110 protein-coding genes, 1 tRNA gene, 1 riboswitch and 4 other annotated features (2 of these 116 running past the window's edge) are annotated in these 115,343 nt (G+C 42.2%); of the genes, 12 read left to right on the top strand and 99 right to left on the bottom strand.

Annotated elements, in window-relative coordinates:
- The 9 genes from mreC to AAZR19_RS04635 all read right to left on the bottom strand — a co-directional run.
- A protein-coding gene (mreC, locus tag AAZR19_RS04675; RefSeq protein ID WP_024423163.1) for a rod shape-determining protein MreC crosses the window boundary here: on the bottom strand, nucleotides 1-181 show its beginning. Its footprint begins 719 nt before the window's first position; the window shows 181 of its 900 coding nt (coding positions 1-181); the start codon lies at nucleotides 179-181; the stop codon falls past the left edge of the window.
- A 27-nt stretch (nucleotides 182-208) separates the two neighbouring features.
- On the bottom strand, nucleotides 209-1,228 hold the full coding sequence (locus AAZR19_RS04670; protein WP_007501538.1) for a rod shape-determining protein: 1,020 nt from the start codon (nucleotides 1,226-1,228) through the stop codon (nucleotides 209-211).
- Nucleotides 1,229-1,317: 89 nt separating this feature from the next.
- Nucleotides 1,318-1,992: a RadC family protein gene (gene radC, locus AAZR19_RS04665; RefSeq protein WP_172400649.1), complete on the bottom strand. Its 675-nt coding sequence runs from the start codon at nucleotides 1,990-1,992 to the stop codon at nucleotides 1,318-1,320.
- A 47-nt stretch (nucleotides 1,993-2,039) separates the two neighbouring features.
- Entirely contained in the window at nucleotides 2,040-2,609 is a 570-nt protein-coding gene (locus AAZR19_RS04660; RefSeq protein ID WP_024423165.1) for a Maf family protein, read from the bottom strand.
- Between the two features lie 177 nt (nucleotides 2,610-2,786).
- A complete protein-coding gene (locus AAZR19_RS04655; RefSeq protein ID WP_226014647.1) occupies nucleotides 2,787-3,803 on the bottom strand; it encodes an SPOR domain-containing protein in 1,017 nt (338 codons plus the stop codon).
- A gap of 157 nt (nucleotides 3,804-3,960) precedes the next feature.
- Nucleotides 3,961-4,692: a prepilin peptidase gene (locus AAZR19_RS04650; RefSeq protein WP_087975704.1), complete on the bottom strand. Its 732-nt coding sequence runs from the start codon at nucleotides 4,690-4,692 to the stop codon at nucleotides 3,961-3,963.
- 438 nt (nucleotides 4,693-5,130) lie between these two features.
- Nucleotides 5,131-5,328, bottom strand: a complete 198-nt coding sequence (locus tag AAZR19_RS04645; protein ID WP_087975929.1) for a DUF3951 domain-containing protein — start codon at nucleotides 5,326-5,328, stop codon at nucleotides 5,131-5,133.
- Between the two features lie 394 nt (nucleotides 5,329-5,722).
- On the bottom strand, nucleotides 5,723-7,027 hold the full coding sequence (locus AAZR19_RS04640) for a bifunctional folylpolyglutamate synthase/dihydrofolate synthase (RefSeq protein ID WP_335371967.1): 1,305 nt from the start codon (nucleotides 7,025-7,027) through the stop codon (nucleotides 5,723-5,725).
- Between the two features lie 65 nt (nucleotides 7,028-7,092).
- A complete protein-coding gene (locus tag AAZR19_RS04635) occupies nucleotides 7,093-9,735 on the bottom strand; it encodes a valine--tRNA ligase (RefSeq protein WP_025092445.1) in 2,643 nt (880 codons plus the stop codon).
- Nucleotides 9,736-9,794: 59 nt separating this feature from the next.
- Nucleotides 9,795-10,024, bottom strand: a binding site (T-box leader).
- Nucleotides 10,025-10,192: 168 nt separating this feature from the next.
- On the opposite strand from AAZR19_RS04635, the gene AAZR19_RS04630 reads away from it, so the two are divergent.
- A complete protein-coding gene (locus AAZR19_RS04630; RefSeq protein ID WP_003216497.1) occupies nucleotides 10,193-10,381 on the top strand; it encodes a hypothetical protein in 189 nt (62 codons plus the stop codon).
- 51 nt (nucleotides 10,382-10,432) lie between these two features.
- Here the strand turns inward: AAZR19_RS04630 and ysxE are convergent, their stop codons facing one another.
- The 8 genes from ysxE to hemA all read right to left on the bottom strand — a co-directional run bounded on the left by ysxE (nucleotide 10,433) and on the right by hemA (nucleotide 19,230).
- Nucleotides 10,433-11,464: a spore coat protein YsxE gene (gene ysxE / locus AAZR19_RS04625; protein ID WP_034621137.1), complete on the bottom strand. Its 1,032-nt coding sequence runs from the start codon at nucleotides 11,462-11,464 to the stop codon at nucleotides 10,433-10,435.
- A gap of 37 nt (nucleotides 11,465-11,501) precedes the next feature.
- On the bottom strand, nucleotides 11,502-12,842 hold the full coding sequence (locus tag AAZR19_RS04620; RefSeq protein ID WP_434702435.1) for a LysM peptidoglycan-binding domain-containing protein: 1,341 nt from the start codon (nucleotides 12,840-12,842) through the stop codon (nucleotides 11,502-11,504).
- 136 nt (nucleotides 12,843-12,978) lie between these two features.
- Complete coding sequence (gene hemL, locus AAZR19_RS04615; RefSeq protein ID WP_262090029.1) at nucleotides 12,979-14,271, bottom strand: glutamate-1-semialdehyde 2,1-aminomutase; 1,293 nt, start codon at nucleotides 14,269-14,271, stop codon at nucleotides 12,979-12,981.
- A 27-nt stretch (nucleotides 14,272-14,298) separates the two neighbouring features.
- Nucleotides 14,299-15,267 carry a porphobilinogen synthase gene (gene hemB / locus AAZR19_RS04610; protein ID WP_029706177.1) on the bottom strand — a complete coding sequence of 323 codons (969 nt, stop codon included), beginning with the start codon at nucleotides 15,265-15,267 and terminating at the stop codon, nucleotides 14,299-14,301.
- Nucleotides 15,267-16,058 carry a uroporphyrinogen-III synthase gene (locus tag AAZR19_RS04605; RefSeq protein ID WP_326149230.1) on the bottom strand — a complete coding sequence of 264 codons (792 nt, stop codon included), beginning with the start codon at nucleotides 16,056-16,058 and terminating at the stop codon, nucleotides 15,267-15,269. Before AAZR19_RS04605 ends, hemB begins: the two co-directional genes overlap by 1 nt.
- On the bottom strand, nucleotides 16,055-16,987 hold the full coding sequence (gene hemC, locus AAZR19_RS04600; RefSeq protein WP_024423173.1) for a hydroxymethylbilane synthase: 933 nt from the start codon (nucleotides 16,985-16,987) through the stop codon (nucleotides 16,055-16,057). Before hemC ends, AAZR19_RS04605 begins: the two co-directional genes overlap by 4 nt.
- A 37-nt stretch (nucleotides 16,988-17,024) precedes the next feature.
- Nucleotides 17,025-17,855 (bottom strand): cytochrome c biogenesis protein, encoded by an 831-nt coding sequence (locus tag AAZR19_RS04595; protein WP_041107101.1) that lies wholly within the window; start codon nucleotides 17,853-17,855, stop codon nucleotides 17,025-17,027.
- Nucleotides 17,856-17,862: 7 nt separating this feature from the next.
- Entirely contained in the window at nucleotides 17,863-19,230 is a 1,368-nt protein-coding gene (gene hemA, locus AAZR19_RS04590) for a glutamyl-tRNA reductase (protein ID WP_326149322.1), read from the bottom strand.
- 242 nt (nucleotides 19,231-19,472) lie between these two features.
- Here hemA and AAZR19_RS04585 point away from each other — a divergent pair, with 242 nt between their 5' ends.
- Entirely contained in the window at nucleotides 19,473-19,958 is a 486-nt protein-coding gene (locus tag AAZR19_RS04585; RefSeq protein WP_041107104.1) for a hypothetical protein, read from the top strand.
- A gap of 43 nt (nucleotides 19,959-20,001) precedes the next feature.
- On the opposite strand, the gene yihA is transcribed toward AAZR19_RS04585, so the two are convergent.
- The 14 genes from yihA to ilvE form a co-directional block, all read right to left on the bottom strand.
- On the bottom strand, nucleotides 20,002-20,589 hold the full coding sequence (gene yihA / locus AAZR19_RS04580) for a ribosome biogenesis GTP-binding protein YihA/YsxC (RefSeq protein WP_024423177.1): 588 nt from the start codon (nucleotides 20,587-20,589) through the stop codon (nucleotides 20,002-20,004).
- A complete protein-coding gene (gene lon, locus AAZR19_RS04575) occupies nucleotides 20,586-22,910 on the bottom strand; it encodes an endopeptidase La (protein WP_041107106.1) in 2,325 nt (774 codons plus the stop codon). Before lon ends, yihA begins: the two co-directional genes overlap by 4 nt.
- A gap of 171 nt (nucleotides 22,911-23,081) precedes the next feature.
- Nucleotides 23,082-24,743, bottom strand: coding sequence for an ATP-dependent protease LonB (gene lonB / locus AAZR19_RS04570; protein ID WP_041107108.1), 1,662 nt, complete (start codon nucleotides 24,741-24,743; stop codon nucleotides 23,082-23,084).
- Between the two features lie 136 nt (nucleotides 24,744-24,879).
- Nucleotides 24,880-26,145, bottom strand: coding sequence for an ATP-dependent protease ATP-binding subunit ClpX (clpX, locus tag AAZR19_RS04565; protein WP_024423180.1), 1,266 nt, complete (start codon nucleotides 26,143-26,145; stop codon nucleotides 24,880-24,882).
- Nucleotides 26,146-26,396: 251 nt separating this feature from the next.
- Complete coding sequence (gene tig / locus AAZR19_RS04560) at nucleotides 26,397-27,671, bottom strand: trigger factor (protein WP_202738764.1); 1,275 nt, start codon at nucleotides 27,669-27,671, stop codon at nucleotides 26,397-26,399.
- 240 nt (nucleotides 27,672-27,911) lie between these two features.
- The gene (gene ddcA, locus AAZR19_RS04555) at nucleotides 27,912-28,919 is read right to left on the bottom strand and encodes a DNA damage checkpoint antagonist DdcA (RefSeq protein ID WP_041107110.1); all 1,008 of its coding nucleotides are present in this window, start codon (nucleotides 28,917-28,919) and stop codon (nucleotides 27,912-27,914) included.
- Nucleotides 28,920-29,044: 125 nt separating this feature from the next.
- The gene (gene leuD, locus AAZR19_RS04550) at nucleotides 29,045-29,644 is read right to left on the bottom strand and encodes a 3-isopropylmalate dehydratase small subunit (RefSeq protein WP_024423183.1); all 600 of its coding nucleotides are present in this window, start codon (nucleotides 29,642-29,644) and stop codon (nucleotides 29,045-29,047) included.
- A gap of 13 nt (nucleotides 29,645-29,657) precedes the next feature.
- A complete protein-coding gene (gene leuC, locus AAZR19_RS04545) occupies nucleotides 29,658-31,073 on the bottom strand; it encodes a 3-isopropylmalate dehydratase large subunit (protein ID WP_041107112.1) in 1,416 nt (471 codons plus the stop codon).
- 36 nt (nucleotides 31,074-31,109) lie between these two features.
- Entirely contained in the window at nucleotides 31,110-32,210 is a 1,101-nt protein-coding gene (leuB, locus tag AAZR19_RS04540; RefSeq protein ID WP_434702428.1) for a 3-isopropylmalate dehydrogenase, read from the bottom strand.
- Nucleotides 32,211-32,228: 18 nt separating this feature from the next.
- Nucleotides 32,229-33,782, bottom strand: a complete 1,554-nt coding sequence (locus AAZR19_RS04535; RefSeq protein WP_024423186.1) for a 2-isopropylmalate synthase — start codon at nucleotides 33,780-33,782, stop codon at nucleotides 32,229-32,231.
- A complete protein-coding gene (gene ilvC, locus AAZR19_RS04530; RefSeq protein ID WP_024423187.1) occupies nucleotides 33,769-34,797 on the bottom strand; it encodes a ketol-acid reductoisomerase in 1,029 nt (342 codons plus the stop codon). The genes AAZR19_RS04535 and ilvC overlap by 14 nt, the downstream gene beginning before the upstream one ends.
- Nucleotides 34,798-34,815: 18 nt before the next feature.
- Entirely contained in the window at nucleotides 34,816-35,334 is a 519-nt protein-coding gene (gene ilvN, locus AAZR19_RS04525; RefSeq protein WP_041107116.1) for an acetolactate synthase small subunit, read from the bottom strand.
- A complete protein-coding gene (ilvB, locus tag AAZR19_RS04520) occupies nucleotides 35,331-37,055 on the bottom strand; it encodes an acetolactate synthase large subunit (RefSeq protein ID WP_434702425.1) in 1,725 nt (574 codons plus the stop codon). Before ilvB ends, ilvN begins: the two co-directional genes overlap by 4 nt.
- Nucleotides 37,056-37,177: 122 nt before the next feature.
- Nucleotides 37,178-37,425, bottom strand: a binding site (T-box leader).
- An 8-nt stretch (nucleotides 37,426-37,433) separates the two neighbouring features.
- Entirely contained in the window at nucleotides 37,434-38,348 is a 915-nt protein-coding gene (ilvE, locus tag AAZR19_RS04515; protein ID WP_039180440.1) for a branched-chain-amino-acid transaminase, read from the bottom strand.
- 433 nt (nucleotides 38,349-38,781) lie between these two features.
- Between ilvE and AAZR19_RS04510 the strand changes: the two genes are divergently transcribed.
- Nucleotides 38,782-39,825: a lactonase family protein gene (locus tag AAZR19_RS04510; protein WP_034621158.1), complete on the top strand. Its 1,044-nt coding sequence runs from the start codon at nucleotides 38,782-38,784 to the stop codon at nucleotides 39,823-39,825.
- 32 nt (nucleotides 39,826-39,857) lie between these two features.
- Here AAZR19_RS04510 and AAZR19_RS04505 read toward each other — a convergent pair whose 3' ends face one another.
- From AAZR19_RS04505 to AAZR19_RS04475, 7 genes are all read right to left on the bottom strand, one after another.
- Nucleotides 39,858-40,277, bottom strand: coding sequence for a YkvA family protein (locus AAZR19_RS04505; protein WP_041107121.1), 420 nt, complete (start codon nucleotides 40,275-40,277; stop codon nucleotides 39,858-39,860).
- Between the two features lie 95 nt (nucleotides 40,278-40,372).
- Complete coding sequence (dltD, locus tag AAZR19_RS04500) at nucleotides 40,373-41,539, bottom strand: D-alanyl-lipoteichoic acid biosynthesis protein DltD (protein ID WP_025092477.1); 1,167 nt, start codon at nucleotides 41,537-41,539, stop codon at nucleotides 40,373-40,375.
- Nucleotides 41,539-41,775 (bottom strand): D-alanine--poly(phosphoribitol) ligase subunit 2, encoded by a 237-nt coding sequence (gene dltC, locus AAZR19_RS04495; RefSeq protein ID WP_434702422.1) that lies wholly within the window; start codon nucleotides 41,773-41,775, stop codon nucleotides 41,539-41,541. The genes dltD and dltC overlap by 1 nt, the downstream gene beginning before the upstream one ends.
- A gap of 21 nt (nucleotides 41,776-41,796) precedes the next feature.
- Nucleotides 41,797-42,981, bottom strand: a complete 1,185-nt coding sequence (gene dltB / locus AAZR19_RS04490; protein WP_087975692.1) for a D-alanyl-lipoteichoic acid biosynthesis protein DltB — start codon at nucleotides 42,979-42,981, stop codon at nucleotides 41,797-41,799.
- Complete coding sequence (gene dltA, locus AAZR19_RS04485; RefSeq protein ID WP_041107127.1) at nucleotides 42,978-44,483, bottom strand: D-alanine--poly(phosphoribitol) ligase subunit DltA; 1,506 nt, start codon at nucleotides 44,481-44,483, stop codon at nucleotides 42,978-42,980. Before dltA ends, dltB begins: the two co-directional genes overlap by 4 nt.
- Before the next feature lie 14 nt (nucleotides 44,484-44,497).
- Nucleotides 44,498-44,647, bottom strand: coding sequence for a teichoic acid D-Ala incorporation-associated protein DltX (locus tag AAZR19_RS04480; RefSeq protein WP_024427820.1), 150 nt, complete (start codon nucleotides 44,645-44,647; stop codon nucleotides 44,498-44,500).
- Nucleotides 44,648-44,900: 253 nt separating this feature from the next.
- Entirely contained in the window at nucleotides 44,901-46,148 is a 1,248-nt protein-coding gene (locus AAZR19_RS04475; protein ID WP_411266573.1) for a Kelch repeat-containing protein, read from the bottom strand.
- A 230-nt stretch (nucleotides 46,149-46,378) separates the two neighbouring features.
- Between AAZR19_RS04475 and AAZR19_RS04470 the strand changes: the two genes are divergently transcribed.
- On the top strand, nucleotides 46,379-47,950 hold the full coding sequence (locus AAZR19_RS04470) for a T7SS effector LXG polymorphic toxin (RefSeq protein WP_434702593.1): 1,572 nt from the start codon (nucleotides 46,379-46,381) through the stop codon (nucleotides 47,948-47,950).
- 20 nt (nucleotides 47,951-47,970) lie between these two features.
- Nucleotides 47,971-48,360, top strand: coding sequence for an immunity 50 family protein (locus AAZR19_RS04465; RefSeq protein WP_008345913.1), 390 nt, complete (start codon nucleotides 47,971-47,973; stop codon nucleotides 48,358-48,360).
- Between the two features lie 135 nt (nucleotides 48,361-48,495).
- Here AAZR19_RS04465 and AAZR19_RS04460 read toward each other — a convergent pair whose 3' ends face one another.
- Entirely contained in the window at nucleotides 48,496-49,134 is a 639-nt protein-coding gene (locus AAZR19_RS04460; protein ID WP_087976566.1) for a DUF4241 domain-containing protein, read from the bottom strand.
- Between the two features lie 283 nt (nucleotides 49,135-49,417).
- Complete coding sequence (locus tag AAZR19_RS04455; protein ID WP_434702418.1) at nucleotides 49,418-49,591, bottom strand: hypothetical protein; 174 nt, start codon at nucleotides 49,589-49,591, stop codon at nucleotides 49,418-49,420.
- 197 nt (nucleotides 49,592-49,788) lie between these two features.
- On the opposite strand from AAZR19_RS04455, the gene AAZR19_RS04450 reads away from it, so the two are divergent.
- The gene (locus tag AAZR19_RS04450; protein WP_087976565.1) at nucleotides 49,789-49,977 is read left to right on the top strand and encodes a hypothetical protein; all 189 of its coding nucleotides are present in this window, start codon (nucleotides 49,789-49,791) and stop codon (nucleotides 49,975-49,977) included.
- 210 nt (nucleotides 49,978-50,187) lie between these two features.
- Here AAZR19_RS04450 and AAZR19_RS04445 read toward each other — a convergent pair.
- The 10 genes from AAZR19_RS04445 to AAZR19_RS04400 all read right to left on the bottom strand — a co-directional run bounded on the left by AAZR19_RS04445 (nucleotide 50,188) and on the right by AAZR19_RS04400 (nucleotide 57,753).
- Nucleotides 50,188-50,261: transfer RNA gene (locus AAZR19_RS04445), tRNA-Arg, on the bottom strand.
- A gap of 120 nt (nucleotides 50,262-50,381) precedes the next feature.
- Nucleotides 50,382-50,906, bottom strand: a complete 525-nt coding sequence (locus AAZR19_RS04440; protein ID WP_076840329.1) for a YfcE family phosphodiesterase — start codon at nucleotides 50,904-50,906, stop codon at nucleotides 50,382-50,384.
- Nucleotides 50,907-50,920: 14 nt separating this feature from the next.
- Nucleotides 50,921-51,523 carry an XTP/dITP diphosphatase gene (locus AAZR19_RS04435; RefSeq protein WP_162860205.1) on the bottom strand — a complete coding sequence of 201 codons (603 nt, stop codon included), beginning with the start codon at nucleotides 51,521-51,523 and terminating at the stop codon, nucleotides 50,921-50,923.
- A gap of 10 nt (nucleotides 51,524-51,533) precedes the next feature.
- Nucleotides 51,534-52,262 carry a ribonuclease PH gene (rph, locus tag AAZR19_RS04430; RefSeq protein WP_024427165.1) on the bottom strand — a complete coding sequence of 243 codons (729 nt, stop codon included), beginning with the start codon at nucleotides 52,260-52,262 and terminating at the stop codon, nucleotides 51,534-51,536.
- Nucleotides 52,263-52,413: 151 nt separating this feature from the next.
- On the bottom strand, nucleotides 52,414-53,475 hold the full coding sequence (locus tag AAZR19_RS04425; protein WP_434702415.1) for a GerMN domain-containing protein: 1,062 nt from the start codon (nucleotides 53,473-53,475) through the stop codon (nucleotides 52,414-52,416).
- A 101-nt stretch (nucleotides 53,476-53,576) separates the two neighbouring features.
- Nucleotides 53,577-54,395 carry a glutamate racemase gene (racE, locus tag AAZR19_RS04420; protein ID WP_373271705.1) on the bottom strand — a complete coding sequence of 273 codons (819 nt, stop codon included), beginning with the start codon at nucleotides 54,393-54,395 and terminating at the stop codon, nucleotides 53,577-53,579.
- A 7-nt stretch (nucleotides 54,396-54,402) separates the two neighbouring features.
- Complete coding sequence (locus AAZR19_RS04415; protein WP_034279763.1) at nucleotides 54,403-54,843, bottom strand: MarR family winged helix-turn-helix transcriptional regulator; 441 nt, start codon at nucleotides 54,841-54,843, stop codon at nucleotides 54,403-54,405.
- A gap of 149 nt (nucleotides 54,844-54,992) precedes the next feature.
- Nucleotides 54,993-55,217: a spore germination transcription factor GerE gene (gene gerE, locus AAZR19_RS04410; RefSeq protein WP_003184172.1), complete on the bottom strand. Its 225-nt coding sequence runs from the start codon at nucleotides 55,215-55,217 to the stop codon at nucleotides 54,993-54,995.
- A gap of 205 nt (nucleotides 55,218-55,422) precedes the next feature.
- On the bottom strand, nucleotides 55,423-56,739 hold the full coding sequence (locus AAZR19_RS04405) for a CitMHS family transporter (protein ID WP_434702411.1): 1,317 nt from the start codon (nucleotides 56,737-56,739) through the stop codon (nucleotides 55,423-55,425).
- Nucleotides 56,740-56,892: 153 nt separating this feature from the next.
- A complete protein-coding gene (locus tag AAZR19_RS04400) occupies nucleotides 56,893-57,753 on the bottom strand; it encodes a LysR family transcriptional regulator (RefSeq protein ID WP_024423208.1) in 861 nt (286 codons plus the stop codon).
- A 135-nt stretch (nucleotides 57,754-57,888) separates the two neighbouring features.
- On the opposite strand from AAZR19_RS04400, the gene AAZR19_RS04395 reads away from it, so the two are divergent.
- The gene (locus tag AAZR19_RS04395; RefSeq protein WP_218677111.1) at nucleotides 57,889-59,019 is read left to right on the top strand and encodes a 2-methylaconitate cis-trans isomerase PrpF family protein; all 1,131 of its coding nucleotides are present in this window, start codon (nucleotides 57,889-57,891) and stop codon (nucleotides 59,017-59,019) included.
- Nucleotides 59,020-59,046: 27 nt separating this feature from the next.
- Here AAZR19_RS04395 and AAZR19_RS04390 read toward each other — a convergent pair whose 3' ends face one another.
- The 5 genes from AAZR19_RS04390 to AAZR19_RS04370 form a co-directional block, all read right to left on the bottom strand.
- Nucleotides 59,047-59,766 (bottom strand): biotin--[acetyl-CoA-carboxylase] ligase, encoded by a 720-nt coding sequence (locus AAZR19_RS04390; RefSeq protein WP_076840323.1) that lies wholly within the window; start codon nucleotides 59,764-59,766, stop codon nucleotides 59,047-59,049.
- Nucleotides 59,767-59,844: 78 nt separating this feature from the next.
- Nucleotides 59,845-60,306 (bottom strand): acyl-CoA thioesterase, encoded by a 462-nt coding sequence (locus AAZR19_RS04385; protein WP_163114884.1) that lies wholly within the window; start codon nucleotides 60,304-60,306, stop codon nucleotides 59,845-59,847.
- A 121-nt stretch (nucleotides 60,307-60,427) separates the two neighbouring features.
- Nucleotides 60,428-61,192: a succinate dehydrogenase iron-sulfur subunit gene (gene sdhB / locus AAZR19_RS04380; RefSeq protein ID WP_041115060.1), complete on the bottom strand. Its 765-nt coding sequence runs from the start codon at nucleotides 61,190-61,192 to the stop codon at nucleotides 60,428-60,430.
- Nucleotide 61,193: 1 nt separating this feature from the next.
- Nucleotides 61,194-62,954: a succinate dehydrogenase flavoprotein subunit gene (gene sdhA, locus AAZR19_RS04375; protein WP_034279746.1), complete on the bottom strand. Its 1,761-nt coding sequence runs from the start codon at nucleotides 62,952-62,954 to the stop codon at nucleotides 61,194-61,196.
- 37 nt (nucleotides 62,955-62,991) lie between these two features.
- The gene (locus AAZR19_RS04370) at nucleotides 62,992-63,600 is read right to left on the bottom strand and encodes a succinate dehydrogenase cytochrome b558 subunit (RefSeq protein ID WP_024423213.1); all 609 of its coding nucleotides are present in this window, start codon (nucleotides 63,598-63,600) and stop codon (nucleotides 62,992-62,994) included.
- Between the two features lie 283 nt (nucleotides 63,601-63,883).
- Between AAZR19_RS04370 and AAZR19_RS04365 the strand changes: the two genes are divergently transcribed.
- The gene (locus AAZR19_RS04365) at nucleotides 63,884-64,327 is read left to right on the top strand and encodes a YslB family protein (protein WP_024423214.1); all 444 of its coding nucleotides are present in this window, start codon (nucleotides 63,884-63,886) and stop codon (nucleotides 64,325-64,327) included.
- 153 nt (nucleotides 64,328-64,480) lie between these two features.
- On the opposite strand, the gene AAZR19_RS04360 is transcribed toward AAZR19_RS04365, so the two are convergent.
- The 15 genes from AAZR19_RS04360 to zapA all read right to left on the bottom strand — a co-directional run bounded on the left by AAZR19_RS04360 (nucleotide 64,481) and on the right by zapA (nucleotide 81,360).
- Nucleotides 64,481-65,716, bottom strand: a complete 1,236-nt coding sequence (locus tag AAZR19_RS04360) for an aspartate kinase (protein ID WP_262090017.1) — start codon at nucleotides 65,714-65,716, stop codon at nucleotides 64,481-64,483.
- Between the two features lie 133 nt (nucleotides 65,717-65,849).
- Nucleotides 65,850-66,027: riboswitch (Lysine riboswitch) on the bottom strand.
- A 61-nt stretch (nucleotides 66,028-66,088) separates the two neighbouring features.
- On the bottom strand, nucleotides 66,089-67,861 hold the full coding sequence (gene uvrC, locus AAZR19_RS04355) for an excinuclease ABC subunit UvrC (protein ID WP_024423216.1): 1,773 nt from the start codon (nucleotides 67,859-67,861) through the stop codon (nucleotides 66,089-66,091).
- 139 nt (nucleotides 67,862-68,000) lie between these two features.
- Nucleotides 68,001-68,315, bottom strand: coding sequence for a thioredoxin (gene trxA, locus AAZR19_RS04350; protein WP_007501629.1), 315 nt, complete (start codon nucleotides 68,313-68,315; stop codon nucleotides 68,001-68,003).
- Nucleotides 68,316-68,561: 246 nt separating this feature from the next.
- A complete protein-coding gene (locus AAZR19_RS04345) occupies nucleotides 68,562-70,040 on the bottom strand; it encodes an alpha-N-arabinofuranosidase (RefSeq protein WP_087976558.1) in 1,479 nt (492 codons plus the stop codon).
- Nucleotides 70,041-70,115: 75 nt separating this feature from the next.
- Entirely contained in the window at nucleotides 70,116-71,093 is a 978-nt protein-coding gene (locus tag AAZR19_RS04340) for an electron transfer flavoprotein subunit alpha/FixB family protein (protein ID WP_087976557.1), read from the bottom strand.
- 43 nt (nucleotides 71,094-71,136) lie between these two features.
- Nucleotides 71,137-71,910 carry an electron transfer flavoprotein subunit beta/FixA family protein gene (locus AAZR19_RS04335; protein ID WP_024427173.1) on the bottom strand — a complete coding sequence of 258 codons (774 nt, stop codon included), beginning with the start codon at nucleotides 71,908-71,910 and terminating at the stop codon, nucleotides 71,137-71,139.
- Between the two features lie 31 nt (nucleotides 71,911-71,941).
- On the bottom strand, nucleotides 71,942-72,721 hold the full coding sequence (locus AAZR19_RS04330; RefSeq protein WP_039180497.1) for an enoyl-CoA hydratase: 780 nt from the start codon (nucleotides 72,719-72,721) through the stop codon (nucleotides 71,942-71,944).
- Between the two features lie 26 nt (nucleotides 72,722-72,747).
- Nucleotides 72,748-73,332, bottom strand: a complete 585-nt coding sequence (locus AAZR19_RS04325) for a TetR/AcrR family transcriptional regulator (protein WP_024427175.1) — start codon at nucleotides 73,330-73,332, stop codon at nucleotides 72,748-72,750.
- 168 nt (nucleotides 73,333-73,500) lie between these two features.
- Nucleotides 73,501-75,219 (bottom strand): AMP-binding protein, encoded by a 1,719-nt coding sequence (locus AAZR19_RS04320; protein ID WP_041107177.1) that lies wholly within the window; start codon nucleotides 75,217-75,219, stop codon nucleotides 73,501-73,503.
- 99 nt (nucleotides 75,220-75,318) lie between these two features.
- Complete coding sequence (locus tag AAZR19_RS04315) at nucleotides 75,319-75,774, bottom strand: Imm63 family immunity protein (RefSeq protein WP_434702403.1); 456 nt, start codon at nucleotides 75,772-75,774, stop codon at nucleotides 75,319-75,321.
- 162 nt (nucleotides 75,775-75,936) lie between these two features.
- On the bottom strand, nucleotides 75,937-76,341 hold the full coding sequence (locus AAZR19_RS04310) for a DUF350 domain-containing protein (protein WP_007501637.1): 405 nt from the start codon (nucleotides 76,339-76,341) through the stop codon (nucleotides 75,937-75,939).
- 14 nt (nucleotides 76,342-76,355) lie between these two features.
- Nucleotides 76,356-78,713 carry an endonuclease MutS2 gene (locus AAZR19_RS04305; protein ID WP_218677143.1) on the bottom strand — a complete coding sequence of 786 codons (2,358 nt, stop codon included), beginning with the start codon at nucleotides 78,711-78,713 and terminating at the stop codon, nucleotides 76,356-76,358.
- Nucleotides 78,714-78,734: 21 nt separating this feature from the next.
- The gene (gene polX / locus AAZR19_RS04300; protein WP_254806109.1) at nucleotides 78,735-80,447 is read right to left on the bottom strand and encodes a DNA polymerase/3'-5' exonuclease PolX; all 1,713 of its coding nucleotides are present in this window, start codon (nucleotides 80,445-80,447) and stop codon (nucleotides 78,735-78,737) included.
- Between the two features lie 114 nt (nucleotides 80,448-80,561).
- Nucleotides 80,562-81,095 (bottom strand): CvpA family protein, encoded by a 534-nt coding sequence (locus AAZR19_RS04295; RefSeq protein WP_024423226.1) that lies wholly within the window; start codon nucleotides 81,093-81,095, stop codon nucleotides 80,562-80,564.
- Nucleotides 81,096-81,102: 7 nt separating this feature from the next.
- Nucleotides 81,103-81,360: a cell division protein ZapA gene (zapA, locus tag AAZR19_RS04290; protein WP_012010831.1), complete on the bottom strand. Its 258-nt coding sequence runs from the start codon at nucleotides 81,358-81,360 to the stop codon at nucleotides 81,103-81,105.
- Nucleotides 81,361-81,494: 134 nt separating this feature from the next.
- Between zapA and rnhC the strand changes: the two genes are divergently transcribed.
- Nucleotides 81,495-82,418: a ribonuclease HIII gene (gene rnhC, locus AAZR19_RS04285; RefSeq protein WP_076840317.1), complete on the top strand. Its 924-nt coding sequence runs from the start codon at nucleotides 81,495-81,497 to the stop codon at nucleotides 82,416-82,418.
- Between the two features lie 37 nt (nucleotides 82,419-82,455).
- Here the strand turns inward: rnhC and pheT are convergent, their stop codons facing one another.
- The 3 genes from pheT to AAZR19_RS04270 form a co-directional block, all read right to left on the bottom strand.
- Entirely contained in the window at nucleotides 82,456-84,870 is a 2,415-nt protein-coding gene (gene pheT, locus AAZR19_RS04280; RefSeq protein WP_076840316.1) for a phenylalanine--tRNA ligase subunit beta, read from the bottom strand.
- Between the two features lie 15 nt (nucleotides 84,871-84,885).
- Nucleotides 84,886-85,920: a phenylalanine--tRNA ligase subunit alpha gene (pheS, locus tag AAZR19_RS04275; RefSeq protein ID WP_076840315.1), complete on the bottom strand. Its 1,035-nt coding sequence runs from the start codon at nucleotides 85,918-85,920 to the stop codon at nucleotides 84,886-84,888.
- Between the two features lie 376 nt (nucleotides 85,921-86,296).
- Nucleotides 86,297-87,040 carry a TrmH family RNA methyltransferase gene (locus AAZR19_RS04270; protein ID WP_076840314.1) on the bottom strand — a complete coding sequence of 248 codons (744 nt, stop codon included), beginning with the start codon at nucleotides 87,038-87,040 and terminating at the stop codon, nucleotides 86,297-86,299.
- Nucleotides 87,041-87,153: 113 nt separating this feature from the next.
- Between AAZR19_RS04270 and sspI the strand changes: the two genes are divergently transcribed.
- Nucleotides 87,154-87,375 (top strand): small acid-soluble spore protein SspI, encoded by a 222-nt coding sequence (sspI, locus tag AAZR19_RS04265; RefSeq protein WP_024425725.1) that lies wholly within the window; start codon nucleotides 87,154-87,156, stop codon nucleotides 87,373-87,375.
- 42 nt (nucleotides 87,376-87,417) lie between these two features.
- On the opposite strand, the gene cstA is transcribed toward sspI, so the two are convergent.
- Nucleotides 87,418-89,214: a carbon starvation protein CstA gene (cstA, locus tag AAZR19_RS04260; RefSeq protein ID WP_041086552.1), complete on the bottom strand. Its 1,797-nt coding sequence runs from the start codon at nucleotides 89,212-89,214 to the stop codon at nucleotides 87,418-87,420.
- A 346-nt stretch (nucleotides 89,215-89,560) separates the two neighbouring features.
- On the bottom strand, nucleotides 89,561-90,649 hold the full coding sequence (locus AAZR19_RS04255; protein WP_024425723.1) for a M42 family metallopeptidase: 1,089 nt from the start codon (nucleotides 90,647-90,649) through the stop codon (nucleotides 89,561-89,563).
- A gap of 179 nt (nucleotides 90,650-90,828) precedes the next feature.
- Between AAZR19_RS04255 and AAZR19_RS04250 the strand changes: the two genes are divergently transcribed.
- A complete protein-coding gene (locus tag AAZR19_RS04250; RefSeq protein ID WP_024426127.1) occupies nucleotides 90,829-91,233 on the top strand; it encodes a hypothetical protein in 405 nt (134 codons plus the stop codon).
- A gap of 17 nt (nucleotides 91,234-91,250) precedes the next feature.
- Here AAZR19_RS04250 and AAZR19_RS04245 read toward each other — a convergent pair whose 3' ends face one another.
- The 8 genes from AAZR19_RS04245 to AAZR19_RS04210 form a co-directional block, all read right to left on the bottom strand.
- A complete protein-coding gene (locus AAZR19_RS04245; protein WP_034279690.1) occupies nucleotides 91,251-91,517 on the bottom strand; it encodes a DUF1294 domain-containing protein in 267 nt (88 codons plus the stop codon).
- Between the two features lie 63 nt (nucleotides 91,518-91,580).
- Complete coding sequence (gene rplT, locus AAZR19_RS04240) at nucleotides 91,581-91,940, bottom strand: 50S ribosomal protein L20 (RefSeq protein ID WP_007501659.1); 360 nt, start codon at nucleotides 91,938-91,940, stop codon at nucleotides 91,581-91,583.
- Between the two features lie 31 nt (nucleotides 91,941-91,971).
- Entirely contained in the window at nucleotides 91,972-92,172 is a 201-nt protein-coding gene (gene rpmI / locus AAZR19_RS04235) for a 50S ribosomal protein L35 (protein ID WP_003216324.1), read from the bottom strand.
- Between the two features lie 24 nt (nucleotides 92,173-92,196).
- A complete protein-coding gene (infC, locus tag AAZR19_RS04230) occupies nucleotides 92,197-92,712 on the bottom strand; it encodes a translation initiation factor IF-3 (RefSeq protein ID WP_024425720.1) in 516 nt (171 codons plus the stop codon).
- A gap of 71 nt (nucleotides 92,713-92,783) precedes the next feature.
- Nucleotides 92,784-92,915 (bottom strand) — a sequence feature (ribosomal protein L20 leader region).
- Nucleotides 92,916-93,043: 128 nt separating this feature from the next.
- Nucleotides 93,044-93,739 (bottom strand): antiholin-like protein LrgB, encoded by a 696-nt coding sequence (gene lrgB / locus AAZR19_RS04225; protein ID WP_024425719.1) that lies wholly within the window; start codon nucleotides 93,737-93,739, stop codon nucleotides 93,044-93,046.
- 14 nt (nucleotides 93,740-93,753) lie between these two features.
- The gene (gene lrgA, locus AAZR19_RS04220; protein WP_041107196.1) at nucleotides 93,754-94,197 is read right to left on the bottom strand and encodes an antiholin-like murein hydrolase modulator LrgA; all 444 of its coding nucleotides are present in this window, start codon (nucleotides 94,195-94,197) and stop codon (nucleotides 93,754-93,756) included.
- Nucleotides 94,198-94,334: 137 nt separating this feature from the next.
- A complete protein-coding gene (locus AAZR19_RS04215) occupies nucleotides 94,335-95,072 on the bottom strand; it encodes a LytR/AlgR family response regulator transcription factor (RefSeq protein WP_076840313.1) in 738 nt (245 codons plus the stop codon).
- Nucleotides 95,069-96,826, bottom strand: a complete 1,758-nt coding sequence (locus tag AAZR19_RS04210; RefSeq protein ID WP_076840312.1) for a sensor histidine kinase — start codon at nucleotides 96,824-96,826, stop codon at nucleotides 95,069-95,071. Before AAZR19_RS04210 ends, AAZR19_RS04215 begins: the two co-directional genes overlap by 4 nt.
- 176 nt (nucleotides 96,827-97,002) lie before the next feature.
- On the opposite strand from AAZR19_RS04210, the gene AAZR19_RS04205 reads away from it, so the two are divergent.
- On the top strand, nucleotides 97,003-97,782 hold the full coding sequence (locus tag AAZR19_RS04205) for an HAD family hydrolase (RefSeq protein WP_434702393.1): 780 nt from the start codon (nucleotides 97,003-97,005) through the stop codon (nucleotides 97,780-97,782).
- Between the two features lie 52 nt (nucleotides 97,783-97,834).
- Here the strand turns inward: AAZR19_RS04205 and AAZR19_RS04200 are convergent, their stop codons facing one another.
- The 16 genes from AAZR19_RS04200 to AAZR19_RS04125 form a co-directional block, all read right to left on the bottom strand.
- Complete coding sequence (locus AAZR19_RS04200; RefSeq protein ID WP_076840310.1) at nucleotides 97,835-98,755, bottom strand: methyl-accepting chemotaxis protein; 921 nt, start codon at nucleotides 98,753-98,755, stop codon at nucleotides 97,835-97,837.
- A 156-nt stretch (nucleotides 98,756-98,911) separates the two neighbouring features.
- A complete protein-coding gene (thrS, locus tag AAZR19_RS04195; RefSeq protein WP_024426134.1) occupies nucleotides 98,912-100,852 on the bottom strand; it encodes a threonine--tRNA ligase in 1,941 nt (646 codons plus the stop codon).
- Nucleotides 100,853-100,897: 45 nt separating this feature from the next.
- Nucleotides 100,898-101,145: a binding site (T-box leader), on the bottom strand.
- 43 nt (nucleotides 101,146-101,188) lie between these two features.
- Nucleotides 101,189-102,058, bottom strand: a complete 870-nt coding sequence (gene ytxC / locus AAZR19_RS04190) for a putative sporulation protein YtxC (protein WP_041107203.1) — start codon at nucleotides 102,056-102,058, stop codon at nucleotides 101,189-101,191.
- A gap of 60 nt (nucleotides 102,059-102,118) precedes the next feature.
- Nucleotides 102,119-102,757: a TVP38/TMEM64 family protein gene (locus AAZR19_RS04185; protein ID WP_034280725.1), complete on the bottom strand. Its 639-nt coding sequence runs from the start codon at nucleotides 102,755-102,757 to the stop codon at nucleotides 102,119-102,121.
- A gap of 33 nt (nucleotides 102,758-102,790) precedes the next feature.
- Nucleotides 102,791-103,720 (bottom strand): primosomal protein DnaI, encoded by a 930-nt coding sequence (gene dnaI / locus AAZR19_RS04180; RefSeq protein WP_125587151.1) that lies wholly within the window; start codon nucleotides 103,718-103,720, stop codon nucleotides 102,791-102,793.
- 16 nt (nucleotides 103,721-103,736) lie between these two features.
- Nucleotides 103,737-105,161: a replication initiation and membrane attachment family protein gene (locus AAZR19_RS04175; protein ID WP_163114947.1), complete on the bottom strand. Its 1,425-nt coding sequence runs from the start codon at nucleotides 105,159-105,161 to the stop codon at nucleotides 103,737-103,739.
- Nucleotides 105,162-105,262: 101 nt separating this feature from the next.
- Complete coding sequence (gene nrdR / locus AAZR19_RS04170) at nucleotides 105,263-105,721, bottom strand: transcriptional regulator NrdR (RefSeq protein ID WP_003216720.1); 459 nt, start codon at nucleotides 105,719-105,721, stop codon at nucleotides 105,263-105,265.
- 4 nt (nucleotides 105,722-105,725) lie between these two features.
- Nucleotides 105,726-106,112 carry a cytosolic protein gene (locus tag AAZR19_RS04165; RefSeq protein WP_076840308.1) on the bottom strand — a complete coding sequence of 129 codons (387 nt, stop codon included), beginning with the start codon at nucleotides 106,110-106,112 and terminating at the stop codon, nucleotides 105,726-105,728.
- Nucleotides 106,113-106,295: 183 nt separating this feature from the next.
- Nucleotides 106,296-106,676 carry an adenosylmethionine decarboxylase gene (gene speD / locus AAZR19_RS04160; protein ID WP_003216492.1) on the bottom strand — a complete coding sequence of 127 codons (381 nt, stop codon included), beginning with the start codon at nucleotides 106,674-106,676 and terminating at the stop codon, nucleotides 106,296-106,298.
- 235 nt (nucleotides 106,677-106,911) lie between these two features.
- Complete coding sequence (locus AAZR19_RS04155) at nucleotides 106,912-107,934, bottom strand: glyceraldehyde-3-phosphate dehydrogenase (RefSeq protein WP_024425707.1); 1,023 nt, start codon at nucleotides 107,932-107,934, stop codon at nucleotides 106,912-106,914.
- Between the two features lie 172 nt (nucleotides 107,935-108,106).
- The gene (gene coaE / locus AAZR19_RS04150) at nucleotides 108,107-108,712 is read right to left on the bottom strand and encodes a dephospho-CoA kinase (protein ID WP_041107206.1); all 606 of its coding nucleotides are present in this window, start codon (nucleotides 108,710-108,712) and stop codon (nucleotides 108,107-108,109) included.
- A gap of 13 nt (nucleotides 108,713-108,725) precedes the next feature.
- Nucleotides 108,726-109,358 carry a sporulation membrane protein YtaF gene (ytaF, locus tag AAZR19_RS04145; RefSeq protein WP_034279660.1) on the bottom strand — a complete coding sequence of 211 codons (633 nt, stop codon included), beginning with the start codon at nucleotides 109,356-109,358 and terminating at the stop codon, nucleotides 108,726-108,728.
- 174 nt (nucleotides 109,359-109,532) lie between these two features.
- Complete coding sequence (gene mutM / locus AAZR19_RS04140; RefSeq protein ID WP_076840307.1) at nucleotides 109,533-110,366, bottom strand: DNA-formamidopyrimidine glycosylase; 834 nt, start codon at nucleotides 110,364-110,366, stop codon at nucleotides 109,533-109,535.
- Between the two features lie 26 nt (nucleotides 110,367-110,392).
- Complete coding sequence (gene polA / locus AAZR19_RS04135; protein ID WP_434702387.1) at nucleotides 110,393-113,032, bottom strand: DNA polymerase I; 2,640 nt, start codon at nucleotides 113,030-113,032, stop codon at nucleotides 110,393-110,395.
- Between the two features lie 255 nt (nucleotides 113,033-113,287).
- Nucleotides 113,288-115,030: a two-component system histidine kinase PnpS gene (pnpS, locus tag AAZR19_RS04130; protein ID WP_024424787.1), complete on the bottom strand. Its 1,743-nt coding sequence runs from the start codon at nucleotides 115,028-115,030 to the stop codon at nucleotides 113,288-113,290.
- A protein-coding gene (locus AAZR19_RS04125; RefSeq protein WP_024426141.1) for a response regulator transcription factor crosses the window boundary here: on the bottom strand, nucleotides 115,023-115,343 show its 3' end. 408 nt of this gene lie beyond the right edge of the window; only the last 321 of its 729 coding nucleotides appear in the window; its start codon lies off the right edge, out of view — the gene reads right to left on this strand; the stop codon is at nucleotides 115,023-115,025. Before AAZR19_RS04125 ends, pnpS begins: the two co-directional genes overlap by 8 nt.

Raw genomic sequence — 115,343 nt, 5'->3', positions numbered from 1 at the left:
CGGCAATAAATTGTGATGGTTTATGAAAGACACCTTGAAAAAAGCCTGTCGTATCCCCCACTAATTTTTCCGGCCATGAAGCACCTCTGCCGCTTTTCACTGAAAAACCAATCATGGCCACCAGTACGATGACACAGACAAGGAGCAACATTAATCTTTTATTCATAAAAAACTGCGGCATGTCTTACACCTCTTTAATTACGACCGATTATCGATTATCTTTTGATTTTCCTTTGAACAAATGAATATGTTCTAGTGCTTTCCCTGTTCCGATTGCCACACAGTCAAGCGGGTCTTCTGCAATAATGACTGGCATTTTCGTTTCATCACTAATGACTTTGTCAAGATTACGAAGCAATGCACCGCCTCCTGTTAAAACAATTCCGCGGTCCATAATATCTGCTGCGAGCTCAGGCGGGGTTTTTTCAAGAGTCATTTTCACTGCATCGACAATTGTTTCCACCGTATCGCGAAGCGCTTTTGCAATCTCTTCTGCCGTAATAGAGATTGTTTTTGGCAGACCTGTTAAAAGGTCACGGCCGCGAATGTCCATCTCATCATGTACATCAGGCTGCGCAGAACCGATTTCCATTTTAATCGCTTCTGACGTACGATCACCGATCATTAGGTTATACGTTTTACGGATGTAGCTGCTGATCGCATCATCCATTTCATCTCCTGCTACGCGGATTGATTGTGATGTCACAATGCCGCCAAGAGAAATAATCGCTACCTCTGTTGTACCGCCGCCAATGTCCACAACCATACTTCCTGTTGGCTCCCATACAGGCAGGTTAGCACCGATTGCCGCAGCAAATGGCTCTTCAATCGGGTATGCGTCACGTGCACCAGCTTGTCTTGTTGCATCAATGACTGCACGCTCTTCTACAGCTGTAATACCAGATGGTACACATACCATGACGTAAGGTTTACGAGCAAAAAGCCCTTTGCCTTTTAATGCTTGATTAATGTAATATTTCATCATTGTTGCTGTCGTCTCGTAATCTGCAATGACTCCGTCTTTCATTGGGCGTAGTGCCACAACATTACCAGGTGTACGGCCAATCATGTTTCTAGCATCATTTCCGACTGCCACTATAGACTTCGTATCAGTTTCCAAGGCTACGACCGAAGGTTCTCTCACAACAATGCCTTTTCCTTTAATAAAAACAAGCGTATTCGCTGTTCCAAGATCTATTCCAAGGTCTTTTGTACCAATTCCAAACATATGTATGTATCTTCCTTTCTTAAACCAAAATTCCCTTAGGGAAAAACTCATAAACTCTATTATATCGTAAAACATTGAAAAAAAAAGTGTTACAAATACCCTTTTTCCTTCAAACTCACAAATTTTTGATCACCTATGACAAGATGATCAAGCAGCTGTATTCCAATCAGCTTTCCACATTCAAAAAGTCGCTGTGTGACTTCAATATCTTCCCTGCTCGGCGTCGGATCTCCAGATGGATGGTTGTGCACACATATAAATGAAGCAGCGGACCGTTTAAAGGCCTCTTTGAAAATTTCACGCGGGTGAACGATGGATGAGTTCAAACTTCCAATAAACACGGTATGTTTATGAAGGACTTGATTTTTAGTATTGAGATAAAGACAAACGAAATTTTCCTGTTGTAAAAACCTCATATCTTCCATCACAAAGTTTGCCCCATCCTCTGGTGTACGGATCACATAGCGGTTGTCCGTCGTTTGATGGTGTAATCTAGTGCCGAGTTCTAAAGCAGCTAATAGAGAGACCGCCTTCGCCTTTCCAACTCCTCGAATCTTCGACATTTCTTCAATTGAGGCTTCTCTTACAGAGCGAAGACCGCCAAATGTTTGCAGAAGTCTTGCGGAAATTTGGAGAACTGATTCCTTTTTTGTACCTGTCCTTAAAAGAATCGCAACAAGTTCATGGTTTGACAGACTGCCGGGACCATATTTCATAAATCGTTCTCTCGGCTTTTCATCTTGAGGAAAATGCTTTAGCAACATAGGGAAATCGTTCATGATGCCCACTCCTTTTAGATTCCTTCCTGTCATCAAAAAGGGGTGATTCCAAATGTTTCGAGCACTCTAACTGTTTTGGCAATAGGGAGACCGACAACGGAAAAATAATCACCATCTATTTTTTGAACAAACAGTGCGCCTTTTCCTTGAATGCCATAGCTTCCCGCTTTATCAAGCGGTTCTCCCGTTTCGATATAACGGTCTATTTCATTTTGCGTAAGTGTCCAAAACGTCACTTCTGTCTGTTCATAAAATGTTTCTTTTCTATTCTCTGACTGAATCGTGACACCCGTCAAGACTTGATGTGTCTTTCCTGACAATAATTGAAGCATTGAGGCCGCTTCTTCCTTGTCTTTTGGTTTCCCAAGACATTTGCCGTCAATTGCAACAATCGTATCTGCACCAATAATCACAGCTTCGGGATATAATCTTTGAATATCACTTGCTTTTTGTTCTGCCAACCATTGGACGTTCTCTGCAGGAGAAAAGTTTCGATTTATTTCTTCTTTTAATTGACTTGCTTGAATGTCATAAGAAAACCCTGCTAGATCAAGCAATTCTTTTCTTCTAGGGGATTGAGATGCGAGAATCAATTGGTTCATGTTTGTTCATCCTTTCAGGGTTTAGCCTAAGAAGTAAGATACCCATTCATCCTATCAAATGTACATCTTACCGACAATTTACGAAAATTCATTTTTCATGTTCCATCATCATTATGTTGGATGCAAAAGAAAAAAACTAGTCATTTTTTGACTAGTTTGGTTTCTTAAAATATGATTTTACGTATTTAATTGATCAAGCAGTGCCTGCTGAGATTTCCATCCGTTTTCAGCAGTAGGTTCATTTAACAGCTGCACCGCTTTCAGCAAACTGCTTTTAGCTGGTGCGTCCGTTGTTTTGGCACTTTCAAGCTCAGAGATCAGCTGCGCAACGTCCTTTTGATCCACATCATCCCCTGCAATGACCTTAGAGGATAAAACAGATGCCTTTTCTATTAAACTAGTCAGCTCCTCCGGTACTTGAAATGAGAGCTCCTTGCCTCCCCACGCCTCAAAGTGCTGATCAATCAGCTTCTTCCCAACAGCACTTGTCATGCCCTGTTCTGTCGCAAGCCCGGCAATGACATAATAGCCATCATCCATCGAGACCTTTTTCCCCGCATATCCTGCTTCTTTTAAACTGCCAACTAATTCATCTGCTCCTTTTTCAGAGGAAAACTTTCCAGCCTGTACAACATAGGTTGAAAAACTGCCAGAGGCGCTTTTTTCATCCTTATTCTCTTTTGAATCATCAGCAGTATCTGCTGGCGGCGCATCACCGCCTGCTTTCATTGATGATTGATTTCCGGATGCTGAAACGCTGATATCTCCCCCTGATGGATTCTGAGTACCATCTTGACTTAAGCTAAGTGCAAACACACCAAGGCCTGTCCCAAGAACCACTGCAAACACAATCGTTGTCATCACTCTCTTAAACGGGCCGCGGTTTTTACCGAACTTGTTTTCAAAGGAACCTTTTTTCTTTTGATAAGGTGTGACGACCTTTGGGTCAGAATGATAGATATGATCAGCTGCATCATCCCACTGGAAATCTTCTTCTTTCGGTTTAGCCGGTTCTTCCTCAGATGCAGCTGTCTCCTGTTCTGCCTGCCTTTTTTCCTCCCAATTCGAAAACGTCACTTGATCATCCTCTTGCTGTTTTGGCGGCTGGTGGTCATCTTCATGAAGCATTTCTTCTTTGCCATTAATATTGACTTTTAACCCTTGTTTTTTTGCCTGCCTTTTTTTCACTGTCATTCCCCGCTTTCTGACATTGTTTGTAAGAAAGACCTTTTTGTCCAATGAATCAGCGCGAATGTAACCCGTCCTTCTTTCTGTTTCACACTTTAACATAGCGGATAAAAAAAAGAACAAGACTTTTGTCGGCAGGGAAAAAAAGTGTTCGCCAATTTTTTCAACCGATCGACCCGGCGAACGGGAGCATGACATGAGCTCCATAGAGATACAGCCAAAAAGAAAAAGAGATCGCAGGAACAAAGGGAAATGGCTCATCTAATCGAAAAGAAAAAACCTTCGCATAGACGATTCCAGTGATACACGAGAGGAAAAGAATGAGAAGGAATGGCTTTAAGCCAAAGCAAAATGCAAGCACACCGAACAGCTTCATATCAGCTCCACCCATGCTATTTGGCTTGAAACGATCTAAACTATAAAACAAGAGAAAGCAAAAAAGAAGCGAAGCCGCTCCTTCCCACCAAATAAGAAGAGGTTCAAGCGTGCGGTATATGACGAAAAGAGGAAAAAAGAAGAGAAACAGCTCGTTTGGCACCCTCATATAAAGGAGATCGCTCACGACAGCAATCACAAATAAACTACAAAGAATCACAAGAAAAAGACCTTCAAACGAAATACCAGCGATTCTATATATGAGCAAAAAAAGACTACCTGACAGCAGCTCAACCAGTGGATATAGCAAAGACAGCCGTGTGCCGCAATGTTTACAAGTCCCCCTCAATAATGCATACGAAATTAGCGGGATCATCTCACGCAAGGAAAGCGGCTGTTTACAGGCTGTGCAGTGAGAACGAGGAAAAAGAATAGACCGCTTCAGTGGCAGCCTCTCACCAACTAGATGAAAGAACGACCCCATGGTGATGCCTGCAAGAAACACAAAAATGCCAATCATATTCAGTAACCCCTTCCGGAAATAGAATATCCCGGATTGTACCATAGCGATTCACCTTGAACACCTAATGAAAATGTGATTCCCCTCCTCTTTTACATTTCAAAAGAAAAAAGACGCACATTACATAGAAGAAATTGCGTCTTTTGATTGCCTTAAAAAACGATTTCTGATATCCGAGAAAAAGTGTTACAAATACCCTAAACCTTTTCCTTCAAACTCATAAATTTCTGATCAAATATGACAAGATAATAAAGCAGATATCCTAACAAGGAAAAGCACAAGATAGAAGTTTACCCGTCCTTTATAAAATCTCCATATACTTAATCTGTATAAGCAATTATTTTACGCCCGTTTTGTAAGAAGAGCACTAAAATTAACACTATATATTATCTCAACTACACTTCCATCACTATTAAGTAATTCATTATTTAATAGCGGTTAGAATCTTTTCCCATTATTTTTATCCTTATCATCACCTTGATCGTCTTCATTTTCTTCTTCATTTTGCTCTTCATGAAATTCAATACTGGTGTTTCCAGTAATATTGTCAAAGGGCGTATAGTAAACACCTATGCTTTTTCCTAAAATAATTCGTTTAAAAAGGATTATAACTATTAAAACAACTATTAATAACATAAAAGAAAGAAGTACTCCACTGATGATAAACAAGTTATTCCTCCTTTCAGGTGAAAATTGAGGGAAAGCGTTTTAAAAATTAAATTACAATCTGTTAATTTATAAATTAATACTACGCGATACACCTTTTTATCCATTGTACTATAAAGTTACATTAACCCTAAGATAATCCATTCCAAAGAGCAGCAGTCATTACTTGAAGTGAAATTTGATTAAAAATATCCCATAAACCTTCATAGAGGGAATAAGAAGGGATGGGCATCGAATAAAATATGTTCACTCCATATAGAATTCCTTCCCGTCATCAGCTTCAACTTGAGTACCTATTAAACCCGCTCTTTTACATTTCAAAAAAAAAAGACGCACATTGCATAAAAGCAATTGCGTCTTTTGATTACCTTAAAATACGATTTCGTATATCTGAAATAAAATAAAGAGAGCCTGTCACAAGAATCACCGCTGAAGGATCATCACTTTTTTTCTGAATGAACTCAAGCACTGTACGAGGGTCATCATCATACGACTTTGCGTCTAACTGACTGCATACATAAAGCTTCTCAGCTGATTCGGCTCTTGGAAAATCAAACGAAACAAAATGGATAGAAGAACTGACAGCTTCAAGCTTTTGAATCATTTGCTTGTACGGCTTATCTTTTAAAGCACTAAAACATATATGCACCTGTTTACTAGAAAAATGAGCTTGTACGGTTTCAATTAAACGGTCGATCCCTTCTTCATTATGTGCGCCGTCTAAGTACACTGGAGGATGATCTTTGACCTTTTCAAACCTCCCAGCCCAAACTGCCTGCCGAATGCCTTCATATATTTGCTCTTCTGTCACGCTAATATAGCCTTCTTGCTCCAGCCATTCAATGAGCAAAACAGCAAGAGAAGCATTTTGCCTTTGATGCGTTCCAATTAATCCTGTTTCAAGCTGAGGATACTGCCTTTTTGATGTGCGTAACGTGAAACGTTCCCCTGTTTCTGTCGGCTGCTGCTCATCAAAGCTACAAGTATCATGTAATGAAATACATTCAGCATTCTTTTCTTTGGCTGTGTTTTGAATGACAGCAAGAGCTTCAGGCTGGTGGACTGCCGTAATCATTGGAATACCCGTTTTGATAATACCCGCTTTTTCAGCTGCAATCTGTTCAAGTGTGTCACCTAAAATGGCCATATGATCATGACCAATCGACGTAATCGCTGTTAAGATAGGCACAGCAATATTTGTAGAATCAAGCCTTCCGCCAAGCCCTGTTTCCAAGAGAACAAAGTCTACTTGGTGCACATGAGCAAAATAAGCAAATGCACATGCTGTAATGATTTCAAATTCTGTTGCTGCGCCAAGCTCTGTTTGATCTAGTTCATCAACAAGAGGCTTGATTTCATTCACCAAACTCAGCCATTCTTCATCCTCTATAGGCGCTCCGTTCACGCTGATTCTTTCATTGAATGTTAGTATAAACGGAGAGGTGAAGGTTCCGACTGAATAGCCGGCTTCTTGTAAAACAGAACGTGTAAACGCAATGGTTGATCCCTTGCCATTTGTACCTGCAACATGTACTGCTTTTATGCTTTGTTCCGGATTTCCTAGTCTGTTCATCAGCCATTTCATTCGTTCAAGACCCGGTTTTACGCCAAAGGCCAGTCTGCTGTGAATCCACTCAATCGCTTCATGATAGGTTGTAAACAATGTCATCTCTCATTTCATACGAAATTTTCAAAAAAGACGACTCCATTTCATTAGGAGCCGTCTTTTCACTCTTATGCTTTCAGCTCTTCAATACGCTTTTGAACAGCTTCGCGTTTTGCGACATAATCACGTTCTTTCGCACGCTCTTCTTCTACGACACTTTCAGGCGCTTTTTTCATAAAGCCTTCATTGCCAAGCTTTTTCTGAACTCGTTCCACTTCTTTTGTCAGCTTATCAAGCTCTTTTTGCAGACGAGCAATTTCTTCATCTAAGTTGATTAAGCCTTCGAGCGGCAGAATGAGTTCTGCTCCAGAAATAACTGCCGTCATGGCTTTATCACTAGCTGGGACATCTGTGCCAATTTCAAGAACACTTGGGTTCGTGAAGCGCTCAATATATGAACGATTTTTCTCTAAACGTTCCTGAACATCAGACGTAGATGCTTTAATGTAAAGCTCAACTTGTTTGCTCATTGGCGTGTTCACTTCACTGCGAATGTTACGAACAGAACGAATGAGTTCAACAAGCAGCTTCATATCAGCAGAAGCTTGTTCGTTGGAAAGCTCCGGCTTCACTTCAGGCCATGCCGCTACAGTAATGGACTCGCCTTCATGCGGTAGATGCTGCCAGATTTCTTCTGTTAAGAACGGCATAAACGGATGTAAAAGTCTCATTGTTTGATCTAATACGTACGCAAGGATCGAACGAGTCGTTTTCTTCGCTGCTTCATCTTCTCCATAAAGCGGAAGCTTCGCCATCTCAATGTACCAATCACAGAAATCATCCCAAATGAAGTTGTATAAATGTCTGCCCACTTCACCGAATTCATACTTGTCAGCAAGCTGTGTGACACTTTCAATTGTTTCATTTAAGCGTGTTAAAATCCATTGATCAGCAACTGATTTTTCTCCTGATAAATCAAGCTCATCATACGTTAAACCATCCATATTCATTAAAGCAAAACGGGATGCGTTCCAAATTTTGTTCGCAAAGTTCCAAGTGGATTCAACCTTTTCAAAGCTAAAACGAAGATCCTGACCTGGTGAGCTTCCAGTCGCTAAGAAATATCTTAATGAATCCGCACCGTATTTGTCGATGACCTCCATTGGATCAATTCCGTTGCCGAGCGACTTACTCATTTTACGTCCTTGTTCGTCGCGGATGAGCCCATGAATGAGGACATCTTTAAACGGTTTTTCTCCTGTGAATTCAAGACCTTGGAAGATCATACGGGATACCCAGAAGAAAATGATGTCATAGCCTGTTACAAGCAGGTTGGTTGGGTAGTAGCGCTTGAAGTCTTCACTGTCTGCATCCGGCCAGCCCATTGTAGAAAACGGCCACAGCGCTGAACTAAACCATGTATCAAGCACATCGTTATCCTGTTCCCAGTTCTCAATATCTTCTGGTGCTTCAAGTCCAACGTATACTTCTTTCGTTTCTTTATGATACCAAGCCGGAATGCGGTGTCCCCACCATAGCTGACGAGAAATACACCAGTCACGGATATTTTCCATCCAATGTAAATATGTCTTTTCAAATCGGTCTGGAACAAATTGAACTTGGTCGTCCCCTTTTTGCAGATGAATGGCTTCGTCTGCCAGCGGCTGCATTTTCACAAACCATTGTGTCGATAAATACGGTTCCACGACAGCTCCACTTCGCTCACTATGACCAACTGAATGCATGTGGTCTTCAATTTTGAACAAAATGCCTTCCTCTTGTAAATCCTTCACAAGCTGTTTGCGGCATTCGAAGCGGTCCATTCCTTTATATTGCAGGGCATTCGCATTCATTGTGCCATCTTCATTCATGACAAGAATACGCTCTAGCCCGTGGCGGTTTCCAAGCTCAAAGTCATTCGGGTCATGAGCAGGTGTAATTTTCACAGCACCTGAGCCAAACTCCATATCGACATAGTCATCACCGACGATTGGGATTTCACGGCCTGTAATTGGTAAAACCACTGTTTTCCCAATCAAATGCTGATAGCGTTCGTCATCAGGGTGTACGGCTACGGCTGTATCCCCCAGCATAGTTTCAGGTCTTGTTGTCGCAATTTCAATTGAACCTGTTCCATCTGAAAGTGGATATCTCAAGTGATAAAACGCACCTTGAACATCCTTATAAATCACTTCAATATCAGAAAGTGCCGTTTTCGTTGCTGGATCCCAGTTAATGATGTACTCTCCGCGATAAATAAGTCCTTTTTCATACAATTGAACAAACACTTGGCGAACGGCTTTATTCAGACCTTCATCTAAAGTAAAACGTTCACGAGAGTAATCGAGACCAAGGCCCATTTTCGCCCACTGGCTGCGAATAAAATCTGCATATTCTTCTTTCCACTTCCACGTTTCTTCCACAAATTTCTCCCGGCCAAGGTCATACCGGCTTACGCCTTCTTCGCGGAGCTTTGCCTCGACTTTTGCTTGAGTCGCAATACCGGCATGGTCCATACCTGGAAGCCAAAGAACGTCATAGCCCTGCATCCGTTTCATACGTGTCACGATGTCTTGTAGTGTAGAATCCCATGCATGCCCAAGGTGCAGTTTTCCTGTCACGTTTGGTGGAGGAATGACGACTGTATATGGATCTTTCGTTTTGTCATTTTGTGCTTCGAAGAATTTCCCTTCAAGCCAGTACGTATAGCGGTCTTTTTCAATCGCATTTGGATCGTACTTTGTTGGCATTTCTTGATTATTTGTTCCCATTTGTGTAACCTCCACATTTTTTCGGCTGATGAAACATAAAAAAAGCCTTTCCATCCTTATAAAAGGACGAAAAAGCTTTTTCGCGGTACCACCTTTTTTCACGAGACACATCCACGTGTCCCATACACTCTAAAGGATAACGGGGTTCTCCCGAATTTCTCTACTTGTTCATTCAAGAAATTAAGCTCACAGGCGACCTTCCAAACAAGTACATCCTAGGAAACCTTTCAGCTCTTGGCTTCCCTCTCTTTAGGGTCTTGCTCGTACTCTTCCTGATCCACGCTTACGATATATCACGTTCATCAGCACATACTCATCTTTTATTAATATTACTAAATGCCTTTTGTTTTCGTCAATCATCTTTTCCGCTTTTCTTCTTCTTTATACAAATTGGGCAGGCACCCTTCGCCCTTTTGCCCATATGATAATAACAAAATGAAGAAGGAGGGCGTTTGATTTGAAGAAGATCAATCCTTACACACTTCCCCCCTGGCTGAGACAAATTCGGGCAGTTGCTTCCCAAGTCGTTCTCCCGATTGCTATATTTCAAGGATTTCGTACGATCATTTTCCCTACGACATTTGACGTCCTCATTCTAGGTATTCTTATTTTTCTCGCCTGTGCCTTTCATCTTGATTGGTTTTAAAAACTCATCATTATGTACCTGCCCATATAAAGCCAACGCAGCATAACCTCGTCATTCCGCCGATGACGAGGCACTTTGTTCTTCTTCAAGCCGTCTAGCCTGCTCAATTTCGTGAATCTTCATGACGGTCGGCTCAGAATTTTTCATCTGCCAATACGCTCTTAACAGCTGCTGGCAGCTTTCCATTTCATCCTGCCCGCCTGCTTCATAGGCTTTTACTGTATCAAACAGCCCTTGCGGATAAGCGAGGTAGCTTAGGAACAAATGCAGTTCTTCCTCCCGAAGAGGGTTTCCTTTTTGATACGTATAAAACAAGGAAGTGCATTCAGGACAAGACGTAGGATAGGTTTTGAAAGTCCGAAAGTAAAAGGTCAGAAGATCATAAATAGGGGAGGCTTTTTTAGACCGCTCGAAATTGGTGAAATGTCCTGTCCCTACATCATTATACAAAAAGTGATGGATCGATAGCTGCCCATGATTTAGCACAACACGCGTTGTCTCTTTGTCTTTCATTTCTTCATGCCAATCTTCTAAACGTTCAAGCGCAAATTCACTGGCAGACATCGCCTCTGAAAAATACATAGCAGCGGCCAGCTCAAATGGCGACATATACCACGTTTGTTCTGCCCGCTCTATGAATCGTTCATACATGTCTTTCTCTGTTTCCCATTTGGTCTTGATTTGTGTGTAATGTGCTTCTATCTCTTGCTCTGTGATATCCATCATGACTTCAGTCCGCTTATGAAGTCTTGCAATCTCTTGAAATAAATATTCGTGCTTATCGTCCTGCTCTTCTCTCTTTTCATTCGTCAGCCACGGCATCAGATAGTATGCATACTGGCTTTCTCGATGACTTGAGAAAAAGGAACCGCTCGTCGTCCGATAAATCGGCACAAAGGAGCGATAGCCCTTTGATTCCAGTTCAAGCATTTGTTCTGTAAATTGCATATGCCGGCTGGCTTTTACTCGTTTCAGGGCAAATACACCCTGCTTTGTATATACCTTGATGACAGCAGGACTGACAGGTTCAATATATTCAGCCTCAAGTCCGTATTCGTATAAGACAGATTGGATTTCATCCACGTTCACTCACCACATTTTCTCGGTCAGTCATCGCTTGCTATGCATTGCTTTTTTGATATTCAGGAATATAAAGAATCTGCCCTTCCTCAAGCTCCGCATCAATCGATAATGAGTTTGTGCGAAGAAGCTGCTGCACATTCAACTGATATCTCTCACAAATACGATCGACCGTATCTTCTTGCTGAACTATACATATTTTCATGCGGGAAAAATCTTCCTCCTCCTGCTTAGCGAACAGCTTTGTTAAATAAAGAGAGTTCTCACTGCCAGACGTTTCTCTCACGTCTTCTTCAAGCTCCTCTTCTTCTTGAGCTGACTCATATATTTTAGGTGCTTCCCGTTCATATAACCGCCCGAGCTGATATTCATCATCGTGCGCCTCATGCTCAGGCTCCACTTGATCAGCAGGTGATTCAAAAGCCGGATACGACTGTACCGTTTCTTCCTGCTCTTCAGCAGCTTCCGGATCCTTTCTTACTTCCACTTCAAAGAACGGCTCTTCCCGCTCCTCTTCTTCTAATAGCTTCGGCGGTTCAAAAAATGGCGGTTCCTGCACCTGAGCTTCAGGGATGGATCGATAACCAAGCGCCACAGCTTCTTCTTGATTATTCGGCTGTTCCGGCTGTTCTGGCTCTTCAGGTTCTTCAGGTTCTTCAGGTTCTTCTAATTCTTCAGGTTCTTCGGACGCTTCTTCTACTTCCCTGTTCACCAGTTCTATTTCAATTTCTTCTTCCTCTTCTTCTTGTACTTCCTGCACTTCCTGTTCCTCTTGCTCCGCGCGCGTGTCATGTTGGAATACAGGCTGATTCTCATCATGCTCACGTTCTTCGTCTTGCAGCTCTTCTTGTTCTTCTTGTTCCGGCTGCAATTGATAATCGTAGGCCATATCGCCAAAATCCACTTCAGGACGATGAACAAATTCATACGGCTCCTCTACAGGCGCTTGAGCCGTTTCCTCGTCTAACAAGCCCTCAATGGCTAAATCAGCCTGAATGGTGAGCAAACGATTCTCTGTCAGCTGGTAATCAAACGCATCAATAAACACAAACACATCATTTAAATGACTAATTTTGTTCTTCGGAATGGTGATATCGACTGGAAATTGATGCAGAAGCTCCGCCGTTCCGTCTTCTCTGACCTTTACCTCATCTGCTTCCCTGTATGTTGGAAAGGAACTCAATTCACCCAATAGCTCCTCTTGATTTATGTTGTATTCTCCTGTTAGCTCGAGTGAACCTCTAATAGAAACATAATCATTCACTTCTTGAACGAGAATGTCAGGGTCGAGAGAAATTGACAGCAGCTCACTGACTTCCTGTCCGCTTTTGAAATAAATGGATTCTTCTACCGAAAACTGTAATCGATTGTTTTGAGACAAGTCGGTGTCCTCCTTTCATCTAATCCTTAAAAAATAAAATTAGATGTCAATACAGTTGTATGAAGGAGGTAGTGAAAATATGATTGGTTTTCTCTAATGCAAAAAAGCCGATATGTCTCCATATCGGCCTTTTGTTTTATCGACGTAGTTTTTGAAAAACCTTTTCCACTGTCTCAATCGTATATTCGATGTCTTCATCTGTATGAGCTGTTGACAGGAATAGTCCTTCAAATTGAGAAGGCGGAAGGAAGATGCCGTGATCGGCCATTTCCTTGTAAAATTCAGCGAATAAAGCAAGATCAGCTGTTTTCGCTTTGTCATAATTGATCACTTCTTCATTTGTAAAGAAGAATCCGATCATGGAACCCGCCCGGTTAAACGTTAATGGAATTCCGTATACTTTTGCCGCTTTCGAAATGCCTTCTTCTAAACGGTCACCTTTTCGTTTAAATTCTTCATAAGACTCAGGTGTCAGCTGTTTTAGGGTTTCTAAGCCTGCTGTCATCGCAAGAGGGTTACCAGATAACGTTCCTGCTTGGTATATTGGACCACTTGGCGCAATTTGTCTCATAATATCCGCTCTTCCGCCATAAGCACCGACCGGAAGACCGCCTCCAATCACTTTACCAAGGCACGTCAGATCAGGTGTGATGCCAAAATAGCCTTGCGCGCAGTGATAATCCACACGGAAGCCTGTCATGACCTCATCAAAAATAAGCAATGATCCATATTGCTCCGTGATGTCTCTTAGTCCTTGCAAGAAACCTTCTTGCGGAGGGACAACCCCCATATTTCCTGCAACCGGCTCTACAATAACACCAGCGATATCATCTCCAAATTCTTGAAAAGCAACTTGAATACTTTCTAAATCATTGTACGGTACTGTGATTGTGTTACTTGCAGTCCCTTCAGGAACACCAGGACTATCCGGCAGTCCAAGCGTTGCTACTCCAGAACCCGCTTTAATGAGCAAAGAATCACCGTGGCCATGATAGCAGCCTTCAAATTTCACAATTTTATTTCTGCCTGTAAAACCACGAGCTAGACGAAGTGCACTCATCGTCGCCTCTGTACCAGAGCTGACCATGCGAATAACTTCGATGGAAGGAACCCGTTCTGATACAAGTTTAGCTAATTCATTTTCAACTAACGTAGAAGCACCGAAGCTTGTCCCATTTTCCGCTACTCGCTGAATGCTTTCAACGACACGGTCATTCGTATGTCCTAAAATAAGCGGTCCCCATGATAAGACATAATCGATGTATTCATTTCCATCAATATCATAGATCTTGGCGCCTTTGCCCCGTTCCATAAAAATCGGGTCTGTGTTGACTGATTTAAATGCACGCACAGGGCTGTTGACACCACCAGGCATTAAATGCTGTGCTTCTTCAAATGCTTGCTTTGATTTTTCATAGCTACGTCCCATTTCAACGTCCTCCTGTCTATCCGTTCTTTATTCTGAGAGCCATTTTGCTGCATCTTTTGCATGATACGTAATGATGAGTTCTGCTCCTGCACGTTTCATACTTGTCAGCATTTCAAGAACAAGCTCTTTTTCAGAAATCCAGCCATTTTGAGCGGCGGCTTTCACCATCGCATACTCTCCGCTCACATTATAAGCAACAACAGGGAGTGTAAATTCATTTTTCACATCACGCATAATGTCTAAGTAAGAAAGAGATGGTTTGACAATCAAGAAGTCAGCTCCCTCTTCTACATCAGATTGCGCTTCTCTTAGTGCCTCTAAACGGTTTGCAGGGTCCATTTGATATGTTTTACGATCTCCAAACTGCGGTGTACTATGTGCCGCATCACGAAACGGACCGTAAAAAGCACTTGCATATTTCACCGCATATGACATGACAGGTACATGAATAAAGCCTGCTTCATCAAGTGCCTCACGAATGGCAACAACAAATCCGTCCATCATATTTGAAGGCGCGATGATATCTGCACCTGCACGCGCTTGGCTGACAGCCGTTTTCGCTAATAGCTGAAGAGATTCATCATTTAAAATTTCTCCATCTTCAACGATTCCGCAATGTCCGTGATCTGTATATTGGCATAAGCAAGTGTCTGCAATGACCACGAGCTCTGGGAAATGCTTTTTGATTTCGAGCGTTGCTCTTTGAACAATGCCATGATCGTGATACGCCTCACTGCCTACATGATCTTTATGATCCGGCACACCAAATACAATGATCGATTTGATGCCAAGATCAACAAGCTCTTGGACTTCTTCTTTCACGAGGTCTACAGAAATGTGATATACACCTGGCATTGAAGAGACTTCTTTTCGGACATTTTCTCCCTCTACAAAAAAGATCGGGTAAATGAAATCAGATGGTCTTAAAAAGGTTTCTCTGACTAATTCTCTCATTCCTGCGCTTGTCCGCAATCTGCGGTGTCTGTTAAATTTCATCAATGGTTCAACTTCCTTTCAGATAAACGGCACATTAAATCAAGCATTCCGTCTATCGTATAAGTATCTGGGGTTTCAGAAGAAATCCCGTATTGAAGCAGTGCCTCTTTTGTCAGAGGACCGATCGTCACAAAACAGGTGTCAGATGCAGCAAGCTTCGCTGCATCTGCTTCCATCACATGCATAAAAGAATGAACAGTGGATGAGCTCGTAAATGTAATAAAATCAAATGATTGCTTCGTCATTGCCGATTTAAGTGCAGCAATTCCATCCTCATCCTTGACTGTTTCATATAAAATCCATTCTTTTACTTCTATGCCGAGCGGAACGAGGGTCTCTTTCACCACATCTCGTGACAGATGCCCTTTTGCTACAAACACACGCTCTCCTGGGCGTACATGATCAAGTAATGCATCTGCCAGTTCTTCCGCTATAAATCGTTCTGGCACCACATCCACCTTCAAGCCATGCTGCTCAAGATAGGCAGAGGTTTTCTCTCCTACAGCAGCCACTTTCAAATGGGATAAGCTCTTATGTAAATGATGATCTTTTATATAGTTTAGAAAAAAAGACGCACCATTCACACTCGTGAAAACAAGCCAGTGGCTATTTTGTAAGTCCTTTACAAAGGTCTGCGCTTTTTCTTTTGTGAGCGTAGGCTCAAACCGAATAAGAGAGGTTAAAACCGCATGGCCGTTCAGCGCTTCAATCTTTTGCTGAAACACGCCCGCTTGACGTTCATTTCGAGTGACAAGCACCGTCTGTCCGTGAAGCGATTTGCCTATGCTCATTGAGACAGATCCTTTTTCACCTTGTCGATCAAATCCTTTGCTCCCTTATCGGCCATCTGCTTCGCACACGCTGTTCCAATGGCTTCAGGGTCAGTGCCTGTGACGGTTTCTCGAATAATCGTGTGCCCATCAGCAGATGCAACAAGACCTGTTAGTTCAATTTCATTATGCTCATTCATCGTTGCATAGCCAGCGATCGGCACCTGACAGCTTCCATCCATTTGTTTGAGGAAGGCTCTTTCTGCAAGGACCGTTTTCTTCGTATATTCATTCGTAAATTGAGCGAGAAGCTTAAGCAGTTCTTCATCATCCCCGCGGCACTCAATCGACAGCGCGCCTTGTCCAACGGCAGGCAGACAAGTCTCAGGAGATAAAAATTCCGATACGACCTCTTTGCTCCATCCCATTCTGGACAGACCGGCAGCCGCTAGAATAATGGCATCATACTCTTCATTTTTCAGCTTTTCTAACCTCGTATCAATGTTTCCTCGAATCCATTTAATCTCAAGATCTGGTCTTTCCTGAAGAAGCTGGGCGCTGCGCCGTAAGCTGCTTGTTCCCACAATTGCGCCCTTAGGCAGTTCGCTGAGACTCAGATGATCCTTCGAAATAAGTGCATCCCGTACATCCTCACGCTCAGGAATACAGCCAATAACTAAACCTTCCGGAAGAGCAGCCGGCATATCCTTCATGCTGTGCACCGCCATATCGATGTCATGATTCAGCATCGCCTGCTCGATCTCTTTAACAAACAGTCCTTTTCCGCCAACCTTAGATAAGGTCACATCTAAAATTTGATCACCCTTTGTCACAATTTCTTTTATTTCAAAAGAATAAGAAGGGTTTAGTTCAGACAGCTTTTGAATGACCCATTTTGTTTGTGTAATTGCCAGCTTACTTCGTCTAGAACCTACTTTAATTGTACGCAATACGTCTTCCTCCCGACAATGCCTTTAAGACTCATCATTATTGAAACCAATGAAAGGTTGATAAGCTACCAAGCAGAAAATAATTGATCATCAGCACAAGAAATGAAGCGACATTCCATAGTGCCACGATTTTGCCCTGCATTTTTCTCACCAATCTGATATATAAGTAAAAGCCGTATAAAAACAGCATAATAAACGAACCAAGCACCTTTGCATCTGTCCAGTACAACGTATCATACGAAATATATGCCCAAATGATGCCAAGAATTAAACTAAGCAAGAGCATTGGCACACCAATAATGTTTAATACGTACGCCATATGATCGAGCTTTGATAAGTCTTCAATTCTCAGAAGCCATTTTCCCCATTTTTTCTTTTTCAGTAAACGATATTGAAAGAGATAAAGCAGTGAAAACGCAAATGAAAGTGAAAAGGCACCGTAGGATAAAATCGCCATCGTAATATGAATCACGAGCAGTTCACTCGTGAGCTTCCCCGTTAGTTCTGCTGAATGGAGGTCAGATGGTGTAAAGGTGTGAATCGCCATCATGGAAAAACCGATCACATTTGTAAAAAAGACAATAAATTCAACGCGCAATACCTTTGTGAGCACAAGAGAAAGTGTCACAAGCACCCACGTATAAAAATATAACCCCTCTGCTACATTCAACACAGGGAATCGGTCTGTTTCCATCATAATATAGAACATGTAGACTGTTTGCAGCAGCCAGACAATAGAAAGCAACCAGAAAGCCATTTTTCCAGCCTTCCGGTTGTGTTGAAGAAAATCTATGAAATAGAACAAGACACTTAGTGCATAGATTAAGATCGTCGCTTCATTGAGTCTCGCTACAATGGATTCCATCATCGCTTAATCACTCACTGGCAACTGTAGCAAAGCCTTGCGCCATATTTGGTTTGAACAGCTGAAATGATCCTTGCTCCACCTGCTTTGGCTCGACCTTTTGCTCTTCATCTTCAACCTGTAAATCAAAGATTTCTTTAAAGAGTAAAAGCTTTTCCTCTGCATTCGGCTCCGCGGCAATTTCTTTTGCCTTTAAGATAGGATCTTTCAGCATTTGGTTGATGATGCTTTTCGTATGTTTATTTAACAGCTTCATTTCACGATTTGTGAGGTTTGGAAGCTTCCGCTCAATACTCTGCATCGTATCGGCTTGAATTGTGAGTGCTTTTTCTCTAAGTGCAGAAATGACCGGAACAACACCTAACGTATTCAGCCATTGCTTAAATTCCACAATTTCTGCTTCAATCAGAAGCTCAACCTGCTCAGCCACTGCACGGCGCTCTTTTAAGTTGGCAGCCACGATGCCTTCAAGGTCATCAATGTCATACAAAAAAGCACCTTCTACTTCAGAAATAGCTGGATCTAAATCACGGGGTACAGCAATATCCACCATAAATAGAGGTCTGCCCTTCCGCTTTTTATTCGCACTTTCGACCATTTCTTTTGTAATGACAAATTGTTTCGCTCCCGTTGAGCTGATTAAAATGTCCGCTTCGGATAATGTTTTTTCTAATTGGTTTAAGCTCTTAGGCTCTCCTGAAAAACGACCCGCCAATTCCTTTGCCTTCTCAAACGTTCGGTTGATGACCGTTACTTGGCCAATTCCTTGACCTTGAAGGTTTTGAGCCGCCAGTTCGCCCATTTTGCCCGCACCAAGAATCAGGACATGCTTATCAGAAAGACGTCCAAAGATTTTTTTGGCAAGCTCAACAGCTGCATAGCTGACAGACACGGCATTAGACGCAATATCCGTTTCCGCATGAGAGCGTTTTGCAACGGTTACCGCCTGTTTAAATAAATAATTGAAAACGGTACCAATGGTCTTCTCCTCTTGAGCTACTTTAAAGCTGGAACGTACTTGACCGAGTATTTGCGTTTCACCAATGACCATGGAATCAAGTCCACAGGCCACACGGAATAAATGCTCAACTGCTCCATCGTTTTCATAGAACTTCAAATATGGAGAGACATCTTCCTTTTCTAAACCGAACCAATCGGCTAAAAATCTTTTTATATAAAACCGTCCAGTATGAAGCTGATCTACTACTGCGTAGATCTCTGTTCGATTACATGTTGAGATGACGATATTCTCTAGAATGCTTTTTTCTTCTTTAAGCTTGGACATCGCTGTTCCGAGCTCACTCGGTTCAAAGCTCAGCTGTTCCCGTATCTCAACAGGGGCTGTTTTATAATCTAAACCCACAACAAGAATATGCATAACTTCAGCTTGCACCCCCAACGCCCTGTCTAATTTATAATAATTACAATATAGAATTTATTATTTATAATGATTATAACATATATTCATTTTTAACTGGATAAAAATTGTGAACAGATTTCAAAAATGTTGTGATATAGTAGAAAAATGTTCGACACCAATTATGCCATATCATCACTTCAAGCAATTTACCAGATTTGGCACGTGCGGACAAATGATCTGCTTAAAAGAAGGTGACATCTTTGAAGAAGAAATCCATTTTGCTGCCGCTCACTTTACTGGCTGTAGCGCTATATGCCATTCTCTCAGGAGGTCAATTTGACATTTGGAAGGATCAAGAGAAATGGTATACACTTTTACTGCTTTTTGGCCTCGCTTTTTTATATCAAGGAAAAAAGGAGCAAGAAAGCGCTCATGTGTTTATCGGTATGCTCATGACAGGCCTTTCGCTACACTTTATTCTACAGCCTAAATTGGACCACTGGCCAGACACATTTACGATGATTGTGTTCATCGTAGGACTTGCACTCTTTGTGAAATCATCTCAGAAAAAAGAATATCGCATTGAAAGTGTTGTGCTGATCGCACTCGGTTTGTTCCTTTATTTCTTTCAGCAAATTACAAGACAGCTAAGTTCCCTTTCGATCCCTGTTTCCAGCTTTGAGTTGTACTGGCCTTATGTACTGATTGCTGTCAGTCTCCTCTTATTATTTTTAAAAAGGAAATAACTTATACAATAAAAAAGCATCTGCTCATCGCAGATGCCTTTTTTTAGCCGTTTACTTTCGCAAGGATCGCATTCCAAGCTTCATCTTTTCCTTTTTTTGTTTCAGAAGAGAATAAGATGAGTTCATCTGAAGGGTCAATGTCGAGCGTCTGTTTGACGACTTTCGCATGTTTTTCCCATTTGCCTTTTGGAATTTTATCCGCTTTTGTCGCGATGACGATCACGGGAACTCCGTAATATTTAAGGAATTCATACATGTTTACATCATCTACTGATGGCTTATGGCGCAGGTCCACAATTTGGACGACTGCTTTTAATTCTTCACGCATTGTAATATACGTTTCGATCATTCTACCCCAGGCTTCGCGCTCTGTTTTTGATACTTTGGCAAAACCGTAGCCCGGAACATCCACAAAATGGAGCATATCATTAATAATGTAGAAATTAAGCGTCTGGGTCTTTCCTGGTTTTGAAGACGTACGCGCTAAATTTTTACGATTAATCAATGAGTTGATGAACGAGGACTTTCCAACATTTGATCGTCCGGCAAGCGCAATTTCAGGCAGTCCGCCGCTTGGGTACTGCTCTGGTTTCACCGCACTAATGACGATATCTGATTTTGTTACTTTCATCTTCCCTCTCCTACCAACGCTTTCTCAAGCACCTCATCTAAATGTGAGACCGGAATAAATGTTAGTCCTTCTCTCACACTTTCAGGAATATCATCAATATCCTTCTCATTGTCCTTTGGAAGAATAATGGTTTTCAATCCTGCACGATGTGCGCCTAATGCTTTTTCTTTTAGTCCGCCAATCGGAAGCACTCTTCCTCTTAACGTTATCTCTCCTGTCATACCAACCTCTTTTGACACAGGACGTCCTGTGAGTGCTGATACAAGAGCCGTCGCAATGGTGATACCAGCTGATGGCCCGTCCTTTGGAACCGCACCCTCTGGAACATGGATATGAATATCGTGCTTTTCATTAAAATTAGGATCAATGTTCAGTTCATCTACTTTGGAACGAATATAACTGAATGCCGCCTGTGCAGATTCTCTCATGACATCGCCAAGCTTACCTGTTAACAAGAGCTTGCCTTTACCAGGAGAAAGTGATACCTCAATTGATAAGGTGTCTCCTCCAACTGTCGTATACGCAAGTCCTGTGACAACCCCGACTTGGTCTGTCGTTTCAGCCTGACCATAACGGTAAAGTCTTTTTCCGAGAAATTCAGATAAGTTCTTTTCCGTCACTGTGATGCGTTTGCGGTCTTCAGCCACAATCGCTCTTGCCGCTTTTCGGCAAATGGCCGCAAGCTGACGCTCTAATCCACGAACTCCTGCTTCTCTTGTGTAATAGCGAATCATATCGTAAATCGCTGCTTCACGAAGCTGCAAGTTCCCTTTTTTTAATCCGTGCTCCTTTAGCTGCTTCGGCAGAAGATGATCTTTCACAATCTCTGCTTTTTCAACCTCTGTATACCCTGCAATCGTGATAATCTCCATTCTATCACGAAGTGGACCCGGAATGGTTGCTAAATTGTTGGCAGTGGCAATAAATAACACCTGCGATAAATCAAATGTCTCTTCAATATAGTGATCGCTAAAGTTGTGATTTTGCTCAGGGTCCAGCACTTCAAGCATCGCAGAAGACGGATCACCTCTAAAATCAGAGGACATCTTATCGATTTCATCTAAAAGAAACACTGGATTCATTGTGCCTGCCTTACTCATCCCGCGAATGATACGGCCTGGCATCGCCCCTACATATGTTCTTCTATGTCCACGAATCTCAGATTCATCACGCACCCCGCCAAGAGAGATACGGATAAACTTTCGGTCAAGTGATTTAGCAATCGATTTGGCAAGTGACGTTTTCCCTACCCCGGGAGGTCCTGCTAAGCAAAGAATCGGTCCTTTTAATGAATTGGTCAGCTTCTGTACAGCAAGGTATTCAAGCACACGTTCTTTGACTTTTTCCAGCCCATGATGCTCATCATCTAAAATTTCACTTGCAAGCTTTAAATCTAGACGATCTTCTGTATAGATGCCCCATGGAAGATTGATCAGCCAATCAATATAATTTCGAATGACAGAGCTCTCCGCAGAGCTTGAAGGAATTTTTTCATAACGGTTCAATTCTTTTAACGCCGTTTCACGAACAGACTCAGGCATGCTGGACTCTTCGATTTTAGACATTAATGAACTGACTTCGCCTGTTTTCCCTTCCTTGTCTCCAAGCTCCTTTTGAATGGCTTTCATTTGTTCACGCAAATAATATTCTTTTTGCGTTCGTTCCATTGAACGTTTGACGCGCTGTCCAATTTTCTTTTCAATTTCCAGCACTTCTTTTTCATTGTGGATTAAGCTGATGACACGATTCAGACGTTTTTTGACATCCACTGTTTCCAGCACTTCTTGTTTGTCCTTTAATTTGAGCGGCAGGTGAGAAGCGACGATATCTGCCATTCTCCCCGGTTCCTCAATATCCGTCACCGTTGCATATGTTTCAGCTGAGATTTTTTTTGAAATTTTTATGTACTGATCAAAGTGATCTAACAAAGTGCGCATGAGTGCTTCTGCTTCTGCGTCCTTTAACTCTTCTTCTGACAATTCTTTAATATCGACGGACGTATAGTCCTCCAGCTCCACGTATGACTCGATCTGCGCTCGATTTAAGCCTTCAACGAGTACACGAATCGTTCCATTCGGCAGCTTCAGCATTTGTTTGATTTTTGTGTAGGTGCCGACTTTGAAAATTTCCTCTTCACCTGGTTCATCTATTGAAATTTCCCGCTGTGTTGCTAGAAAAATCATATGATCGTTCATCATCGCCTGTTCTAATGCTTGAACAGACTTCTCGCGTCCAACGTCCAAATGCAAGACCATTGTTGGATAAACAAGCAAGCCTCGCAATGGGAGGAGCGGAACATTCTTTTTGATTTCATCTGCCATGTTGATTGACACCTCCGTCACTAGTATGAATCATTATAATATACCTGTTTCAGTCTTGTACAATGTAAAAGACTTGAGAAATGATGATCTTACCGTAGTATACCCTTTCTTTTTATCTTGAAAAAGAAAAAAAGATCTATTTCACTAAAAAATCCCCATATGTGATGGGGATTAAACAGATTTTCTTTTCATTTCCTCTTCTAGTCCATCTTTCTTCTCGTCTGGCGGGTTGACCAAACACTGATCCAGCACCTCTTGGAAGTGCTTCACAGGCACAATGGTGACGCCTTCAATCTCTTTTAAGATCGACTGCTGGTTGTCATAAGGAATAATCACGGTTGTGGCACCAGCCTGCTTCGCCGCCTTAATCTTCGGTATCACACCGCCGATCGGCTTCACCTGACCCTGCAATCCGATTTCACCTGTCATCGCTGTCAGATGATCAATCGGGATTTGATGAATGGCAGAGAAAATCGCCGCCGCCATGGCAATCCCAGCAGACGGTCCATCAATAGGGGCACCGCCTGGGAAATTAATATGGATGTCATATTCATTTGTCCGTATGCCCAAGTTTCTAAGCACTGTTAATACATTTTCAACAGATCCTTTTGCCATACTTTTTCGTCGAATAGATTTAGACTGACTGCCAATACTTTCTTCTTCTGCAATGCCTGTAATGTTGATACTTCCTTTTTCGAGTGCCTTACATATATTCACTTCAATCTCGAGCAAGGCACCGCTGTTTGGTCCGTAGACTGCCAGACCATTCACTACACCGACTTTTGGCTTTTCCGGTACTTTTTGTTCATATCTTGGTGTCAGCTGGCTTGAGTGAATGACCCACTCGACATCGGCGATCGTGATGTCTTTTCTGTTTTCCGTGACGGCCATTCCAGCGGCAATCTGCACCATATTGACTGCTTCACGGCCATTTTTCACATAAGAGGTTAACAGGTTCAGCCCTTCATCACATAATTCCTTTTGGATTTTCTTGACAGCCTTAGCAGCAACAATTTTCAGTTCATGCTGGTCAAGGTCCTTAAAGAAAATTTCCAAACACCTCGATCGAATCGCTGGTGGAATTTCTTCAGGTGTTCTTGTCGTAGCACCAATCAATCGAAAATCAGCCGGAAGCCCATTTTGAAAAATGTCATGAATGTGATTCGGAATTTGGGTGTTTTCCTCGCTGTAGTAGGCACTATCTAAAAATACTTTCCGATCTTCAAGGACTTTCAGCATTTTGTTCATTTGAATCGGATGCAGTTCCCCAATTTCATCGATAAACAGAACCCCGCCATGTGCATGCGTAACGGCTCCTTGTTTTGGCTGCGGAATGCCTGCCTGTCCCATCGCTCCCGCCCCTTGGTAAATCGGGTCATGCACGGAACCAATGAGCGGGTCTGCGATGCCCCGTTCATCGAATCTTGCGGTTGTTGCATCGAGCTCCACAAATACCGCATCTTTCTTAAACGGTGAATCAGCATGACGTTTCGCTTCTTCCATGACAAGACGGGCAGCGGCTGTTTTTCCAACCCCCGGTGGTCCGTAGACAATGACATGCTGAGGATTCGGTCCGCACAGCGCTGCTTTTAGAGCACGAATGCCGTCTTCCTGCCCTACAATATCTTGAAATCCCTTTGGCCGGACTCTCTCTGATAAAGGCTCACTCAGCTTGATTGACCGCATCTTTCTGAGTGCTTCCATTTCTTTCTTTGATTCTTTGTCTATCGTCACCTTTTGTGTGCGCTGATTTCGCAGTAAGTTCCAAAAGTACAGCCCGATGACGATACCAAAGAACAGCTGTATAAATAATACGATTCCTGTCCAGCTCAATCGGTGCTCCCTCCTTCATCTATCGTATGTATTGGTTTCTGTCTGCTAGTATTTCCTAGAGCTGGACGGAATAAACACGTCTTCTGCGATAAATAAAAAACTCCTGAATCAAAATGATTCAGGAGTGAGACTTCTCTTATGCAGATGTTTTTGTATCTTTATTGACGACTGTGCCATCCTTTAACACAAGACGCGGCGGCTCACCGTCAGCAACCGTTGCACCAGTGATGACACATTTTTCAATATCATCACGAGATGGAAGGTCAAACATGACATCAAGCATGATGCCTTCAATGATTGAGCGAAGACCACGAGCCCCTGTTTTACGCTCAATTGCCTTTTTCGCAATTTCGCTAAGAGCATCTTCTTCAAATTCAAGCTCTACATCGTCAAGCTCAAGCATTTTTGTATATTGCTTAACAAGCGCATTTTTAGGCTTCGTCAAGATTTCTACAAGTGCTTTTTCATCTAACGGCTCTAGGCTTGCAATAACCGGCAGGCGGCCGATGAATTCTGGAATTAAACCGAAGCGAAGCAAGTCTTCTGGCAGTACTTTTGATAGAAGGACTTCTTTTTCAAGATCTTCGACTTTATTTTCCGCACCGAATCCAATTACTTTTTGACCTAAGCGGCGTTTGATGATTTGCTCAATCCCGTCAAAGGCTCCTCCACAAATGAAGAGGATGTTCGTCGTATCAATTTGAATGAATTCTTGATGCGGATGCTTACGTCCACCTTGAGGCGGTACACTAGCGACTGTTCCTTCAAGAATTTTCAAAAGGGCTTGCTGGACACCTTCCCCAGATACATCGCGAGTGATAGAAGGGTTTTCTGATTTTCTTGCTACTTTATCGATCTCATCGATGTAGATAATGCCTTTTTCCGCTTTTTCTACATCATAATCCGCTGCCTGAATCAGCTTTAGTAAAATATTCTCTACGTCTTCACCAACATAACCTGCTTCAGTTAATGATGTTGCATCTGCGATCGCAAATGGAACATTTAAAATACGAGCAAGTGTTTGAGCAAGTAATGTTTTACCGCTTCCTGTTGGTCCAATCATAGAAATATTACTTTTCGAAAGCTCAACATCATCAATCTTGCTGTTGGAATTGATCCGTTTGTAGTGGTTATACACCGCTACAGCTAAGGATTTTTTCGCATTGTCTTGTCCGATGACATATTCATCAAGAATCTCCCGAATTTCATGAGGCTTCGGAACATCCTTGAATTCAACTTCTTCCTCTGTGCCGAGCTCTTCTTCAACTATTTCCGTGCAAAGCTCGATACATTCATCACATATATATACGCCAGGTCCTGCGACCAGTTTACGCACTTGATCTTGCGTTTTTCCGCAAAACGAGCATTTTAATTGACCTTTTTCCTCGTTGAATTTAAACATTCTTTCACCCCTTATTCTTCTTCACTTGCCTGTAGCTAACAGTCAGCTACCTTTCTGGGTCCAGTATGTATGCATTTTACCATACTTTCCTAAAAGACGGTAACGATGTGTTTCTAACACTGCACATTGAGATATGTATGACAGAAAGATGCGACTTACACTATCGTTTCCAAAAGAAGCGATGATAAGTCAAAAATTGTACAAAACAAGGCACGAGTCACTCGCGCCCTGTTTTATTATTATGCACCATATTAACGGTTTTCTACAAGAAAATCAATTGCTTTACGAACTTTTAGATCTTCTTTCATTGCTTCAGTAGATCCGATCGCTTGTTTGATATTTTCAAGTGGCATGTTGTATGCTTCAGCCATTTTTGAAAGTTCTTCTTCCACTTCTTCGTCAGACACTTGTAAGTTTTCTGCAGCAGCAATTGCTTCAAGTGTTAGGTTAGATTTTACGCGTTTAGCAGCATCTTCTTTCATTTGTTCTTTCAGCGCATCTTCATCTTGTCCAGAGAATTGGAAGTAAAGCTCAAGGTTCATTCCTTGCATTTGAAGACGTTGTTCAAATTCTTTCATCATGCGGTCTAGCTCAGTGTCAACCATCGCTTGTGGGATGTCAACTTCCGCATTTTCAGAAGCTTTCGCAACTAGCTCTTCACGAAGTTTTCCTTCTGCTTCGTTTTCTTTTGCTTCTTCAAGACGTTTCTTCGTTTTTTCAGTTAACTCAGCAAGCGTTTCTACTTCTTCATCAACATCTTTAGCGAACTCATCGTCAAGTGCTGGAAGTTCTTTTGCTTTGATTTCATGAATTTTCACTTTGAATACAGCTGGTTTACCTGCAAGGTCTTCAGCATGGTATTCTTCTGGGAATGTAACTTCTACGTCTTTTTCAGCGCCAGCTTCAAGACCAACTAATTGCTCTTCGAAACCAGGGATGAATGAACCAGAACCTACTTCAAGAGAGTAGTTCTCAGCTTTTCCGCCTTCGAATGCTTCTCCATCAACGAATCCTTCGAAATCAAGAACAACTGTATCGCCGTTTTCGATTGCGCCTTCTTCTTTGACAACAAGCTCAGCTTGACGGTTTTGCATGCCTTTTAGCTCTTCTTGTACATCTTCATCAGTGACAGCTGTGTCGTCTTTTTCTACGTTAAGACCTTTGTAGTCACCAAGTTTTACTTCAGGCTTCACTGTTACTTTTGCAGTGAAGATTAAGTTTTCGCCTTTTTCGATTTTCTCAACATCGATTTCAGGGCGGTCAACTGGCTCGATACCAGCTTCGTCGATTGCTTTTGGATATTCAACCGGAAGAAGAATATCTAATGCATCTTGATAAAGAGATTCTACACCAAAACGCTGCTCGAAAAGACCACGTGGTACTTTCCCTTTACGGAATCCAGGGATCGATACTTGCTTAACCACTTTCTTAAATGCATCATCAAGTGCTTTGTTAAATGTTTCAGCGTCAACTTCTACAGTTAGAACGCCTTCGTTACCTTCTTGTTTTTCCCATTTTACTGACATGTGTGTTTCCCTCCAAAAATCTATTCAGATTGTGCGTTGCTCCATTCTAAAGCATCATAAAGACTTCGTCCAATCAAAAACCACGCACTCCGCTAAGAAGCTTGCATTATGTATACAACATTTGACTTGATTATACATATCGTCTTTCAACCGTTGGAATCTGACAACTGCACTATATATGCACAAATACAACCATTATATTATAACATAACAAGTCCGTCTTTCAACTAAATCGACAAATTACAAATAAGAAATTTCTTCAATATCTTTCAGCATTGTGCAAGCTTCTCTCAGCTCTCGTTCGTTAAATTCATACAATAGATGCAATTCTTCGAGTTCAATCTCAATCCCATGCATTTCATAGCCGACTTTATGAAGTGCCGCTGCCCAAAGACTTGGATCTGTGTATTTAGGAAGAAATGGATACAGCACAAATAAGTGCCGGCGCCATAACTCTTCCACGCCTTGGTAAAGGGTCGGATTCTCATTGCCAAGCGTGTCATCAAGCATACGAAGGACTTGCTGAAGAAGCGGCATCTGCTCTGGCTTTACAGCCTCAGAAGGAATAAGTGTTAATGAATCACCGAATTTTGTCACATGAACCGGCTTTGCCACATCATGATCTGCCAGAAGCTGCAGGATCATTGATTTGACCAAAGGGTTCCCATCAGGGTTTTGTAAGATGGTATTTAATAGACCCATGTGCGGTGTAATATTCCGGTCTTTCAATGAATGGATGAACTGGACCTGTTCTTCCGGCCGCTTCAGCATATCATCTATGTTGACCTCACTTCCGGCGTCCTCATCTTCATCTAAAATCTCTTCAGGTGATTCAATCATTTTTCTGCTAAATTCGAGCAGCTTGTAAAAATGCTCCGCACTTTCTGCCGGAAGGTGGTTTTCCTCAAGCACAGCCTCAATCGTCTGTTTGACTTCTTCATATTCTTTCAGCTGAATGAGGATCGTCATATACACTTGGAGCACAGTGAAATAGTGGCCATATCCTTCATGCAGCATTTTTTCACAAACACGCTTTGCATCCTGCAGCTCACCCAGCTCCAGAAAACAAATGGCCATTCCGAGGTGAATATCGGATTCTTCATCGTCATCGTACGATTTAGCTTCTGAAAACAAGTGAAGCGCCTCTTGATACTGTTTATCTTTTAATGCTGCCATTCCTTTTTCAATCAGTCTTTCTTTCAGACCAGGAAACAAAATGACATTATCTTTCTTCTTGTCATGCTTCATGCTTACGTTCCTTTCGGGCGCATATTTTTTATCAGTTTACCAACGAAGATTAGTAAACACAAGTAACGAGAGGTTTTCATGCAAAAAAGAAGCCGTCACACCTCGGGCGGACAGCTTCTCGTTGCTTAAGCGCGCAGCCAGCTGCTGCGCTTTTCTTCAAATGCTTGAATGTCATCTTCTAGTAGTAATGTTAATGAAATCTCATCATAACCATTTAGGAGCATTTCTCTCCAGTGAGGGTCGACTTGAAAAGGGGTGATATTCCCTTCGTGATCTTCTATCTGCTGTTTTTCAAGATCAACCGTCATCTCATACCCTTTGTTCTCATATGACGCAGCGAAGGTTTTCCACACATCATAATCAAGGCGAATCGGAAGCATCCCATTTTTAAAGCAGTTTTGATGAAATATATCTGCAAATGATGGTGCGATGACAATTTTAAAGCCATAATCATCAAGCGCCCAAGGAGCATGTTCCCTAGATGATCCGCAGCCAAAGTTCTCCCCTGCGATCAAAATGGATGCTCCTTCATAGATTGGCTGATTCAGTTCGAAATCTGGATTTGGGCTGCCATCGGCTAAATAACGCCAGTCGAAAAAGGCAAAGCGGCCATATCCTGTTCGTTCGATTCTTTTTAAAAATTGCTTCGGAATAATTTGATCTGTATCTACATTGATTCGGTTAAGCACAGCGGCTTTTCCTTTATGAGTGACTAAAGGCTCCATCTATGACAACTCCTTACACGACTGTTTTCTCTTGATTAAACTTCCTGACATCGACAAATCGGCCATGTATCGCAGCCATTGCAGCCATTGCCGGGCTGACAAGATGCGTTCTCGCACCCTTCCCTTGACGCCCTTCAAAGTTACGGTTTGATGTGGACGCGCAGCGTTCGCCCTCCGGTACCACATCGTTATTCATACTAAGGCACATACTGCAGCCTGATTCTCTCCATTCAAATCCTGCTTCAAGGAAGATTTCATGAAGACCTTCTTTTTCTGCTTGCAATTTGACACTTTGAGAGCCTGGCACCACAATCGCTCTGACATGATCTGCTACTTTTTGTCCTTCAATCATAGAAGCGGCTTGGCGTAAATCAGTCATTCTTGAGTTCGTACATGAGCCGATAAAGACATGCTCAATCGTAATATCTTCTATACGCTGATGCGGATGGACACCCATGTATTCATAAGCACGAATCGCTTCTTTTTGATCATCTTCTTGTGCAAAGTCCTCAGGTCCTGGGATCGATGCATCCACAGGCAGTACCATTCCTGGATTAATTCCCCACGTAACCATTGGTGAAATCTTATTTCCATCTAACACAATGGTTTTATCGTAGGTTGCACCTGGATCTGTTCTAAGTTCTTCCCATTCTTTAATAGCTGCTTCGAAGTCTTCGCCCTGCGGTGCATATTTGCGGCCGCGGCAATATTCGAAGGTGATTTCATCAGGTGCAATCAATCCTGCTCTTGCGCCTGCTTCAATTGACATATTACAAACGGTCATCCGCTCATCCATTGTCATGTTTCTGAATACTTCCCCAGTGTATTCAATGACATAACCTGAGCCGAACTTCACGCCGTGCGCACCAATGACGGCTAAAATGACATCTTTGGCGGTTACCCCTTTTTGAAGCTTTCCGTCTACTCTAATTTCTAGCGTTTTCGGACGCTGCTGCCAAAGTGTTTGTGTAGAAAGTACATGTTCAACCTCACTTGTACCGATCCCAAAGGCAAGTGCACCAAACGCGCCGTGAGTTGATGTATGACTATCTCCACAAACGATTGTTTTCCCCGGAAGTGTCAATCCAAGCTCAGGTCCAACGACATGGACGATTCCTTGGTCAACACTGTGAAGGTCAGCAAGACGAACGCCAAATTCCGCACAGTTGCGCTCTAAAGCACTCACTTGCTTTTTAGCAATCTCATCTTTGATCACAAATCGATTCACAGTTGGGATGTTGTGATCCATCGTCGCAAACGTGTTTTGAGGTCTTCTCACCTTGCGCCCTTTTTGTCTTAATCCTTCAAATGCTTGAGGTGATGTCACTTCATGCACCAAGTGCAGATCAATATATAAAAGGTCTGGTTTCCCCTCGCCGCTTTTGACTACATGCTGATCCCATATTTTTTCGATGATTGTTCGAGGCATAACCCTTTTCCTCCCTCTATCTAATTCCACAAGATTCTATTTTACAATGGTTTGCACGCGCTGCTTGAGTGCGTCTACAACCGCATTAGTGATTTCTTCAGTCGTTTGATAAGTTCCCTCTTTTGCTGCTAAATCTTTTGTTCGTTTGCCAGAGGCAAGAACAGTTTCCACAGCTTCTTCTATTGCAGCCGCTTCGTCTTCTAATGCAAAGGAAGTTCTAAGCAAGCTTGCTGCTGATAAAATGGTTGCCAGAGGGTTTGCAACGTTTTGCCCCGCAATATCGGGTGCTGAACCATGAATTGGCTCATATAAATGAAGGCCTGTGCTTGATAAACTAGCAGATGGCAGCATGCCGAGTGATCCAGTAATCATAGAAGCTTCGTCACTTAAAATATCACCGAACATATTCTCCGTCACAATGACATCAAATTGAGCGGGCTTGTAAATCAGCTGCATGGCAGCATTGTCGACGAGCATATGCTCAAATTCAACTTCTGGATATTGAGCAGCAACTTCTTCTACTGCATCCCGCCATAGTTTACTAGAAGCAAGAACATTCGCTTTATCCACAGACGTCACTTTTTTCCGTCTTGTTAAGGCCATGTCGAACGCTTCTTTTAATACGCGGACAATTTCTTCCTTTGTATAAAGGAGCGTGTCAACGGCAGCTTCTTTTCCTTCATCATCCGTATAGCGTTCGCTTGGTTCACCAAAATAGAGACCACCTGTTAATTCACGAACGATGACGAAATCAACTCCGTTAATGTGATCCTGTTTTAACGGAGATGCCTCGCTTAAGCTATCGAACACCTTTACAGGGCGAATGTTGGCAAATAAGTCCAGCTGTTTACGAATGGCGAGCAGGCCTTTTTCTGGACGGAGCTCTGGCGGGTTTTGATCCCACTTTGGTCCGCCGACTGCTCCTAATAAAATCGCATCAGCGTTTTTGCATACATCTACTGTTTCCTTTGGAAGCGGGTTGTTTTTTTCATCTATTGCGATACCGCCAATAAGCGCAGTTTCAAATTCGAATTCGTGCCTAAATTGAGCCGCTGTCTCTTGAAGGACGGCGACTGCAGATGTCACGACTTCCGGTCCGATTCCATCGCCGGGCAAAAGTGCAATTTTCTTTTTCATGAGAACCTTCCTCCTTTCCTATGAGATCGCGTGATGTTTTTCAATTTCAATCAGATTTGATTTGAAGATTAAATGCCTGTTCACCGCATTGACGTAAGCTTTCGCCGATGCTTCAAGCACATCTTGCGCTACACCGCGTCCTGCTGTTTCTTTTCCTTCTATTGAAACAGTGACATATACTTCTGCTAGTGCATCTCTGCCTTTTCCATTTGATTGAATGCGGTAGTCCAGCAAATGAATTCTTTCTTCCATACAGCGCTCAAGCGTGTTGTACACAGCCTCTACACTGCCTGCACCTGTAGCTGCTTCTTGAATGACTTCCTGTGTTTCTTGATTTTTCAGAGAAACTGTTGCTGTTGGCATTTGTTCTGTTCCATAGTGTACTTGCAGACTTTCAAATTCGTAGCCGATTTTTCGATCTGCTACTTTTTCTTCTAATATAATAGAGATCAAGTCATCATCTGTAATTTCTTTCTTCTTCTCTGTCAAGTTCTTGAAAGTCTCAAAGAATTTATTGATTTCGTCTTCCGTTAGTTTAAAGCCTAGTGTTTTCATGCGGTCTTTAAACGCGTGTCTTCCGGAGTGTTTTCCAAGGACAAGCACATCTGTTGTCACGCCGACAAGCTCTGGAGAAATAATTTCATAGGTTGTTTTTTCTTTGAGGAAACCATCTTGGTGAATACCTGATTCATGTGCAAATGCGTTGTTTCCAACGACTGCTTTATTACGCGGCACAATCATTCCTGAGTATTTGCTCACTACATCACTTGTACGCTTAATTTCATTCAATTGAATCGTTGATTCCACCTGGTAAAAATCTTTTCGAATATGAAGAGCTACTGCAATTTCTTCTAACGCGGCATTTCCAGCGCGCTCGCCAATTCCGTTGACAGCCGTTTCAATTTGATCTGCTCCATTTTCAATGGCAGCAAGTGAGTTTGCCACAGCCATTCCTAGATCATCGTGACAGTGAGCGGACAAGTTGACGCGGTCGATATTCGGAACGTGTTCCTTCATATATTTAAAAATATTACCGTACTCTTTTGGCGCTAGGTATCCAACTGTATCTGGCAAGTTAATGACACTCGCCCCAGCGTCAATGACCTTTTCTACAATTTCTGCCAAGAAAGCAAGATCTGTACGGCACGCATCTTCTGCTGACCATTGGACAACTGGAAAACGTTCTTTCGCATATTTCACCATTGCGACTGCCTGTTCTACGACTTCTTCACGTGTTTTCTTTAGTTTATGCTTCAGGTGAATGTCAGAAGTGGCAATAAAGACATGAAGCCTTGGCTCCACTCCATCTTTTAATGCTTCCCATGCAGCATCAATGTCACCTTTCACACATCGTGCAAGACCAGCAACAGAACAGTTTTTAATCGTTCTTGCAATTTCTTGTACGCCTAAGAAATCCCCTCGGGATGAAGCGGGAAAACCCGCTTCGATGATATTAACCCCAAGGCGCTCAAGCTGCTTTGCAATGATTAGCTTTTCTTGTGCATTTAAGTTCACTCCTGGTGATTGCTCTCCATCTCGAAGTGTTGTGTCAAAAAAATTAATTTTCCGCACCGACGCTCACCGCTTCCTTTTTCTTTCCTTGTTTAACGAAAGGCATCATTTCACGAAGCTTTCTACCAACGATTTCAATTTGGTGCTCATTTTCATTTGCATTGATCGCATTGAAACGTGGACGATTCACTTGGTTTTCAACAATCCATTCTTTTGCAAATGTACCGTTTTGGATATCAGTCAAAACAGCTTTCATTGATTCTTTTACTTTTGCATCCACAACACGTGGTCCTGATACGAAGTCACCCCATTGTGCTGTATCAGAGATTGAATATCTCATGCCTTCTAATCCTTCTTCATACATAAGGTCAACGATCAATTTTAGTTCATGCAGACACTCGAAGTATGCGAGCTCTGGCTGATAACCAGCTTCTGTTAACGTTTCGAATCCTGCTTTTACTAGTGAAGTAAGACCTCCACAAAGAACTGCCTGCTCACCAAAAAGATCCGTTTCTGTTTCTTCTTTAAATGTTGTTTCAAGAACGCCCGCTCTTGCTCCGCCGATCGCTTTCGCATAAGCAAGTGCTTTGTCTTTTGCTTGGCCAGATACGTCTTGATAGATAGCAAATAGGGCAGGTACACCAGCGCCTTGCTCATATGTTCTTCTCACAAGATGTCCTGGACCTTTTGGAGCTACAAGATACACGTCTACGTCACTTGGAGGAACAATTTGATGAAAGTGAACGTTGAATCCGTGTGCGAATACAAGTGAGTTGCCAGCTTCTAATTGATCTTTGATTTCTTCATCATATACTTTCTTTTGCTGCTCATCTGGAAGTAGTACCATCACGACGTCTGCTTGTGCTGCTGCTTCTTTTACTGTGAATACTTGATGGCCGTCTTCTTGTGCTTTTGTATAAGATCCACCTTTTCTTACGCCGACGATCACATCTACGCCGCTTTCTTTTAAGTTCAATGCATGTGCATGACCTTGTGAACCGTAACCAATGATTGCTACCTTTTGACCATTTAATACGTTTTCTTGAATATCACCGTTATAATATACTTTTACCATTTGACTCTCTCCTTTTGTTTAGACAATTGAAATTGTTTTATTTGTTTGCAGCTTTTGCTGATTATCTCTCGCAAAGGCCGTAGTGCCAGTTCTGGCGACTTCTTTAATGCCGTATGGCTTAAGTAATTCAATGAGTGCTTCAATTTTTGAAGACTCACCTGTCACCTGAATGACGACACTCTCTCTGCTCACATCTACAATAGAAGCTCTAAACGGTTCAATGACCCCCGTGATCTCCATTCTAGATGCTGGTGCAGATACGACTTTTATCAAAGCCAGCTCTCGCTGAACGATTGATTGGTTTGTAATGTCTGTTACCTTCAGAACATCGATTTGTTTGTTCAGCTGTTTTGTCAGCTGCTCGATGTCTTTCTCCTGGTCTACATGGACGACGAACGTGATGCGTGATACATCTTGAATCTCAGAATGGCCGACCGTAATGCTTTCAATGTTGTAGTGTCTTTTAGTAAAGAGGCCTGTGATTCTGTTCAGTACGCCTGATCGATTTAATACAGTCAACACAATAATTCTTTTCAAGGTTTCACCCCCACCATCTCATGAAGTCCTTTCCCCGGTGCTACCATCGGGAATACTTTTTCATCTCGCGCTACATTGACATCGATGAAAACAGGCTCTCTAGAGGTTAAGGCTTCTTCAAGCTTTTCTTTCGCCTCTTCGTCTGATGAGATTTTGATTCCTTTAATGCCATAAGCTTCAGATAATTTGACGAAGTCTGGCTGCTCTGAAAATTTAGAATGTGAGTAGCGTTCTTCGTAGAAAATTTCTTGCCATTGTCTTACCATTCCAAGGCTGTGATTATTGAGTACAATCACTTTGACTGGAAGGTTCAGCTCACGGATAACGGCAAGTTCTTGCAGGGTCATTTGGAAACCTCCGTCTCCTAAAATCGCCACAACGGTTGCCTCTTGATCAGCCAGCTGAGCGCCGATGGCTGCTGGTAATCCGAAGCCCATTGTGCCAAGACCTCCAGATGTGACCCACTTATCTGCATTTTCAAATGGATAGAACTGTGCCGCCCACATTTGATGCTGTCCGACATCAGTTGCGACAATGGCTTCACCTTTTGTGAATTGATGAATGTATTCAATCAGCTTTTGAGGCTTAAAGCCTTCTGCTTCGTTTTCAACGTACCAGAGTGGATATTCTTCCTTCCACTGATCTAATTGATTTTTCCATTCGTCTGATTCCCCTTGCTTCCCGTCCTGCTTGATCAGCTCTTTAAGAACGAGCTTACTGTCTCCAACAACCGGGATATGGGTATGAATGTTCTTGCCGATTTCCGCTGGGTCGATGTCAATATGAGCCACCTTCGCATGTTTCGCAAAATGATTAAGGTTGCCTGTTACCCTGTCATCAAATCTTGCTCCGATTGAAATGAGCAGGTCACATTGATGAAGAGCCATGTTCGCTGCATATGTGCCATGCATACCGGCCATCCCTAGGAAAAGAGGATGCTTTGCCGGGAATCCGCCAAGTCCAAGCAGTGTATGAGCGACTGGGATTTGCTGCTGCTCTACATACTGTCTTAATTCTTCAGATGCTTTGCCATGAAGTACGCCGGCTCCTGCTAGAATGACTGGTTTTTTCGCTCTGCTGACAGCTTCTACCAATTTGCGAATTTGCAAATAGTTCGGCTCTACTTTTGGCTGATAACCAGGTAAATCAATTGGCTGATCATATTCAAACGTTCCTTCAATGCCTGCGACATCTTTTGGAATATCAATCAAAACTGGACCAGGTCTGCCTGTTGTTGCGATATGGAATGCCTCTTTAATGACACCCGGTAATTCCTCTGGATTTCTTACTTGGTAGCTGTGCTTTGTAATTGGCATTGTGATGCCGAGTACATCAGCTTCTTGGAAAGCATCCGATCCAATGACTGACGTTGCCACCTGCCCTGTGAATACAACAAGGGGAAGTGAATCAATCATTGCATCTGCAATCCCTGTCACAAGGTTTGTCGCTCCCGGCCCTGATGTTGCAATGACAACACCTGGTTTACCAGATACTCTTGCGTATCCTTCTGCTGCGTGAATCGCTCCCTGCTCATGTCTTGGCAGGACATGAAATAAACCAGAATCGTAAATTTTATCGTAGATTGGTAAAACTGCTCCGCCTGGATAGCCGAAAATGACTTCTACTTTTTCTCTTTTGAGTGCTTCAATTAACATGAGTGCACCGTTCATCGTTTGTGGCGCTTTTGATTTTTCCGTCTCCATTTGTACATTTGTCCCCATTTGATTTCCTCCTCTTTGTCTTGCTTCAGTCAAGTCCTTTCACCCTTTTCTATTCAAGATAGAGATATGAGACCATATAAAAAAGCCTTCTCACCCCACAATGACACTACTTTTCACTAGGTCAAAGGGGCGAAAAAGCTTTGTTTTTTCGCGGTACCACCCTTGTTCACGGCATATCCTGCTGCCGTCTCATGGACATCTTTCGTCCATTTTGGTAACGAGTGAGCAATGTCACTCGGTCTGCCCTACTATCATTTCAAGCAGACACTCAGAGGTGAGTTCACTTTAGAAAGTAACACCGGTTTCCAGCTAGCACCGGCTCTCTGTAGATACTGACTCTAAAGCTACTAGTCCTCTTCAACGTTTATCGATATCTATTTAACTTGCATGAATGTTTTCATCTGTAAAAACGACTTTTTCTCCTTCTTCAACTACTCGCTTGCGGAATTGTTCAAGAAGTTTGTTTGTGTGGAACCCAGGTTTTCCTTCACCGATTGTACGGCCGTCAACTTTTACAACGGCGATGACTTCGGCTGCGGTTCCTGTTAGAAATACTTCTTCAGCTGTATACACATCATGTCTTGTGAATGGTTCTTCTTTCACTTCGTAGCCTAAGTCTTCTGCAATCTCCATGATGGCATTTCTTGTAATGCCTTCAAGTGCGCCGATATAACCTGGCGGTGTATAAAGCTTGCCTTTTTTATAAATAAACACGTTGTCTGCAGAACCTTCCGCCACGTACCCTTGATCGTTCAGCATCAGCGCTTCACTCACACCGGCCATATGGGCTTCGATTCGGACAAGAATGTTATTCAAATAGTTTAATGATTTCACTTTTGGGCTAAGGACATCTGGACGATTTCGTCTTGTTGGAACCGTCACAATATCAATACCCGTTTCATATAGGTGCTTTGGAAAAATGGCCAGCGGCTCTACAATGATCACTGTATTGGCTCTCCCGCAGTTGTTAGGATCTAATCCAAGATCACCTGCTCCTCTTGAGACGACAAGGCGGATATAGGCGTCCTTTAAGCCGTTCCTTTCAACTGTATGAATCATTTTTTCCGTGAGTTCCTCAAGTGAATATGGAATGTTCAGCATAATGGATCTAGCGGAATCATACAGGCGGTCTAAATGTTCTTTCATTCGAAAGATATTTCCGTTATACACGCGAATCCCTTCGAAAACACCGTCGCCATATAAGAAGCCATGATCGTAAACTGAAATTTTCGCATCCTCTTTTTTCACGAGTTCATCGTTTAAAAAGATCCACTGTTCCTTTTGGTCTTCCATTTTCAGTGAGCACCCTCTCTTTCAAACAAAAAGTAGTTGAATTTTCAGACACTTTATATTGAAGTGTCTCTCGCTTGCACTGCGTGTTTGTTTAGCTTTTGTTGAACCCATCTTACGCCGCTTTCCATACAGTGTCAACAGCATTTTTAAAATTATTAGACAATTTAGACTAATCAAAATTAAATGTATACGCTTACACCTTTGCTAGACAAGGAATGAAAAAACTTAAAATTTTTTGTATTTTTTCTTCAATTTATTTACTTTACATGAACGGTTTTCTTTTGAGAAAACTTTTGTGATATTTTTTCACAACATTTTTGATGAATATTGTGAAATTTCATTGACTTTGTTTTTTCTTTTGGCATGCCTTTCTAAAGCGTTTTCCTATGAATTTATGATAGAATGAGAGCATCTAATAGAAGGAGGGCAATACATGGCTAACATCAGAGGTTATATCGGTACGTATACTAAGGGAGACAGTAAAGGCGTTTATACGTTTACATTAAATACGGACAAGCAGCAGATTGAGCAAGTAGAAGTCGCTGCTGAACTTGAAAATCCTACATATTTAACCGTGTCAGAGGATCAAAAGTTTGTTTATGCTGTTGTGAAAAAAGGATCACAGGGCGGCCTTGCTGCGTATCAAATTGATTCGACAACAGGCAGACTTCACTTCATCAACCAAGAGCTTGCCGATGGAGCTTCTCCTTGCCACGTCAGCGTGGACAGTCAAACGAAAACAGCGTATACAGCGAATTATCATAAAGGGACAGCAGAGATGTATGAAATCGATGCTGAAAATGGCTCAGTGATCCGCACGCTCTCACAGGCGCAGCATGAAGGAACTGGCCCTAACGAAGATCGTCAGGAAAAACCGCACACTCACTTTATGGGTCTCACGCCAGATGAACAATTTGCAGTGGCTGTTGACCTTGGAACAGATGGAATTTATACGTATAAGAAAGAAGACGGCAAACTTGAGCTTGCTCATACATTTGAAACAAAGCCAGGCAGCGGACCTCGTCATATCACATTCCACCCAACGAAACCTGTGGCATATGTAATGACAGAACTAAGCTCCGAGGTCATTGTGCTTCGTTACTTTGAAGATGGTCATTTTGAAGAGATCCAAACAATCGCGACCATTCCAAGCGATTTTACAGAGAACAATCAAGGCAGTGCCATTCATGTCTCTTCAGACGGACAATTTGTTTATGCAGGAAATCGCGGTCATGACAGCATTGCGATTTTTAAAACAGACGCTGACGGTCAATTAAGTCTTGTCGAGATTGCTTCTTCTGAAGGTAACTGGCCTAGAGATTTTGTGCTTGATCCAACAGAAGAATTCCTCGTCGGTTCAAACCAAGAATCTAGCAATCTCGTGTTATACAAACGCGACAAAGAAACAGGACGACTTACTGTCTTACAATCAGACATTACCGTCCCTCATCCAGTTTGCGTGAAATTTTTAGGGTAAAGAAAAAAGCCTCCAATAACGGAGGCTTTTCTTTATACAGACGGCATACCGCCATCCTCAAGCTTTTGATCAATCAAAGACGTATCGGTTTTTTCGCCGAACCATTTTGACAGCCTTTCTTTTGCTTTCCCTTTCATATCATCATCAATGTACATTGCTACTTGAAGCAAAGCAAATGTAATGGCTCCTAAATCATCTGTATAGCCGACACCAACCAATGTATCCGGAATGAGATCAAGTGGAAGGATAAAGTAGCCGAGTGCTCCAATAATCAAGGTCTTTGCTTTGACCGGCACTTCGGGTTTTTGCAATGTATAGTAAAGTAATAGCACAGCATAGACAAGAGAGACACCAGCTTTTTGTGCCGTCTTTTTTAGCTTTTCCCAAAAGGCATGATCATTAAAATGCTTCTTCGAACGCTTTAATAGTTCTTTTTTCTCAGAACGATTCATCATATCGCCTCCATCTACAGCATAGCCCTTTTCCCTCAGTTATACAAGATATCCGCTGATTCGACAAACAAAAAGCAGCAGAAAGCTGCTGCATTCTACTGCTCTTTGTAAAACTTTTCAATTGCCTTATCGATGTACACCCATCCTTTATAAGACACATGAATCGTATCTTTAAAGAAATATGGATCGTACTCATGCTTAGTCAAATCTGCGACTTCATACCCATTATCTCGAATTTGACGATTGATTTTTTCATAATAACCTGTACGGCCTTCTTTCGGAAAACCGGTGTAATCATACCACTTTCCGTTGACAGGAATCGTCACAAACAAAGGCTTCGCCCCTGCCTGTTTTAAAATATCCAGCATGATTTGAAAATCTTTGTATTCTGGTGATTCCGCATAAGAATGACCTTCACGGGAATCCTTCATCTTTTTCATGATCGGTTTCAGCTTGTGGTCAAACAGTTTTTGGTTAATATAAAACGGGTTGTCCCCTGCTCTTTTCGCACCAAAAATGCTCGCTTCTTTTTCAAGCTCAGCCCATGTTTTTCCTTTGACTGAAGGAGACGGTTGAAGCTTGCGCTCATGCCCCGATCCAATCGTATAGTACATGTCTTTCTTTTGAAGCATGCCATAATACATTTTCGCAATAGGAGAAATCGCGCCATAAGCGAACTTGTTCCCAGATAGCTCTGCTTTAAAAAGCTCTGTAATCACCATGTCGTTTTTGACTGCTTTAAACTTCATGATTCTTTTAATCAGTTCTTTTTTCACAGTTGGATCAATTTCTTTATTATAGGCGAGATTAAGCGCTTGAAGCGCTGAATAGTTCGGTGCAAAGTGATTCTCGTCAGATCCCCATTTCACAAACCACTGCGGGGACACGATAAATACAAGCTTCTTCCCTTTTAATTCATCCATATGCGCTGCGAAGTTCATCGCATGAATTAATGATTGCGATCCACCTTTTCCAATAAGATAAGGTGTAAACCCTTGAGGATTCTCATGAAAGAAATTCGAAGGGTGATAAGGATCAAAACGTGATAGTTCAGAAGATCCATAGATCGGCAAATAAGTTGGATCTTTTAGCATTTCATCTTGTAAATAGAGCCCTTGGAACATCCCTGGATCTAATTCTGTGGCTGACTTTTGTAATTTGTCTTTTGGGATCAGGTGTGAGAGCCATGCATTTGGTACAAGAAGAACACCAATGAATAGAACAGCCGCTAAAATAAGCGGCCCAAAAAAACGCTTTTTCATTACTTCATCTCTGCCAGCTGCTCAGCAATATGATTCGGCGTATCCCACACATCACGATCGAATTCTGTAATCGGAACAGTGATTCCGAGTTGACTTTCAATTGCCATAAGCAGTTCTACTGTACCAAATGAATCAAGAAGACCTTCTTCAAAAATCGCAATCTCTGGATTTTCTTTCACAACGTCATCCTGACAAACCTCTGCAATAATACCGTATACTTGATGTTTAAATTCCATAATTTTCTACTCCCTTAATCATTAATGATGAAATGGTTTTCCTGAAAAAATATAAAATCCGAAACAAATCACATGGAATGTAATAATGATCGACACAACCATTGTGACCTTATTATCCGGCCACCACTTGTGCTTTTTATTCCATTTCTCAAATAAATTGTAACCGGACATGATAACTGCATGATATAGTCCGTAAATAATATATTGAAGGGCAAGACCATGCCAAGCACCCATCAACAGAAAGAGGACAAAGTACCCAATATTTGATACAGCCATTCGGTTCTTGATCCACTTCTTTTTAGTCATAAAGAACACAAATCTCATAAACACGTAGTCTCTGAACCAGAAGGACAGGGACATGTGCCAGCGATTCCAGAAATCTTTAATGTTTCGGCTGATAAACGGTTTATTAAAGTTCTCTGGTGATTTAATGCCCATTATATAACTCACACCTACAGCAAATGCTGTATATCCAGCAAAGTCAAAGAACAAATACATGCTGTAAGCATACATATACGTTAACTGCTGAACAAAGTGACTGCTGCTAATGTGATGAATATTCATCAGAATATACGTGTGGATCAAATATCCAATAATGAACTTATATAAGAAGCCAATGAAAATTTTATGAATACCGGCATATAGAAGATCACTGTATGCTTCCTTTTCAGGCGGCGTATCCATATCCTTTTCAAATCGGCGGTAACGATCAATCGGACCTGATGAAATCGTTGGGAAAAAGACAATGAAATAGACCAAACGGTGAACCGGAATTTTCTTCTTAATCAAGCCGTCTCTTGTCTCGATAATTAACTGAACACCTTTAAATGTTAAGTACGAGATCCCCAAAAAGCTCAGCCAGTTCATTGGCGGCGGTTGATGCGGCTGGTGAGTTAAAAAGAACGGTAAAATCTTTGACAGCACAAGCGGTAAAATAGATGCCACCACTGCTGTATAGAAAACGGATGCCTGATTCGCCTTTAACCGGTATGCAAGGTACAGGCGGATGATGATGACTTGCCACACCGTGAACAAGAAGAGCAGCAGCGCGCCATGGGCATCCTTTGAGAAAATAAGCGCCAGCGCCACAACCGTTGCAAACATGTTGTAGCCCTGCATTCTTTTGCCGCGAAGACCAAGGATGATCGTCGGCAAAAGAAGAATACCAATTAGAATGAAGAAAAAGAATGAACTAAACGGAATCATAGAAGAACCTCTTTCGCGATTCTCTTACGGTCAACCTTCCCGTTTGGCGTCATGTACAGCTGCTCAAGATACACAAACTTTCTTGGAATCATGTACGCTGGCAGTGAATCCGCCATTTCTTTCTTAATCGCACTTGTCAGCTGATACTCTTTTTCAAATGAATGAGCTGCTGGAACAATCGCTGCAATCAAGTACTCGACATGACCATTTGGCTGGAATGGCACAATCACACAAGCATTGACATAAGTTGTCTCGTTCACATGATATTCAATTTCCTCAAGCTCCATCCGGTATCCATGAAGCTTAATTTGATAGTCGAGACGGCCATGGCACGTAATTAATCCATCCTGCGCCACACCTGCGTCACCTGTACGGTAAGCAGGACGTCCTTCGTATTCAAAGAACACTTTATCCGTTAAGGCTTGTTCACCTAAGTAGCCTCTCGTGACGCTTGGCCCCACGATGACAATTTCGCCTTTTTCACCATCAGGAAGTGTCTTGCCTTCTTCATCTAAAATGACGATGTCTGTATCAGGTTTGGCATAGCCGACTGGTAAAGAATCGTGCTGATCAAGAATCGCCTGCGTGACTTCAATTGATGTGATCGCAACAGTTGCTTCAGTCGGACCATACGTATTAAAGACCTGCGCCTTTGGAAAACGCTCCAGAAGTGCACTTGCTACAGCTACAGGAAGCGCCTCACCGCAGAACAAGAAAACGTTCAGCTCAGGTAAAAGCTCCCCTGTAAAGGAAGGGTCCATTAAGCACATTTGCACAAAAGAAGGTGTTGATGTCCACACTTCAACGTCAGATTGACCAAGTGCTGCAAACATATCCTTTGGCTTATTCACAAGATCTTTCACTAAACAGTAAAGCGTGCCGCCTGATTGAAGCGCTGGATAGAGATCCATCACTGATAAGTCAAAAGAAAATGGTGCTTGATTTAAGAATGTGCGTCCTTCACCAATTGGGAAGTCACGGCACATCCACTCTGTAAAGCTTTCTAAATTATTGGCTGTTACCTGAACGCCTTTCGGTTTTCCTGTACTGCCAGACGTATAAATGATGTAAAAAACATCATCTTGTTGAACCCACTGCGTGGATGGCGGTGCTTCTTTTTCAAGTGCTAAAAGCGATGCCGCACTCTTCACTTCAATGTGCTCTTCTACATCTATTACATTCTGCTCATTTGCACAAATCAATAGACTGGCTTTTGAGCTTTCAATAATTGAGACGATGCGCTCGACAGGTATTGAGATATCGACCGGAATATACGGTCTGCCTGATTTCACACTGCCTAAGAAAGAAATCAGCATCTCTGGCTCCATATGACCGTATACAATGACAGGTTCACTGCCAGCTGCGACTGCATCAATCGCACCAGCCATTTGGTCTGATAGACGCCAAAGCTCATCATATGTGATCGAAGCATGTTGAGAAACAAATGCTGGCTGTGTTGGTTTCGTTTGTTGGTATTCATGAATCGTGTGTAATAGTTTCATAGTTTAATCTCCAATTAAAAATCGTTGTAAATGAATGATCCCGTATTTGCTGTGTGGAATCCGTAAATAAAGAACAATAATAGCAAAATAAGTAAGTAAAAGCTTGTATATCCTATCCATTTTACAGACTTATTTTCTGATAGCTTTTTGAATAGCATATTGATAACCTCTTTTCTTTTGACACTTATAGAGACGCATGACTCATTCAAAGAGTTTCATATCAAAGCATAAAATTTTTAAGAAAATGCTAAAAAAATGTCGAACCTTAGAACGTCCCTTTTGAGCAAAGCTGTCTTATTGTAACAAAGATTTAATACATTTGAAATGAAATCCGATCTTAAATTTGCCTTAAAATTGCTGAAAGCTGTCGAACTAACGCAAAAGCCACCTAGTTGGACTAGATGGCATTGATTTCATTTACTTCTTATATTTATTGACTTCGAACATAAGAATGTTGTTGAATACTACATAGTCCTTTTTACTTTCAAAAGGACCTTTATTGTTGTCATGCTCGTCAATTTCATAAAAACCTGGTCCTTCTCCGGCATCACGCTTTTTGTACCAAGATAGGAAAGCGTTGATTTCTTTCATGGAGAGGTCATACTCTTTTTGCAAGCCATTGACCATTGTGATGATGAGAAGGGCATCACCGTCTTCATTTGTTGCATCGTCTTTTGGTGGTGTTGTCGGTTCTGGATCTTTGTCACCGGGTGTTTCTGTGTTGATTGGAAGTTCCAGGTCTTTTAAGGAGATAGAGATGACCGATTTATAGTTTCTATCAGCTAATTGAGTAAAGTTATTGTTGGGTATTCTACCTCCTATGATATATAAAGTATCATCTATAATTACAGAAGAATGAGCAATACGCATATCGCTTTGCGGCGTATTCACATAGGATTTCTGTTCTGTATTAACGTCATAAAGATATTGATATTTTGGAGCAACTGCCGTAACTAATATATTTTCTTTATAATTAACAGCAGACAAATACTCCCCTTTAAATCCATCTTTTTTTTCTGTCCACTTATTATTAGAAGGGTTGTATTCATAGATTATAGATTTTGTATTACCGGAAACTGCATAAAACTTCCCTTTCGAAACCACACTTGTAGCATTTTTAATTATTACACTTGGTTGTGGTTCTTTTACCCATTCGTGTGTGGTTAAATTATAACTATAAAATTCATCTCCCCCACCTAGAACATAAATTTTGTTATCAATAGCTCCAGCCTGTACATTATATGCTCCTTTTAATGACTTAAACGGAACATTTTCTAACTTAGTCCATTCATCTTTTTTTGCATCATAAACTTCAAAGCTATTAAACTTTCTATCTTCAGATCCCCCTGCTATAACATAAATTTTGTTGCCAATTGTTACTGTTGCCGCCCCTCCCCTAGCAGTTGGCATTACACTTTTTTCAAACCATTTGTTCATGCTGGGATCATACATATAAGTTTGATCTGAATATCCTTTATTATAAGAACCTCCCCCTATAATATAGATGTTTCCGTCTACTACTCCTGTACTAGCACCAATTCTTGCCTCCGGTAAGTCCGCAAGCTTTTTCCATTCTGCAGTTGCAGCTTGTGCTACTTGATGTGATTGCAGAATAGCAAGTACAAACAAGATCATTACTAATAACCATTTTTTCAAGAATATCACTCCTTCAGATAGTCTTACTCTATATGTATCGGATTAAACTGTACATTTTCTACCACAAAATAGAAGTGAATTTAGAATAGTAGTGTTCTTCTCTAATTCACTTTCATATCACTCGCTACTTTTTACCTATTCATTACCTATTTTTATATTGTTAAAATAAAACATAATTATTTGAGAAGGGAGTGAACCTTCTGGGCAAGATACTTGATGCAAAAGAACTAACAAGTGCCATGGACACAAGGGCAAAAGACTACCAGGAACTCCGCGAACAAATGGTAGATTTAAAAAAGGCATTACAAGGTGTGGCCAATCTCGGTGATGATTTCACTGGGAAAGGTGCAGATAATATTAAAAGTTTCTATAAAGAGCTTGCTGGAAATGTAGACATGTTTATCAGCTTCATTGATAAACAAAAAGCCTTTCATGAAGGTGTTTCTGGGACACTGGATGATACGAGCTTTGGCGGCGATACCTTTGTAGAAGAACACTTTTTAGACAACGCAGTACATATGGGCATCAAGAATGCCAAAAGCATTGTGAAGGATCAAAAAAAGGCACTCAAAACGATTTTTCAAGACATTGATGACCTCATTTCCCTAGAGGTATTTGATAGCCAAACCTTTGATGAAAAAATAGAGGATGCGGAAGATGAACGAAAAAAGACAGTCAAAGATCTAAGAGAGCTTGATCAAAATTTAAAAGATGAATATGCTTTGTCAGAGACGGAGCAGCAAGCTACAATGGCATTGTACGCTGAAATGATGAATGCGACAAATGATGGAAAAGCGATTTCGCCTATGAATTTTGACAAGAAAGCGTATCAAAATAGCGAAATCTACAAGGCAAAAAGCGATATTGAGAAGCAAACTTCTGAATATCTGAAAATCAAAAAAGAACAAGAAGAAGCCCGAAAGATTGCGAAGGAACAAGAAGCGCTCGCCAACCGCCCTTGGTATGAAAAAGCCTTAGATTATGGCGGAAATATTGTCAATGAACTAACTGGTGTGAACGATGCAAAACGTGCCGCAACGGGCATTGATCCAATCACAGGAGAGGAACTCACCGCAGGACAGCGAGTCGCGGCAGGCGGCATGGCAGCAGCCGGCTACATCCCTATCGTCGGCTGGGCAGGCCGCATTTTCAAAGGCGGAAAGGCTGTCTATAAAACGACTCAAGCCACATCAGCCGCAGTCAGGGCAGTTGACATCTACAAGACATCACAAAAATCCTTTGATGCCCTAAAGACCTCCCAAAAAGGTTTATACGGCCTCACAGCCACTAACGGCTTCAGCGAAGCGATCACAGGCCGAGACATGTTTGGAAACAAGATTTCGAAAGAACAGCAGGAAGCGAGTATGAACGCAGCGCTTGGAATGCTTTTGCCGTTTGGACTAAATGGTGTAAATAATAAATTAAAAAATAAAGCAACACTAGACGTACAGAAAAACTTAAATAAAAACCATCATGAATCTAGAAAAGCTAGTTTAAAAGAAATTAAACGCCAATTAAATATACCAAGAACACAAAACCCTGAAAGTCAAAAGATGGTGCCCTTAACAGATAAAAATGGAAAAAGAATATTAAATGAAAAAAACCAACCAATCCTTACGAGAGAGCTTACGTATGAAGTTAATGGTAAAAAGATTGTTATTCAGGATCATTCAAATGGTCACGATTTTGGAGAAGGAGGCATCGGAAACCAACCTTCACACCACAATGTAAGACCTGAACATAACACCCGCAATGGTAAAGTCGAAGGTGTAGAAGACCATTATTATTTTGAAAGAAGAAACAATAAATAACTCAAACGAGGAGTATCCAAATGATTAGAGAAGAAAAATTTATGAACCCACAAGCGATGACTCAAATTTTCGGGGGGATCCCCCATTTTAAAAATGCAGAAATCATGAATGTTGATTTAAACAGAGATGGTCCTACCCTATTTATAAGACTAATGACAAAAGACTCCGTGAAGAATAAACCTAAACGTTGGGGGAATTTTGATGTTGTCTACGTTGAATTATCATTCATTGGTGTAACGGATTTAAAAATTAATCATTTAGGAAATAATAATATAATTGATCATTTTGAAATTAACACAACAGAGAATGAAGGATTTCTAAAAATAAATTGCAAGAATCAAATGCAAATCGAAACCATATTTGATTGGGCAAGGGTTGAACAAATTTCACCGGGGCTAATTGGTTCTTAAAATCGTTTCGCAGTACGAAAGTGGCTGAAGCCACTTTCGTATAAAACCTCATTATACACTTCATGACTTCTATTAATACACTGAAATTATGATCAAAAAACAATAAAAAGAACCTGTGGTTTCATGATTTTCTCATCATTCCATGATAAGAAAATCCGTCACAAGGCAAGTAGGTTCTCCGTTTTCATCTAGCCCCCAAAAGCTTGGATACATCCCGTCACCGTAGCCTGTGGTAAACATGGCAATGTCCACCTTGTCATGAAAACTTGTGACGAGCCAGTCCCATGTATGCTTGTAGTTTTGCTCAAGCGCTTCTGCAAATTCCTCGTAAAAATAAAAATCATTGTCCTCTTTATATCGCTTATCCTCATAAGCTTGAAGATAAAGTGCTGCCTCCGCATCCATGAAACAGCCCATACCCGTATTTACACCGTAGCGGAAAAACTCGTCTTCTTTCAAATTTTTGAGATCCTGTCCTGCTCTTGTGGCAAGCTCCCATTTTATTGCTTGCTCGTTTGGAAACTTGATCATTGCATAGGCTACTCGTTCGTCTCCGCTTTCCAAACGCTTAACTACCAATATAATAGGATATTTTCCTAGAGTAACTTTCCTCGTAAACGATTGGTCCCCTTCTGAAACAAAAGGATCACAGGCAACGATATGCCCGCTCGTGATCTCGATGTTCCCGATCTGTTTAGTAAATAATTGATCACCCTCTTGATTGCTTGTCTCTCTATTTCTATATACCAGGTGTGTTGGATTGATGTTGTACAAGTGATCATTCCTTTCATTGTTTTTCTGGGGTGTTTGGCATTATGTATTTTTCCCCCATTTAATCCATCAATAAAAAAGCTGTAACGAGTTAAGCTTCATCTCCATTCTCGTCCATAATGCAAGTTCTTACTTAAAACTCAATTCATCTTCTCCTTCTACTATACACCTTACTTTTTTTAGTTGGAGAAAGAATATTCTCTCTTTTGCATATTTACCGCTTTACAATGCCTTTTTCATTAGGAAGGTTAATTTAAAAATGCCCTTCCAATGGAGGGCTGTGCTATTAACTATTTTCTTTTGAGTATTTCTTAATCAATGCTTCGCTAATTCTGCTTACGATATAGATCGCAACCGCTAAAATCACCATCAACGGAAACATGCTTAAACGATTATCTGCAACATATACAATGATCCCCACAATGATAGCCACTACGATTGCCGTGAAAAAATGCTTCACGCCATCTCACCCCTTTGTATAAATCATATACATTTTATTACACAAAAGGTTTAATTGAAATGATTTCCATAAAATCAGCAAGTTTCGTTCGTCCACTCTTAAAGTAGATTGCTATCCCCCTTATGTTGTTCGCACAATCTCCATATGTTAAAATCAACTAAAATATCTATTTAATGGATCAATCAGGAGGTCATTAAGTGTCACAGCAAAGCACGCCATCCAAAATGCTATTAATTACTTTACCCGCCTCTATTATTGCCCTTGTGATGATCTTAGGGAAAATTGATACACCTGTAACAAATGTTTTATTTTATCTTGTGGCTTTTAGTGTGATGGGGTTAGTTGTTTCAAGCTTAGTAAAAGACTATAGGAAAAAGAAAAGTTAACTTCACATTTAGGGAGGAAGCTATCGTTATGTAGCTCAAAACTGATTGTAATCTCTCAATTCATTACTGTTGGAAGATAAATGACCGGTAAAAAATCAACTCCCCCCGCTCCCAAACTTTAATATGAAGCGAGAAAACGAACTTAAGTTCCAACAAACAAAAAAGCCTGAAACCCTTGATAATAAAGGATTTCAGGCTTTTAATTTAGTACGTCCCAGGAGAGATTCGAACTCCCGACCGACGGCTTAGAAGGCCGTTGCTCTATCCTGCTGAGCTACTGGGACATGTTGTTATGTATTGTGCTTTGGTGTATTACCTCAGCGACAAGATTTATTATATTACTATTGTTCTTTAAAGTCAACGGTTTTTCGAAAGTTTTTTCATAAGGGGCAAATGCTGCACCCTTATGAAATACCTTCCAATGTGACAGTGTTTTCGAGGTCTTGTATGGCAAGACCTTCGTCCGTGAAAAACTGTACGTTTGCTTCGCTTCCATCTAGTGTCAGTATAGCATAGCTGCGCTCTTTTCGCACTCTTGGCAAGTGCACGCTGCCTGGATTAATGAGCAGTTTTCCTCTGAGCAGCTCACTGCCTGGGATGTGCGAGTGGCCAAAGCAGATAATGTCTGCGCCCAGCTCTTCTGCACGGTAGTAGACTTGAAGTAAGGATTGTTTGATGCCATGCAGATGTCCGTGAGTGAGAAATAGTTTTCCGCCTCCATCAAGTGGGAGCAGGAGCTCTTCTTCAAAATCGCCCATAAAGTCACAATTTCCTTTGACGACTTTGTATCCTTCGAGTGCTGGGTGGTTCGTTTCGAGTTCTGAATCTCCGCAGTGAATCATCATGTCAACTTCAGCCGCATGCCGATTGGCAATGGTTTGAAGTTCGTCTGTGAGTCCATGACTGTCACTAATGATGAGTATCTTCATGGCTTCATTCCCCCTTATTCATTTGCGTCTAGCAGTGATGAAAGCTTTTGAAGCGCGACCGCCCGATGGCTGATCTTGTTTTTCTCCTCTGGTGATAACTCGGCCATCGTCTGGTCTTTGTCTTTGACGATGAAAATTGGGTCGTATCCGAAGCCGTTTTCGCCGATTGGTTTTTCTGCGATGAAGCCTTCTACTGATCCTTCTACCGTCTTTGTTTCTTTTCCCGGTATGCTGACAGCAAGGGCACATCTGAATCTGGCTGTGCGGTCTTCTTTTTCAATGCCTTGAAGTTCGCTCAGCACTTTTTCCACATTCTCCGCATCGTCTTTATGCTCACCAGCGTATCTCGCTGAATACACGCCAGGTTTTCCGCCCAGATAATCAATGGACAGACCGGAATCGTCTGCAATGACCATTTCACCTGCTTTGGCTTGAATGGCCTCCGCTTTGATGATGGCATTTTCTTCAAAGGTTTGTCCTGTTTCTTCAATTTCTTCAGTAAAGCCAATGTCTGCTAGTGTTTTGACCGTGAATCCTTTTGGCTCAAGAATGGCTTTGAATTCTTTCGCTTTGCCCGCATTGTGCGTTGCAATGATGGCTGTTTTCATCCTGATCAAACCCTTCTCTTTATTCGATGACTTCTCCTGTTACTGCTTTTTGCTTTTCGATTAATTCTTTGATGCCCTTTTCGGCTAAATCAAGCAGTCCGTTTAGCTGTTCTCTTGAGAATGTCGCTTCTTCGCCTGTTCCTTGAAGTTCAACAAAGCGTCCAGCGCCTGTCATGATGACATTCATATCTACTTCAGCAGAAGAATCTTCTTCATAGTTTAAATCTAACAGAAGACCTTGCTGAGAATCAATTCCGACGGATATCGCCGCTAAATAATCAGTAATCGGGTTTTCTTTGATGACTCCTTCAGCTCGTAGCTTTTGAATCGCGAGTGTCATGGCAACAAAAGCACCTGTGATCGACGCTGTGCGTGTGCCGCCGTCTGCTTGAATGACATCACAATCAATCCAAATGGTGCGTTCGCCAAGCTTTTCTAAGTCAACGACTGCACGGAGTGCTCGTCCAATTAAACGCTGAATCTCCATAGTACGTCCTGTGACTTTTCCTTTAGATGATTCTCTTATCGTTCTTTGTGCAGTTGCTCTTGGAAGCATGCTATATTCTGCTGTGATCCAGCCTTTTCCTTCTCCTCTTAAAAAAGGAGGTACACGGTCTTCGATCGATGCATTACAAATCACCTTCGTATTTCCCGCTGAGATTAAGACAGAGCCTTCTGGATGCGTGATGTAGCCTGCCTCTATTTCAATTTTTCTCAATTCGTCATATTGTCTTTCATCTAATCTCATGTTTTACCTCCGTTACGATATACATTCCTCGCGAGTGCCAGCGGGGTTCTCCTACTAACTTTGACAACCTCAGCTCGTTCTAATCGCTTGGAATAAAAAAGAGGCAGCGAATATGCATGCCTCTTTTTCTCCATTATATCAATGTGTGACGTTAAAAACTACCTGTATTCACTTGTTCTGGTCGTGAAACCGGCTTTGTGAGCTCTGCTCCTTTTTCGTTCACAAGCTCAGCCTTGCCGTTCACCTTGACAGATACGCTTTTGACGTCCGGCAGCTCGGTTAATGTGAGCACAATGCTATCAAGAACTTTTTGTGAAATGACCTTTTTCTTTTCATCTGCACTGCCAAAAATGGATTCGTTGAAATCAAGTGTCACATGGCCATCTTTTACTTTTGGTACATCATTCAGCTTCACATCTTGATCGAAGTCTGTAAGCAGATGGCTTTTTTTGCTTGGTCCAGAGACGAGCTCATCAATCGCTGCTGTAATCGGATCATCCTTGTCTTTTGGCGCTCTTGTGGTCACCGGAACGTAGTACGTCTGTTCATCAGATTCAGCTAAATAGTACACCGTCACTGGCTTTGTCGCTGTCATATCAGCAGCAGCCTCGTGCTGGATATTAATACCGTCTTCTCTGCTTAAATCATCTGAGATAGGTGTACCGTTCACTGGCATTTCTTTTAGTTCATGTCCATTCATCTTCAATTTGACTTTGGCTATGGAATCAAACTGAGTTAACGTCCAAGTGACAGATTGCAAAATGCGCTGCTCGTCTTCTTTTTTATAGTTTTTAAATTCATTTGAAAAATCGACAACCGCCGTTCCGTCTTTAATATCGACAGATACCCTCGTGTCCGCTGGCAGCACTGCTCTGAAGCCATTCGGCATTAAGTTAGAAATAGGTCCCCCATCCACGAGATATTCAAGGGTTTGTTTGGCACTTCCTTCATTTTTCGGCAGCGGAATAGATTGAGATACGACATACCCGTTTTTATCAATTAAATATAATTCTCTCATCACCGTATCTGCCTGCTTCTCTTCTTTTCCTTCTTTGGCTGTTTGTTTATCTTCTTTATTTTCTTTCACATATGTGACGTTTTGTGGTGGATCAATCTCTGTTTTCGCTTGGTCTGTTTGAAACAATCCGCATCCTGACAAAAGCATGGCTGACGCGATACACGTAACAGCTGCTGTAGATCCTTTTTTCAGCATACTTCACCCTCCTCTAGTAGTTTGTACTACTATGTATACGAGCTCCCCCAGAGGATTAGACCCTTTTCATAAAAAAATAACCCACTTCAAATAGAAGCGGGTTATTGCTGATAGATGTGTTCAAGTGACACGGTTTCGACCTTCCCCGGCAGGTAGCCAAACCAATCACGAGCGATGTTTTGAAAATTTTGCTGCTGCCCTGTTGTGTAAAATGTATGGACAGGTGCTTCTTTAGAGGTATTTAACAGCCCTTTATATGAAAGAATCGTACTTGCTTCTCTCGCTGTCTCATCCCCTGATGAAATGATGCTGACATCACTGCCCATAAAGCGCTGAATCGGTTCTTTTAAAATTGGATAATGTGTGCAGCCAAGAATAAGTGTATCAATTCCTGTTTCTTTCATCGGTTCAAGGGAATCTTTCACCACTGCCTCTGCTGTCTGATCTAAAAACGTACCGCTTTCCACAAATGGGACAAGGAGCGGACACGCCAGGCTTTGAACCGTTAGACCTGCTTTTAGTGACAGCAGCGCTTCTTTGTATGCCTCGCTTTTGATCGTATTGACTGTGCCAATAACGCCAATATGCTGGTTGTTCGTCACTTTAATTGCTGTACGGGCGCCAGGCTGAATGACGCCAATAACCGGAATATCAAGCGTTGCTTTAATTTCATCCAGTGCGATCGCCGTTGCTGTGTTGCATGCAATGACGAGCATTTTAATATGGTGGTGTTTTAATAAGTAGTGCGCCATTTCCCACGTATATTGAAGAACTTCTTCTTCTTTCCGCGGGCCATATGGACATCGTTTTGTATCGCCTACATAAATGATTTTTTCTTTTGGCAGTTGTCTCATGATTTCCTTTGCAACGGTTAAACCGCCGACGCCGGAATCAATGACGCCGATTGGTTGATCCAACAAAATCGCCTCATTTTCTTTTCATTTGCTGCTGTAGTTTCGTTAAGGATTGGTTGAAAACGATGGCTTCTTCTTCTGAGAAAGCCTCTAGAAGTTCACTGACGTATTCTTGGCGTTTAGCAATCACTTCTTGAATGATCCTCTCGCCTTCAGGCAATAAATGAATGCGAACCACGCGGCGGTCAGATGGATCTTTCACCCGTTCGACAAGTTCACTTTTTTCCATTCTATCAATTAAATCAGTGGTTGTACTGCAAGCCAAGTACATCTTTTGTGACAGCTCGCCTATGGTCATATCTCCAAATTCATAAAGCCACTGAAGCCCAATGAATTGTGGAGGTGTAATCGTATATTGATTCAGGATTTCTCTGCCTTTTTGCTTAATAATTGCGGCAATGTGACGCAATGATTTTTCAATCTCTGCAACATGGCCTGACTCATTCGTTTCCATTTTATTGATACCTCACTATAGCATCTCACTTTGATTAAAACGTACATGTCTATTTTCCTCGTTTTTCAAAGAAAATGCAAGAAGAGACTCATGGAAACCATATAGAAATAACCGGTTCCTTCCCGATATGGAAGGAAAACCGGCTGACTTTAGAGCTCTAGCTCACCCATACGCAGAAGCTCGACTACAGCCTGTGAACGGCCTTTGACTCCTAGCTTTTGCATGGCATTCGAAATATGATTTCGAACAGTCTTTTCGCTAATAAAAAGCTCGCTTGCAATTTCTTTTGTTGTTTTATCTTGGACGAGCAATTCGAATACTTCTCTTTCTCTTTTGGTTAATAGCGGCTTGGATTGAAACTCTTTCTCCTTCAAGTATTGTAACCCTCCTTGCTAAGGTGAGAGCTCTAGTCTCTATAGAATGGGATTCTGTATAGTCGAGATATCATATGCCGGGTGCAAGTGGTAGGTGACGTTAAAATCAAGAAATCCCGCATATCAGCGTCCAATTTCTGCGCTTTCATCCACGCAAAAAAGGCGATGTCTCTTCCCCGAGACATCGCCTTTTTTTGCGTGGTATTTAAAAGATTGAAATGGCGCCTGTTAACAATGCAATAAGGGTTGTAAAAAGGGCAGTTAACACGGTCCATAGCAGTGCATATTTTTGCAAATCACCAATATCTTTGTTCAGCATACTGACAAGCAGCAGTGTTGAAGCTACAAGCGGACTCAGTAAGTGGACAGGCTGCCCTATGATAGAGGCACGTGCAATTTCCACCGGATCAATCCCGTAAGCTTCGCCAGCTTCAGCCAAGATTGGCAGTACTCCGAAATAGTAAGCATCGTTTGAAAGCACAAATGTAAATGGCATACTCGTCAAAGCCACAATCAGCGGGAAAAATGAGCTGTAGGAATCCGGAATCATGTAAATGACCAAATTGGCAATGGACTCAACCATTTTTGTTCCAGAAAAGATCCCTGTGAAAATCCCTGCTGCAAATACAAGTGTGATAACCGTTAATGCGTTGCCTGCATGAGATAAAATTCGCTCGCGCTGATCTTCAACCTTTGGATAGTTGATCATAAGAGCAATGACAAATCCAATTAAGAAGAGTACAGGAATTGGTATGATATCCATGACGAGTGTGACCATGACAGCTACTGTAAGGAAGAAGTTAATCCAAATCAGATTCGGTCTCTTGATATCGGCTACTCCATCTTCAATTGACGCAGCCAATTCTGGAGAAATAGATACCTCTTCTTTGTGCTGAATTTCTGCAATCCCAATCCGTTTTCTTTCTTTTTTCCCAAGTACATAAGCAGTAAAAAGTATAAAAAGACCGCCTCCAACCATCGTTGGGAGTAATGGAATGAAAAATTCGCCTGCATCTAATCCAAGCGCTGCGATTGCACGAGTAGCCGGGCCGCCCCATGGCGTCATTCCGCTCATAATTCCTAATGATAATAATGAAATTGTTCCTAAAATTAATGGGTTCATCCCGATTCTTAAGAAAAGTGGCAGCATAGCTGATACGGTAATCATGTACGTTGTTGTTCCGTCACCATCTAATGCAACAAGCATAGACAAAATTGCTACCCCAAAAGCAATTTTGACAGGATCACCTTTTACAATACGTAGAATGAGTTTAATCAGAGGATCAAACAATCCAGCATCCAGCATGACACCGAAGAATAAAATCGCAAATAACAATAAAGCAGCTGATGGTGCAACAGTTTTCAGTCCATCAAGCATCATGTCCCCTAACCCTTTGTTAAAGCCGCCGATCAATGCAAATATGATAGGTACAACGGTTAGAGCCACCACCGGATGCATACGTTTTGTCATAATGAGAAATGTAAATGTCAAGACCATCAAGATCCCTAAAATAGCTAGCACTTTATATCCCTCCATCCTCTTCTTTACATGATCTGCAAGCGACCCCTTGCACTTGCGATCTATATGTTAGCGCTTTCTATTTCAAGGATATAATAGCTTTTTTTATAATGAAAATATCGATTTTTTCATCTATTCAATAAATTTCTTTTATAATCAACCTTGCTGATTTCTTAAAAACTCAATAAACGCTTTCACAACAGACAAATGAAGTGAGTCTGGCTGGTACATGAGCCATGTATCTCTTAAAACAGGCTGTCCATCTTTATACGAAAGACCTTTTACAAATAACTCATCACTTGGTCTGAGGCAAATTTCTGGGACAATGGCATAGCCTAAACCATGCTTCACCATCTCTTTTGATGTATCCTGACGGTCTGTCTCCATCGTCACAAGCGGGGGCATTGTGAATGTTTCCTGCCACCATCTGTTAATCAGCCGTTTTAATGAACTGTCTGTATGATAGTCAATGAGCGGCAGATTCGGGAGATCCTTTAGCTGAATTTCTGATTTTGAAATGATGCAAAGACGCTCTTTATCGAGCAAAAAACGCTCTCCATTCCAGTCATAATCGCCTCTTAAAATCCCTAAATGCACACTTGATGTTCCTAATAAATCCATTACCTTTGTGCTCCAGCCTGTGTTGACCATAAATTGAACATGCGGATACTGCTTAGAAAATTCTTTTAATATTTCTGGCAGTTTATACTGGGCAAAGTTACTTGAGACCCCTAACCGGATCGTTCCTTTGACCTTTTTTTGCATATTGAGCATGCCATCTTTCGTTTGCTGCAGCTGTTTGAGCATGTCATTTGCGTATTTAGCCAAGTATTCGCCCTCTGATGTAAATTCAATTCCTCGTTTTCTTTTAAAGAAAAGCTTCATATCAAACTCCTCTTCAAGCTGTTTCAATCGATAGCTTAAGGCAGGCTGAGAGACAAATAATTTTTCTGCCGCTTTTGTGATGTTCTTTTCTTCATAAAGTACCTTTAAAAACCGCCAATCTTTTTCATCCATTATATGCCCTCCTTTTTTACTAATTATAAAATATTTTTATTGATTTATCTTAAAATAATGTATTTAACTTATTTCTTATTATACTTTACCATTTTGGTTAGATAAACAGTTCATTAAAAATTGAGGGTGAGAGTCATGAGAAAAGTTCCAATCACAATCATGCGAGGCGGTACAAGCAAAGGAGTATTCATTCACGCAAACAATGCACCATATGAACACGATGAGCTCGAGGCATTTCTATTAGACATTATGGGCAGCCCTGACCGGCTGCAGGTCGATGGAATCGGCGGCGGTAATTCTTTAACAAGCAAAGTGGCCATTATCGATAAAGCCACACGCCCGGATGTGGATGTGAACTATACATTTGCACAAGTCAGCATTAATGAGAGATTTGTCGACTTTAAAGGAAACTGCGGGAACATCTCATCAGCCGTTGGGCCGTATGCGATCATTAAAGGACTTGTTCAAGCGGTTGAGCCCATTACGACTGTACGTATCCTCAATACCAATACAAATAAAGTCATTACGGCAGAGGTCGAAGTCGAAAATGGAGAAGTAAAATTTGAAGGACAGGCAGAAATTCCAGGCGTAAAAGGAACCGGTTCTCCCATTTATTTATCCTTTGAGAAACCTGAAGGCGCTGTCACAGGTAAAACCTTTCCGACTGGAAACAAAATGGATACGATTCAAACAAAGTTTGGGGAGATTCCAATCTCGATCGTTGACATTGCAAATCCGATTGCCTTTATTCGTGCCAAAGATATTCAATTAAAAGGAACTGAATTGCCTGAAGAGTTTACAGACGAATTACTGGATGATTTAGAAGAAATTCGTTCCCTCGCTGCTGAAATGTGTCATTTTGCAACAAAAGAAATGGCCACATTACAGTCTCCAGCTGTTCCAAAGCTTGCGCTCATTAGTGAGCCTGCTGATTATGTAGATACAAATGGAATCTTGAGACGAGCAGAAGATATGGACATCATCGTTCGTATGCTATCGATGCAAAGACCGCACCAAGCACTTGCCATTACCGGCTCTGTCTGCGTGACAGCCAGCTGTTTCTTGGATGAAACGCTTCCTTCTCAGCTGTTTCAAGGTCAAAATGACACCCTTCGTATTGGGCATCCTGCTGGGATTATGCAAACGGAAATTGACATCTCTCAAAACAGAGTCAAAGTCATTCGAACTGCAAGAGAAATTCTAGACGGAGTTGTCTTTACAAAACAAGACTATGTGATTCAGCCCCATATTAAAAGAGAAGCTTAAAGCAGACGAGAATATCGTCTGCTTTTTTTAATGCTGAAGCGGTGCATCGATATCTCCGGCAGAATGAGCTTTTATCTGTCCTTTCTCATCTTTTAGCTGGAGATGACCGTAGCGATTGACTCCGCAGCAAATGCCCTCTTCCCATGTTTGTTTTTCACGATCTAACGAGATTCGCAGCGGTTTATGAAGACGATATAACCGTTTGTTATAGAGGGAAGTGAGTGCTTCAAACCCTTCATTCTTCCAGCGTGTATGATATTTTTCAAAAGCGGCGGCAAGTTCCTTCACAAGCTGATCGGCTTTTACCTCTGTAAGTTCTGATAGGCAAATGGTTTTGTACGGAACATGCTCCGGCTTTGTCTTCACATTGATGCCAACCCCGATATAAATGGCGTTACGGTCCGCTTCAATCAATGTGCCAGATACCTTTGCTTCATTGATGAGAATATCATTTGGCCATTTAATCGCCAGCTGATCCTCAGCCCTGATGAGAGGTTTGAGTACATCGTAGATCGCTAGTGCCGTCAGCGGAGCGATCGTTGACTGGGTGGAGAGTTCTTCTGGCGGCAAAACCGTCATGGTCAAAGCGACATTCCCTGCAGGCGTTTCCCACGGTCTGCCTAGCCTGCCTCTTCCTGCTGTCTGCTGATGTGCATAGACAGCAAATGAAGGTTTTTCTCCTTGCTGAATGAGCCTTTTCGCTTCATTATTTGTACTATCAATGGTGTCATATTGAAAAATCTTCATGTGTTCTCCTTTTGTTCTTCTTAATATGGTCTTTTTATTATAACAAAATGAAGCTTACACGATGATGAGGGCTGCATGCTACCCATTTCGTTGAGCTTGAAATGTCTCTTTTTCTTCCTCTGTAAATGGGACAGGTGCGCCTGTTTCTTTATTAATTTGCACCATGGTGACCGAGCCTGTAAAGCATGGTTCCTGCTGCTCGTTTTCTCCTAAATAATGAAGGATGAGTGAGCTTGATCCGACTTTTTCCGGCTTTACATACACACGAAGCCGCTCCCCAATCTCCACCTGTTTGATGTAATCACATTGCAGGTTTGCCACGACTGTAATCGTCTCTCTCACACGTTTCATTCGTTTATCCACAATTCCCGTTTTTTGAAAAAAGGCTATCCTTGCTTCTTCAAAATATACAAAAGGGGTGACATTATTCATATGACCAAACATATCCGTTTCTGAAAAACGGACAGTCGTTTCGACATAAAATCGAAAGGATGCTCTCCATTCTTCAAACGGTTCCTCAATATATGACGGAAGTCTCACTTCATCATCTCCTTATTCATCAATAAACGCCTCTCCCATATTGGAAGAGGCGTTTATTTTGTGTTCCATCCAGCCTCTTGTAAACACTCATCATGATTGGCAAAGAGGACTGAATGTGATGTTATTCTGCGTGATCGCTTCCGAAGAAGTTACGGAAAGCTTGTAATGTTGTATCTCGGTTAAGTGCTGCAATTGATGTTGTCAGCGGGATTCCTTTCGGACAAGCCTGCACACAGTTTTGAGAGTTCCCACAGTTCGCAAGACCGCCGTCACCCATAATTTCTTCTAGACGGTCAGACTTATTCATCGCACCTGTCGGATGTGCGTTAAATAGACGAACTTGTGAAAGCGGTGCAGGGCCCATAAAGGAAGACTTATCATTCACGTTTGGACAAGCTTCAAGGCAGACACCACATGTCATACATTTAGAAAGCTCATACGCCCATTGACGTTTTTTCTCAGGCATTCTTGGTCCAGGTCCAAGATCATATGTGCCATCGATCGGCACCCATGCTTTTACTTTTTTCAAGGAGTTGAACATGCGGCTTCTATCAACCTGCAAGTCTCTCACGACCGGGAATGTTTTCATCGGCTGGAGACGGATCGGCTGATCTAACTGGTCAATCAAGGCTGTACATGACTGGCGCGGTTTTCCATTAATGACCATAGAACAAGCTCCGCACACCTCTTCAAGACAGTTCATGTCCCAGTTGATCGCCGTTGTTTTTTCACCTTGTTTATTGACCGGGTTACGTCTAATTTCCATGAGTGCAGAAATGACGTTCATATTCGGACGGTAAGGGATTTCGAATTCCTCATCATAAGGCTTACCATCTGCAGTATCTTGACGTGTGATTATGAAATGAATTGTGTTTTTTTCACTCATCTTATTTCTCCACCTTTTTCTTCGAGTAATCTCGTTTACGAGGTGCAATTAACGATACATCGACGTCCTCATAGTGGAATGCAGGCTTTTGATTTTTTCCTTTGAACGTAGCCATCGTTGTTTTAAGGAATTCTTCATCGTTTCTCTCTGGGAATTCCGGTTTATAGTGTGCGCCTCGGCTTTCATTCCGGTTATATGCCCCGATCGTAATGACTCTTGCCAGCTGTAGCATGTTGTCAAGCTGACGTGTGAAGGCAGCGCCTTGGTTGCTCCATGATGCGGTATCATTGATGTTGATCTTCTTGTAGCGCTCCATTAGTTCTTCGATCTTCTGATCTGTTTTTAAGAGTTTATCATTGTAACGAACCACTGTAACGTTATCCGTCATCCATTCTCCAAGCTCTTTATGAAGCACGTATGCATTTTCAGTACCATCCATGCTGAGGATGTTGTCCCATTTCTCCTGCTCTTTCTTCACGGCGCTGTCAAATAGTGCAGAAGAAAGGTCTTCCGCAGATTTTTCAAGACCGCTAATGTACTTCACCGCATTTGGTCCAGCGACCATTCCGCCGTAAATCGCAGAAAGAAGTGAGTTTGCACCAAGTCTGTTTCCGCCGTGCATTGAGTAATCACATTCTCCGGCAGCGAACAGACCTTTGATATTCGTCATTTGATCATAATCGACCCATAATCCGCCCATTGAGTAATGAACAGCTGGGAAGATTTTCATCGGCAGCTTACGCGGGTCGTCACCCATGAATTTTTCATAGATTTCAATGATTCCGCCAAGCTTAATATCAAGCTCTTTTGGATCTTTGTGAGAAAGATCCAGATATACCATGTTCTCTCCGTTGATGCCAAGCTTTTGCTCGACACATACGTCAAAGATTTCACGCGTTGCGATGTCACGCGGTACAAGGTTCCCATATGCTGGGTATTTTTCTTCAAGGAAGTACCAAGGCTTCCCGTCTTTATATGTCCAAACACGTCCGCCCTCACCACGAGCTGATTCACTCATAAGACGAAGCTTGTCATCTCCTGGAATCGCTGTCGGGTGAATTTGAATGAATTCTCCATTTGCATAGTGCGCACCTTGCTGATAGACGATAGATGCAGCAGATCCAGTGTTAATCATGGAGTTTGTTGATTTACCGAACACAATTCCAGGACCGCCTGTTGCCATGATGACTGCATCTGAACGGAAGGATTCAATTTCCATTGTCGTCAAGTTCTGCGCGACAATTCCGCGGCACACTTCCTCGTCATCTAAAACGGCGCCAAGGAATTCCCAGCCTTCATATTTCGTGACAAGTCCTGCTACTTCATAGCGGCGAACCTGCTCATCCAGTGCGTATAATAGCTGCTGGCCTGTTGTAGCTCCAGCAAACGCTGTACGGTGGTGCTGTGTTCCCCCGAAGCGGCGGAAGTCCAATAATCCCTCTGGTGTTCTATTAAACATAACACCCATACGATCAAGTAAGTGGATAATGGACGGCGCTGCTTCACACATTGCCTTTACTGGCGGCTGGTTGGCTAAGAAATCTCCGCCGTATACCGTGTCATCAAAATGCTCATAAGGTGAATCCCCTTCACCTTTTGTATTGACCGCTCCGTTGATTCCGCCCTGTGCACATACAGAATGCGAACGTTTCACAGGTACGATTGAAAATAGTTGAACAGCTGTTCCCGCTTCTGCTGCTTTAATAGTTGCCATGAGACCAGCTAAGCCGCCTCCGACAACGATGATGCTAGAATTACTCATTGTAGCCCCTCTCCCTCTTCTACTAATCTATTTCCTCTTAAACAAAAGCGAAAATTGCTCTTAGCCCTACATATGAAAGCGCTATAAATATACCTAATGTCACATATGTGGAGATTCGTTGTGAGCGTGGTGAAACGGTAATTCCCCAGCTGACAGCAAATGACCACAAGCCATTAGCAAAGTGGAAAATAGTAGATAAAACGCCGACAATATAGAAGCCTAGCATAAATGGAGAGCTTAAAATATTCGCCATCATGTCATAGTTGACTTCAGCTCCAAGCTGAGCTTGAATTCGTGTTTCCCATACGTGCCAAGAGACAAAAATCAATGTGATAATACCTGAAATCCTTTGCAGTCTGAACAGCCAGTTTCTTAAGTAACTGAAGCGAGACGTGTTGTTTTGTGCCGTAAAGGCTATGTACACCCCATAAACAGCATGATAGATCAGTGGTAAGAAAATCACGAACAGCTCAAGTGCATATCTGAAAGGAAGCTGTTCCATAAAGTGTGCAGCTTTGTTAAACGCCTCTGGTCCATTTGTCGCAAAGTGGTTAACCACTAAGTGCTGTATTAAAAATAGACCGACCGGAATGACGCCAAGCAAAGAATGCAATCTCCGATAAAAAAATTCTTTGTTCCCCGACATTACTTTACCCCCTAGTAAAAAAAGTGCAATTGCTTGAAAATTGTCTTACCCCCGCTTCTTTCAATTGTAAGCACTTTATTCAAATTTATTGACAATTTCATTTTACTCCTATGTCAAAAAAGCGTCAAGAAACCGCGTACATAAATTAAAATTTTCCGAAATTTAAAAGTTTTAAATCAAAATTCGTTTTACTACAATAAGAATTTCTTAGACTTCAGGGAAAACTCTGTCATCATATGCCCACATAAGCTATAATAAATTGTTGAAAGAGGGGAGCCGTACAATGAATAAATTCGAATCTAACTTAGAACAGCTAAAAGAAATTGAAGTCAATGGATTTGCCTACGAGCTGATACGCGAAGTTCTGCTGCCAGATATTCTTGGTCAGGACCATTCATCTATGATGTATTTTGCGGGTAAACTGCTTGCTCGTAAATTTCCTCAAGAGTCATGGGAGAAGATCCCCGAATTTTTCCATGATGCCGGATGGGGGACTCTCACGATGGTCCATTCGAAAAAACAGGAAATTGAGTTTGAGCTCGAAGGTCCACTAGTATCCAATCGACTCACCTATCAAAAGGAGCCATGCTTTCAGATGGAAGCGGGTTTTATTGCTGAACAAATTCAGCTTCTGAATGAGCACGTGGCTGAATCCTATGAACAAGTGAAAAAGCGTGCTGAGAAAGTCATTTTAACCGTTAAATGGGATTTAAGAGACCCTAGCTAATACTCTTGATAAAAGGCGCGGACTTCAGGTCACGCCTTTTTTATATGTCTACATCTATCATAGCATACTTAATGAATGGGTTTACGCCCGTTTCAGCCGATTCATATAGAAAAAAGAGGCGATCCTCTTTCACGAGATCACCTCTTTACCTTTTTAAGAGTGAGCAGCGGCGCTCACCTTTGATAAATCAAACGCATCATGCAGCGCTTCAACCGCTTTGACCATATCATCACGGCCAACCACCGTTGAGACTTTGATTTCAGACGTACTGACCATTTTCACTTGAATGTCTTTTTGCGCTAACACAGCAAACATTTCAGCGGCTACGCCTGGATTTGAGACCATTCCAGATCCCACGATGGATACTTTCGCTAATTTGCTTTCTGTCTCAATCTGCTCGTAGCCAAGCGCCCCTTTATATTCTTCTAATACTTCAACTGTTTTGGACAAATCATCCGTTTTGACAGAGAAAGAGATCGATGTCTGGTTGGTGCTTGTGACAGACTGAATGATGATATCAACATTGATATTCTGTTTCGCAAGCGTCGTAAAAATGGTCGATAATGTTGTTAAACCGCTTGAAAGCCCGCACACTGTGACACGTGTAATCTGATCTTCAAATGCAATGCCTCTGACGACTAAATTTTGTTCCATGGATGATTCCTCCTCAATTAACGTACCCGATTCATTTTCAATACTAGAACGGACTTCTAGCGGGACTTGATAATTTTTCGCAAATTCAACAGCTCTTGGATGCAGGACCCCAGCTCCTAGATTAGCCAGCTCAAGCATCTCATCGTATGAAATGCCTGCAAGTTTCCGCGCAGATGATACATAACGCGGATCTGTCGTAAACACTCCTGGTACATCTGTGTATATATCACATTTATCAGCTTTTAGTGCGGCAGCCAGTGCCACAGCTGTTGTATCTGATCCGCCGCGGCCAAGAGTTGTGATATGTAAGTCATCTGCAATTCCTTGGAAACCTGCCACAACAACGACTTTCCCCGCACTTAATTCCTTTTTTATCCTTGATTCATCAATGTCCACGATTCTTGCATTTCCGTGCACATGCTCTGTTTTCATACCAGCCTGCCAGCCTGTAAAGGAAATGGCATCATAGCCTCTTCTTTGGAGTGCCAGCGCTAATAATGATATGGTCACCTGCTCACCAGTTGCGAGCAGCATATCCATCTCTCTTTTGCTTGGATCGTCTGTGAGTTCTTTCGCTAGGTCTACTAGAACATCCGTTGATTTGCCCATCGCTGATACAACCACAACCACATCATGTCCTGCCTCGCGTTCAGCGATCACTCTCTCTGCGGCATTGCGAATTTTTTCTGTTGACCCAACGGAAGTTCCGCCAAATTTTTGTACAATTAGTCCCATGTCTACCACCCTTTTTCAAAAGTTCACGTGTGAGAGAAGAGGCAGCTTTGGAGACTGTCCGCTCACTGCAAATAAAAAAGCAATGAGAGAACAAATCTCCCATTGCTTTAAAATCATCATTAAACGATGCAAACAATGAGATAGCCCTCCAAGAAATGAATTCTTGACAGCCCTACATTTCTTCAATGTACAGCCAGCGAATAAAATGAGTGGATTTTATTCACTTCGGCGACGCTCCCCTTTCAGCCCTCTTCTTAGATCCCATCGATCTCCGAAGGCTTACTCTTGAAGTTCGCACCTCTATCTTCAACAAACAACACGTTCATTTATTAAATTAGTCACATCTTAACAGACTTTTGGTAAAAGTACAATCTATTTTTTTAATGCTTCCATTAAAAGTTCAGCCGTCTGTTTCGGAATGCCCGCCTCCTGAAAGTCTTGGATAGAGGCTTCTTTCATCTTTTTCACAGAGCCAAAATGTTTGAGGAGCTGCTTTTTACGCTTTTCTCCGATACCTGGTACATCGTCTAAAATAGACTGGAATGCATTTTTTCCGCGCAGCTGCCGGTGAAAGCTAATGGCGAACCGGTGCACTTCATCTTGAATGCGCTGCAATAAGTAAAAGGCCTGGCTATTCCGCTCCAGCGCAACAATTTCAAGTGTATCTCCCATCATGAGATTCGATGTCCGGTGTTTTTCATCTTTTACAAGACCTGCGACCGGAACTGACAGATTCAATTCATTTTCAAGCACATCGATGGCTGCGTTGATCTGTCCTTTTCCTCCGTCAATTAAAATTAAATCTGGCAGCGGCAGTTCATCCTTTAACACGCGGGTATATCGTCTTCTAATGACTTCACGCATGGATGCATAATCATCTGGCCCTGAGACGGTTTTAATTTTGTATTTTCGGTATTCCTTTTTATAGGGCTTCCCGTCCTGAAAGACGACCATGGCAGAAACCGGGTCTGCTCCTTGAATATTTGAATTATCAAATGCCTCGATTCTGTATGGCATATAAATATTAAGCGCATCCCCGAGCTGCTTCACCGCACCAATTGTCCGCTCTTCATCACGCTCAATGAGCGAAAACTTTTCTTTTAAGGCGATTTTGGCATTTTGATGCGCAAGTAAAAGCAGATCCTTTTTCTTTCCTTTTTTCGGCTGGTGAACGTTCGTCTCAAGCAATTGCTCAATCATCTCTTGATCGACACTGTCCGGAACCAGAATTTCCTTCGGCAGAAAATGGTTGTTCTTTTCATAAAATTGCCCCATGAACGTGAGGAACTCCTCTTCAGGGTCCTGATACATTGGAAACAGGCTGACATCACGTTCAATCAATTTCCCCTGTCTGATAAAGAAGACTTGGACACACATCCAGCCTTTATCATAGGCATAGGCAAAGACATCTCGATCTGATAAATCACTCATCGTCATTTTCTGTTTTTCCATCGTTGAGTCGATATATGCGATTTGGTCTCTCAGTTCTTTTGCCCGTTCAAACTCTAAATTTTCAGCAGCTTCCTGCATCTTTTCGGTGAGTTCTTTTTTGATTTGCTGATGTCCCCCGTTTAGAAACCTTGTGATTTCGTCCACGAGCTGCTTATTCGTTTCCTCGGAAATGTCATACACACATGGCGCAAGACATTGTCCAAGATGATAATAAAGACAGACGCGGTCAGGAAGGGTGGCGCATTTTCTCAGTGGATATAAGCGGTCGAGCAGCTTTTTTGTTTCTCGAGCTGCTTGTACGTTTGGGTATGGACCGAAATATTTTCCTTTGTCCTTTTTTACATTGCGGGTGACGATCAGCTTAGGATGGCGTTCATTCGTAATTTTTATAAAGGGATATGTCTTGTCATCCTTGAGCATGACATTGTATTTTGGGTCATATTTTTTGATTAAATTCAGCTCTAAAATGAGCGCCTCGATATTAGAAGAGGTGACAATGTATTCAAAGTCTTCAATTTCACTGACAAGCCGCTGCGTTTTGGCGTCATGTGATCCAGTGAAATAAGAGCGCACCCTGTTTTTTAAAACCTTTGCCTTTCCCACATAAATGATCGTATTTTGTCTATCTTTCATTAAGTAACAGCCTGGTTGATCCGGCAGGACTGAAAGCTTTTCTTTGATTAGTTTGTTCATATTTTCATCCGTCCTTGTTTTCCTCTTTCACTCCTTCTAGTGTATCACGAACATTTGTTTTATACCATGTTGAAAGAAAAGCGGCTCTCGTCTTTACGAGAACCGCTTCAATGATTATGCCGCTTGGACATAGATCGGTTTATAGATGTTTGTTGACAAGCTCAGCAAGTGCTTCTTTTGGTTTGAAACCAACAGAAGTTTCTACAACTTCACCGTCTTTTAAAACAAGAAGTGTTGGGATACTCATAACGCCGTATTTACCAGCAGTTTCTTGGTTATCGTCTACATCAATTTTTACAATTTTCATTTTGTCGCCCATTTCTTGATCAAGTTCTTCAAGAACTGGAGCAATCATTTTACAAGGTCCACACCATGGTGCCCAAAAGTCTGCAAGAACAACACCTTCTGCAGTTTCTTGTGAAAATGTTGCGTCAGTAGCTTTTACGATTGCCATTATTCATTCCTCCAATGTAAATTATGCTTTTTAGTATAGCATCTACCAATGTGACTTGCGAATGAAATGCTTACGAATCATTTTTTAGGAAATGAATTAAAAAACAAACCGTATAATCGCACCAATAACAACAATCGCACCGATGATCATTAGAATGGTTCTAAGCATATGACATGACACCCTTTCCGCTTCATTTACAATGTATGATGCCCCAACATTCTTCTCATCAAACATCGAAATATGCAATTAAGCGAGGTCGACAGTTATCATGACCACTGACATTGGCGGCAGCTCCACCGTTAATTCGCCGGACTTTACAGTCATTTGCTGAAAGTCTTTTGGCTGAACAGAATGAGGTTCATCGAATGTATTATGGGCATTCATGCGATCGGCCGTCAGCACACGTCCAGTGACTTTCGTTTGTTCATCAATCCCTGCAATGGCAAGGGATATCTCTGTTTGTTCATGCGGATTCAGGTGACAGTAGCTAATATGCATCTTCCCTGATGAACGTGAGGCTGACACACTGACCTGAGGAATTTTTTCACCTCTTCGTTCATACGGGGGTGAAACGAACTCTACTTCAAGCGCTTCTTCCTCTTGATGCACTTGAAACATGTGAAATACATGATACGTAGGCGTCAGAAGCATCTTTTCGTCCTTTGTTAATACCATCGCTTGCAGCACATTGACCGTCTGAGCAATATTTGCCATATGAATCCGCTCGCAATGGCGATGAAAAATATGAAAATGGAGGGCGGCCACAAGGGCGTCTCTTAGTGTGTTTTGCTGATATAAAAACCCAGGATTTGTCCCTGGCTCTGGGTCATACCATGTCCCCCATTCATCAATAATCATCCCGATTCGCTTGTCTGGGTCATAACGATCCATGATTTCTCCATGGTCTTCGACAAGCCGTTCCATCTCATAGGCCTTTTTCAGCGTGATAAACCATTCATCTTCATCAAATTCAGTCGCTGACCCCTTTTTCTCCCATGTACCAGGTACGGTGTAATAATGTAAACTGAGCCCATCCATCCACGGTGCAGCCTGCTCCATCAATACTTTCGTCCAATTCACGTCATTAGAGTTCGCGCCGCAGGCGATTTTATAAATACGCTGCCCTGCAAATTCTCTTACGTACGTTTGATAGCGTTTATATAAATCTGCATAGTATTCAGGCGTCATATTCCCGCCGCAGCCCCAGCTTTCATTGCCTACACCAACATAGGTCAGCTTCCAAGGCTCTTGTTTTCCATTTTGAATGCGCCAGTCTGACATAGGTGTCCCATTTGGAAATGTCATGTATTCGACCCAATCGGCTAATTCTTGAACAGACCCGCTTCCCACATTGCCGCAAATATAAGGCTCACATTCAAGCAGCTCACACAATGTCATAAATTCATGCGTACCAAATGCATTGGATTCAACCGTACCACCCCAATGGGTATTGACCATCGGCTTTCGTTCACTGAGATCACCTACACCATTTGCCCAGTGATACTCGTCTGCGAAACAGCCTCCCGGCCACCTCAGCACCGGAATATGTAATGCTTGAAGGGCCTTCAGCACATCGGTACGAATTCCCTCAATATGATCAATCTCTGAGTCTTTTCCTACCCATATCCCGTCATAAATCCCTCTTCCTAAATGCTCCTGAAAGTGCCCATAAATGTGTTTAGAAATGCGTCCGATCACGTCATTGACTTTGACTGTCCCCTTCATTTATCAACCGCTCCTTTTCCTCTTGATCACATACAAAAAAACCCAGAATACCTAGGCATTCTGAGTGTATGAGCGTTACGAGTGGATATTCATCTTTTTTAACTCTTCATTTAAAAGCGGTACCACTTCAAACAAGTCACCGACGATTCCATAATCGGCGATTTTGAAGATTTCCGCTTCTGGATCTTTGTTGATCGCCACAATGACTTTACTGTTAGACATTCCCGCTAAATGCTGAATCGCTCCTGATATCCCGCATGCAATATAAAGGTCTGGTGTGACGACTTTTCCTGTCTGGCCAATTTGCAGGGCATAATCACAGTAGTCGGCGTCACAGGCGCCGCGCGAGGCTCCGACTGCTGCCCCCAGCGTCTCAGCGAGTTCATTCAGCGGTTCAAAGCCTTCCTTGCTCTTAACCCCGCGCCCTCCAGCAACAATGACCTTTGCTTCCGATAAATCTACACCTTCTGACGTTTTTTTAATGACTTCCTTCACGATCGTCCGAAGGTTCTGAATATCGACAGAAACCGGTGTGACTTCTCCGCCTCGTGACGCATCACGCTCAAGTGGTGCCACGTTGTTTGGCCGGATGGTTGCTAGAAGCAGACGGTCTGTCGAAATGACTTTTTCAAAGGCTTTTCCAGAGTAAATCGGTCTAGTGAAAACAAGGTGTTCGCCGGTAACGCTTACATCGATCGCATCTGAGATTAAGCCAGTCTGGAGACGTGCAGCTATTTTCGGCGACAAGTCTTTTCCGATAGATGTATGGCCAAAGAGCACAGCATCCGGATCGACCTGATCTAATATGGCTTGAAGTGCCTGCGCAAAACCATCTGACGTATAATATGAAAGGTGTGGATGCTCCACAATCATGACATGATCCGCTCCATAGTAAAGCAGTTCATCTGCTAGGCCTTTGACGTCATCCCCTATTAACACGCCAATGACCTTACCGCCATCTGCCACTTTATGAGCGGCAGCAATGGCTTCAAATGTCACATTTCTTAATTTACCGTCACGACTTTCTCCAAGTACAACAACTTTTTTACTCATCTTCAAGCTCCCCCTTGTTCTCGTGATATCGTAAAGTGGATGTTTAGATGACTTTTGCTTCATTTCTGAGTAGATCTGTCAGTTCTTTGACTTGATCCTGAAGCTCGCCGCTCAGCACCTTGCCACCCTCTTTTTTCTCCGGTAAGAAACGTTCAATTGTTTTGATTTTATATGGTACATCGTCTTCATCCAGATCTAAATCATCAAGTTCCAATTCTTCTAAAGGCTTTTTCTTTGCCTTCATAATGCCTGGTAATGATGGATAGCGAGGCTCATTGAGTCCTTGCTGCGCTGTGACGACAAGCGGGAGTTCGGCAGAAATGACTTCCACATCACCCTCTGCATCTCGTTCAATCGATACAGAGCCGCCGTCAATTTGAATACTCGTTATCGTTGTTACATATGAAAAGCCAAGTAATTCAGCAAGACGCGGGGCTACCTGTCCAGAGCCGCCGTCAATTGCTACATTCCCTGCTAAGATCAAGGAAGCCTCTTTGTCTTTTAAATAGTGATAAAGAATGGTAGAAGCTGAATATTGGTCCCACTCTTCTAAGTCATCCTCCACATTTAATAAGACGGCCCTGTCACAGCCCATAGCAAGGGCTGTTCTCAGCTGTTTCTCCGCATCCTCACCGCCAACTGTCACAACGGTCACTTCTCCCCCGTGCTCATCGCGAAGCTGAATGGCTTCTTCAATGGCATACTCGTCATAAGGATTAATAATGAACTCTGCTCCATCTTCTTGAATTGCACCAGACTGAATCGAAATTTTCTCTTCCGTGTCAAACGTACGCTTCATCAAAACAAATATATTCATTTATTTCTCCCCCTTGTGTCGTACTTATCCCTTATTCCCCTTTAAAGTTCGGTTTGCGCTTTTCGATAAAGGCCTGGATGCCTTCTTTGGCGTCATTTGATTGGAAAACCTCACCAAATTTTTTGGCTTCCAGCTTCATTCCGCCGTCATATGAATACAGTTTTGTTGCGTTCAATAAATCAAGCACATATTCAAGTGATTTAGGGCTTTTTGCGGCAAATTTCCCCGCAAGTGTTTTGGCCGCTTCGAGCGCTTCTTCCTCTGTTTCTGCCAGCTTTGTAACAAGGCCGCACGCAAATGCTTCTTCACCTGTAATCGGTTCAGCTGTTCCCATCATTTCAAGCGCTTTAGCAGAACCAACGTAGCGAGGGAGGCGCTGCGTGCCGCCGAATCCTGGAATAATGCCAAGATTTAGTTCTGGCAGTCCAAGCTTTGCATCTTTTGTTGCGATTCGGATATCACAAGACATGGCAAGCTCAAGGCCCCCGCCTAATGCTGCTCCGTGAATTGAGGCAATGACTGGCTTTGGACACTGTTCAATCCGTTCAAAGACTTGCTGTCCTCTATCAGCGAGGCTTGCATAATCAGACTCTTCCTGTAAAGTGGTAAATTCTTTAATATCAGCACCTGCTGAGAAGAATCTGCCTTCTCCGTGGATCACAATCGCTCTTACTTCTTCATTCTGTTCGAGCTCATCGAACATGTCATTAAGCTCAGTGAGCAGCTGAGAGGATAAGGCATTTGCAGGCGGGTTCTGAATCGTGATGAGCGCTGTCTGTCCTTCATGATGTAAGCTAAGTATTTTTTCCATGTCAATCATCCTTTTTCACATTGTCTTTAGGATTGATGTATTCCGTTTAACAGCAGATCATGTACACTTTCTGCGAGTGCAGGCAGATCATACTTTTGATCATTCATGACCCATGTTGTTGCGGTTTCATCAATCGTCCCAAATACCATTTGTCTCGCTAAGCGGACATCTAAATTTTGTCTAAATTCTCCTGTTTTCTTTCCTTCTGTTAAAATCGACTCGAGCATATTTAAATACCCTTTTAGCACCTCATTGATTTTTTGCCGCAGCTCAAGGTTTGACTGCCTGAGTTCAAGCTGTGTCACAAGAGCCAAATGATGATTTTGCGCCAGCATGCGAAAATGCTCCTCAATCAACAGTAGAAGCTTTTCTTTTGCAGACGGCTTCTTTTGAATATCTGTTTCCATTCGTTCGATGAATTGTCCCATTTTTTCTTTGAACAATGAGATGAGAATATCCTCTTTGTTTTTGAAATAAAGATAAATGGTTCCGTCTGCCACCCCTGCTTGTTTCGCAATCTTTGAAACTTGTGATTGATGATAGCCGTTCTCCGCAATCACCACAACTGCTGCATCAATAATTTGCATGTACTTCGGTCTTTTCTGCTTCAATGTGCTTCGTCCCTTTCTAAATTGAATGAGCATTCATTCATAACTTTATGTTAAAAAGAAACGGGTGATTTGTCAAGAGATCTTCTTCTTTCTTTTCAACCTTTATCATACCAGAGCAGACTGTCATCATTCAAATCATCCGGCCGCTCGACCGGATGATGAAGGTCGTTATTTCTTCAATTGATCGACAGGTGTCTCAGATGATGAAGCTTGCTTTCTTTTTTCTTCTTCAATTAATACTCTGCGTAAAATTTTTCCGACAGCCGTTTTAGGCAGTGATTCTTTAAATTCATACACGCGCGGTACTTTAAATGAAGCAATTCTCGTTCTGACAAAGCGATCGAGTTCATCCTCTGTTAAATAAGCATCCTTTTTCGGCACAACAAACGCTTTTACTGTTTCTCCTCTATAAGGATCTGGTATACCTGCGACAACGACTTCTTGTACAAGCTCATGTTCATATAGGGCTTCTTCGACCTCTCTTGGGTAAATATTATAACCGCTCGCAATAATGACATCTTTTTTCCGGTCAACGATATAGAAAAAACCGTCCTCATCCATATACCCAATATCTCCGGTGAAAAACCATCCATCCCTTAATACAGCTGCTGTCTCCTCTGGCTGATTCCAGTATCCTTTCATAATTTGCGGCCCTTTGACGATAATTTCTCCGTGCTCATACGGCTCTTTAAGGCCACCTGTTTCCTCGCAATAAATACCTGCGTCTGTCCCAGGCCACGGACAGCCAATGCTGCCTGTTTTGTTCGCTCCCCACAAAAAGTTAGAATGGGTCACCGGCGAAGTTTCTGAAAGACCATACCCCTCTACTAAACGCCCTCCTGTTAATTTCTCAAAGCTCTGTTTGACTTCAACAGGAAGAGCCGCCGAGCCGCTTAAACATGCAGTGATGGACGACAGGTCATACTTTTCAATGTTCGGATGATGCAGCAAGGCGATATACATGGTGGGTGCACCTGGAAAGAGCGTCGGTTTCTGTTTTTCAATCGTTTTGAGGGTATCAGCTGCGTCAAATCGCGGAAGGAGAATCATTGAATGCCCTTCTTTGACAGCAAGGTTTAATACGGTCGTCATTCCGTATACATGAAAAAACGGAATGATGCCAAGGATTCGTTCTTTTCCTCTTGTCGTTTTATACATCCAAGAAGCGCACATTTCAGTATTCGCTAAAATATTTTCATGCGTCAGCATGACCCCTTTTGGTAAACCAGTCGTTCCGCCTGTATATTGCAAAACAGCGACATCCTCTTTCGGTTCAAAGGCAAGCGCCGGAATCTGTTCTCCTGACGATTCTTTCATAATTTGTGAGAAGTGATGAATGGTCTCGCTTTTCTCTACTTGGATGACCATTTTATTTTTTCTTTTTTGGACGATAGGAAACAGAATGTTTTTCGGAAATGGTAAATAATCCTGTAGTTTGGTGATGATCAAGTGCTCCATACTTGTCAGCGCTTTCATTTTATAGGCCTTTGGATACAATAAATCCAGTGTAATCAGCACTTTTGAGCCGCTGTCCTCCATTTGATATGCCAGTTCTTTCTCCGTATAAAGCGGGTTCGTTTGAACAACGATGCCGCCTGCAATTAAAACAGCATAATAAGAAATGACGGATTGAGGACAGTTTGGCAGCATGATCGCTACTCTGTCGCCTTTTTTCACGCCAATTTTCATCAGGTGACCAGCTAGTTTCAATGCTTCTTCCTGGAGCTGTTCATAGGTGATGTTTTTTCCTAGAAAATGAATGGCTGTATGCTCAGGTGCAGCCTCTGCGGAGCTGAATAAGTAAGATTGTAACGTCTCATTTGGGATGGTGAGTTCGTGGGGAATTTGATTCGGGTAATGCAGAAGCCAACGTTTATCTGACTGCATAAAAACCCTCCTTCCTGAACTTTCGTACTATTTTATTATAGCAAACTTTTCCTTAAGGCAGTTTGCTTTTTTCAAATAGAGCTTGGTTCCATGACATCTTTATTTCTGCGCTGGTGTTTCGATTGATGCTCTTTTTCCTTCATGATGCCACTGTTCATATAATCCACCGATTGCACGGAATGACTCATTTACTCTCTCCACGATCTGTTGATGGATACTCGGGTCATTAGGTAAATGCGTCTGGATGTTGTCGACTTGATACTGCCTCATCATGTCTATGTAGACTGTAAGAAAGATCGTGTCTTCTAAAATCCAGTAAATGGCTTCATCTGCTACTTTTGTTCTTTTGTGCAGCATTTGGATTCCTCGTTCATATTGAATGAGAATATAGCCACTCGGATCGATTTGAATATAAGGGCTCAAATCATCAAAAAATCCAGTCGTTTGAAATGGACGTGCAATATACGGTTCATATATGTCTCTTGGCAGGGAAGTCATTTGGAGACAAGTATCAATACGCTTTATGAGTTCGTCTTTTTGCAGAATTTGCTTCATGTGATTCGCCGCCTTCGGGTGAGATAAAAGCTGCCAAGGAATCCCTGACAGCTTTCTCACTTTGTCTTCTTCATTTCACAGGAACATGTAAACGGCACCAATGACCGCAAAAGTGCAGGCAACTACGATTAATACTTTTGCTAGCTTTTCCATGTCGTCTCCTTAAATGCCGGCTGCTACTACGTAAGACAGCCCAACTGAAATAATGAGTGAAATAAACCCAACCGCTCTATTATCATTCTCAATCTCTTTGTCTACTTTAAATCGTGGTGTTAAAAATTCAAAAATGAAATAGCTGACAAGCAGCATCACAAAGCCGTATACGCCCCATCCAACCATTTGTAGAAGGGAATTGTGCTGTGCGATTGAATGCTGAAACACATTCGCAATCCCAAAAATCTTTCCGCCTGTTGCCATGGCAACAGCTAAGTTCCCACGCTGGATCTCTTCCCAGTTTTTATAGGAGGTAACGAGTTCAAAAATGGTTAGAAATAAGACAAGACATAGGACGGCCACGCTGTAATAGGCGGCAATCTCCACAAGTTCATTTTCCCAAAAGGCTTTCATGCGTTTTCTCCTTTTTACTTTAATTCGACGATGGTAACGCCTGATCCTCCCTCGCCTTGTTCCCCAAAACGAGCATTTTTCACACTTCGGTGCTGTTTCAGTAATTCCTGAACCCCTTTTCTAAGGGCGCCAGTTCCTTTTCCGTGAATGATCGACACACGCGGATAACCAGCTAAGACAGCATCATCTAAATATTTCTCGACTCTGCTTAAGGCATTTTCATAACGCTCGCCCCTTAAGTCAAGCTCAAGCGATACATGATAGTCTTTTCCTTTGACTGCCGTAATGGCTTTCTCCTGCTTAAATTCAGGTGCTGATTTGATAAATTCCATATCTTTTTCTTTTACTTTCATTTTCAGAATGCCCATTTGGACACTCCATTCTTTGTCACCTGTTTGTTCAAGCAGCGTTCCTTTTTGCCCGAAGGTGAGCACTTTCACTTCGTCGCCTGATTTTAGCTGTCTTGCTGCTTTTTTCACCGGCTCTGGCTTTTTCTTCCGGTCAAACTCAGGGACTGCTTCTTCAAGACGCTTTCTCGCATCGATGAGTTCATGCTCTTTGAATGATCGATGCTCATTTTTTATCGACCGAAGCTCTTGAATGATGTCTTCTGCTTCTTTTGAGGCTTGTTCAATTTTTTCTGCTGCTTTTTTTTCAGCTTCTTCAAGCAGTTTGTCCTTTTGCTCATTCCATTCAAGAATTTGTCTCTGCAATTCTTTATGAAGCTTTTCTGCTTCTTTTCTATAGATTTCTGTCTCATGCAGCTCTTCTTCTGCTTGTTTCTTGCTGTCTTCTAATGAAGCAATCATTTGGTCTACTTCATTATGTTCGGCATGCATATCCGCTTTTGCCCGGTCAATGAGGTGATCTGGCAAACCAAGACGTTTAGAAATTTCAAATGCATTACTTCGTCCGGGCACACCGATGAGCAAGCGGTACGTTGGTGATAAGGTTTCAATGTCAAACTCCACGCTCGCATTTGTGACACCTTCTCGGTTATATCCGTAAGCCTTCAGCTCAGGATAGTGAGTCGTTGCGATGACGCGTGCATTTGTTTGATGCACTTCATCTAAGATACTCATGGCCAGCGCGGCACCTTCTGCAGGGTCTGTTCCTGCCCCTAATTCATCAAATAACACGAGTGAGTTAGATGTCAAATTCTTTAAGATATCTACAATATTGACCATATGAGATGAGAACGTACTCAAGCTTTGCTCAATGGACTGTTCATCTCCAATATCAGCAAAGACTTGGTCGAATACAGCCACTTCCGAGCCTTCTTCAACTGGAATATGAAGGCCTGCCTGCGTCATCAGCGTAAGAAGACCAAGCGTTTTCAAGGTAACTGTCTTACCCCCTGTATTTGGGCCAGTAATAACGATGGTTGAAAAATCTTTGCCGAGCTCAATGTCATTTGCCACAACCTGATCCCTAGGCAATAGAGGATGTCTTGCCCGCTTTAAATAAATCTCCCCTTGATCGTTCACAGCAGGCTTTGTGGCTTTTTCTGCCTTTGCATATTTGGCTTTAGCAAAAATAAAATCTAGCGTCTGAAGCTCCTTTACATTGTGAAGCAGTTCCTCAATGTGCTCTGACACGCTCGCTGTCAGCATTTGCAATATCTTTTCGACTTCTTGTTTTTCTTTTAAACGGGTTTGCTGCAAGGTGTTATTTAAATCCACGACCACTTGCGGCTCGATAAATAGGGTTGCTCCTGATGATGACTGATCGTGAACAATTCCGCCGTAATTCGAGCGGTACTCCTGCTTTACTGGAATCACGAACCGGTCATTACGAATGGTAACAATCGTGTCTGACAGCATTTTTGAAGCAGATTGTGAGCGAATCATAGATTCTAATTTATCTCGAACTTTTGATTCTAATGAACGTAATTGCGTACGTATTGTTCGTAGCACCGGAGTTGCGTGATCAAGCACTTCTCCATTATCACCGATACAGCTTTCGATTTCTTTTCTGACTTCAGGCAGCAAAATCAGCGTCTCTGCATAAGCATGAAGGCGCGGTATATCTACACCATCTTCATACAGTGACGTGAGAAAGTGCTTCATATTTTTCGCAGTATATAATAGCGCTGCAATTTCCATGAGCTCAGATGGGCTTAATGTACTGCCGATTTCTGCCCGTTTGACCCCGCGTCTAATATCCGTCAGCCCGCCAAATGGCGCCGATCCCTTTAAGCGGATGACATCCTGTGCTTCTGCTACCTCTTCCAGCAAATGCTGAATGGTTTCAATATCCGTCAGCGGCGTTAAATCCTGCGCTCTTTCTTTTCCTAATGAGGATGCGGTATAGGACATGACTTTTTCTTTTACTTTATGAAATTCTAATGATGCTAACACTTTTTGTTGCAGCATGGTCCAGCCTCCTAACGACTACCTGTCACGCGTTAAAAACTTTTTGATCTCGCTTAGAGAAAAAGTATTCACGACATTTGCTTTTGGTGTCCAGCCTTTTCTTGCAGCTGTTACACCAACTTCCATATGATCCAGCATGGTGATATTGTGTGCATCTGTATTGATCATGATGTTCACACCTGCTTCGTTTGCTTTTATTAAATGCTCTGCTTTTAAATCAAGTCTTGACGGGTTGCTGTTGAGCTCTAGTGCAGTTCCCGTTTTTTTCGCAAGCTCTATGAGCTGATCTATATTTAAGGCATAGCCGTCCCGTCTGCCGATCAAACGGCCTGTTGGATGTGCAATTAAATCCACATGCTGATTCCGCAGGGCATTTTCAAGGCGCTCCATAATGACTTCTTCCGGCTGAGAAAAGCTAGAATGGATAGACGCAATGACAAAATCCATGTCTGCTAAAAAGTCATCATCATAATCTAATGATCCATCCGGGAGAATATCCATTTCGACCCCTTTGAAAATGTGAAAATGCTCGAATTCTTGATTCAGCTTGTCAATTTCTTTTGCTTGCAGACGTAAACGTTCTTTTGTTAAACCGTTTGCTACTTTTAAATATTGCGAGTGGTCTGTAATCGCCATGTATTCATAGCCTTTTGCGATACATGCCTCTGCCATTTCGCGAATAGAAAATGCGCCGTCACTCCATGTCGAGTGCATATGAAGGTCGCCTTTGATATCTTTTAACTCTACAAATTGCATACTTTCTTTATACGTATCAATCTCCGCTCCGGTTTCACGAATTTCTGGCGGAATGAGCGGAAGTTCAAAGTGCGCATAAAAAGCGGCCTCGTCTTCAAACGTTTTGACTTCTCCAGTTTCAATTGTTTCCACACCATATTCACTAATACGCTCTCCGCGTTCCTTCGCAAGCTGGCGCATGCGAATATTGTGATCTTTTGAGCCGGTGAAATGATGCAGCGTTGTTGCAAATTGGTCTGTTGTCACAAGCCGGAAGTCTACACTGATCTCAAAATCAAGGGCAAGAATGACAGATACCTTCGTATCACCGCTTGCGATAACGTCTTTGACATCATCAAGTGCAACGAGCTGCTCTCTGACTTGTTCAGGATCGCTGGTTGCAATGATATAATCTAGATCTTTGACGGTTTCCCGTGCACGTCTTAGACTGCCAGCTCTAGAAAAACGAAGAATACCCTTCATCTGTTCTAGCGCATGATCAATCCGCTCTGCCACATCTAATGCAAAGCCAATTGGCAGTCGTTCTGGCTGCTTTCCGGCCTCCTCAAGAGCAGCGAGAATCTTTTCTTCTGTTTTTTTACCGAAGCCTGCAAGCGCTTGTACTTTTTCCGCTTCACATGCTTCCTTTAATGACTGTGCATCATGGACGCCAAGCTCTTGGTAAAGCTTAGCAATCTTCTTCCCGCCAAGCCCTTGTAATTTTAAGAGCGGGACAAGTCCTTCAGGCACTTCCTTTTTTAATTGTTCAAGTGTTTCTGATTGTCCTTTTTCGATATACTCTGTGATCACAGCAAAGGTTCCTTTTCCAATGCCGGGTAATGCTAATAGATCATCTATTTGAGAAAGGCTGCGGTCGTCTTGTTCCAGTGCCGCTGCTGCTTTACGAAAGGCAGAAATTTTAAAAGGATTATCTCCTTTTAGTTCCATATATACTGCAATTGTTTCAAGAAGTTTGATAATATCTTTTTTATTCATCTCTCATCCTCCAGCCGCTTTGGCATCTTCCTATATAAATATACAAACTTTCCCTTCATCCTACAACTTTCTGTCATGGAATGAGAAAAAACTTCTCCAGGAAAGGAGAAGTTTTTAAACTCCATACGTCGACCATAGGTCTTTGACAAGACCGGACAGGTAAGGGGTGTTGTTTACGATCACATCTGCTAACATTGATTTGCTCATCATTGTTTGCAGCGCATCTACTGGAAGTAATGCAGCGACAAACAATAGAATAAACACAAATAAATAGGTTTCAAGAAATCCTAAAACACCGCCAAGCAGTTTGTTCACCTGTTTAATCACAGGTATACTTGCAATGGTTGTGAGCAATCCGCCAATGATGGCGAGCAGGATTTTGGTCAAGATAAACAGAATGATAAACGCAATGGTGTTATAATAAGCTGTTTCTAGATTCCCGCTAAAGAAAGCGAGCTGCGGTTGACCGCCGCTAAAATTAGGTGCCGGAATCCACGTAAGCTGTGGTGCCAGTGACTGATAAAACATAGAAGCCACTAATATAGAAACAACAAAGCTGATCAATTTAATAAATTGAAGAATAAACCCGCGTTTTAGACCGACAAGCGTTCCCATAAGAAGCAAAAACAAAATGATGATATCGATCACGGTAATTTCATTCCTTTTCTTTTAGCTGAATCTCTAATTTTTCGTATTGCTCTTTTAATTTCAAGTAGTCGTGGACGACATTGACTGCTGTCAGTACAGCTAATTTGTTTATATCAAGGTATGGATTTTTTTCATTTATTTCTCTCATTTTATCATCAACAATTGACGCAACATGCCGCATATGCATCTTCGTTTCTTGACCGATGATCGTATAGGACTGTCCGTATATCTCAACTGTTGTTTTCGTTTTACCGCCGTCAGACAACGTTTCTCCTCCATTCCACGAGAATCCTAGTCTCTATCATAACATGTTTAGACATTGAATGGAAAGACGAGCCCTTACCTGTTATGGTACACTTTAGAAATCAATGATATCAAGGTAAAAAGGAGTTATCCACTGTGCCCCAATCCGTTTTAAAAGCAACATCAGAAGACCTCAAAAAAATGAAGAGCGCGTATGCGCACCATTTAACAGACACTTTGCCGCCAGGCGCCCTCTTTCAAGCAAAAGTCCCTGGCTGTACGATTACAGCTTATCGATCTGGAAAAGTGCTCTTTCAAGGACAAAAGGCAGAAGCTGAAGCCAGTCAATTCAGCCATTTACAAGCAGCTGATACGAAAAGTCAAAAATCACCTGCTGTCACAAAATACAGTCCGCCGCCTGGCATTGCTTCCATGTCGGTCGTCGGTTCAGATGAAGTAGGTACAGGTGATTATTTCGGACCGATCACAGTCTGTGCGGCCTATGTTGATGCCAGCCAGCTTGCTTTAATGAAAGAGCTTGGCGTAAAAGACTCAAAAGGATTAAAGGACCCGCAAATTATCAACATTGCCAAGGATCTCATCAAAACCATTCCGTTCAGCCTTCTCGTTCTCCGAAATGAAAAGTACAATACGATGCAGGAAAAGGGCATGAGTCAAGGAAAAATGAAGGCACTTCTTCATAACCAAGTCATCACCTCTGTGCTAGAAAAACTGGAAGGACAGCAGCCTGAAGCCATTTTGATTGACCAATTTGCAGAACCAGGCATTTATTTCAAGCATCTTGCCGGGAAAAAAATCATTCGGGAACGGACGTATTTTAGTACAAAAGCAGAAGGCATCCATTTGTCAGTCGCTGCAGCTTCCATTATCGCAAGGTACGCCTTTTTAATTGAAATGGACAAATTATCACAGGCTGCAGGCTTTGACATCCCAAAAGGGGCCGGTCCTCATGTAGATAAGGCCGCCGCCAAGCTCATCAAGCTGCATGGTGAAGATGCTTTACGTCAATTTACAAAGCTGCATTTTGCCAACACACAAAAAGCGAAAAAAATGCTATAAAAAAAGCTAGAGCCCATGAGGCCCTAGCTTTTTTCCTTTAACCGCGTAAGACGGCTTGATACGTATCTTCTAGTGCTTTTAAAACTTTTGTGTGAACAGCGGTGACTTCTTCCTCGGTCAACGTTTGTTCAGGGTTTAAATATTGAAGAGAGAATGCAACAGATTTTTTGCCTTCTTCCATATGTTCCCCTTCGTACACATCAAATACAGATAGGTCTGTGAGTAGATGACCGCCTGCTTCATAGATGACACGCTCCAGCTGTCCGCTTGAGATATGCTGATCGACAACAAGTGCGATATCTCTTGTCACAGCAGGGAATCTCGGAATCGCTGTATATTTCATATCCTTCGTTTCAGATGTCATCACATCTGTTAAATCAAACTCGAAGACATACGTTTCTTTTAAATCCAATTCTTTTTCAACGACTGGATGCAGTGCGGCAACAAAGCCAATGACTTGACCATTTAAGTGAACATCTGCTGTTCGCCCTGGGTGAAGACCCTCACGCTCTGCTTGAACATATGTGATTTGGTCTGACACACCAAGCTTTTCAAACAATCCTTCAGCAATTCCTTTCGCTACATAAAAATCGACGGCTTTTTTCTCGCCCTGCCAAAGATTTTTATGCCATAAGCCTGTCAGCGCACCAGCGACATGTTCTTTTTCCACTGGCTTTGCCCCTTCAGCTTCTGCTAAGAAAACAGAGCCCGTTTCATAAAATCCAAATGAATCAGCTTGTCTTGCCAAGTTATATGCTACAGAATCAAGTAAGTTTGGCAGAAGACTTTGTCTTAACACACTGCGTTCCTCACTCATTGGCAGAGAAAGTCTCGTTTCATAAGCTGGATGCAGGGCAAAAGCTGTGGACTTATGCTGATTTGTCAATGAATACGTAATCGCTTGAGAAAGTCCTGCGCCCTCTAAGAAACGTCTTACCTTTCTGCGCTTTACTTGGTATGGGGTGAGACCGCCAACAGTGCCGGCTGTCGCAGGCAGTGTAGATGGAATATTATCGTAGCCGTATAATCTTGCGACTTCTTCAATGAGGTCTTCTTCAATCGTAATATCCATTCTGCGAGAAGGAACTGTTACGACAAGAACATCATTTGATTCGCCCACTGTAAAGCCTAATTTGTTGAAAATCTGAATCATATCTTCTTTTGAAATGCTCATTCCAAGCACCTTGTTCACACGCTCAGTTGATACGTGGATGACATTCATACTTGCTTCAAGGTGATTTTCCTCAACTGTACCGCTTAGCACTTCACCGCCTGCATACATGCTGATCAATTGAGCTGCTCTTTCTGCTGCCGGTTTCGTACGCTGCGGATCGAGGCCTTTTTCAAATCGTGTGCTTGATTCACTGCGAAGCCCTAAGTCTCTAGATGCTTGACGGACTGTTTGACCGTTGAAATATGCCGCTTCTAAAAGAATCGTCGTCGTCTCATCCCGTACCTCTGATTCGAAGCCGCCCATGACGCCTGCTACCGCGTGCGCTTTCGTTCCATTCGTGATGACAAGATGCTTTGATGACAATGTACGCTCTTGCTCATCGAGTGTTTGAATGATTTCGCTGTCAGACGCTTTACGAACGACCACCTGCTTTGAACCAAAGCGGTCATAATCAAAGGCATGAAGCGGCTGGCCGTATTCAAGCAGTACAAAGTTTGTAATATCCACAACGTTGTTAATTGGACGGATGCCTGCATTCATCAATCTTGTTTGCATCCAAAGCGGTGCTGGTCCAACCTTTACATTTTTAATGATCTTTGCTGCATAAAGTGGATTCGCTTCTTGATCCTCAATTTTAACAGAAATATAGTCTGCTGCTTTTTCGGAAGAAGTGTCATGTGCTGTATCAGGAAGCTTGATATCTCTTCCTAAAATGGCGGCAACCTCATAAGCCACACCCAGCATATTCAGGGCATCGGCACGGTTTGGTGTTAAGCCAAGCTCAAGTACCGCATCATCTAATTGAAGTGCTTGAAGAGCATCATCCCCTGGTTTCACGTCATTCGGAAAAACAAAAATCCCTTCTGCATATTCCTTTGGTACGAGCTTGCTCTCTACGCCTAATTCTTGCAGAGAACAAATCATGCCATGAGACTCTTCACCGCGCAGTTTTGCTTTTTTAATTTTAAAGTTGCCAGGAAGGACTGCGCCAACCGTTGCGACGGCCACATACTGTCCTTTCTCCACATTCGGAGCCCCGCAAATAATTTGCACCGGTGCGTCTTCGCCGATATCAACAAGACATTTGTTTAATTTATCCGCATTCGGATGCTGTTCACGTTCAATGACGTGTCCAACGACAACTCCTTTGATGCCTTCGCCTTTATATTCAACGGCTTCCACTTCAATTCCGCTTCTTGTGATTTTTTCTGCTAATTCAGCCGGCTTGATGCCTTCTAAATCGACATAGTCTTCTAACCATTTATATGAAACAAACATGTTGATTTCCTCCTCTTAGTCCTGCTTGAATTGCTTTGTGAATCTAATGTCATTTGTGTAGAAATGGCGAATATCATCAATGCCGTATTTCAGCATCGCGATCCGTTCCACACCCATTCCAAAAGCAAAGCCTTGGTAAGTCTCTGGATCAAATCCGCTCATTTTCAGGACATTCGGATGAACCATTCCTGCACCTAAAATCTCAATCCAGCCTGTTCCTTTACATACAGAGCAGCCCTTCCCGCCGCATTTAAAGCAAGACACATCGACTTCGACAGATGGTTCTGTGAAAGGGAAAAAGCTTGGACGCAGTCTAATTTCACGATCTTCCCCAAACATTTTTCTTGCGACTGTCTCCAGCGTTCCTTTTAGATCACTCATGCTAATATTGTGATCGACGACAAGCCCTTCAATTTGCATAAATTGATGTGAATGAGTCGCGTCATCACTGTCACGTCTATATACTTTACCAGGACAGACGATCTTCACAGGACCTTGTCCTTTATATTTCTCAAGTGTACGTGCTTGTACTGGTGATGTTTGTGTTCTCATCAGTGTATCTTCGGTAATATAGAAGCTGTCCTGCATATCACGTGCCGGATGCTCCTTTGGGAGATTCAATGCTTCAAAGTTATAATAATCCGTTTCCACTTCAGGACCTTCCTCAACGGTGTAGCCCATTCCGATAAATAAATCTTCAATATCTTCGACAACTATCGTTAATGGATGTCTTGCCCCCATTTTGATTGGACTTGCCGGCAAAGTAACATCGATCGTTTGAGAAGCAAGTTTTTTCTTCACTTCTTCTTTTTCCAGCTGTTCATTTTTTTCAGCAATGGCACTAGCAATCTGCTCTCTTACTTCGTTTGCAAGTGCACCCATTTTCGGTCTTTCTTCTGCGGAGAGCTTGCCCATTCCGCGAAGTACTTCTGTAATCGGTCCTTTTTTCCCTAAGTATTGAACACGAATGTCATTGACCTCTTTGAGCGAGCTAGCTGCTTCAACCTTCGCTATCGCCTCTGTTTCAAGCTGTTTTAACGTTTCTTGCATGAGTGTGATCCTCCTTTTGATATACAAAACCGCTCGGATAAACGGCTGTTTGGTCGTTTGAAGACAATAAAAAAACTCGTTCCTCCATAAAAGAAGGGACGAGTTGTGGTCGCGGTACCACCCTTGTTAAGCACAAATGCATGTGCGAATAAGCTTCATTGACATAACGGAATCAAACGAATCCGGTCCACCTTTACGCAAAGCCTGCGGTCCCGGTGACAACTCCAGAGGTGAATTCCTGTTTCAGCATTCCTTAAATGCACTTTCAGTCTACGATGCATTCTCCCTAAAAGGCCGCTTCTTGAAACAATCTTCCTCTATCATGGTTTTTAAAATATTAGTTTTATTATAGTGAAAATAAACGCATGTTGCAACATTATCCACGCAAATGATAAACAAGAACAGCGGCTGCAACAGCTACATTTAATGATTCTGCCTGCCCATACATTGGTACATATAAATTTTGGTCTGTCATTTGCAGAATCTCTGGGTCAATACCAGCCCCTTCATTTCCAACAATTAATGCAAACGGACCTTCTGCCGTTACGTTTTTATACTCTTTCGCATCTTTTAAGGCACTTCCGTATACAGGTATGCCTCGTTCTTTCAGCTCCGTGATCGCCTGTTGAAGAGTTTGCTTTAAGATAGGCAGGTGAAAATGAGACCCTTGTGCCGAACGGAGCGTTTTTCCGTTAAACGCATCAACTGTTCCTTCTCCTACGATCACGGCATCAAGGCCAGCGGCATCTGCTGTTCGAATGAGTGTGCCTAAATTCCCCGGGTCCTGTACTGCGTCTAATAAAAGAAGCCGTTCAACCTTCTTTTCTTCAAAAACAGGAACTGTACAGACTGCGGCAATGTGCTGAGGCGTTTCTGTTTCTGTCATGGCAGAAAAGGCCTCTTCGCTCAGTTCATAAAGCTCAATGTCTGGCTGGATATGAGAAGGAAGCATATCGGGCGAGGTGACCATTAATTCCTTCACGATCCCGCTCTTTAATGCTTCTTCGACTAAATGTATTCCCTCAACGAGAAACAGCCCCGTTTTCGTTCGTTCTTTTTTCGTATGGAGCTTCTTCCACTGTTTAATGTTTGTGTTTTTAGCTGATTCTATATATTTCAAGCGACGTTAACTCCTTTAATTATCATGAATTTATTATATCTCATGCACACTACATAATAAACCTGTCTTTGAGACAGAATAGGGCTATTACCATCAAAAAAGGAGTGTGGGCAATGGATTTTAATTTAAGAGGCGCAGTCATTCAAAACATTACTGGCCATAATCAAGAACAGCTTGAGCATACGATTTTAGATGCTATTCAAAGTGGCGAGGAAAAAATGTTGCCAGGCCTTGGCGTGTTGTTCGAAGTGCTATGGCAAGAAGCATCAGAAAACGAGAAAAATGAGATCCTTGAAACATTAGAACAAGGCTTAAAGCCTCAGCAGCAGCAATAAAAGAAGCCGGTTTGCTTATAAAAGCAAGCCGGCCTTTTTCATTTAGCCAGTGATAGGCGTTTCCATTCGAAGCGCTGGATCACGCCAGATTTCAACCCATTTTTTCATCGCAAACACAATAATCACAAATCCTAAGATCAGCATAATGATCGAAAGCACCGCATTCAGCACGCTGTAACCGGATGCTTCAGGATTGAGATATACATTCGCTACCATCCAATAGCCTGCATAATTCACCGTCACATATAAGTAAGCAAGCGGAATTAAACAAGTCAGCATATATCGCCTTTTATCTGCAATTTTTAATACAACGGTTGCCCCAATGATTAAACCAACCGAGGCCATTAACTGATTTGAAACCCCAAACAGCGCCCAAATAGACCCGATGTCTCCTGAATAAAGTAAGTATCCCCACATAAAACAAGCAAGCGCACTTGCAAACACCGAACCAGGTACCCAGTCAGTTCGTTTAAGCGGTTTATATGCTTCACCTAAGAAGTCTTGAATCAAGTAGCGTGCCACACGTGTCCCCGCATCAATAGCAGTTAAAATAAAGACAGCCTCAAACATAATGACGAACTGGAAGAAGTAAGAAGCCAAATGACTAAAGAACGGAATCCCCGTAAAGATATACGCCATCCCTACCGCCAATGTCACGGCACCACCCGTTCTTCCTTCTAAGTCAAGGCCGATTTCCTTACTCAGCTGTGGAAGGTTTTCGACACTCATACCGAGTGTTCGGAACACTTCTGGTGTACTGTTTATCGCAAAATAATCTCCTGGATGCAGGGCCGTAGCCGCAATTAAAGCCATAATCCCAACTAAACATTCCACAAGCATTGCGCCAAACGCAACAGGCTTCATATCACTCCAGCGGTCCAGCATCTTAGGCGTTGTCCCAGAACCAACAAATGCGTGGAAACCAGAGATCGCACCGCAAGCAATGGTAATCGAAATAAATGGCCAGACAGGACCAGCTAATACAGGTCCTCCTCCATTCACAAACTCTGTAAACGCCGGGAATTGAATGGACGGATTCACGACAAAGATTCCAGCAATCAGCGCAATGAATACACCAATTTTCATAAAACTACTTAAATAGTCCCTCGGTGCAAGCAGCAGCCAAACTGGCAGAGCCGCAGCAAAAAAGGCATAGATCGGCAGGGCAAGAGCAAGCGTTTTTGTATCAAGTGTTAAAAAATCACCTAGTGCCGTTCCTTGAATATTTGGCCCAAGGAATACACCGAACATCAGCAAAATAAATCCTGCAGATGTCGCCAGCTTTAAATTGCCTGTTTTTTTATAATACAGACCAACCCCCATTGCAATCGGAATCGTGATTCCAACTGCAAATGTCCCCCAAGGGTTACGTTCTAAAGCATGAAGCACAACCATAGACAAACCTGCCATTGTGATGGTAATAATAAACAGCATCGCAAGCCCTGTACAAAAACCAGCAACAGGTCCCAGCTCTTCCTTCGCTACCTCTGATAATGATTTCCCCTTTTTTCGCATCGACGCAAATAAGACGACTAGATCATGTACAGCTCCGCCTATGACTGCACCAATTAAAAGCCAAAGGAGACCAGGTAAATATCCAAATTGAGCGGCTAAAATCGGACCCACTAACGGACCAGCAGCTGCAATCGCAGCAAAGTGATGCCCAAATGTAACCCATTTATTTGTCGGCACATAATCTTTCCCGTCCTCTAGCGTGTGAGCCGGTGTAGGATGATCATCTGTGACCTTTAATACCTTGACCATCATAAATGTGCCATAAAGACGATAGGCAATCGCTAAAATACACATAGATCCTATTACAATTGTAACCGCATTCATTTAACCATCCCCTTTGTATAAACAATTTGTTACAAATATAACATAAATTGATTGATTTTTCTTTCTTTTAAAACCAAGTTGACAAATAAGAATAATATGTTTATTCTTAAGGTAGCTTCACCTACTTCCATAAACTCTCTTTTGACAGGGCATTCTATGGCTCTGTCCTTTTTATTGCTTTCATCTTACAAAAATAAACGCTCGATCACATGTGCCTTATTCACTAGGAAATACACTCTCCTTTTACCAAAAATAGTTCTTTTGACTCACCTTGAAAACACCGTTCATTTCCTGGGAAATTCATTAAAAAAAGCCTTTCCCCTGTACTGAGGAAAGGCTTTCTTACTTAAGAACCGTACGTAATCTGTTCAACGGTTTTTTGATCAAGTCTTTTGATCACTTCTGTTAAAAGCTTCACTGCATTTTCATAATCATCTCGGTGAATCATTGCGGCATGGGTATGAATATATCTGCTCGGAATCCCGATAGATAGTGATGGAACTCCATGACCTGTTAAATGAATACCGCCAGCATCTGTCCCGCCGCCAGGCATTGAGTCATATTGATAAGGAATGTTCAGCTCATCAGCTGTTTGGACAACAAAATCACGAAGTCCTTTATGAGAGACCATTGAAGCATCAAATACAACAATCGTTGGGCCTTTGCCAAGTTTGCTAGTTGCTTCTTTCTCAGTGATGCCCGGAGTATCTCCTGCTACACCTACATCAATGGCAAATCCAATATCAGGCTGAATCGTAGCCGCTGCTGTTTTAGCTCCGCGCAGGCCTACTTCCTCTTGGACAGTTGCGACGCTGTAAGCAATATTCTCATGCTGAGCATTATGCAAATTTTTCATGACATCAATGGCGACTGCACAGCCAATGCGGTTGTCCCATGCTTTTGCAAGGAGCATTTTTTCATCATTCATGACTGTAAATTCAAAGTAAGGAACGATTTGATCTCCAGGCAGCACGCCCCACTCCATTGCCTGTTCTTTGCTTGACGCCCCAATATCAATAAACATATCCGTAATCTCAATTGACTTTTTACGAGCTTCAGGTGACAAGACGTGTGGTGGCTTTGAACCAATTACCCCTGTGATCTCTCCCTTTTTCGTCACAATGGTGACACGCTGGGCGAGCATGACCTGTGACCACCAGCCGCCGACTGTTTGAAAACGAATGTAGCCTTTGTCATCAATTTTTGTCACCATGAATCCTACTTCATCTAAGTGACCTGCGAGCATAATTTTAGGTCCGTTAGCATTTCCTTCCTTTTTAGCGATCAAGCTGCCAAGGCGGTCTGTAGAGACTTCATCTGCATATGATTCTATGTATGTCTGCATGACTTTTTTGACATCACGTTCATTTCCTGGAATCCCTTTTGCATCCGTTAGGTCTTTCAGCATAGTTAATGTTTGATCGAGCTTTGTCATTCCATTTATCCTCCTTTATCTTCATGGTGCATTCTTATTATACAAAACCTCTTTCGTTCAATACGATCTTTTTATGAATATTTTTTCGTTTTACGAAATATTTTTTTAAAAAAAGTTGAAACCTTTTGGCGTTTTCATTCGTAGTACATCAGATAACGGTATTGGAGGTGCATCCTGTCATGTTTGTAATCCTCATGAGACTAGCTCTTGTTGCACTGCTTGTCTACATCTTCTACATGGCGGTAAAATTCTTCTCAAATCCGAGAAGAAAGCTGAAACAAGCACAATTAAAAGAAGGCTTTTATTTTATGGACGAACAGCAAAATGCGCGCAAAAATTTTAATTTCGTCTATAAAGGTGTCTTGTTTGAAGGGGAGAAGCATGTTCCTTCTAAGGATCATCCTCTGTTTGTCCACTCCATTTACGTTTGGACGGAGTCACCTGAGAAGCTGAGTGAATTTACATTAGAAGACTTTGAAAAACTGGAGGAAAACATTATCGAGCGTTATCCTCAAACAAAAATTGATTGGGATCAGCCCATCAAAAAAATCAAACAAAAAAAAGGAGCAGACACGCCGTCTTAATGGCGTCTGCTCCTTTTTCAAATAACTTGGATATATCCCAATAGGATCAACTGCAAAATAATTAATAAAGGCATGCCGATTTGAAAGGCGGGATGCTTTGTTTTATGCCGGAAATACTGCATTCCTAGATACGATCCGGCAGCGCCAAAAAGAACCGCAGCACTCCATAAATGTGCCTCTGAAATTCTCCATTTATGTGCTTTGGCCCGGCGTTTGTCTTCACCCATGAGAAAAAAGCCGTAGCCATTCACCAAAATAAGCAGCAGGATCAAAGCCATATTCATTCATTTCACCTCACATGATGAGAAAAAAAGATCACCCCTCGAAGGAATGATCTTTTATAAAACTTACTTGTCTAGTTGTGCTTTTGCAGCATCAGCAAGCTGATTGAATGCATTTAGGTCATTCACAGCAAGGTCAGCAAGCATTTTGCGGTTTACTTCGATACCAGAAAGCTTTAAGCCATGCATTAAACGGCTGTAAGAAAGACCGTTCATACGAGCTGCAGCGTTGATACGAGTGATCCATAGTTTACGGAAGTCACGTTTTTTCTGACGACGGTCACGGAAAGCGTAGTTTCCAGATTTCATCACCTGTTGGTTTGCTACTTTGTATAATCTATGTTTTGAACCGAAATAACCTTTTGCTAATTTAAGAACCTTTTTACGACGCTGACGCGACACAGTTCCGCCTTTTACTCTTGGCATTGTAATTCCCTCCTATGATTCCTATTCCAAATTACTTGATGTTTGCAAGTTGTTGTTTGATACGTTTGAAATCTCCAGCACTTACGATTGCGCTCTTACGCAATTTACGTTTTTGCTTTGTAGATTTGTTAGCGAACAAGTGACTTGTGTACGCATGAGAACGTTTAAGTTTACCAGAACCTGTTTTTTTGAAACGTTTAGCAGATCCGCGGTGAGTTTTCATTTTTGGCATTGGATGTTTCCTCCCTCTGTTACTTTACTTTTCGACTTTTGGTGCAAGCATGAGGAACATGCTGCGTCCGTCCATCTTAGGTTTTGTTTCTACTGTTGCTACTTCAGCGCAAGCTTCAGAGAAACGGTCTAACACGCGCTGTCCGATTTCTTTATGCGTAATCGCACGGCCTTTAAAGCGGATAGAAGCTTTCACTTTATCTCCCTTTTCAAGGAATTTGATTGCATTACGGAGCTTCGTGTTAAAATCATGTTCATCGATTGTCGGGCTCAACCGAACTTCTTTTAAGCTAATGATTTTTTGATTCTTACGTGCCTCTTTTTCCTTCTTCTGCTGTTCGAATCGGAACTTACCATAGTCCATGATTCGGCAAACAGGTGGTTTTGCATTTGCAGCAACTAACACAAGGTCAAGATTAGCTTTAGCAGCAATTTCCAGAGCTTCCTGGCGGGTTTTAATCCCAAGCTGATCGCCATTTTGTCCGATCAAACGAACTTCACGCGCACGAATACCTTCATTAACTAATTGATCTTTGCTAATAGTGAGCCACCTCCATGAGATTTTGAATTGAGTTCACAATTCATTTTGACCATTTCGTTGTATGTTTTACAGGCAAACAAAAAGTGTGGGCATATAAAACACCCACACTGCGAACATTTGCATGAAAAAATAAATGTACGGTCAACCTGTCAACTACAAACATGTGTCAATCAGGTGAGAAGCGGGTGCTTCTGCTTGTGATATCTATTCAATTCGTTAACTATTCTACACAATTTTCATTTGTCCGTCAAGTAACCGAACTCTTGAAACAACTTTTTCAGTTTAACATGATGAGACGAATTGGGCAAGACTTTTTCACACCATGACGCCATCAAAGAATCAACTGCATAAAGATTGGGATGACGATAACGGTCACAACTCCTACGACTACAACGGCGATACTTGCCATCGCTGCTTCTACTTCTCCCATCTCAATTCCAACAGAAACCCCAAGCGCATGTCCTGATGTACCAAGTGCAAGACCTTTTGCCACTGGGTTTTTAATGCGAAACAATTTTAAGAAGAAAGCACCTAGTGCATAGACAATGACAGCATTAAATATGACCGCAAAGGCTGTGATATCTGCGATTCCGCCAATATCCTTTGCAATTGGAAGAGCAATCGCTGTTGTCGCTGCTTGTGGAAGCATGCTTTTCATCACAGCCGCATCTAAATGAATTCCTTTTGCTACGAGATATACGATCGTAATAGAACAAAGTGAACCTACAAAAATAGCAGATAAAATTTGCCACCAATATTTTTTAAGCAAAGCTCTCTGCTTATAAAGCGGGATAGCGAAAGCAATCGTGGCAGGCTCTAAGAAAAATTTGATAATCTTGCCGCCCTCATTATAATCTGCGTAGGAAAAACCGCCAACTTTCAAAAATAAAATGCCTAGTACCATCGCCACAAACAGCGGGGTGAACAAGAAGAAGCCTTTTGATTTTTTAAATAAGAATGTCCCTATTCCAAAAGCGACCAATGAGACAACAATGCCAAAATAAGGGCTCATCGTACTTGTACCCATTTTGCATCTCTCCTTTAATGCGTACTTGAAGCTGGTTTATTTGAATGAGAAGGAGCAGATTGACTCTCCTTTGTCTCTTTACGTTTCTGCGGTCTTTCTGATAATTGCATGAGAAGCTGCGAAAACAGCCCTGTCGCTGCAAGTAGCATAATGGTTGCAATGATAATGACACCGACGACTTGCACACCCACTTCTTGCATGACACCTAATGATTGAATAACTGATATCCCAGAGGGAACAAACAGAAAGCTAATGAGTCCTGTCAATGATGTACCTAATTGCTCCACCTGCTCTAGTTTGACGATTTTCGTTGTTAACAAAACAAATAATAGAACCAAACCAATGACGGATGCGGGCATCGGAATCGGTAAATACATTGAAATGAGATTAGAAACGAACATTACGGTTGCAAAAATAAATGCTTGAGATAGAAACCCATATACTTTCGTGGCACTCATGCCCCTTCACCTCTTTCTTCGACTGCCATCAGTATAAGCCATGAAATAAACAAATGAAGCGTTTACAATGAAACTCGCTGGATTCAATGACTGAAATGCAAAAAACGAGTATTGAAATACAAACAAAAAAAGCCCTCCTACTCTAGCAGGAGCGACTTCTTTAATTCTTTCGCATATGTACGGCTGACAGGAATGATGGACCCGTCTGTCATATGCAGATTATACGTCGAATTAAACCACGGCTGTACTTCTTTCATATGAGAGGTATTCACGATATAGCTGCGATGGACCCTCATAAAGTAAGCCTCAGGAAGTTTCTTTTCAATGACCACAAGCGGTTCTGAGACCTCATACATATGATGCTTTGTTTTCACGACCTTTTTCCCCTCGCTGAGTCCTACATACATGATCTCTTCAATTTGCAGGATCACAATTGAGTCATCGACTGAGATCGCTAATTTTTGCTGGTGGGGCGCTTTCTCATCTGACAGCTGGTGCTCTTGCGTCTCAACAGATTTCCATTTTTTAAACTTCTGGATGGTCTGGAGCAGCCGCTCTTCATCAATTGGTTTTGTTAAGTAATCAAGCGCACTTACCTCAAACGCCTTCAGCGCATATTGATCAAAGGCTGTCGCAAATACAACCGCTGGCGGATCAGACATCCGGTTGAGCCTTTTGGCAATATCAAATCCGTTCTCACCAGATAAATCAATGTCTAAAAAGAGCAGATCCGGCTTATGGTCGACCATCCGGTCAAAAGCAGATTCTATATTTTCTGCTTCCTCTATTTGAACATCCTCTTTCGTTCTTCGTAATAAGTATTTTAATTCATCTCTTGCTAACACTTCATCATCTACGATTAATACCTTCATCAATGAGAATCATCCTTTTTTACATAGTCCATCGGAATGCGAAATGAGATGTCAGTGCCTTGGTCACTATGAATGGATAAAGCGGCTTGTCTGCCAAAAATTCCTCTTAACCGCTGATCTAAATTAAAAAGGGCTGTCCCAGTTCCTTCTAGTGATTCGACAGGCGCTTTTAATAGCTGAGCCATCTTATCATCTTCAATCCCCTGTCCATTATCTGTCACTTTCATATAAACATGCCCATCTTTCATCAAAGCGGATACGATGACTTCACAATTCGTTTGATGTTTAGGAAAAGCATGTCTCACTGCATTTTCAACAAGCACCTGAAGCACAAAGGGCGGAATCATCACCTGCTCCAGCTCCTTTTCAATTTGAAAGGTCACATGGTACTTATTTGGAAACCTTGCTTGTTCAAGTGATAAATATGCCTCCACATGCTGAATTTCTTTATGCATTGGAATCAGCAGCTGGCGGGCACCTTGCATATTTGAACGAAAATAAATACTTAGCTGCAGCAGCAGCTTCCTTGCCATCTCCACATTGGTTCTGCATAAAACAGAGATGGTATTAATGGCGTTAAATAAAAAGTGCGGGTTCACTTGTGCTTGAAGTGCTTTGATCTCTGCATCTTTTAGCAGGCGGCTTTGCGTTTCCGCCTCCCCAAGCTCAAGCTGTGTGGAAAACAGCATCGCCAAACCTTCTGCAAGCTCCTCTTCCACCCTGCTTAATCCGACCGGAGAATTGAAATACATTTTTAACGTTCCAATCGTTTGGCCGTTAGAAGTGAGCGGCAGCACGATTGCGGCTTCAAGAGGGCAATGGGCGACTGAACAATTGATTTCGTCCTTCGAATGTGCCTTCATAATCTTGCCGCTCATCAATACTTGTTTCGACAGCCCTGTAATTAGGCTTTTAGATGGAATATGATGATCTGTTCCATCTCCGACATGCGCTAAAATCTTTTCTGTGTCTGTTAAGGAGACCGCATCTGTTTCAGTCAACCGATGAATGATCTCCGCCACACTTTTACATGACTGTTCATTTAACCCTTGGCGGAAAAAAGGCAGTGTTTGATCGGCGATCGAAAATACACGATGTGTCTGCATCGCTTTTGCCTGCTCTTCTTGCCGAATGACTGACTGTAAAATAGATAAAAAGATAAAGCTGCCGATTCCATTCACAAAGATCATCGGCAAAGCGATGATACTGACAAGCCCCCATGCATCCGCAAATGGCTTTGCAAACAGAAGGATAATGATCATCTGTAATGATTCCATCGCCACACCAAAAAGAGCTGCTTGGCGAGGTGTGACCATTCGATTCCTCCGCTTAAATCTGCTGCCGACATAGCCTGCAATGACACCCGCTAAAATGGAAGAAATCGCACAGCTGAGCGCCGTGCTTCCTCCTAGGGAATAGCGATGAATTCCAGCTAAAAGCCCTGCGCCAATCCCTACAAACGGCCCCCCGATCAAACCACCTATTTCGATCCCCATAATTCTCGTATTGGCGATAGAGCTTGACGAGCCAAGATGATAAGAAAACTCATGATTCATGACAATTTGCTGTTGGATTTCAATTCCTGTGTAATTGCTGATAATACTAAAAGAAGCAAAAATGAAGACAAGGATTGCCTTTTTCCGAAACCCTTGATTATGTAGCAATAGATTGCGAAAGCCCTTCACATGAGCAAGCACAAATCCTAAAATAACGATGATCCCCACACGCTCAATCATCATAATAATTAAATGAAGCAAACCAGCCACCTCGAATGATGTATGTCATATCTACTGTCTTTCTATTCTATCATGTGCGGTCAATGATCAAAGATCTCTCAAATCTTTTCTTTATCGCCCCCTTCTTCTATTGTAAAATGAACATGAGCCTGACACTTGCAATTGAAGGTAACACATACATAACAAGGGAGAAGATCATGAAAGCCGTATTTTTCGATTTAGATGATACTTTGCTTTGGGACGAAAAAAGCATTCACACAACTTTTCAGGAAACTTGCCGGGAAGCGGAAAAGAAATATGGACTTGATCCAGAATCGTTTGAACAGATTGTACGTGAAGAAGCTAGAAAGCTGTACTCTTCCTATGAAACATATGATTATACTGTCATGATCGGCATTAATCCTTTCGAAGGACTATGGTCCAATTTTAGTGAACCGATTAGCGAAGGCTTTCAGAAGCTGAACGCCATTGCACCAGAGTATCGTAAAAACGCTTGGACCAACGGCTTAAAGACAGCGGGAATTGACGATGAGGCATTTGGACAATATTTGGCTGATTTCTTTGCAGCAGAACGCAGAAAACGCCCATATGTCTATGAAGAAACATACCCTGTTTTAAACCGCCTGAAAGGCAGCTACGAATTGCTCCTTTTAACAAACGGAGATCCTAGCCTTCAAAAGGAAAAACTGGCAGGTGTTCCTGAGCTTGCCCCTTATTTTAACGAAATTGTGATTTCAGGAGATTATGGAAAAGGCAAACCCGATCCTGGTATCTTTGAGCATTGCCTTGAGCTGTTAAACTTAACAAAAGACGAAGTGATCATGGTTGGAGATAATCCAAAAACAGATATTCTCGGCGCATCTCGCGTTGGTATCCAAACGGTTTGGATCAATCGCCATGACAAGAAAAATGAAACAGATGTGATGCCTGATTACAAAATCAAAGACTTACATGAATTGTTTGATATATTAAAATAGAACAAAAAACACCCTTCTCCTGACGAGATTGGGTGTTTTTGTATTCTTAGAGCTAAATGATTGCCGCTAGACTTTGCGCTTGCCGGTCTAAGCCGCGTGCTGCTTCTCCTACAATAATGAATTCCTCACTTGCCTGCTTTACAAGATCCCGGTTAGTAAACACGGTTGTCTTTGCCCGGCTTGTTCCGCTGCTGACTTTCTCTACTTCTGCATGGATCGCCTTCACATATTGATCTACCTTGACGATCGCTTCTTTTGAATTTGTCGCTAGCTTTCGAATTTCTGCTGCCACTACACTAAAGCCATTTCCATAGGAACCCGCATGTGCCGCTTCTATTGCCGCATTTAAGGCGAGCAACTGGGTTTGTGAAGAAATGCTGTTAATGCTTGCAGCAATGGAGCTGATGGACTCTACCTGCTCGGTTAATCCTTTTAGCAAGCTCATATTTTGATCGGTTTCGTTTGCTATATGATCAAAGGAGGCATTGACACTTTGACTATGCTGAATGCCAACTTCTGCTCGTTCCATTAATTTTGCAGACATCTCCTTTAAGTCTTCTACGACTTGCTTCATTGTATGTTCTCTCTCCGTAATATCTGTTGCCACTTTCACAACACCCACTACAGTTCCTTCTTCATCTTGAACAGGTGAATATGTCGCTTCAAGCCATAAGGTGCTGCCGTTTTTTGTGATCCGCTGCACTTTTTCCTGAAAGACTTGACCTTCTCTCAAACGCTTCCAAAACATGTGATAGCTCGTGTGTTCGGTAATATGCGGAGGACAGAACTGTCTATGTTTAAGACCGATCATCTCTTCTTTAGAATATCCCATGGCTTTTGCAAAAATATCGTTCACCCATAGAACTTCACCTGTCACATTAAATTCAATCATTGCCAGCGAGTGCTCTAATGCACGAAGAACAGCTGATTGCTTCAATACATGTGACGATAAATTGTTTGTTGTTTGCATCATCGCTTTCATTCCCCCAATTTGTCTCGAACCAATAGTACATACTTACCCTTACTTTTGTACTATCTAAACGTCTCTTTTTAGGAATTGGATCACTAGTGGAGGTGTTCTCCAAAAAGAAAAAGCCAGTGACCTAAAGAGAATCACTGGCTGTGCTTATTATTTCTTTGCTTCTGCTACTGCATGTTTCACAAAGGCTTCAAGATCCATTGTTTCTGAATCTTGTTCCCCGTATTTTCTTACATTGACAGCGCCATTTTCTGCTTCTTGATCTCCGACGACAAGCATGTACGGAATCTTTTGCATTTGCGCTTCTCTAATTTTGTACCCAATTTTTTCATCGCGGCTGTCAAGCTCTACACGAAGACCTTCAAGCTGCAAACGTTCTTGTACTTTTTTCGCATAGTCTAAATGAACAGACGGTGAAACTGGGATGACTTGGAATTGTACAGGTGCCAGCCATGTTGGAAGGGCTCCTTTGTACTCTTCAATTAAGAAGGCAACAAAGCGTTCCATTGTAGAAACAACGCCCCTATGAATGACGACTGGACGATGGTGCTTTCCATCTTCTCCGATATATGTGAGATCAAAGCGTTCTGGTAGTAAGAAATCAAGCTGTACAGTGGATAATGTCTCTTCTTTTCCAAGAGCTGTCTTCACTTGTACATCAAGCTTCGGCCCATAAAATGCCGCTTCGCCTTCAGCTTCATAGTAGTCGTGACCAAGCTCGTCCATTGCATCCTTCAGCATCGATTGTGCTTTATTCCACATCGCATCGTCATCGAAATACTTCTCAGTATCTTCTGGATCACGATAAGATAAGCGGAATGTGTAGTCATTCAAGCCAAAGTCTTGATACACTTCTTCAATTAAGCGAACTGTACGGATGAACTCGTCTTTGATTTGATCTGGACGAACAAAGATGTGTGCATCGTTTAATGTCATACCGCGAACACGCTGAAGGCCGGATAAAGCACCTGACATTTCATAGCGGTGCATTGTACCAAGCTCTGCAATACGAATTGGCAATTCGCGATAGCTGTGCGGCTCGTTTTTGTAAATCATCATATGATGCGGACAGTTCATCGGACGAAGAACAAGATCTTCGTTGTCCATTTCCATTACTGGGAACATGTCTTCTTGATAATGCGCCCAGTGTCCTGATGTTTTATACAATTCAACACTCGCAAGAACTGGTGTGTACACATGTTCATAGCCAAGACGCACTTCTTTATCGACAATGTAACGCTCAATGACGCGGCGGATTGTAGCGCCTTTTGGCAGCCAAAGCGGAAGACCTTGACCAACCTTTTGGGAATTCGCAAACAGTTTCAGCTCTTTTCCAAGCTTACGGTGATCGCGTTCTTTCGCTTCTTCCAGCAGACGTAAGTGCTCATTTAAATCTTCTTTGCTGAAGAAAGCTGTTCCGTAAATACGCTGAAGCATTTGGTTGTTACTGTCACCTCTCCAGTATGCACCGGCAAGGCTTAACAGTTTAAACTCTTTGATTTTCCCTGTAGACGGCAAGTGAATCCCGCGGCAGAGGTCAAAGAATTCACCCTGCTCATAAATCGTCACAGCTTCACCTTCTGGAATCGCCTCTAACAGTTCAAGCTTCAATTCATCACCAATCGCTTCAAAGCGTTTTTTCGCTTCTTCTCTTGATACTTCAATTCGCTCAATTGGCAGATTGCTGTTAATGATTTTCTTCATTTCTTTTTCAATCTTTGGTAAGTCTTCAGGTGTGATGGCAACATCAATGTCCACATCGTAGTAGAAACCATTTTCGATGACAGGACCTACGCCAAACTGAACGTGATGCTCTTTTCCATACAGGCGTTTGATCGCCTGCGCTAGCAAATGTGCTGTGCTGTGGCGCATAATATCGAGTGCTTCTTCACTTTTATCTGTGATGATCTCGATTGTTCCACTTTCTAATAGCGGCGTACGCAGATCTATTTCTTTACCGTTCAATTTACCGGCAAGTGCTTTTTTCTTTAGGCCCGGGCTAATTGATGCCGCGATGTCTTCTGTTGTAGCTGTTTTGTCAAACTCCTTGACTGCTCCATCTGGAAATGTAAGTTGAATTTGTTCTGACATCTCTGGTCACTCCTTTTTTTGGCAATATAAAAACCCCGCCCCCTGGAAAGGGACGAGGTTGAATAAACGGAATCGTGGTTCCACCCTTTTTCCCGTATTTGCAGCTTGCTTTTTCATAAGCAAATACGGCTTGTGTTTCGATAACGGGAATTCCCGTCAGCCATTACTAAAAAGTTCACAGCTGATGTTCAAAGGTGGTAAAGCAAATGGTCCTCTGCTAGGAAGCTTTCAGCCGCGGCTTCCCTCTCTTTAAGCGGGTGTTCATTTGTTCATGTCCTTATCAATACGGTCTCTGTATGAAGTTACACCGTATTATAAAACGTTTTTTCGTGAAAATCAAGAAAGCTTTTCACTTTTCTTGTTGAAATGAGCATGTACAAATTGAACATTCTGCTCTTGGAATGAATGAGACGGGAACACCTCAACTCTTTCTTGAAAAATATTTTGAATGGTTTGCACCATCGAGTGACCTGTATCATTTGTAAATAGGTCAATTTTTTGCGGTGCAATGGAAACAAGCGGTGCAATCAGCTGCGAATCAATATACATTGGATGCTCTCTTACAAACTGTCTGTCTATGTATTGTTTTTGATCACGGTCAGAAGCGTAGCGAAATTCCCAAATCACCAGGCGGTCCTGATGCACAACATGTACTTTTTCGAGCCTAGGCTCTCTTGCCATCACATAGTCTCGAAGCGATTGAATGAAATTTTGATACTCCTGCTCCATTTTGTATTCTTCAATGGACACTTCAACATAGTTCTTCAGCCTTCGGTCATACTCTGACAGCCTAAATGTCATAAATGAACCAATTGAAAAAACACCTTGCTGTAAAGAAATCGCCTCAAGCTCCTTTTTTAAAAGGGCTTCTCTTGACGGGTCTTGCTGAATGCCGGGAATATCATCTAAGTCCCCGTTCATGATACTGTGTGCGATGGAAAGAATTTGGTGCTGCTCTTCGGGATCTTTAAACAAATAGGTGTTTTCAAGGATGCTGCGCATGCGCTCATTTTCTTTGCATTCCAAAAAAAAGTGAACCAATAATGGCCGCACAATGTGCTCAAGTGCTTCTTCGGATTCCTTCGCCTCTATGAGAAGCCGGTCTTTCCCTTGTTGAATTGACATGTGATGCCGACTGTCCAAGTGTTCAGCAAGATGTAAAAAAGCGGCGGTATCATATTCATCTTCAAAGATTATTTCAAGCATGTTTGTCCCCCCTAACGACATCTGTTACATATATATGGGGGGAACATAAAAAATAGACGCCTAAAATAAATCAGGCATCTTTCTTTTTAAAATGAGTGGAACAGAGATAAAGATCAAATAAATCAAACAAACAACCGCTAAGGCAGCATAATTGCCGCTGACAAAGCTTGAGCCGAGAACATTTAACGCAATTGTACCCGGTATTAAGCCTAAAAAGGTGGCTGCCACAAATGCACGATAATTTGCACGTGAAGCAGCTGCCGCATAGCTGACAAAATCAAAGTGAATCGGTGCAATACGCAATAACAAAATATAAAGAAATCCATGCTCCTGTATGCGGGACGTCACCGCTTTCAGCTTCCGGCTGTTTGATTCCGTTTCCTTCTTTTTTGCACGAAAGGTTGAAGCAATCATGAAAGAGCCTGTTGCCCCGGCTGTCGCTCCAATGAGGGCATAAATCGTCCCAAGGACACTGCCGAATGCCAAACCTGCTGCCAGGGAAAAGACCGTAATCGGGACGAGAACAAACGGGCGGAAAAGAGATAGGAAAAGAAAAACAAAAGGAGCCAGCATCCCAAATTGAAGCACCCAATTCTTCACATCTTTCGGCGCCAGCTGAAGATGCTGTTTATTCAGCCACCACAGCGCAGCAGCAAGAATGCCAATCACAAGAAAAAGCAGCCATTTTCTTTTGTTCATTTCATTTGCTCCTCCTTCAGGTGACATACGCTTTTATAAATGACGGCGGTTTTCTCCTTCGAGCAAGACAGGCTCTGCTAAATAGAGAATCCGTTCCATTAAACGAGCGGCTTTGACCTCTTCTTTTTCCCCCCGCTGTGAGTACGTAAAGTGATGCTTCAGCTCGTTTGGTGAGAAATTAGAAGAGAAAAATGTCGGCAGCTGCTCTGCCATACGGTATTGTAAGATTGTACCGAGCAGTTCATCCCGCACCCAGCTTGTCATCGATTCTGCCCCAATATCATCAAGCATTAAAATAGGAGTGGATTTAACCATATTCAGCTTTTCTTCTAGCGTATGATCAGCTAATGAATTTTTTAACTCTCTCACAAATTCAGGCACGTAAACAAGGAGAGATGGGTATTCTTTCTCCGCTAGCTGCTGCGCAATAGCTGCTAGTATATACGTTTTTCCTACTCCAAACTTTCCGTGTAAATACAAGCCTTTTCCTTTTCCAGTCTCATCATAGCTTTGGAGGAATTGACCTACTTTTTGGATGACCTCTTGTCTTCCCACAACGTTCAGATCAGCGAACGTCGCTTGAAGGACATTTTGCGGAATATACATGCTTTTCATCAGCTCTTGCTGTTTTTTCTGTCTATCGAGCCGGAGCTTGACTGGGCAAGGGGAATATTCAATATCAATACTCTGACCTTTGATCACAAGCTTCGGGTGATACCCATCTAAAATGGCATTGACGTTTTCGTCATCTAAGCAGTAAGAGCAGCCCTTCGACTGCTGCACATATTCAAAGAGCCGGTTCAAACTGCGATTGATCATGTCTTCATGTATCTCTTCTTGATGCTTCTGTAAAAAGACCTTCACATCTTCATCAGACAACACACTTTCTTTAATCTGATTGTATCTCACGCGAAAATCTACTCGTCCTTTTAGCTGTTCAAATGAACGACCGATCGGTTTCATCCCATCTCACCTCACCTTAATGTGCATTGTACTTTTTCATATTTTTAAACTGATCTAACAGTTTTTCTTTTTCTCGTTCAAGGTCTTCTGTAGACAGATTGTGCGTTTGCTCTTTTGCTGGCTGTTCTTTTGTTTCGGTTTCTTTCATCCAGTCAGGCAGTTTCTCTTCCCGGACGACTTTTCCTGAACCATATGGGCTGCGCTGCTTTTTCTGCTGCGCCCACTCTGTCATTTGTCTGTTCTCTTCTTTGGCAATTTTCATGGCCGCAGCAACGGTTTTGATTTTCTTTCTCACCCAATGAGCGGCGATTTTTTGCATATATGTTTTCGACAGCTTCATATCTGTTTTGAGTAATGTATAGTAGATGAGAACATTCATGACACCTGGCTCTAGCTGCTGCTCGAGCATGATATCTTCGACAATTCTTAAGTCGGCATACGTTGGCTCAATGCCATCTGCCATGTCTTTTAGCAGCTCCCTAGGCGAAATATGATCCAGCTTTTCAATCAATTTTGCATCTGGAGTATCTGCCGCTGGCGTCTTTGAAGCATCTTGGCGCAAGTGTCTTGGCTGTTTTTGATCAATCAGTTTTGGCTGTTCGCCTCTGTATTCAATTTGGTACCAGTCTCTTGCTGCTTTTCTCAGCTCTTCTGTTGAGATCATTTGATCCGAACCGCATGCACCTGCTACAATATTTTGCATTTGAAGCGGGGTGATGCCGTATACAACAGCTAACTTCTTAATTGTTTCTTTTACCTGCTTTGTCAAAGCCTTTCTTGGAATCATCATGTCAGACATACCCGCTAATAATAGATCGAAATCAAAGGATTCGTCCGAGAGCGGTGCCGGCTGACTCGATCCAACGGTCACATATTCATAGCCTTGATCAAGCGATGACGCCTGATGAATTTCTTCTGTCATCTTGCGCTCGCCTGGCTGCAATACGTGAAACACTTCTTCGAACGACCGTGAAATATTCTTTGCTTCTGCAGGAACACCCGGATAAGAGAAATAATCGCGAAGCTGCATATATTTTGCTTTCTCTACACGATGGTACAGCAGAACATTCAGCATACCATCTTGGAAAAATTCATCTGGTCTTAGCGGTGGTACAAGCTCATATGTAAACAGTCTGCCTTCTTCCGTTTCCTGTTCATATGTGCGGAGTAAGCCGATCGCTTCAAGCTTTAAACGTTCCTCAAAAATATCATTTAAATTCGTTTGCAGCATGACCATGAGCTGCCGATGAGGTGCAGGTTTCCCCCACATACGATTTTGTTCCAGCTCTCCCCACAGCGTCATGTATAAGCTGAAAGCGGACATGCCAATAAGCGGCTGATATAAAAGAGTGATGAGCTGTCTATCGATGTCACCGAGCAATGAAGCGCTTTTGACGACATACGGATCGACGGCTAGCACTTCCTTCCAATGCTCTGTCATATGCTGATCCTCCCCATGAATTGCGATTGTTTCCATTGTACACTCTTTTTGCGTTTTACGCTTTACGCAGGAAAAAGAGCATGAAGAATCTCCAGCTCTTTTTAGCGTTCTTTCTTTAATAGATCTTTTAATTCATCAATAAAGACATTGATGTCTTTAAACTGCCGGTAAACCGAGGCAAACCTGACGTAAGACACTTCATCAATTTTCGCCAGCTCGTCCATGACCATTTCACCTACAAGCTCGCTTTTCACTTCTGACATGCCTTGATTGCGCAGTTCTTTTTCAATATTAAAGCAGACATCCTCCAGCTGCTTTAAAGCGACAGGACGCTTTTCACACGCTTTGATGAGTCCTCTCAGCATTTTTTCGCGGCTGAATTCTTCTCGAATCCCTTCTTTTTTCACCACAATCAGCGGTAATTCTTCTAATTTTTCAAACGTCGTAAAGCGATATTGGCAGCTTTCGCACTCTCTTCTACGACGGATGGATTTCCCTTCATCTACTGGTCTTGAATCAAGCACCCTTGTGCCAAGGTGCTGACATGTGGGACATTTCATTTCATCAGCTCCGATCTATTCTTGGAAGTTGTTTGTCTAGTTCATCATAAAGGGACAGAACGGTCTTTTGACTATAGCCGAAATCTGTTGGCAGGGCCGTTTCTGTTGTTACATTAAAATCGACAGCTGTTTCAAAAGGACGAATTGAAATGACAGTCGCCACGAGAAAGGCTTTTTTCGGCAATCGTATGTTTGCGCTGATTTCACCTCGTTCTGCTGAAACAGATGTCACTTGATAGGAATCGCTTCGGGAAAGCATAGCTTCCAACGCTTGAAAAACTTGTGCATTCGTCGATTTGTAGTAATGGCTTTTCAGTTCTAACACTGGATGCTCGTCAGATGTTTCTGTATGGTTTGACATGAACCGTTTAAACTTTTGCCTTAAAGTCATACACGTATCCCCTTTGCCATAATGCCTCTTTCTTTATTTTATAAAAAAAACCTTTGTTTTCCTAGAACAAAAGTATAGGCAAGCTGGGGAATGTTGGATTTTTTATTAAATAAATATAAAAAGGAGCATAACACAAAGGCATTCAATGCTTTTGGCCAGCTCCCATTGCAATCTTTTTTATGTTTACAGTGCTTTGGCTTGTGCCTGTTTCACTTGTACAGGTCCCATGCCTCGAGGAATTTCGATGTTTTCTCTTGTTTCAGCACCTAATTCATCTCCGATATGATCTGCTGCAATATTCGGATCTAGGTCGCCGCAAGTATAAACATCTATGCTCGCATAACCATGTTCAGGAAAGCTGTGAATTGTCAGATGAGATTCAGAAATAATGACAACTCCACTTACTCCTTGAGGTGCAAATTTGTGAAAAGCAACCTCTCTTACCTCAGCTCCTGATTTCAAAGCTGCATTTACAAACGTTTTTTCAATAAAATCCATGTCGTTCAGTTTATCACAGTCGCATCCCCATAGCTCGGAGATAACGTGACGTCCGATTGTTTCCATCATGGACCCCCCTTTAAACAAGAATGAAAGAGTGAAGTTCTAAGCAGCCGGACCGGACATATACCACGGGGGAAAGTTAGTCCTAAGAGGTCCTAACCCTTTAAGTATACCCGAATGAGTCTGCGAACAAGAAGTTCACGAAAAATAGTATACTTTGTTTAGACCCATTTTGCAAGCTGTGTTTTTAGTGGGATTTTCTCTCATTTCTTGAAAAGGGACGATCGTCTTCTTCATTTCAAACAGCAGACAGCTCTTTCATCTGTGCGCCGACAAACTTCACAAGATCAACCACTCGGCATGAATAGCCCCATTCATTGTCATACCATGCAAGAACTTTCACTTTTCTCCCTTCCATTACCATCGTTGTCAGTCCATCAACGACTGCTGAATAAGGGTTTGTGTTAAAGTCCGTAGAGACAAGCGGCTCATCTGTGTAATCTAAAATACCGGCAAGAGATGTTTTAGATGCATTCGAGAAGGCTGCATTGACTTCTTCTGCTGTCACATCTTTTTTCAAGTCAACGACAAGATCAACCATCGACACATTGGAAACTGGTACGCGGAGTGCAAGTCCGTGCAATTTTCCTTTCATGTGCGGAAGCACTAAAGAAAGCGCTTTAGCGGCACCCGTCGTAGTTGGAATAATGGACTGAGCACATGCTCTCGCCCGGCGCAGATCCTTATGCGGGTTATCGATATTTTTTTGATCATTTGTATAAGCATGAACCGTTGTCATTAAACCATTGTCGATGCCAAATTCATCATCTAACAGTTTCACAACTGGTGCTAAACAGTTTGTTGTACAAGATGCGTTTGAAATAATGACGTGCTTTTCAGGATCAAGATCATCCTCATTGACACCCATTACAATCGTAATGTCTTCATTTTTACCTGGAGCTGTTAGAACGACTTTTTTCGCTCCAGCATCTATATGGCCCATCGCTTGATCTTTTGAATTAAATTTACCTGTTGCTTCAATGACGATATCAATCCCAAGCTCTCCCCATGGAAGCTGCTTTGGGTCTCTATTATTAAGCAAAAGAACTCTTTTGCCATTCACAATCAAGGCGTCATCTTCTGCTGTCACATCACATTCGTAACGTCCATGATTTGTATCATATTTAATTAAATGTGCTAGCGTTTCGGCAGGATAGCTTGCGTTCACCGCTACAATTTGAATTTGATCATCAAGCATTGCTTTTCTGAAGACCATGCGTCCAATTCTGCCAAACCCATTGATCGCTGCTTTTACCTTCATGAACAGGTCACTCCTCTATTATGTGTTATACTCAATAAATTTATTTATGAAATTAGTATATCACATTAGAATGTAATTGCCAGTATATAAACGTATATTTTCTAAAAAGGGCTGTTCTTTTCAAAGGAAATCAGAATAAAGCATAAAAAAAGAAGAGTACGTGTATGTACTCTTACTCATCTGTATGTTCCCATTCATTTAATATGTTCTGCAATTGCCTTCTAATAAATGCGAGATCTTGTGTGTTCTCTATCACGCGGTCTGCTTTTTTACATTTCTCCTCAAGAGGCTGCTGAGAGTGAATACGATTCAGCGCTTCTTCCTCGCTGAGGTCATTTCGATTCATGAGCCGTGACAGCTGCAATTCGGGCGTTGTATACACCACAATGATGCGGTCGACGAGACTTTCCAGCTGACTTTCAAATAAAAGCGGGATATCGAGGACGACGAAGGTTTCCTTCTGACTAACCCCTTCATCTCTCTGTTTGAGCATTTCTTTTCTCACTTCAGGATGAACAATCGCATTCAACTGCTTTCTTTTCTCTTCGTCAGAAAAAATGATGGCTCCAAGCTGCTGCCGGTTCAGCTCCCCATTTGGCAGGAGAACATCCTCGCCAAAGGTTTGAACGATTTGATGAAGGGCTGGTGTTCCTTTGGCAACCGCTTCTTTTGCAATGACATCTGCGTCCACGACGCGGATACCTTGCTCTTTTATCATTTGCGAGACGGTGCTTTTTCCACTAGCAATCCCACCTGTTAATCCAATGACAAGCGTCAATTGATTTCCTCCTTTACAGCTTCCACACCCCAATTAAAATGAGCAGAAGCCCTGGTAAGCATGCAAGTTTATCGATCCAGCGCCAATTTGCCAAGTAATGACCAGAACGGAGCCCAATACACACAAAGAGTGAGCTCATCACGGCCACAGTGATACTCATGACAATTGGAGAAAAGCCTAGAATCGCAGCGCCAATCCCTGCGCCAAATGCATCAATGGATAAAGCAATCCCAAGAAGCACCGCTTCTATTCCATTGATCGTCCCAGAACGGTCAATATCTGCACTTGTCGGCTTTCGCAAAATTTGAATGACAAGACCAAGCGATTGCACTTCCACATTAAGCAATGTCTTTTCATGAAGAAGCAAATCACGCTCTTTCGCTGGTTTGTAAAATTGATAAAGAACCCAAAGTCCAATGGCGATCAAAATGCCTCCACCAAGTTTATCTGTCACTGAGACAGGGAGGAATGTCGTCAGCAGGCTGCCAATCAGCATGGAAATGAGCAGCACAATCCCTGAACAGCATGCAATAATGACAATCGCTTTAAATGGAATCTTCATTTTACGAAGTCCATACGTAAAGCCTACAGAAAAGCTGTCAATACTGACTGCAATAGCTAAAAACAGGAGCGAAATCGAAATCATACCTGAACTCTTCCTTTCTGTTCATGCAACGATGATCAAGAGTCTCTAGGCGTCCTTAGACTCTTCTTCACTATATGAAGAGCAGGTGGGCTGTGTGTCAGTCTACACCTTGCTGAAAAATGAATGCTTTTTATCGTATGCACAGCAAAAAGGAAGCATGCTGATGGCTGATTTTTATTGAGGACGTTTTTGGCAGGTCACACAAAAATGAGTGCCGCGTCCTCCGACTACTGTTTTCTCAATGATGCTTCCGCATGTTTGACAAGGCTCTCCCCGCCGGTCATACACAAGAAGCTGCAGCTGAAATGTTCCAATATCACCTTGTGAATTGATATATGAGCGAATCGTGCTTCCTCCTGCATCTACCGCCACTTGAAGTGTATCGATAATATGCCTGTGAAGCACTTTACAGGATTCAAGACTGAGCTGATTCGCTTTTGTTTCTGGATGAATGCCCGCTTTAAACAAAACCTCATCTACATAAATATTACCTAGTCCCACGACAATCTTTTGATCAAGCAGCGCTGTTTTGACCACACGGGATGTTTTTTTCAATTGCTCCCATAAAAATTCCGGAGTGAATTGATCATCAAAAGGCTCATATCCCAGCTGTGAAAGCGGGAGTTCCTTTTCTTCTTCACCCGGCTGAAATAAATGCATCGTGCCAAATTTACGTACATCATGGTACCGAAGCTCAGTACCGTCTGTAAACGTAAAGACGACGTGAACATGTTTATCGTATGGCTCATGCGCTTCATGTACACGGTATTTTCCTTCCATCCTTAAATGGGAGACCATCACGTAGTGGTCTAAATGAAAGAGCAGGAACTTTCCTCTTCTTTCAATGGTTTGTATCGTTTCTCCTACCATCCTTCTTGCGAACTCTTCCGGCTCCCCAGGACGTTTGATGATATTTGGCCATTTGATATCGACCGTTTCAATCGTTTTTCCTTCGACTAACCGCTTGAGTGTGCGCCGGACGGTTTCAACTTCTGGTAATTCCGGCATGCTCCTCGCTCCTTTTTCTCTCTCTATTATTTTGCGTCGTACCAAGATGGCCCTGAAGCAAAATCAACTTTTAGCGGCACATCTAGCTGAAGTGCATTTTCCATGACTTCAGGGACAATTTTTTCAAGTATGGCAATTTCTTCTTTCGGTGCTTCGAAGATCAGTTCATCGTGCACCTGTAATAAAAGATTTGCCTGCAAGTTTTGTTCTTTTAACTTTCGCGCCATATCAATCATAGCTTTTTTAATAATATCAGCTGCACTTCCTTGGATCGGTGTGTTCATAGCTGTTCGTTCGGCAAAGCTTTTGATATTAAAATTACGGCTTGTGATATCCGGGATATACCTTCTGCGTTTGAGAAGCGTCGTGACATATCCTTTTTGTTTCGCTTCCTGCACGATTTCTTCCATATAGGTTTTCACGCCTTTAAAGCTTGTTAAATAGCGTTCGATAAAGGCAGCTGCTTCTTTTCTTGTGATCCCAAGGTTTTGAGATAACCCATAATCACTGATCCCATATACAATACCAAAGTTGACAGCTTTGGCTTGTCTTCTCATAGAGGAAGTCACTTCTTCTTCTGAGACATGGAACACGTCCATCGCTGTCTTCGTGTGAATATCCATATCTTGCGTAAACGCTTCGATCAAATTCTCATCCTGAGAAATATGAGCGAGTACACGCAGCTCAATTTGAGAATAGTCAGCAGCAAACATGAGCCAGCCTTCTTTTGAAGGGACGAATGCTTGACGAATCTTTCGTCCTTCCTCTAAACGAATCGGGATATTTTGCAGATTGGGATCTGTTGAGCTTAGTCTTCCTGTTTGCGTGAGCGCTTGATTAAATCGTGTATGCACTTTATGGGTATCCTTGCGCGTTACTTTCATTAAGCCTTCCACATAGGTCGATTGGAGCTTTCCAATTTGGCGGTAATGCAGAATGGACCGAATGATCTCGTGCTTATCTTCAAGCTTTTCAAGAACATCCGCAGATGTCGAGTAGCCCGTCTTTGTCTTTTTAATAACCGGCAGGCCTAATTTTTCAAAAAGAATCACGCCAAGCTGTTTAGGAGAATTGATGTTAAACGTTTCACCTGCTAAGCGGTGAATGGTTTCTTCATATTCTTTCAGCTTTTTCGTTAACTCTTCACCCATCTTCTCTAGGCGCTCAATATCTACCTTTACGCCAAGGGATTCCATTTCACCTAAGATGAGGGCAAGCGGCAGCTCTAAGTCTTCATATAGTTCATGTTGATCATTTTTTTCTAGCGCTTCAAGTGTTAAATCATGCAGAGCAGAGATCGCCGCTGCTTTTCGCCCAAGATGTTCCTTCAGTTCATCTTCAGGTGGAATCGCCTGCTTTGCTCCTTTTCCGTACACTTTTTCATCAGAAAGAGCGATGTTGAGACCGTATTCCTTTGCCACACTTGCGACGTCCTCATACGATTTCTGAGGGTTGACGACATAGGAAGCAAGCAGAACATCGTTATCGACACCTTTTAGATCGACATCATGCCATCTGAGGGCGACAACGGCTCTTTTTGAATCAAAGACCCATTTCTTCTTCGTTTCATCCTGTACCCATTGTTTAAATGCATCTGATTGAAGCACATCTTCTTTCGTGATAAAAAACGCACCATTTTCATTATGGATCGCAAAACCAATCAAATCTGCTTCATGATAATTATCTCCAAGCTGTTCTACCACAAGGGCGGCATGATCTGTCAGCATCTCATCCGTTACTTCGGTCATTTTTTTCACTTCTAATGCTTCTACTTCGACCTGTTCACCTGTTTCTGGTGCTTCTCCTAGACGTTCTAGCAGCGTTTGAAAGCCTAGTTCTTTATAAAGAGAGATCACTTGATCCATATGAGGACCTTCATATGCGAGATCCTTGCTTGATACATCAATTGGCGCTTCTACAAGAATCGTTGCGAGTTTTTTACTCATCACTGCCTGCTCTTTATATTCTTCAAGCTTTACTTTGAGTTTTTTCCCGCTGACTTCGTCAATATGTTCAAGCAGGTTTTCAACCGTTTCAAACTGCTTTAACAATTTAATCGCTGTTTTTTCACCTACACCTGGCACCCCTGGGATATTATCTGAGGAATCTCCCATCAAACCTTTCATATCGATGATTTGATCTGGGCGCAGGCCATATTTCTCTTCAATATGAGCCGGTGTGTAATATTCAACTTCTGTAATGCCTTTTTTCGTAATTGCTACCGTCGTATGGTCTGTTGAAAGCTGCGTTAAGTCCTTATCTCCTGAGAAAATTTTGACTTCAAAGCCGTCTTTTTCTGCCTCCACAGCCAATGTCCCGATAATATCGTCTGCCTCGTATTGAGGAAGCTCGTACCTTTTCACCTGATAGGCATCTAATAGTTCACGGATAAATGGCATTTGTTCTGATAGCTCTGGCGGCGTTTTTTGTCTTCCGCCTTTATATTCTTTAAATGTCTCGTGGCGGAACGTTGTTTTTCCCGCATCAAATGCGACAAGCATATGGGTTGGCTTCTCGTCCTCGAGCATCTTCATTAAGATCATCGCAAATCCATAAATGGCATTTGTATGGACGCCTTTATCATTTGATAATAGCGGCAAAGCAAAAAAGGCTCGATAAGCGAGACTGTTTCCATCCACTAGTACTAATTTCTTTTTGTCTGTCATGTTTTAATCCTCCATCGGCTGAGCCATTTCAGCCGTCTCTTTCACACATTGTATCATCATTTTATCAAAGTTTATTTTGAAAAGAAAATAGTCGAACCTGCATAAAAAAAGGGACGAAAACAACAAGTGTTTTCGTCCTTACAAAATTGGCTCCTTGGATGAAGGGGTTCCTATTCATCCTACCAATGATTGTTTAACTAAACATGAATTCATTGTAAAGATCATGTAAATTTTAACGTGACTTTCCTTTTTTCCCTATTTTGATTTCAGGCTCACTGTAAAAGTCGTTCCTTTACCTTGTTTGCTATGGACCGAAATCGTCCCTTCATGCGCCTCCACAAGGTGTTTGACAATGGCAAGACCAAGTCCTGTACCGCCTGAATTTCTACTTCTATCTTTATCAATTCGATAAAATCTCTCAAATATTCTTGGAATCTCGCTTTTCTTCATGCCGATTCCTGTATCTGCTACATCAAATTCATAGGCGCCTTTCCGCGGTCTTGCTGAGATGGTGACACTCCCTCCCTCTGGTGTATAGGTAAGGGCATTGTTCACGAGATTGAGGAAGATTTGCTTTAACCTCAGCGGATCTGCCATCACATAGACAGGCTCTTTCGGGATTCGCACTTGTAATTGAATGCCTTTTTCTGCGGCCTTTTGTTTTAAAAGGACTTCAATCTCTTGAATGATTTCTGTCGCATTGGCGTCTTGAATATTCAGCTTGAAATGCTGCTGCTCGATTTTGGAAAGATCGAGTAAATCTTGAATGAGAGTTTCGAGACGGACACTCTCTTTTAGAATGATGGAAAGGAATTGTGTCAGCGCTTCTTTGTCATCAATCGCTCCATCAAGAAGAGTTTCGGAGAATCCTTTAATCGACGTAATCGGTGTCTTTAATTCGTGAGACACATTGGCGACAAAATCTTTTCGCATCTGCTCCAGCTGCTTTGTTTCTGTCACGTCATGAAATACAAGGACAATTCCTTTCCATTCATCGTCTGTACTTAAAATGGGAACACCATCCACCTGGAAGTAGCGCCGTTCAATGTCAACGGCGAGGCGTAAAAACTTCCGCACCTTCGTTTCTGTCATGAAAATTTCGTCAATCAGCTCAATAATTTCTTCATGAGTAAATGCTTCATGATACAGCTTGTGCATGTAAATGTGCTTTTGCACCTTAAACTGCTTGCGGAAAGTTCGATTGACTAGGTTAATATATCCCATCTTATCAATCAAAATAATTCCTGCACCGATGTTTTCAATGACTGTTTGCAGACGGTCCCGCTGCATTTCCCCAGTGCTGGTCATTTCTTGAAGGCTTTCTGCCAGGCGCTTCATTGATGTATTAAGCTCACTTGTTTCGATGATGAGCTCTTCATAATGATTGGTATCATAGTTCCCGCGTTCCAGCTGTTTGGCTACCTTTGTGGCATAATCTATCGGTTTTACATATTTCATCGACATGCGGTATCCAAAGAAAACGATAATAATAATCGCCGAGCCAAGACAAACGGCTAATGCGAGCCAAAGCTGGCCGTCAATTTCATTTAAAGGCTGGAATGACGCATGGAGAAATAAATAGCCCACTGGTTTGTTTTGTTTCAGGATAGGGACTGCGTAATGAAACAGCGCATCCTTCTCATCCTCAATGACGACGCCTTTTGTTTGAAGGCGTTCATTGTTCAGTGTGTTTTGAATGATGCCCCTTTGCTCCGCTTGACCCGTTGTATGTATGATATTCCCCTTCAGGTCCACAATTGACGCATTCATATCGAGATGCTGCTTTGCCTGATTGAGGATCTCCTTGTTTTGCTTCGCCTGCAGATCATCACCATCCATGGAAGAAAGAAGAAAGCTCGATTCATTTTCCATTCGTTCCGTTAATTTTGTTTCATAAAAAACATGGAACATGTGATCCAAAAAAAGGCCAAGTGCAACAAACACAATAAAAAGGAGAAAAATAAGGCCCGAAAACAGACGGGTTCTAATTTTACTCATTTGGCTTTGGCTCCTCCAATTTGTAGCCTAAGCCGCGAATGGTTTTAATGTATGTTGGTTTTTTCGTATTCTTTTCAATTTTGTCCCGCAAGTGGCTGATATGTACATCCACAATACGAGTATCACCCGCAAAGTCATAATTCCAAACGGCACTTAGCAGCAGATCACGTGTGAGGACACGTCCTTTATGCTTGGCCAAATAAAGCAGCAGTTCGAATTCCTTCGGCGTAAGCTCTAGGCGTTCTTCTTGGAAGTAGACTTCATAGTGTTCTGGTAAAATGCGCAGTTCACCAATTTTGATTTGGTCTGCAAT

The organism is Bacillus sp. Je.9.29.b, from assembly GCF_051129925.1.
GTDB classification, from domain to species: domain Bacteria; phylum Bacillota; class Bacilli; order Bacillales; family Bacillaceae; genus Bacillus; species Bacillus safensis.
This window is presented reverse-complemented; position numbering and strand designations above follow the sequence as displayed.

What these genes read in the sequence shown, in the direction of transcription:
- AAZR19_RS04655 (WP_226014647.1), bottom strand. Translation starts at nt 3,803, where the DNA reads ATGACAGTGAAAAAAAGGCAGGCAAAAAAACAAGGGTTAAAAGTCAAT.
- AAZR19_RS04640 (WP_335371967.1), bottom strand. Translation starts at nt 7,027, where the DNA reads ATGACATTGTTTACAACCTATCATGAAGCGATTGAGTGGATTCACAGC.
- AAZR19_RS04425 (WP_434702415.1), bottom strand. Translation starts at nt 53,475, where the DNA reads ATGCTGAAAAAAGGATCTACAGCAGCTGTTACGTGTATCGCGTCAGCC.
- pheT (WP_076840316.1), bottom strand. Translation starts at nt 84,870, where the DNA reads ATGTTTGTTTCATATAAATGGTTAGAAGACTATGTCGATTTAGAAGGC.
- dnaI (WP_125587151.1), bottom strand. Translation starts at nt 103,720, where the DNA reads ATGAAACCGATCGGTCGTTCATTTGAACAGCTAAAAGGACGAGTAGAT.
- rph (WP_024427165.1), bottom strand. Translation starts at nt 52,262, where the DNA reads ATGAGATTAGATGAAAGACAATATGACGAATTGAGAAAAATTGAAATA.
- hemB (WP_029706177.1), bottom strand. Translation starts at nt 15,267, where the DNA reads ATGAAATTTAACAGACACCGCAGATTGCGGACAAGCGCAGGAATGAGA.
- AAZR19_RS04660 (WP_024423165.1), bottom strand. Translation starts at nt 2,609, where the DNA reads ATGAACCAATTGATTCTCGCATCTCAATCCCCTAGAAGAAAAGAATTG.
- AAZR19_RS04390 (WP_076840323.1), bottom strand. Translation starts at nt 59,766, where the DNA reads ATGAAGATTTTTCAATATGACACCATTGATAGTACAAATAATGAAGCG.
- AAZR19_RS04470 (WP_434702593.1), top strand. Translation starts at nt 46,379, where the DNA reads ATGGACACAAGGGCAAAAGACTACCAGGAACTCCGCGAACAAATGGTA.
- AAZR19_RS04360 (WP_262090017.1), bottom strand. Translation starts at nt 65,716, where the DNA reads ATGGGACTAATTGTACAAAAATTTGGCGGAACTTCCGTTGGGTCAACA.
- AAZR19_RS04645 (WP_087975929.1), bottom strand. Translation starts at nt 5,328, where the DNA reads ATGTTATTAATAGTTGTTTTAATAGTTATAATCCTTTTTAAACGAATT.
- AAZR19_RS04365 (WP_024423214.1), top strand. Translation starts at nt 63,884, where the DNA reads ATGAATAAATTCGAATCTAACTTAGAACAGCTAAAAGAAATTGAAGTC.
- leuC (WP_041107112.1), bottom strand. Translation starts at nt 31,073, where the DNA reads ATGCCTCGAACAATCATCGAAAAAATATGGGATCAGCATGTAGTCAAA.
- tig (WP_202738764.1), bottom strand. Translation starts at nt 27,671, where the DNA reads ATGTCAGTAAAATGGGAAAAACAAGAAGGTAACGAAGGCGTTCTAACT.
- AAZR19_RS04320 (WP_041107177.1), bottom strand. Translation starts at nt 75,219, where the DNA reads ATGCAGTCAGATAAACGTTGGCTTCTGCATTACCCGAATCAAATTCCC.
- AAZR19_RS04315 (WP_434702403.1), bottom strand. Translation starts at nt 75,774, where the DNA reads ATGAAGCAAATTCTGCAAAAAGACGAACTCATAAAGCGTATTGATACT.
- radC (WP_172400649.1), bottom strand. Translation starts at nt 1,992, where the DNA reads ATGTTGCTAAAGCATTTTCCTCAAGATGAAAAGCCGAGAGAACGATTT.
- sdhA (WP_034279746.1), bottom strand. Translation starts at nt 62,954, where the DNA reads ATGAGTAATTCTAGCATCATCGTTGTCGGAGGCGGCTTAGCTGGTCTC.
- leuD (WP_024423183.1), bottom strand. Translation starts at nt 29,644, where the DNA reads ATGGAGCCTTTAGTCACTCATAAAGGAAAAGCCGCTGTGCTTAACCGA.
- trxA (WP_007501629.1), bottom strand. Translation starts at nt 68,315, where the DNA reads ATGGCAATCGTAAAAGCTACTGACGCAACATTTTCACAAGAAACTGCA.
- polA (WP_434702387.1), bottom strand. Translation starts at nt 113,032, where the DNA reads ATGACAGACAAAAAGAAATTAGTACTAGTGGATGGAAACAGTCTCGCT.
- AAZR19_RS04245 (WP_034279690.1), bottom strand. Translation starts at nt 91,517, where the DNA reads ATGAATATGGCTTTGATCCTGCTGCTTATTTTGGTGAATGGCTACGGC.
- AAZR19_RS04670 (WP_007501538.1), bottom strand. Translation starts at nt 1,228, where the DNA reads ATGTTTGGAATTGGTACAAAAGACCTTGGAATAGATCTTGGAACAGCG.
- AAZR19_RS04340 (WP_087976557.1), bottom strand. Translation starts at nt 71,093, where the DNA reads ATGAGTAAAAAAGTTGTTGTACTTGGAGAAAGTCGTGACGGTAAATTA.
- AAZR19_RS04335 (WP_024427173.1), bottom strand. Translation starts at nt 71,910, where the DNA reads ATGAATATATTTGTTTTGATGAAGCGTACGTTTGACACGGAAGAGAAA.
- rpmI (WP_003216324.1), bottom strand. Translation starts at nt 92,172, where the DNA reads ATGCCAAAAATGAAAACTCACCGCGGATCTGCTAAACGTTTCAAAAAA.
- AAZR19_RS04505 (WP_041107121.1), bottom strand. Translation starts at nt 40,277, where the DNA reads ATGAATCGTTCTGAGAAAAAAGAACTATTAAAGCGTTCGAAGAAGCAT.
- AAZR19_RS04595 (WP_041107101.1), bottom strand. Translation starts at nt 17,855, where the DNA reads ATGATGGAATCCATTGTAGCGAGACTCAATGAAGCGACGATCTTAATC.
- hemL (WP_262090029.1), bottom strand. Translation starts at nt 14,271, where the DNA reads ATGGGACGTAGCTATGAAAAATCAAAGCAAGCATTTGAAGAAGCACAG.
- cstA (WP_041086552.1), bottom strand. Translation starts at nt 89,214, where the DNA reads ATGAATGCGGTTACAATTGTAATAGGATCTATGTGTATTTTAGCGATT.
- AAZR19_RS04400 (WP_024423208.1), bottom strand. Translation starts at nt 57,753, where the DNA reads ATGGATGAAAAAGATTGGCGGTTTTTAAAGGTACTTTATGAAGAAAAG.
- sspI (WP_024425725.1), top strand. Translation starts at nt 87,154, where the DNA reads ATGGATTTTAATTTAAGAGGCGCAGTCATTCAAAACATTACTGGCCAT.
- thrS (WP_024426134.1), bottom strand. Translation starts at nt 100,852, where the DNA reads ATGTCAGAACAAATTCAACTTACATTTCCAGATGGAGCAGTCAAGGAG.
- leuB (WP_434702428.1), bottom strand. Translation starts at nt 32,210, where the DNA reads ATGAAAAAGAAAATTGCACTTTTGCCCGGCGATGGAATCGGACCGGAA.
- AAZR19_RS04200 (WP_076840310.1), bottom strand. Translation starts at nt 98,755, where the DNA reads ATGATGCAAACAACAAACAATTTATCGTCACATGTATTGAAGCAATCA.
- AAZR19_RS04250 (WP_024426127.1), top strand. Translation starts at nt 90,829, where the DNA reads ATGTTTGTAATCCTCATGAGACTAGCTCTTGTTGCACTGCTTGTCTAC.
- pnpS (WP_024424787.1), bottom strand. Translation starts at nt 115,030, where the DNA reads ATGAGTAAAATTAGAACCCGTCTGTTTTCGGGCCTTATTTTTCTCCTT.
- clpX (WP_024423180.1), bottom strand. Translation starts at nt 26,145, where the DNA reads ATGTTTAAATTCAACGAGGAAAAAGGTCAATTAAAATGCTCGTTTTGC.
- ytxC (WP_041107203.1), bottom strand. Translation starts at nt 102,058, where the DNA reads ATGCTTGAAATAATCTTTGAAGATGAATATGATACCGCCGCTTTTTTA.
- ilvC (WP_024423187.1), bottom strand. Translation starts at nt 34,797, where the DNA reads ATGGTAAAAGTATATTATAACGGTGATATTCAAGAAAACGTATTAAAT.
- AAZR19_RS04175 (WP_163114947.1), bottom strand. Translation starts at nt 105,161, where the DNA reads ATGACAGAGCATTGGAAGGAAGTGCTAGCCGTCGATCCGTATGTCGTC.
- dltB (WP_087975692.1), bottom strand. Translation starts at nt 42,981, where the DNA reads ATGATTCCGTTTAGTTCATTCTTTTTCTTCATTCTAATTGGTATTCTT.
- AAZR19_RS04605 (WP_326149230.1), bottom strand. Translation starts at nt 16,058, where the DNA reads ATGAGCATAGGCAAATCGCTTCACGGACAGACGGTGCTTGTCACTCGA.
- lrgB (WP_024425719.1), bottom strand. Translation starts at nt 93,739, where the DNA reads ATGGGTACAAGTACGATGAGCCCTTATTTTGGCATTGTTGTCTCATTG.
- AAZR19_RS04185 (WP_034280725.1), bottom strand. Translation starts at nt 102,757, where the DNA reads ATGAACAAAAGAAAATGGCTGCTTTTTCTTGTGATTGGCATTCTTGCT.
- mutM (WP_076840307.1), bottom strand. Translation starts at nt 110,366, where the DNA reads ATGCCGGAATTACCAGAAGTTGAAACCGTCCGGCGCACACTCAAGCGG.
- nrdR (WP_003216720.1), bottom strand. Translation starts at nt 105,721, where the DNA reads ATGAAATGTCCCACATGTCAGCACCTTGGCACAAGGGTGCTTGATTCA.
- AAZR19_RS04155 (WP_024425707.1), bottom strand. Translation starts at nt 107,934, where the DNA reads ATGAAGGTAAAAGCAGCGATCAATGGGTTTGGCAGAATTGGACGCATG.
- AAZR19_RS04465 (WP_008345913.1), top strand. Translation starts at nt 47,971, where the DNA reads ATGATTAGAGAAGAAAAATTTATGAACCCACAAGCGATGACTCAAATT.
- dltC (WP_434702422.1), bottom strand. Translation starts at nt 41,775, where the DNA reads ATGGAATTTAAACATCAAGTATACGGTATTATTGCAGAGGTTTGTCAG.
- uvrC (WP_024423216.1), bottom strand. Translation starts at nt 67,861, where the DNA reads ATGAACAAACTAATCAAAGAAAAGCTTTCAGTCCTGCCGGATCAACCA.
- rplT (WP_007501659.1), bottom strand. Translation starts at nt 91,940, where the DNA reads ATGCCAAGAGTAAAAGGCGGAACTGTGTCGCGTCAGCGTCGTAAAAAG.
- hemA (WP_326149322.1), bottom strand. Translation starts at nt 19,230, where the DNA reads ATGCATATTCTTGTTGTGGGTTTAGATTATAAAACAGCCCCTGTTGAG.
- dltD (WP_025092477.1), bottom strand. Translation starts at nt 41,539, where the DNA reads ATGAAAAAGCGTTTTTTTGGGCCGCTTATTTTAGCGGCTGTTCTATTC.
- pheS (WP_076840315.1), bottom strand. Translation starts at nt 85,920, where the DNA reads ATGCAAGAAACGTTAAAACAGCTTGAAACAGAGGCGATAGCGAAGGTT.
- yihA (WP_024423177.1), bottom strand. Translation starts at nt 20,589, where the DNA reads ATGAAAGTAACAAAATCAGATATCGTCATTAGTGCGGTGAAACCAGAG.
- AAZR19_RS04165 (WP_076840308.1), bottom strand. Translation starts at nt 106,112, where the DNA reads ATGACTTTAAGGCAAAAGTTTAAACGGTTCATGTCAAACCATACAGAA.
- ddcA (WP_041107110.1), bottom strand. Translation starts at nt 28,919, where the DNA reads ATGAAGCATGACAAGAAGAAAGATAATGTCATTTTGTTTCCTGGTCTG.
- AAZR19_RS04395 (WP_218677111.1), top strand. Translation starts at nt 57,889, where the DNA reads ATGAGAAAAGTTCCAATCACAATCATGCGAGGCGGTACAAGCAAAGGA.
- AAZR19_RS04635 (WP_025092445.1), bottom strand. Translation starts at nt 9,735, where the DNA reads ATGGGAACAAATAATCAAGAAATGCCAACAAAGTACGATCCAAATGCG.
- AAZR19_RS04255 (WP_024425723.1), bottom strand. Translation starts at nt 90,649, where the DNA reads ATGACAAAGCTCGATCAAACATTAACTATGCTGAAAGACCTAACGGAT.
- AAZR19_RS04370 (WP_024423213.1), bottom strand. Translation starts at nt 63,600, where the DNA reads ATGTCGGGGAACAAAGAATTTTTTTATCGGAGATTGCATTCTTTGCTT.
- sdhB (WP_041115060.1), bottom strand. Translation starts at nt 61,192, where the DNA reads ATGAGTGAAAAAAACACAATTCATTTCATAATCACACGTCAAGATACT.
- ilvB (WP_434702425.1), bottom strand. Translation starts at nt 37,055, where the DNA reads ATGGGGACAAATGTACAAATGGAGACGGAAAAATCAAAAGCGCCACAA.
- AAZR19_RS04440 (WP_076840329.1), bottom strand. Translation starts at nt 50,906, where the DNA reads ATGAAGATACTCATCATTAGTGACAGTCATGGACTCACAGACGAACTT.
- AAZR19_RS04345 (WP_087976558.1), bottom strand. Translation starts at nt 70,040, where the DNA reads ATGAAGGGGACAGTCAAAGTCAATGACGTGATCGGACGCATTTCTAAA.
- lrgA (WP_041107196.1), bottom strand. Translation starts at nt 94,197, where the DNA reads ATGAGTGCCACGAAAGTATATGGGTTTCTATCTCAAGCATTTATTTTT.
- AAZR19_RS04205 (WP_434702393.1), top strand. Translation starts at nt 97,003, where the DNA reads ATGAAAGCCGTATTTTTCGATTTAGATGATACTTTGCTTTGGGACGAA.
- ytaF (WP_034279660.1), bottom strand. Translation starts at nt 109,358, where the DNA reads ATGATTTCGATTTCGCTCCTGTTTTTAGCTATTGCAGTCAGTATTGAC.
- AAZR19_RS04310 (WP_007501637.1), bottom strand. Translation starts at nt 76,341, where the DNA reads ATGAAAGCCTTTTGGGAAAATGAACTTGTGGAGATTGCCGCCTATTAC.
- AAZR19_RS04330 (WP_039180497.1), bottom strand. Translation starts at nt 72,721, where the DNA reads ATGGAAAAAATACTTAGCTTACATCATGAAGGACAGACAGCGCTCATC.
- AAZR19_RS04650 (WP_087975704.1), bottom strand. Translation starts at nt 4,692, where the DNA reads ATGATTGGCATTTTTGTGTTTCTTGCAGGCATCACCATGGGGTCGTTC.
- AAZR19_RS04510 (WP_034621158.1), top strand. Translation starts at nt 38,782, where the DNA reads ATGGCTAACATCAGAGGTTATATCGGTACGTATACTAAGGGAGACAGT.
- lon (WP_041107106.1), bottom strand. Translation starts at nt 22,910, where the DNA reads ATGGCAGATGAAATCAAAAAGAATGTTCCGCTCCTCCCATTGCGAGGC.
- ilvE (WP_039180440.1), bottom strand. Translation starts at nt 38,348, where the DNA reads ATGGAAGACCAAAAGGAACAGTGGATCTTTTTAAACGATGAACTCGTG.
- AAZR19_RS04415 (WP_034279763.1), bottom strand. Translation starts at nt 54,843, where the DNA reads ATGGAAACGAATGAGTCAGGCCATGTTGCAGAGATTGAAAAATCATTG.
- speD (WP_003216492.1), bottom strand. Translation starts at nt 106,676, where the DNA reads ATGGAAACAATCGGACGTCACGTTATCTCCGAGCTATGGGGATGCGAC.
- polX (WP_254806109.1), bottom strand. Translation starts at nt 80,447, where the DNA reads ATGAATAAAAAAGATATTATCAAACTTCTTGAAACAATTGCAGTATAT.
- dltA (WP_041107127.1), bottom strand. Translation starts at nt 44,483, where the DNA reads ATGAAACTATTACACACGATTCATGAATACCAACAAACGAAACCAACA.